The organism is Mycobacterium paraense (assembly GCF_002101815.1).
Lineage (GTDB): Bacteria > Actinomycetota > Actinomycetes > Mycobacteriales > Mycobacteriaceae > Mycobacterium > Mycobacterium paraense.
The window spans coordinates 1-88,754 of record NZ_LQPM01000044.1 but is presented as its reverse complement, the minus strand read 5'-3'; the positions used below and the strand labels follow the sequence as shown (position 1 = coordinate 88,754).

At 70.1% G+C, this 88,754-nt stretch carries 71 protein-coding genes, 2 tRNA genes and 2 pseudogenes; 21 read left to right on the top strand and 54 right to left on the bottom strand.

The features are described from left to right. On the top strand, positions 1 to 920 hold a 920-nt coding region (locus AWB89_RS28525), incomplete at its 5' end, for a Vgb family protein (RefSeq protein ID WP_479494848.1). Between the two features lie 437 nt (positions 921 to 1,357). On the opposite strand, the gene AWB89_RS27390 is transcribed toward AWB89_RS28525, so the two are convergent. From AWB89_RS27390 to AWB89_RS25265, 8 genes are all read right to left on the bottom strand, one after another. Continuing rightward, a complete protein-coding gene (locus AWB89_RS27390; protein WP_158089849.1) occupies positions 1,358 to 1,525 on the bottom strand; it encodes a hypothetical protein in 168 nt (55 codons plus the stop codon). Between the two features lie 441 nt (positions 1,526 to 1,966). Then, positions 1,967 to 4,402 carry a [protein-PII] uridylyltransferase gene (locus AWB89_RS25295; protein WP_085177393.1) on the bottom strand — a complete coding sequence of 812 codons (2,436 nt, stop codon included), beginning with the start codon at positions 4,400 to 4,402 and terminating at the stop codon, positions 1,967 to 1,969. Between the two features lie 45 nt (positions 4,403 to 4,447). After that, a complete protein-coding gene (gene glnB, locus AWB89_RS25290) occupies positions 4,448 to 4,786 on the bottom strand; it encodes a nitrogen regulatory protein P-II (protein ID WP_067880293.1) in 339 nt (112 codons plus the stop codon). After that, positions 4,783 to 6,171: an ammonium transporter gene (locus AWB89_RS25285; RefSeq protein WP_085103104.1), complete on the bottom strand. Its 1,389-nt coding sequence runs from the start codon at positions 6,169 to 6,171 to the stop codon at positions 4,783 to 4,785. The genes glnB and AWB89_RS25285 overlap by 4 nt, the downstream gene beginning before the upstream one ends. Before the next feature lie 188 nt (positions 6,172 to 6,359). Continuing rightward, complete coding sequence (ftsY, locus tag AWB89_RS25280; protein WP_085177390.1) at positions 6,360 to 7,670, bottom strand: signal recognition particle-docking protein FtsY; 1,311 nt, start codon at positions 7,668 to 7,670, stop codon at positions 6,360 to 6,362. 175 nt (positions 7,671 to 7,845) lie between these two features. Next, positions 7,846 to 11,445 carry a chromosome segregation protein SMC gene (gene smc / locus AWB89_RS25275; RefSeq protein WP_085177388.1) on the bottom strand — a complete coding sequence of 1,200 codons (3,600 nt, stop codon included), beginning with the start codon at positions 11,443 to 11,445 and terminating at the stop codon, positions 7,846 to 7,848. A 120-nt stretch (positions 11,446 to 11,565) separates the two neighbouring features. Then, on the bottom strand, positions 11,566 to 11,859 hold the full coding sequence (locus tag AWB89_RS25270; RefSeq protein ID WP_085102525.1) for an acylphosphatase: 294 nt from the start codon (positions 11,857 to 11,859) through the stop codon (positions 11,566 to 11,568). Beyond that, positions 11,846 to 12,259 carry an OsmC family protein gene (locus AWB89_RS25265; RefSeq protein WP_085177386.1) on the bottom strand — a complete coding sequence of 138 codons (414 nt, stop codon included), beginning with the start codon at positions 12,257 to 12,259 and terminating at the stop codon, positions 11,846 to 11,848. The genes AWB89_RS25270 and AWB89_RS25265 overlap by 14 nt, the downstream gene beginning before the upstream one ends. A 52-nt stretch (positions 12,260 to 12,311) precedes the next feature. Here AWB89_RS25265 and AWB89_RS25260 point away from each other — a divergent pair, with 52 nt between their 5' ends. Further along, positions 12,312 to 13,088, top strand: a complete 777-nt coding sequence (locus AWB89_RS25260; RefSeq protein WP_085102521.1) for a PIG-L deacetylase family protein — start codon at positions 12,312 to 12,314, stop codon at positions 13,086 to 13,088. Positions 13,089 to 13,171: 83 nt separating this feature from the next. Here AWB89_RS25260 and mutM read toward each other — a convergent pair whose 3' ends face one another. From mutM to sepIVA, 4 genes are read right to left on the bottom strand one after another with little or no spacing between them, the layout of a single operon-like run. Further along, positions 13,172 to 14,038 carry a DNA-formamidopyrimidine glycosylase gene (gene mutM, locus AWB89_RS25255; protein ID WP_085102519.1) on the bottom strand — a complete coding sequence of 289 codons (867 nt, stop codon included), beginning with the start codon at positions 14,036 to 14,038 and terminating at the stop codon, positions 13,172 to 13,174. Between the two features lie 3 nt (positions 14,039 to 14,041). Beyond that, positions 14,042 to 14,755: a ribonuclease III gene (gene rnc / locus AWB89_RS25250; protein ID WP_085102517.1), complete on the bottom strand. Its 714-nt coding sequence runs from the start codon at positions 14,753 to 14,755 to the stop codon at positions 14,042 to 14,044. Continuing rightward, positions 14,752 to 15,339 carry a YceD family protein gene (locus tag AWB89_RS25245; RefSeq protein WP_142280338.1) on the bottom strand — a complete coding sequence of 196 codons (588 nt, stop codon included), beginning with the start codon at positions 15,337 to 15,339 and terminating at the stop codon, positions 14,752 to 14,754. The genes rnc and AWB89_RS25245 overlap by 4 nt, the downstream gene beginning before the upstream one ends. A 49-nt stretch (positions 15,340 to 15,388) precedes the next feature. Beyond that, entirely contained in the window at positions 15,389 to 16,126 is a 738-nt protein-coding gene (gene sepIVA / locus AWB89_RS25240; RefSeq protein ID WP_085103100.1) for a cell division protein SepIVA, read from the bottom strand. Between the two features lie 351 nt (positions 16,127 to 16,477). Here sepIVA and AWB89_RS25235 point away from each other — a divergent pair, with 351 nt between their 5' ends. Further along, on the top strand, positions 16,478 to 17,659 hold the full coding sequence (locus AWB89_RS25235) for a permease (protein WP_085177384.1): 1,182 nt from the start codon (positions 16,478 to 16,480) through the stop codon (positions 17,657 to 17,659). On the opposite strand, the gene AWB89_RS25230 is transcribed toward AWB89_RS25235, so the two are convergent. The 8 genes from AWB89_RS25230 to AWB89_RS25195 form a co-directional block, all read right to left on the bottom strand. After that, positions 17,647 to 24,939 carry a beta-ketoacyl synthase N-terminal-like domain-containing protein gene (locus tag AWB89_RS25230; RefSeq protein ID WP_142282637.1) on the bottom strand — a complete coding sequence of 2,431 codons (7,293 nt, stop codon included), beginning with the start codon at positions 24,937 to 24,939 and terminating at the stop codon, positions 17,647 to 17,649. The two genes, AWB89_RS25235 and AWB89_RS25230, sit on opposite strands and share 13 nt — an antisense overlap. Then, entirely contained in the window at positions 24,929 to 31,090 is a 6,162-nt protein-coding gene (locus AWB89_RS25225) for a type I polyketide synthase (RefSeq protein WP_085177382.1), read from the bottom strand. The genes AWB89_RS25230 and AWB89_RS25225 overlap by 11 nt, the downstream gene beginning before the upstream one ends. 345 nt (positions 31,091 to 31,435) lie before the next feature. Continuing rightward, entirely contained in the window at positions 31,436 to 33,115 is a 1,680-nt protein-coding gene (locus AWB89_RS25220; protein WP_241520599.1) for a PfaD family polyunsaturated fatty acid/polyketide biosynthesis protein, read from the bottom strand. 204 nt (positions 33,116 to 33,319) lie between these two features. After that, entirely contained in the window at positions 33,320 to 33,802 is a 483-nt protein-coding gene (gene coaD, locus AWB89_RS25215; RefSeq protein WP_085102511.1) for a pantetheine-phosphate adenylyltransferase, read from the bottom strand. Between the two features lie 23 nt (positions 33,803 to 33,825). After that, the gene (gene rsmD / locus AWB89_RS25210; protein WP_085177380.1) at positions 33,826 to 34,380 is read right to left on the bottom strand and encodes a 16S rRNA (guanine(966)-N(2))-methyltransferase RsmD; all 555 of its coding nucleotides are present in this window, start codon (positions 34,378 to 34,380) and stop codon (positions 33,826 to 33,828) included. 4 nt (positions 34,381 to 34,384) lie between these two features. Further along, positions 34,385 to 35,023 carry a vitamin K epoxide reductase family protein gene (locus AWB89_RS25205; RefSeq protein ID WP_085177378.1) on the bottom strand — a complete coding sequence of 213 codons (639 nt, stop codon included), beginning with the start codon at positions 35,021 to 35,023 and terminating at the stop codon, positions 34,385 to 34,387. Further along, complete coding sequence (locus tag AWB89_RS25200; RefSeq protein ID WP_085177376.1) at positions 35,023 to 35,784, bottom strand: DsbA family protein; 762 nt, start codon at positions 35,782 to 35,784, stop codon at positions 35,023 to 35,025. Before AWB89_RS25200 ends, AWB89_RS25205 begins: the two co-directional genes overlap by 1 nt. An 81-nt stretch (positions 35,785 to 35,865) precedes the next feature. After that, on the bottom strand, positions 35,866 to 36,978 hold the full coding sequence (locus AWB89_RS25195) for an alpha/beta hydrolase (RefSeq protein ID WP_085177374.1): 1,113 nt from the start codon (positions 36,976 to 36,978) through the stop codon (positions 35,866 to 35,868). A gap of 309 nt (positions 36,979 to 37,287) precedes the next feature. On the opposite strand from AWB89_RS25195, the gene AWB89_RS25190 reads away from it, so the two are divergent. Next, the gene (locus AWB89_RS25190) at positions 37,288 to 38,133 is read left to right on the top strand and encodes an aldo/keto reductase (RefSeq protein WP_162293337.1); all 846 of its coding nucleotides are present in this window, start codon (positions 37,288 to 37,290) and stop codon (positions 38,131 to 38,133) included. 10 nt (positions 38,134 to 38,143) lie between these two features. Here AWB89_RS25190 and AWB89_RS25185 read toward each other — a convergent pair whose 3' ends face one another. The 3 genes from AWB89_RS25185 to AWB89_RS25175 are packed head-to-tail and all read right to left on the bottom strand — an operon-like array spanning position 38,144 to position 42,740. Further along, positions 38,144 to 38,854, bottom strand: coding sequence for an HNH endonuclease family protein (locus tag AWB89_RS25185; protein ID WP_085177370.1), 711 nt, complete (start codon positions 38,852 to 38,854; stop codon positions 38,144 to 38,146). Next, positions 38,851 to 41,067 carry an ATP-dependent DNA helicase RecG gene (gene recG / locus AWB89_RS25180; RefSeq protein ID WP_085177368.1) on the bottom strand — a complete coding sequence of 739 codons (2,217 nt, stop codon included), beginning with the start codon at positions 41,065 to 41,067 and terminating at the stop codon, positions 38,851 to 38,853. The genes AWB89_RS25185 and recG overlap by 4 nt, the downstream gene beginning before the upstream one ends. Before the next feature lie 2 nt (positions 41,068 to 41,069). After that, positions 41,070 to 42,740 carry a DAK2 domain-containing protein gene (locus AWB89_RS25175; protein WP_085177366.1) on the bottom strand — a complete coding sequence of 557 codons (1,671 nt, stop codon included), beginning with the start codon at positions 42,738 to 42,740 and terminating at the stop codon, positions 41,070 to 41,072. A gap of 282 nt (positions 42,741 to 43,022) precedes the next feature. On the opposite strand from AWB89_RS25175, the gene rpmB reads away from it, so the two are divergent. After that, positions 43,023 to 43,217 carry a 50S ribosomal protein L28 gene (rpmB, locus tag AWB89_RS25170; RefSeq protein ID WP_007171345.1) on the top strand — a complete coding sequence of 65 codons (195 nt, stop codon included), beginning with the start codon at positions 43,023 to 43,025 and terminating at the stop codon, positions 43,215 to 43,217. Between the two features lie 6 nt (positions 43,218 to 43,223). On the opposite strand, the gene AWB89_RS25165 is transcribed toward rpmB, so the two are convergent. Both AWB89_RS25165 and AWB89_RS25160 read right to left on the bottom strand, forming a co-directional pair. Then, on the bottom strand, positions 43,224 to 44,045 hold the full coding sequence (locus AWB89_RS25165; protein WP_085177364.1) for a mycofactocin-coupled SDR family oxidoreductase: 822 nt from the start codon (positions 44,043 to 44,045) through the stop codon (positions 43,224 to 43,226). Then, a complete protein-coding gene (locus tag AWB89_RS25160; RefSeq protein WP_085177362.1) occupies positions 44,038 to 44,940 on the bottom strand; it encodes an SDR family NAD(P)-dependent oxidoreductase in 903 nt (300 codons plus the stop codon). The genes AWB89_RS25165 and AWB89_RS25160 overlap by 8 nt, the downstream gene beginning before the upstream one ends. A gap of 61 nt (positions 44,941 to 45,001) precedes the next feature. On the opposite strand from AWB89_RS25160, the gene AWB89_RS25155 reads away from it, so the two are divergent. From AWB89_RS25155 to AWB89_RS25140, 4 genes are read left to right on the top strand one after another with little or no spacing between them, the layout of a single operon-like run. Next, positions 45,002 to 45,445, top strand: coding sequence for a nuclear transport factor 2 family protein (locus AWB89_RS25155; RefSeq protein ID WP_085103094.1), 444 nt, complete (start codon positions 45,002 to 45,004; stop codon positions 45,443 to 45,445). Positions 45,446 to 45,485: 40 nt separating this feature from the next. Then, the gene (locus AWB89_RS25150) at positions 45,486 to 46,649 is read left to right on the top strand and encodes a sulfotransferase family protein (RefSeq protein WP_085177411.1); all 1,164 of its coding nucleotides are present in this window, start codon (positions 45,486 to 45,488) and stop codon (positions 46,647 to 46,649) included. Beyond that, on the top strand, positions 46,642 to 47,886 hold the full coding sequence (locus AWB89_RS25145; protein ID WP_085177360.1) for a hypothetical protein: 1,245 nt from the start codon (positions 46,642 to 46,644) through the stop codon (positions 47,884 to 47,886). The genes AWB89_RS25150 and AWB89_RS25145 overlap by 8 nt, the downstream gene beginning before the upstream one ends. Before the next feature lies 1 nt (position 47,887). Next, entirely contained in the window at positions 47,888 to 48,715 is an 828-nt protein-coding gene (locus AWB89_RS25140) for an oxidoreductase (protein ID WP_085177358.1), read from the top strand. On the opposite strand, the gene AWB89_RS25135 is transcribed toward AWB89_RS25140, so the two are convergent. Genes AWB89_RS25135 through AWB89_RS25120 form a run of 4 tightly spaced genes read right to left on the bottom strand, consistent with a single transcriptional unit; the run spans position 48,712 to position 51,592 of the window. Then, a complete protein-coding gene (locus tag AWB89_RS25135; protein WP_085177409.1) occupies positions 48,712 to 49,644 on the bottom strand; it encodes an NADP-dependent oxidoreductase in 933 nt (310 codons plus the stop codon). The two genes, AWB89_RS25140 and AWB89_RS25135, sit on opposite strands and share 4 nt — an antisense overlap. A gap of 5 nt (positions 49,645 to 49,649) precedes the next feature. Next, positions 49,650 to 50,333 (bottom strand): uracil-DNA glycosylase, encoded by a 684-nt coding sequence (locus AWB89_RS25130; RefSeq protein WP_085102485.1) that lies wholly within the window; start codon positions 50,331 to 50,333, stop codon positions 49,650 to 49,652. Beyond that, complete coding sequence (locus tag AWB89_RS25125; RefSeq protein WP_085177356.1) at positions 50,330 to 50,620, bottom strand: DUF1330 domain-containing protein; 291 nt, start codon at positions 50,618 to 50,620, stop codon at positions 50,330 to 50,332. Before AWB89_RS25125 ends, AWB89_RS25130 begins: the two co-directional genes overlap by 4 nt. 9 nt (positions 50,621 to 50,629) lie before the next feature. Further along, positions 50,630 to 51,592, bottom strand: a complete 963-nt coding sequence (locus AWB89_RS25120; RefSeq protein WP_085177354.1) for a thiamine-phosphate kinase — start codon at positions 51,590 to 51,592, stop codon at positions 50,630 to 50,632. A 93-nt stretch (positions 51,593 to 51,685) separates the two neighbouring features. Here AWB89_RS25120 and AWB89_RS25115 point away from each other — a divergent pair, with 93 nt between their 5' ends. Next, positions 51,686 to 52,258 (top strand): DUF3515 domain-containing protein, encoded by a 573-nt coding sequence (locus AWB89_RS25115; protein WP_085177352.1) that lies wholly within the window; start codon positions 51,686 to 51,688, stop codon positions 52,256 to 52,258. A 94-nt stretch (positions 52,259 to 52,352) separates the two neighbouring features. Here AWB89_RS25115 and AWB89_RS25110 read toward each other — a convergent pair whose 3' ends face one another. Then, positions 52,353 to 53,462 carry a D-alanine--D-alanine ligase family protein gene (locus AWB89_RS25110; RefSeq protein ID WP_085102477.1) on the bottom strand — a complete coding sequence of 370 codons (1,110 nt, stop codon included), beginning with the start codon at positions 53,460 to 53,462 and terminating at the stop codon, positions 52,353 to 52,355. A 79-nt stretch (positions 53,463 to 53,541) separates the two neighbouring features. Continuing rightward, the gene (locus AWB89_RS25105; RefSeq protein ID WP_085102475.1) at positions 53,542 to 54,552 is read right to left on the bottom strand and encodes an NAD(P)H-dependent glycerol-3-phosphate dehydrogenase; all 1,011 of its coding nucleotides are present in this window, start codon (positions 54,550 to 54,552) and stop codon (positions 53,542 to 53,544) included. Between the two features lie 91 nt (positions 54,553 to 54,643). Between AWB89_RS25105 and cofC the strand changes: the two genes are divergently transcribed. The 3 genes from cofC to mutT1 all read left to right on the top strand — a co-directional run bounded on the left by cofC (position 54,644) and on the right by mutT1 (position 58,583). Next, positions 54,644 to 55,306 (top strand): 2-phospho-L-lactate guanylyltransferase, encoded by a 663-nt coding sequence (gene cofC / locus AWB89_RS25100; RefSeq protein WP_085177407.1) that lies wholly within the window; start codon positions 54,644 to 54,646, stop codon positions 55,304 to 55,306. A 70-nt stretch (positions 55,307 to 55,376) separates the two neighbouring features. Then, positions 55,377 to 57,569 (top strand): RNA degradosome polyphosphate kinase, encoded by a 2,193-nt coding sequence (locus AWB89_RS25095; RefSeq protein ID WP_139830824.1) that lies wholly within the window; start codon positions 55,377 to 55,379, stop codon positions 57,567 to 57,569. 72 nt (positions 57,570 to 57,641) lie between these two features. Further along, entirely contained in the window at positions 57,642 to 58,583 is a 942-nt protein-coding gene (mutT1, locus tag AWB89_RS25090) for an 8-oxo-(d)GTP phosphatase MutT1 (RefSeq protein WP_085177350.1), read from the top strand. Positions 58,584 to 58,646: 63 nt separating this feature from the next. On the opposite strand, the gene AWB89_RS25085 is transcribed toward mutT1, so the two are convergent. From AWB89_RS25085 to leuC, 3 genes are all read right to left on the bottom strand, one after another. Next, positions 58,647 to 59,291, bottom strand: a complete 645-nt coding sequence (locus tag AWB89_RS25085; RefSeq protein ID WP_085102466.1) for an HU family DNA-binding protein — start codon at positions 59,289 to 59,291, stop codon at positions 58,647 to 58,649. 214 nt (positions 59,292 to 59,505) lie between these two features. Then, positions 59,506 to 60,102 carry a 3-isopropylmalate dehydratase small subunit gene (leuD, locus tag AWB89_RS25080; protein ID WP_085102463.1) on the bottom strand — a complete coding sequence of 199 codons (597 nt, stop codon included), beginning with the start codon at positions 60,100 to 60,102 and terminating at the stop codon, positions 59,506 to 59,508. Between the two features lie 19 nt (positions 60,103 to 60,121). Next, entirely contained in the window at positions 60,122 to 61,555 is a 1,434-nt protein-coding gene (gene leuC / locus AWB89_RS25075) for a 3-isopropylmalate dehydratase large subunit (RefSeq protein WP_085177347.1), read from the bottom strand. Positions 61,556 to 61,618: 63 nt separating this feature from the next. Here leuC and AWB89_RS25070 point away from each other — a divergent pair, with 63 nt between their 5' ends. Next, positions 61,619 to 62,320 (top strand): IclR family transcriptional regulator, encoded by a 702-nt coding sequence (locus AWB89_RS25070; RefSeq protein ID WP_085177345.1) that lies wholly within the window; start codon positions 61,619 to 61,621, stop codon positions 62,318 to 62,320. A 195-nt stretch (positions 62,321 to 62,515) separates the two neighbouring features. Then, positions 62,516 to 63,028, top strand: a complete 513-nt coding sequence (locus tag AWB89_RS25065) for a pyridoxamine 5'-phosphate oxidase family protein (RefSeq protein WP_085102456.1) — start codon at positions 62,516 to 62,518, stop codon at positions 63,026 to 63,028. 6 nt (positions 63,029 to 63,034) lie between these two features. Here AWB89_RS25065 and AWB89_RS25060 read toward each other — a convergent pair. The 4 genes from AWB89_RS25060 to AWB89_RS25045 all read right to left on the bottom strand — a co-directional run bounded on the left by AWB89_RS25060 (position 63,035) and on the right by AWB89_RS25045 (position 65,609). Further along, a tRNA-Glu gene (locus AWB89_RS25060) sits at positions 63,035 to 63,107 on the bottom strand. Positions 63,108 to 63,179: 72 nt separating this feature from the next. After that, positions 63,180 to 63,251, bottom strand: a tRNA-Gln gene (locus AWB89_RS25055). Between the two features lie 106 nt (positions 63,252 to 63,357). After that, entirely contained in the window at positions 63,358 to 64,812 is a 1,455-nt protein-coding gene (gene gltX / locus AWB89_RS25050; RefSeq protein WP_085177343.1) for a glutamate--tRNA ligase, read from the bottom strand. After that, positions 64,809 to 65,609 (bottom strand): fumarylacetoacetate hydrolase family protein, encoded by an 801-nt coding sequence (locus AWB89_RS25045; RefSeq protein WP_085177340.1) that lies wholly within the window; start codon positions 65,607 to 65,609, stop codon positions 64,809 to 64,811. The genes gltX and AWB89_RS25045 overlap by 4 nt, the downstream gene beginning before the upstream one ends. Before the next feature lie 68 nt (positions 65,610 to 65,677). Here AWB89_RS25045 and AWB89_RS25040 point away from each other — a divergent pair. Continuing rightward, positions 65,678 to 66,739: pseudogene (locus AWB89_RS25040) on the top strand (MFS transporter); the annotation flags it as partial. 133 nt (positions 66,740 to 66,872) lie between these two features. Here AWB89_RS25040 and AWB89_RS25035 read toward each other — a convergent pair. Both AWB89_RS25035 and serA read right to left on the bottom strand, forming a co-directional pair. Further along, entirely contained in the window at positions 66,873 to 67,883 is a 1,011-nt protein-coding gene (locus tag AWB89_RS25035; RefSeq protein WP_085177338.1) for a 3-isopropylmalate dehydrogenase, read from the bottom strand. After that, complete coding sequence (gene serA / locus AWB89_RS25030; RefSeq protein ID WP_085102447.1) at positions 67,880 to 69,466, bottom strand: phosphoglycerate dehydrogenase; 1,587 nt, start codon at positions 69,464 to 69,466, stop codon at positions 67,880 to 67,882. Before serA ends, AWB89_RS25035 begins: the two co-directional genes overlap by 4 nt. A 29-nt stretch (positions 69,467 to 69,495) precedes the next feature. Between serA and AWB89_RS25025 the strand changes: the two genes are divergently transcribed. Beyond that, positions 69,496 to 70,926 (top strand): phytoene desaturase family protein, encoded by a 1,431-nt coding sequence (locus AWB89_RS25025; protein WP_085177336.1) that lies wholly within the window; start codon positions 69,496 to 69,498, stop codon positions 70,924 to 70,926. Further along, complete coding sequence (gene wrbA / locus AWB89_RS25020; RefSeq protein ID WP_085177334.1) at positions 70,923 to 71,525, top strand: NAD(P)H:quinone oxidoreductase; 603 nt, start codon at positions 70,923 to 70,925, stop codon at positions 71,523 to 71,525. Before AWB89_RS25025 ends, wrbA begins: the two co-directional genes overlap by 4 nt. Before the next feature lie 71 nt (positions 71,526 to 71,596). On the opposite strand, the gene ilvC is transcribed toward wrbA, so the two are convergent. Genes ilvC through AWB89_RS25005 form a run of 3 tightly spaced genes read right to left on the bottom strand, consistent with a single transcriptional unit; the run spans position 71,597 to position 75,017 of the window. Next, complete coding sequence (gene ilvC, locus AWB89_RS25015; protein WP_085177405.1) at positions 71,597 to 72,598, bottom strand: ketol-acid reductoisomerase; 1,002 nt, start codon at positions 72,596 to 72,598, stop codon at positions 71,597 to 71,599. 53 nt (positions 72,599 to 72,651) lie between these two features. Next, positions 72,652 to 73,158 (bottom strand): acetolactate synthase small subunit, encoded by a 507-nt coding sequence (gene ilvN, locus AWB89_RS25010; RefSeq protein WP_085177332.1) that lies wholly within the window; start codon positions 73,156 to 73,158, stop codon positions 72,652 to 72,654. After that, entirely contained in the window at positions 73,158 to 75,017 is a 1,860-nt protein-coding gene (locus AWB89_RS25005; RefSeq protein WP_085177330.1) for an acetolactate synthase large subunit, read from the bottom strand. Before AWB89_RS25005 ends, ilvN begins: the two co-directional genes overlap by 1 nt. A gap of 317 nt (positions 75,018 to 75,334) precedes the next feature. Here AWB89_RS25005 and AWB89_RS25000 point away from each other — a divergent pair, with 317 nt between their 5' ends. Further along, the gene (locus tag AWB89_RS25000; RefSeq protein ID WP_085177403.1) at positions 75,335 to 75,673 is read left to right on the top strand and encodes a PH domain-containing protein; all 339 of its coding nucleotides are present in this window, start codon (positions 75,335 to 75,337) and stop codon (positions 75,671 to 75,673) included. Positions 75,674 to 75,676: 3 nt separating this feature from the next. Here the strand turns inward: AWB89_RS25000 and AWB89_RS24995 are convergent, their stop codons facing one another. Next, entirely contained in the window at positions 75,677 to 76,534 is an 858-nt protein-coding gene (locus AWB89_RS24995) for a DoxX family protein (RefSeq protein WP_085177328.1), read from the bottom strand. Between the two features lie 206 nt (positions 76,535 to 76,740). Here AWB89_RS24995 and AWB89_RS24990 point away from each other — a divergent pair, with 206 nt between their 5' ends. After that, positions 76,741 to 77,862, top strand: a complete 1,122-nt coding sequence (locus AWB89_RS24990) for a PQQ-dependent sugar dehydrogenase (RefSeq protein ID WP_085102434.1) — start codon at positions 76,741 to 76,743, stop codon at positions 77,860 to 77,862. Here AWB89_RS24990 and AWB89_RS24985 read toward each other — a convergent pair. The 6 genes from AWB89_RS24985 to gatC form a co-directional block, all read right to left on the bottom strand. Further along, positions 77,859 to 78,398: a flavin reductase family protein gene (locus tag AWB89_RS24985; RefSeq protein ID WP_085177401.1), complete on the bottom strand. Its 540-nt coding sequence runs from the start codon at positions 78,396 to 78,398 to the stop codon at positions 77,859 to 77,861. The genes AWB89_RS24990 and AWB89_RS24985 overlap by 4 nt on opposite strands. A gap of 84 nt (positions 78,399 to 78,482) precedes the next feature. After that, on the bottom strand, positions 78,483 to 79,994 hold the full coding sequence (gene gatB, locus AWB89_RS24980; protein WP_085102432.1) for an Asp-tRNA(Asn)/Glu-tRNA(Gln) amidotransferase subunit GatB: 1,512 nt from the start codon (positions 79,992 to 79,994) through the stop codon (positions 78,483 to 78,485). An 89-nt stretch (positions 79,995 to 80,083) separates the two neighbouring features. Beyond that, positions 80,084 to 81,235, bottom strand: coding sequence for a MinD/ParA family ATP-binding protein (locus tag AWB89_RS24975; RefSeq protein ID WP_085177326.1), 1,152 nt, complete (start codon positions 81,233 to 81,235; stop codon positions 80,084 to 80,086). A 133-nt stretch (positions 81,236 to 81,368) separates the two neighbouring features. Continuing rightward, a complete protein-coding gene (locus AWB89_RS24970) occupies positions 81,369 to 82,400 on the bottom strand; it encodes an ATP-dependent 6-phosphofructokinase (protein WP_085102428.1) in 1,032 nt (343 codons plus the stop codon). A 48-nt stretch (positions 82,401 to 82,448) separates the two neighbouring features. After that, on the bottom strand, positions 82,449 to 83,936 hold the full coding sequence (gene gatA, locus AWB89_RS24965; protein WP_085177324.1) for an Asp-tRNA(Asn)/Glu-tRNA(Gln) amidotransferase subunit GatA: 1,488 nt from the start codon (positions 83,934 to 83,936) through the stop codon (positions 82,449 to 82,451). Next, positions 83,933 to 84,232 (bottom strand): Asp-tRNA(Asn)/Glu-tRNA(Gln) amidotransferase subunit GatC, encoded by a 300-nt coding sequence (gatC, locus tag AWB89_RS24960; RefSeq protein WP_068227364.1) that lies wholly within the window; start codon positions 84,230 to 84,232, stop codon positions 83,933 to 83,935. Before gatC ends, gatA begins: the two co-directional genes overlap by 4 nt. Before the next feature lie 145 nt (positions 84,233 to 84,377). Here gatC and AWB89_RS24955 point away from each other — a divergent pair, with 145 nt between their 5' ends. Then, complete coding sequence (locus AWB89_RS24955; RefSeq protein ID WP_142280337.1) at positions 84,378 to 85,034, top strand: ACT domain-containing protein; 657 nt, start codon at positions 84,378 to 84,380, stop codon at positions 85,032 to 85,034. A gap of 4 nt (positions 85,035 to 85,038) precedes the next feature. Here AWB89_RS24955 and ligA read toward each other — a convergent pair whose 3' ends face one another. The 4 genes and pseudogenes from ligA to AWB89_RS27385 all read right to left on the bottom strand — a co-directional run. Beyond that, positions 85,039 to 87,123, bottom strand: a complete 2,085-nt coding sequence (gene ligA, locus AWB89_RS24950; RefSeq protein ID WP_085177320.1) for an NAD-dependent DNA ligase LigA — start codon at positions 87,121 to 87,123, stop codon at positions 85,039 to 85,041. Positions 87,124 to 87,334: 211 nt separating this feature from the next. Further along, the gene (locus tag AWB89_RS24945; RefSeq protein ID WP_085177318.1) at positions 87,335 to 87,658 is read right to left on the bottom strand and encodes an ArsR/SmtB family transcription factor; all 324 of its coding nucleotides are present in this window, start codon (positions 87,656 to 87,658) and stop codon (positions 87,335 to 87,337) included. Continuing rightward, positions 87,655 to 88,140 carry an SRPBCC family protein gene (locus tag AWB89_RS24940; RefSeq protein WP_085177316.1) on the bottom strand — a complete coding sequence of 162 codons (486 nt, stop codon included), beginning with the start codon at positions 88,138 to 88,140 and terminating at the stop codon, positions 87,655 to 87,657. Before AWB89_RS24940 ends, AWB89_RS24945 begins: the two co-directional genes overlap by 4 nt. Positions 88,141 to 88,227: 87 nt before the next feature. Then, positions 88,228 to 88,754: pseudogene (locus AWB89_RS27385) on the bottom strand (PE family protein); the annotation flags it as partial.

Here is an 88,754-nt window from a genome sequence, read left to right as displayed (position 1 = left end):
GGGCCGGCGGTCCCGGCGGGGCCGGCGGGGCAGGCGGGTCTCCCGGCCACGTCACGACCATCACCGTCGGCAGCTATCCGTCCGGGGTGGCAGTCAACCCCGGCGGCGACGTCTACGTCACGAACAGTGGCAGCAACACGGTGTCGGTGATCGACCCCGCCACCAACACCGTCACCGGATCACCCATCACCGTCGGCAGCTTTCCGGTCGGGGTGGCGGTCAACCCCGGCGGCGACGTCTACGTCACCAACTATGGCGGCAACACGGTGTCGGTGATCGACCCCGCCACCAACATGGTCACCGGATCACCCATCACCGTCGACAGTCCGTACGGGGTGGCGGTCAACCCCGGCGGCGACGTCTACGTCACCAATACTGCCAGCGGCACGGTGTCGGTGATCGACCCCACCACCAACATGGTCACCGGATCACCCATCACCGTCGGCTACAGTCCGCACGGGGTGGCGGTCAACCCCGGCGGCGACGTCTACGTCACCAACGATTACGGCGACACGGTGTCGGTGATCAACCCCGCCACCAACACCGTCACCGGATCACCCATCACCGTCGGCAACAGTCCGGAAGGGGTGGCGGTCAGCCCCGGCGGCGACGTCTACGTCGCCAACTATGGCAGCGGCACGGTGTCGGTGATCAACCCCGCCACCAACATGGTCACCGGATCACCCATCACCGTCGGCAGCAATCCGGTCGGGGTGGCGGTCAACCCCACCACCGGCTACGTCTACGTCGCCAACGTTTACAACGACACGGTGTCGGTGATCAACCCCGCCACCAACATGGTCACCGGATCACCCATCACCGTCGGCAGCGAACCGACCGGGGTGGCGGTCAACCCCACCACCGGCTACGTCTACGTCACCAACTTCAGCAGCGGCACGGTGTCGGTGATCAGTGGGTAGTGGTGTGCCGCCCGAATCGGGGTTGCGCGGATAACGTGCAGGCTTGCGGGTGTGCGGCCGGCGTCGGGTGGCCGTGGTCTGCTCGCCGTCGACGGCGGGCAGCAACCCGGCCGCGTGGTGCCGGCGCCGACCATGATGACCTCGTGGGCCTGTGGCGTGGTCGCGAAGCGGTGCCCGACAACACCTTGGTGTGCGAGGGCGGAATCAGAACATCGGCTGGCCGTGGTTCGCGCGGAGGCCTCCGCCGCGGTCCCGGCTGCCGGGCAGCAGGTGCAGGCAGCCCAGGCCCAGGCCAGGCAGGCCGATATCGACCGTGAGCAGCAGGTGCGAGCCGGCGGGACGAGGTGCTGGCGGCGCGCGCTCAGGCTACTGCGGCAGAGGCGGCCCGTGAGTCCGCCGAAGTGGCCGCCCAGCGTGAACGGCAGGCCACGGCGGCCCTACGCGCCCAGATCGGGGACCAGCAAAGCCAACTCGATGCCGCACGCAGCGAAACTGCCGAAGCGCGTACCGCAGGCGGCGCCGCAGAGGCTGCGCGCGACGCCGCCCAGCAGGCTGCGGAGCGCCAGCACGAGGCCGCAGTCGAGACGCGCCGCGAGCTTGAGCAAGGCTCGCACTGATGGCCGCGCCGCCCGCCACGCGCTACAGGCCCAACACGCCGAGCAGTTACGCCAGCTCACTGAGGCCGCAGACGCGCGCGGCAGCGCTCAGTTCCGCTCTCGATGTCGCCCGCGACGCGGCGGAGACTTCCGGGCTCAGCTTGCCGCTACTGCCGCCCTATCGCCGCCGACGTCGTCGCCTGGCCGCCGCCCGCACAAACCGTGATCCCGACACCGGGGCGGGGGTTGCCGGCGTAGCCGAGCAGCTGCGCGCTGTTGCCGTGCGGTGGCCATGGGGGTAGCGCCGCCTTAGCGCGGTTTAGGGGTCGCCCTAGCAACCGAACGAATTGTTCTCGTAGGCCCGTACGGGGATCCCCTTACGGGACACCGCCTCGCCGGCATCTAGTTCTCATCGACGAAGAAGAAGCGCTGACCTGTCAGGACACACCACTAGCTCGCGATGACTTCTCCCGCGCCGCCCAACGCGACCATCAGGTGCTTCTCCACCGCCGCGCGCGCATCCTCGGCGGCCTCCACGCAGAACACATCGGCGGCCGTCGAACCGAACGTGTTGACCTTCGCCCACCCGATGTCGACTCCCGCCCGCTCCAGCGCGCGGGCCAGCAGCGCGAGCAGGCCCGGCCGGTCCATGGCGCGCACCTCGACCACCAGGTGGCCCTCAGCGGCGGTGTCGAGCCACACGATCCGGGGCGGGGCGGTCGACCGGGTGACGGGCACCCCGACCTGTACCTCGCCGGCCCGCGCGCTCGCGGCCCCGGCGACGTCGCTGTCGCGCTTCTCCAGTGCGGCGATGACGTCGACAGCGCCGTTGAGCGCGTTGGTGAACTGCTGGCGCAGCTGCCCCGCTTCGGGCGGCGCACCGAACAGCGGCGACACCACGAACACGGTAATCGCCGCGCCCTCGTGAGTGTTGACCGACGCCGAATGGATGCGCAGTGAGTTCAGGGCGAGCACCGCGGCGGCATTCGACACGAGCCCGCGCTGGTCCGGCGCGATCATCACCACGTTGAGGCGCTCGCCACCCGCGGCCTCGATCTCGACGTGCACCCCGTGGTCGGCGGCCAGCGAAAGGTATTGCGGCGCAGTCGGTTGCGCCTGCGGCAGCGGCTCACCGGCCATCACCAGCCGGCAGCGGCGCACCAGGTCCTCGATCAGGGACGCCTTCCAGTCGCTCCACACGCCCGGGCCGGTCGCCTTCGAGTCCGCCTCGGTCAGCGCGGACAGCACGTCGAGCAACAGCGGATCGCCGCCCAGGGCCTCCGACACCCCCTCGATGGTCTTGGGGTCGTTGAGGTCGCTGCGGGTGGCCACCACCGGCAGCAGCAGGTGGTGGCGGACCAGCTTGGACAGCAGCTCGGCGTCTTGGGGCGCCACCCCGAGCCTGGCCGCCATCTCGATGGCCATCTCGGCGCCGAGCACGCTGTGGTCGACTCCCCTGCCCTTGCCGATGTCGTGCAGCAGCGCGCCCAGCGCCAGCAGGTCGGGCCTGGCCACGCGGGTGGCCAGCGGGGCCGCGTTGACGGCGGTCTCGACGACGTGGCGGTCCACCGTCCACTTGTGCGCGACGTCGCGGGGCGGCAGGTCCCGGATCGCGGCCCACTCCGGAAGCAACCGCTCCCACAACCCGGTGCGGTCGAGCGCCTCGACGGTCGCCACCGCGGTGGGTCCGGCGGAGAGCACGACGAGCAGATCGTCCAGCGCCTCGCGCGGCCAGGGCGTGGGCATCTCGGGCGCGGCGGCGGCCAGACGGCTCAGCGTGGCGGCGCCGATGGGCACGCCGGTGTCGGCCGACGCGGCGGCCACCCGCAGCACCAGCCCGGCGTCGGTGTCGGGCGAGGCGTCGCGGGCGAGCACGATCTCCCCGGCGTACTCGACCACGCCCTCGTCCAGGGGTCGCCGCTTGGGCCGCCGGACGAGCGCCGACACGCCCCGCCGCGGCAAGGCGTTTTCGGCGGTCCGCAATCCCGTTTCGGCGTGGTAGGCGATGGTGCGGCCGGCCCCGGAAAGCTTGCGCGCCAAGTCGAATCGGTCCCCGATGTGCAACGCGGCGCTGATCTCGTCGGCGTACTGGGCCAGCAGCTGATCGCGGCCGCGCCCGGACACCCGGTGCAGCTCGGTGCGCACGTCGAGCAGCGTCAGGTAGGCATCGTCGAGCGAACCCCCCGGTGATTCCGGGCGGGCCATGCCGTGGCGGTCGATGAGCTGGGCCACCCCCAGCGCGTCGAGCAGTTGCACGTCGCGAAGGCCGCCGCGGCCCGACTTGAGGTCCGGCTCGGCGCGCTGGGCGATCCGGCCGCAGCGCGCCCAGCGGGCCTGCGTGATCTCGACGAGTTCGTCCATCCGGGAGCGAATTGCGCTGCGCCACTGCCTTCTTGCGCCGGCGATCAATTCCTCGGACAGTCGCGCGTCGCCGGCAATGTGGCGGGCGTCCAGCATGCCCAGCGCGGCGATCATGTCGGCGTTGGCGACGCCGAGCGCCCCGGAGACGGTGCGCACGCTGTGGTCGAGCCGAACGTTGGCGTCCCACAACGGATACCACAGCTTGTCGGCGACGCCCTGCAGCACCTCGGCCGGCTTGTCGTCGTGCAGCAGCATGAGGTCCAGATCGGAATACGGCAGCAGCTCATGGCGGCCCAGTCCGCCGATGCCGACGATCGCGAAGCCGCTGCCGTCGGCGATCCCGATCTCATCGGCCTTGGCGGTCAGCCACGACTCGTGCAGATCCAGCCACGCGTGTCGCAGCTCGGCCGCGTGCAGCGCGGAGCCGTCCGCCAGCAGCTGACGCCGCGCAGCGGCCAAATCGCTTGCCGCGCAGGCGTTTTCTGTTCCAGATGACCCGGACGGGTCGGGTGGGTCCTGTTTCATACCCTCCCGGCCCGTCCGGCCTGGATCAACAATCTGCGGCTGGGGTCAGAGGGCATCGGTTCCGCGTTCACCCGTGCGCACCCGCACAATGGTTTCCACGGGGCTCACCCAGACCTTGCCGTCACCGATCTTGCCGGTGCGGGCGGCCCGGACGATGCTGTCCACGACCTTGTCGACGATGGAGTCGTCGACGACGACCTCGATCCGCACCTTGGGCACGAAGTCGACCGAGTACTCGGCACCGCGGTAAACCTCGGTGTGGCCCTTCTGCCGGCCATAGCCCTGGATTTCGCTGACCGTCATCCCCAGGACACCGGCCTCCTCGAGGGCGGTCTTGACGTCATCGAGGGTGAATGGCTTCACGATCGCCGTGACTAGCTTCATGACTGCTCTGCCTCCACTTTGTCGGCCGTCCGGTCGTCGAGACCGTTACGGTCATCCACGGGAATCCGCGCCGCCGGAAGAACCGACCCCTGTCCGCCGATCACGCCAAAATCGTATCCGCTCTCGGCGTGTTCGGCCTCATCGATGCCCGAGGATTCGGCCTCGGGGTTCAGGCGCAACCCGATCGTGTACTTCAGGATCAAGGCCAAGATCAGCGTGACGATGCCGGAGTAGAACAGCACGGAGAACGCACCGACCGCCTGCCGCTCCAGCTGCGCCCAGCCGCCGCCGTAGAACAGCCCCTTCGACACCCCGGTCACGCCGTTGATCGCCGTGCTCTCCGGCGCGGCGAGCAGGCCGACCAGCAGGGTGCCCGCCAGACCGCCGACCAGGTGCACGCCGACCACGTCGAGCGAGTCGTCGAAGCCGAACCTGAACTTCAGGCCGACCGCCAGCGCGCACACCACGCCGGCCACCGCGCCGACCACGATCGCGCCGAGGATGTTGACCGACGAGCACGACGGCGTGATGGCGACCAGCCCGGCGACGATGCCCGACGCCGCTCCCAGCGTGGTGGGCTTGCCGTCGCGGATGCGCTCGGTCAGCAGCCACGCCAGCATGGCCGTGGCCGTGGCGACCGTGGTGGTCATGAACGTCGACCCGGCGGAGCCGTTGGAGCTCGTCGCCGATCCCGCGTTGAACCCGAACCAGCCGAACCACAGCAGGCCGGCGCCCAGCATCACGAACGGCAGGTTGTGCGGGCGGAACAGGGTCGTCGGCCAACCCTTGCGCTTGCCCAGCACGATCGCCAGCATCAGGCCGGCCACACCGGAGTTGATATGGACCGCCGTTCCACCCGCGAAGTCGATCGCGTGCAGCTTGTTGTTGATCCAGCCGCCGTGCTCGGACGCGAACCCGTCGGCCGCGAAGACCCAGTGCGCGACCGGGAAGTACACCAGGGTCGCCCACAGCCCCGCGAACACCAGCCAGGCGGTGAACTTCAGCCGGTCCGCCACGGCGCCCGAGATCAGCGCGACGGTGATGATCGCGAACATCAGCTGGAAGGCCACGAAGACGGTGGCCGGCATCGTGCCGGCCAACGGGATGTCCACCTGCGCGGTGCCCTTGGACGGATCGGCCTTGACGGCGTTCCCGCCGATGAGCTTCGCCAGGCCCCAGTAGTCGGTCGGGTTGCCGACGACGCCACCTTTGCTGTCACCGAATGACATTGAGTAGCCGTACAGCACCCACAGCACGGTGACGACGCCCATCGCACTGATGCTCATCATGATCATGTTGAGCACGCTTCTGGTCCGGACCATACCGCCGTAGAAGAAGGCAAGACCCGGCGTCATCAACAGCACGAGCGCGGAACTCGCCAACATCCAGGCGGTATCGCCGGTATCGGGTTGGCCCAATTGCGGGAAACTCACTCGCTTTCACCTCCGGTCGGCATGAGCAGGCCCGACAGGCAGCTGCCTGTGGCCTGCGAGAACCATGCTCAATGGTTGTTTCGGCAATGGGGCCGCCATGTTTCGGCGTTATTAACGTCGCGCGCGCCGTGTAAGGGCTTTCAGCCGAGCAGGGCGTCCACGAAAGCGGCGGGTTCGAAGGGCGCGAGATCGTCGGGGCCTTCGCCGAGCCCGACCAGCTTCACTGGCACCCCCAGCTCCTGCTGGACGCGGAAAACGATGCCGCCCTTGGCCGTTCCGTCCAGCTTGGTGAGCACCGCGCCGGTGATGTCGACGACGTCGGCGAACACCCGGGCCTGTGCCAGCCCGTTCTGCCCGATGGTGGCGTCGAGCACCAGCAACACCTCGTCGACGGCCGCGCGCCGGGTTATCACCCGCTTAACCTTGTCGAGCTCGTCCATCAGCCCGACCTTGGTGTGCAGGCGCCCGGCGGTGTCGACGACCACGACGTCGGCGCCGGCGGCGATGCCCTTGTCGACGGCGTCGAACGCCACCGACGCCGGGTCGGCGCCTTCGGCCCCGCGCACCACCTCCGCGCCCACCCGGGAGGCCCAGGTCTGCAGCTGATCGGCGGCCGCGGCCCGGAAGGTGTCGGCCGCGCCGAGCACGACGCGCCGACCGTCGGCCACCAGCACCCGCGCCAGCTTGCCGACGGTGGTGGTTTTCCCGGTGCCGTTCACGCCGACGATCAGCAGCACCGACGGGTGGTCGGCGTGCGGCAGCGCGCGGATCGAGCGGTCCATGTCGGGGTGCAGCTCGTTGATCAGGACGTCGCGCAGCACCGCCTTGGCGTCGGCCTCGGTGCGCACGTTGCCGCTGGCCAGCCTGCTGCGCAGCTGCGAGATCACCGATTCGGTGACCACCGGGCCCAGGTCGGCGACCAGCAGGGTGTCCTCGACGTCCTGCCAGGATTCCTCGTCGAGGTCGCCGCCGCCGATCAGGCCCAGCACGCTGCGCCCGAGAGCGTTCTGCGACCGGGCGAGCCGGCCGCGGAGCCGCTCCAGCCGGCCTTCGGGCGGGGCGATGGCCTCGATCTCGGCGGCCTCGGGCCCGGCCTCCGGCGGGGCCTCGGGCGCGGCCTCCGGCGGGGCCTCGGGCGGCGGCGGCGGCTCGGCCTCGCGCGTCTCGGGTTCCGGCAATGCGACGTCGGAGATGGTGCGCTTGGGGGCGTCGCGGGGAATGGTGGCGTCGTCGCCTACCGCGGGCAGCCCGCCGGTGTCGATCGTCGGTGTGGACTGGCTGAAGGTGATCCCCGACGACGCCGTGTACCCCCCGGAGCGGTCGAGCGCGCCGGGCTCGGGCCGGGCCAGGCTGATCCGCCGGCGGCGGTAGCGCACCAGGCCTGCGACCAGCGCGGCGATGACAAGCAGGGCTGCGACGACCGCGACGGCGATCCAAAGACCTTGTGACACGCTGACAATCCTTCCAGCCGCGGATCACCCAGCGCTCATGGGGCATTGGCCTGTGTCCTTGGCGTCGCGTGTGTCGCCAGGGCTTCGGGTGTGCATCCTCGGCGGAAAAATCGCCGAAATCGCGCCCTCAGTGCACGCTGAAAGCCGCCAGTTCACACTGGAGCGTTGTCGAGCCCTAGTTGGAGCTCGAGACCAGCTGCTCCACCTGCTGGCCGCGCATCCGCTGCGAGATCACCGCGGTGATGCCGTCGCCCTGCATGGTCACGCCGTACAGCGCGTCGGCGACCTCCATGGTCGGCTTCTGGTGGGTGATGATGATGATCTGCGAGCGTGCCCGCAGCAGTTCGAACAGGCTGATCAGGCGGCGCAGGTTCGTGTCGTCGAGGGCGGCCTCCACCTCGTCCATGATGTAGAAGGGCGACGGGCGGGCGCGGAAGATCGCCACCAGCATCGCCACCGCCGTCAGCGCCTTCTCGCCGCCGGACAGCAAAGACAGCCGGGTGATCTTCTTGCCGGGCGGGCGCGCCTCGACCTCGATGCCGGTGGTGAGCATGTCGTTGGGGTCGGTCAGCCGCAGCCGGCCCTCGCCACCCGGGAACAGCACGGTGAAGACTTCCCGGAATTCGCGTTCGACGTCGGTGAAGGCGTCGCTGAACACCTGCAGGATCCGCGCGTCGACGTCGGCGATGACGTCGAGCAGGTCCTTGCGGGCGGCCCTGACGTCCTCGAGCTGGGTGGACAGGAAGTTGTAGCGCTCCTCGAGGGCGGCAAACTCTTCGAGCGCCAGCGGGTTGACCCTGCCCAGCTCGGCCAGCTCGCGCTCGGCGCGCTTGGCCCGACGCTCCTGGGTGGGCCGGTCATAGGGAATCGGGGCGGGCGCGAACACCTGCTCGCCGCGCTCCCGGGCCTGCTCGAACTCGGCCATTTCGAGCTCGGTCGGCGGCAGCGCGACGTCCGGGCCGTACTCGGCGATCAGGTCGGCCGGGGCCATGCCGAACTGCTCGAGCACCATCTGCTCGAGCTGCTCGATGCGCATCGCCGCCTGGGCGTTGGCCACCTCGTCGCGGTGCAGCGAATCGGTCAGCTGCGCCACCCGCGCGCCCAGCGCGTGCACCTCGTCGCGGACCGCCGCCATCGCCGCGGACCGTTCCTGGCGTTCGGCGACCAGCGCGTCGCGGATTCCCGACGCCGCGGCCACCACCCGGTCCAACCGCTCGGCCAGCAGCCGCCCGGCATCGGCCACCGCGGCGGCCACGGCGGCCGCGCGCAGCCGGGCCTCGCGCGCCTGCTGGGCCCGCAGCCGCGCTTCACGCTCGGCGGCCGCCGCCCTGCGCAGCGAATCCGCCCGCCCGCGCACCGCGTTGGCGCGCTCCTCCGCCGTCCGCACCGCCAGCCGGGCCTCCACCTCGACGCCGCGGGCGTGCTCGGCGGCCGCGGCGATCTGGTGCCGGTCGACGGGTTCCGCCGCCTGCACGTGCTGGGTCTCCTGGGCGTTGCGCAGCCGGGTCTCCAGCCCGGTGACTTCTTCGACGGTCTGCGCGCGCCCCGCTTCCAGCTCCGCGCGCTGGCGCAGCAGCCCGCTCCACTCCTCCTCGGCGGCGCGGGCCTCCTGCCCGAGGCGGCCCAGCTGCTCGTACATCGCCGAGATCGCGGTGTCGGACTCGTTGAGGGCGGCCAGCGCCTGCTCGGCGGAATCCTGGCGGGCAATCTGCTCGGTCAGCGCGCCCGACAACGCCGCGGTCAGCTGTGCCACCTGCGCCTCGGCGGCGGCCAGCTCGGCCCCGGCCTTGTCGATTTCCGAGGTGAGCTCCAGCGTGGACAGCTTGCGGTCCGAGCCGCCGCTCACCCAGCCGGCGCCCACCAGGTCGCCGTCGAGCGTCACCGCGCGCAGCTGCGGGCGGGCCGCCACCAGGTCCAGCGCGTCGCCGAGCGCGTTCACCACGGCGACGCCCGACAACATGGCGGTCATCGCCCCGCGCAGCCGCGCGGGCGCCTCGACCAGGTCGAGGGCCCACACGGCCCCGTCGGGCAGGTCGGCCGTGGGCCCGGGTTGCTCGGCGGGCCAGTCGCCCAGCACCAGGGCCGCGCGGCCGGCGTCGGCCTGCTTGAGGGCGGCGACCGCCGAACGAGCCGCGCCGAAGCTTTCCGCGGCCAGCGCGTCGGCAGCCGAGCCGAGCACCGCGGCCAGGGCCGCCTCGTAGCCGGACCGGACCCGCACCAGCTTGGCGATCGGGCCGAAAAGCCCTGTGCCGGAGAGGTTTTCCGTGAGCCACGCCGCGCCGTCCTTGCGCTCCAGCCCCACCGAGAGCGCGTCGATGCGGGCGCGCAGCGAGGCCACCTCCCGTTCGGCGCCGCGCTCGGCGGCCTGCAGTTCGGCGACGCGTTCGTCGGCCAGCCGCAGCGCGGCGACGGTCCGCTCGTGGTGCTCGTCGAGGCCCACCTCGCCCTGGTCGAGCTCGCCGACGCGGGCCTGCACGGTCTCGAATTCGGCCCGGGTCTGCTGGGCGCGGTTGGCGGCCTGTTCGATGCGTTCGGACAGCCGCGCGACGCTGTCGTCGATCGATTCGACGCGCGCCCGCATGGTCTCCACCTGGCCGGCGAGCCGCGCCAGGCCCTCGCGCCGGTCGGCCTCGGCCCGCACCGCCGCCAGGTGGGCCCGGTCGGCCTCGGCGGCCTCGCGCTCGCGCTCGGCAAGTTCGGCGCGCGCGGTGTCCAGGCGGGTTCGCGCGCCGGCCAGCTCGGCCAGCAGCCGCTGCTCGGTCACCTCGACCTGCTGGGCCTCGGCTTCCAGCGCGTCGGGGTCGGTGTCGCCCGTCGCCACCGGCTCGATGTCCAGGTGCTGGGCGCGTTCGCTGGCGATGCGCACCGTGGCGCCGACCCGCTCGGCCAGCGCGGACAGCCCGAACCAGGTGTGCTGGACCGACTCGGCGCGGACCGACAGCTCGGCGAGCGCGGTCTCGTGCGCGGTGAGCTCCTCGGAGGCCACCGCGAGGCGGGCGGCGGCCTCGTCGTGGTCGCGGCGCATGAGGGCCTCGGCCTCGAAGATCGCGTCGCGCTCAGTCTTGCGGCTGACCAGGTCGTCGGCGGCCAGCCGCAACCGGGCGTCGCGCAGGTCGGCCTGGATGGTCTGCGCGCGACGGGCCACCTCGGCCTGGCGGCCCAGCGGCTTGAGCTGGCGGCGCAGCTCGGTGGTCAGGTCGGACAGCCGCGCCAGGTTCGCCTGCATCGCGTCGAGCTTGCGCAGCGCCTTCTCCTTGCGCTTGCGGTGCTTGAGCACGCCCGCGGCCTCTTCGATGAACGCGCGGCGATCCTCGGGCCGCGACTGCAGGATCTCGTCGAGCTTGCCCTGACCGACGATGACGTGCATCTCGCGGCCGATCCCGGAGTCGCTCAGCAGCTCCTGGACGTCCATCAAACGGCAACTGCTGCCGTTGATTTCGTATTCGCTGGCGCCGTCGCGGAACATCCGCCGCGTGATCGAGACCTCGGAGTACTCGATGGGCAGCGCGTTGTCGGAGTTGTCGATGGTGACCGTGACCTCGGCGCGGCCCAGCGGCGCCCGCGACGAGGTGCCGGCGAAGATGACGTCCTCCATCTTCCCGCCGCGCAGCGTCTTGGCGCCCTGCTCCCCCATCACCCAGGCCAGGGCGTCGACGACGTTCGACTTGCCCGAGCCGTTGGGGCCGACGACCGCGGTGATGCCCGGTTCGAAGCGCAGAGTCGTCGGCGAAGCGAAGGACTTGAAGCCCTTCAGCGTCAGACTCTTGAGGTACACGGCGAGCCAGACTACCGCTCAAATTGCCCGCGCCTTGCTCACCGCGGGGTGTCGCGGCCGCCCGAAATTTGCCTTCCGTTCACACTCCGCGCACTGGCCACATTGGCCACAGCAGTCACGTCAGCGCTCGACGAAACCGGCGAACCGCTCGTGCGGTTCCGACCAGTCGGCGACCACCTTGTCGACGCGTCCCGGCCTGGCCGGCCACGCCGCCTCGCCCTGCAGCAGCTGCAGGAGTTTCTCGCCGGCCGCGCGCGGCCCCTGGGCCACCACCAGCACCCGGCCGTCGGCCTGGTTGGCCGCGTACCCGGTGAGGCCGAGCTCCAGCGCCCGCGAGCGGGTCCACCACCGGAAACCGACCCCCTGGACGGCGCCGTGCACCCAGGCGGTCAGCCGGACGTCAGGATCCGACATCGGCGATCTCGAAGTTGACGGTCGTGCCGGACTCGAGCGTGCGCCCGACGGTGCAGACCAGGTCGACGGCCCGGTTGGCGACGACCAGCACGCGCTGCTTCTCCTCGTCGGAGAGCCCGGACAGGTCGAGCTCGAGCGTCTCCTCGAGCAGCGGATAGCGCTCCTGCTCGCGGTCGGCCGGCCCGGACACCCTGATCACCGCCTGGTAGTCGTCGCCCAGCCGGCGGGCCAGCGGCTCGTCGGTGGACATGCCGCTGCACGCGGCCAGCGCGATCTTGAGCAGCTCGCCCGGGGTGAACACGCCCTCGACGTCCTCGGAGCCCACGAGCACCTGCGCCCCGCGCGAGCTGTACCCGGTGTAGCGGCGCGATCCCGTGCGTTCGACCCACAGTTGCGTCATGGCTTCTTTTCTACCGGGCGTGCGATGCGGCCCAGCGGGCATACTGCGTTCCATGTCGACCGTCGTCGCGTTCCACGCCCATCCGGACGACGAGGTGATTCTCACCGGGGGAACGCTCGCGCGGGCGGCCGCGGCCGGGCATCGCGTCGTCCTCGTCACCGCCACCGACGGCCGCGTGAACGACGACGACGGCGATCTCCGCCTCAACGAATTGCGCACGAGCGCAAGCATTCTCGGCGTACATCGGCTCGAATGCCTCGGCTATGCCGACAGCGGCTACGGCCCCGTTTTCTACCCCGATCCGCCGGGCCGCGTCAGATTCGGCCGGGCCGACGTCGACCAGGCGGCCGGGCGGCTCGCGGAGATACTGCGCGAGGAAGCCGCGGACGTGCTGCTCAGCTACGAGCGCAACGGCGGCTACGGCCACCGCGATCACGTCCAGGTACACCACGTCGGCAAGCGGGCCGCCGAGCTGGCGGCGACGCCGCGGGTGCTCGAGGCGACGATGCCGCGCGAATTGCTGGTGCGCATCGGCTCGGTGGCCCGTCGGCTGCGACTGCCGGCGCCCTACGAGCCGGAACTCGCCCGCACCGCCTACGCGCCCACGGCGACCATCACCCACCGGATCAACGTCTTCGGTTTCGCGCGGCACAAGCGCGACGCGATGGCAGCCCACCGCTCGCAGATCGGCAATTCGGCCGCGGCCGCGCGCCTGTTCGGGTTACTGCTTCGGCTGCCACCCCAGGCGTCCGGCGCGCTGTTTCCCTTCGAGTGGTTCGTCGATCCGGCCGCATCGCCGGGCGCGGTGCGCCGCGACATCTTCGACTGACCCGTCGTTGAGTGTGATCCCTGGGCGACGCCGCGCGGCGTGTCGCCGCCCTGGGCTCACACGCAAAAGCCCTCCGCGCACACTCACCGAAGCGGCCGCGGTCGCGGCTGGCAGCGCGGGCAGTAGAACGACGAGCGGTTCATGAACTTCTCCCGGCGCATCACCGCGCCGCAGCGCCGGCAGGGTTGCCCTTCCCGGCCGTAGGCGTCCAGGGACCGGTCGAAGTACCCCGACTCGCCGTTGACGTTGACGTACAGCGAGTCGAACGAGGTCCCGCCCTGCGCCAGCGCGTCGCGCATCACGTCTGCGGCGGCGTCCAGGACGGCGGTCAGCTGGCGCCGGGTCAGCGTGTCGGCGATCCGCGCGCCATTCACCTTGGCCCGCCACAGCGCCTCGTCGGCGTAGATGTTTCCGATCCCGGAGACCACGGTCTGGTCGAGGAGCTGCCGCTTGATCTCCGAATGCTTGCGCCGCAACACGTTTACCACCGCGCCGGGATCGAACTTCGGGTCCAGCGGGTCGCGCGCCAGGTGGGCCACCGGCGCGGGCACCACGCTGCCGTCCACGGTCACCAGGTCGGCCAGCATCCAGCCGCCAAAGGTGCGCTGGTCGGCGAAGCTCAGCACGGTCCCGTCGTCGAGCAGCGCGGAGATGCGGACGTGGTCGGCGCGCGGCACCTCCCCGAGCAGCATCTGCCCGCTCATTCCGAGGTGCACCACCAGCGCCGTGTCCGGGTCGGCCGGACCGTCCAGCAGCAGCCAGAGGTACTTGCCGCGGCGGTCGGTTCCGGCGATCCGCGCGTCGAGCAGCCGGGCGGTGAGATCGGCGGGCCCGGCCTCGTGGCGGCGTACGGCGCGCGGGTGATGCACCCGGACGGCCGTCATGGTCTTGCCCACCACGCGGGCCTGCAGGCCGCGGCGCACCACCTCGACTTCGGGCAGCTCCGGCATCGGCTACGCGGACGTCTTGCCCGCGGTGTCCAGCGTCTCCAGCACTTTCCAGGTCGCCGCCGCGGCCTTCTGCTCGGCCTCCTTCTTGGAGCGGCCGACGCCCGACCCGTATTCGGTTTCCATCACGACGACCACCGCGGTGAATTCCTTGTCGTGGTCGGGTCCGGTGGAGGTCACCAGGTAGGACGGTGCGCCCATGCCGCGCGCCGCGGTCAGCTCCTGCAGGCTGGTCTTCCAGTCCAGCCCGGCCCCCAGCGTGGGTGCGGCGTCGAGCAGCGGGCCGAACAGCCGCAGGATCACCTCGCGCGCGGTGTCGATCCCGTGCTGCAGGTAGATGGCGCCCAGCAGCGACTCCATGCCGTCGGCCAGGATGCTCGACTTGTCCGCCCCGCCGGTGTTCGCCTCGCCGCGGCCCAGCATCATGTGCACGCCGAGGCCCCCGTCGGACAGCTTGCGCGCGACGTCGGCCAGTGCCTGGGTGTTGACGACGCTGGCCCGCAGCTTGGCCAGGTCCCCCTCGGAGCGGTCGGGGTGACGATGGTAGAGCTCGTCGGTAATGGTCAGGCCCAGGACCGCGTCACCGAGAAACTCCAGGCGTTCGTTGGTCGGCAGCCCGCCGTGTTCGTAGGCGTAACTGCGGTGCGTCAGCGCCAGCGTCAGCAGTTCGTCGGGCAGGTCGGCCCCGAGCGCGTCCAGCAGGGCTTGCCGCGACGTCACCGCTCGTCCCGCTTGGTGTCCGGCTGGGGCGGCAACATGTCGGCCAGCTTGGCCCAGCGCGGGTCGATGCGGTCGTGGTGATGGCCGGGCTCGGCCGCGAGGGCGACACCGCAGTCGGGGCACAGCCCCGGGCAGTCCTCGCTGCATACCGGCGAAAACGGCAACTCCAGCCCGACGGCGTCGATGATCGGCTGCTCGAGGTCGATGGTGTCGTCGACGATGTGACCGACCTCGTCCTCCTCGGTGGTCGCCTCGGTGGTGCTGTCCGGATACGCGTAAAGCTCGGTCAACCTGACCTCGACGCGCCCGTGGACCGGCGTCAGGCAACGGGCGCATTCGCCGACGGTCGGCGCGGCGACCGTTCCGGTCACCAGCACGCCCTCGGACACCGACTGGACTTGCAAGTCCATCTCCAACGGGGCGCCCTCGTCGATCGCGATCATCGGCAGCCCGATGCGCGACGGGCTGGGCACGGTGTTACGCAGGGTCACCATCGCACCCGGGCGCCGGCCGAGCCGGGTGATGTCCACCCTCATCGGCGAGGCGGAATGGCGCTGCGCCGTGCTGCTGTGCTGCCGCGTCATAGGAGAAATCCTACGGCGCGGCGCGCGTAAGGAAAGGGCGCGGACCCCGCTAGCGCGTCGCGTAGTCGTGGGTGCCGGCGGCCGTCCGCAGCTGGTGACGGCCGCGGCCGACGGACCGCAGCGTGCCGTTGAGGAATTCCTCGAACTCGGCCAGCTTGTTGTCGACGTAGATGTCGCACTCGCCGCGCAGCCGGTCGGCCTCGGCGTGCGCCGTGTCGATCAGGCGGGTCGCTTCGTTGTTGGCGGCCTGCACCACCTCGTTCTGCGAGACCAGCCGCTGCTGCTCCTTGATGCCCTCTTGCACGGCCTTTTCGTACGAGATGTTGCCGTTCTCGATCAGCCGGTCCGCTTCGGCCTGGGCGCGGCTGACGCTGGCCTCGTACTCGCGTTTCGCCGCCGTGGCGATGCGAATCGACTCCTCGCGGGCCTCCCCGACCATCCGCTCGCTGTGCTGGCGGGCCTCGCTCACCATCCGGTCGGCCTGCGCCTTCGCGTCGGACAACAGCCGGTCGGCCTCGGCGCGGGCGTGGTTGAGCATGGATTCGGACTCCGTGGTCGCCGAGGAGACCATCGACTCGGCGTGCGACTTGGCGTCCTGCAGCATCGAATCGCGCGCGTCGAGCACGTCCTGGGCGTCGTCCAGCTCGCCGGGGATCGCGTCCTTGATGTCGTCGATCAGTTCCAGCACGTCACCGCGGGGCACGACGCAGCCGGCCGTCATCGGCACACCGCGCGCCTCTTCCACGATGGCGCCCAATTCGTCCAGCGCCTCAAAAACTCGGTACACGGCCATGCCCTCCTGGCGTCTTGCAAGAAAAATCCGTTGTTACCAGTGTGCCTGCTGTTACCTCTGTGACAGCGGTGGCGACGCCGGTGTGTCGGAGATTTGCCCGGTAAACCCGCACATCGCGAGTGAAATCCATAGTTTTTGCCGTTCGCGCCATGCCGCGGGCCCAGCCGCCGCGCGGGGTTCGTCAGTCCATATTCTTTTGCCCGGTCCCCGCACCGATTGTGCAGCCATTCTAGGGAAAACGGCGCCTGCAGCCCCGGAAACGACCGTCCGCGCCCTTGACCTATACCCCATGGGGGTATATCTTGGCTGGCGGACGCGGCCCGAGCAATCGAAGCGGAGGACTCAATGAGGGCGCTGGCAGCGGTCGGTCATGCCTTAGGGCTGGCGGGGTCGATGACGTGGGAAATCCTGTGGGCGCTGGTCCTCGGCTTCGCCCTGTCGGCGGTGGTGCAGGCCGTGGTGCGGCGCTCGACGGTCGTCTCCCTGCTGGGCGACGACCGGCCGCGCACGCTGGCCGTGGCGGCCGGGCTGGGTGCGGCCTCGTCGTCGTGCTCCTACGCCGCGGTGGCCCTGGCGCGCTCCCTGTTCCGCAAAGGCGCCAACTTCACCGCCGCGATGGCGTTCGAGATCGGTTCCACCAACCTCGTGGTGGAGTTGGGCATCATCCTGGCGCTGCTGATGGGCTGGCAGTTCACGGCCGCGGAATTCGTCGGCGGACCGCTGATGATCGTGGTGCTCGCCGTCCTGTTCCGGCTGTTCGTGCGGTCCCGGCTCGTCGACGCCGCCCGCGAGCAGGCCGAGCGCGGCATCGCCGGCTCCATGGAAGGCCATGCCGCCATGGACATGTCGATCCAGAAAGAGGGCTCGTTTTGGCGGCGGCTGCTGTCCCCGCAGGGCTTCACCTCGGTCTCGCACGTGTTCGTCATGGAGTGGTTGGCGATCCTGCGGGACCTGGTGTTGGGCCTGCTGATCGCGGGCGCCATCGCGGCGTGGGTGCCCGAAAGCTTTTGGCGGATCTTCTTTTTGACCGATCATCCGGTCTGGTCGGCGGTGTGGGGTCCGCTGGTGGGACCGATCGTCGCGATCGTGTCGTTCGTCTGCTCGATCGGCAACGTGCCGCTGGCCGCGGTGCTCTGGAACGGTGGCATCAGCTTCGGCGGCGTCATCGCCTTCATCTACGCCGACCTGCTGATCCTGCCGATCCTGAACATCTACCGCAAGTACTACGGCACCCGGATGATGCTGACGCTGCTCGGCACCTTCTACGCCGCGATGGTCGCCGCCGGTTACCTCGTCGAATTGATCTTCGGCACAACGAGTCTCATACCAAAACAGCGCAACGCCACGGTGATGGAAGCGTCGATCTCCTGGAACTACACCACCTGGCTCAACATCGCCTTCCTCGTCATCGCGGCGGTCCTGATCGTGCGATTCGTCACCTCGGGCGGAGTCCCGATGCTACGGATGATGGGCGGCTCCCCGGCGCCGGCGGATGGCCCTCACGAGCACAGCCATCACGGCGACTGACTCACCGCGGATCGCGTCGCCACCCACTGGTCGCTGCCGATCGTGTTGCGCCAGTCCGCCGGCAGGGCATCCAGCGCGTCCTCGATGCAATCCCAGATCGACTCCAGGGGGGACGCGCCCGGTGCGGCAGCGGCAATCCGGTCCTCCACAGCGTAATTCGGCTCATGCGGCGCGTCGCTGAACGGGGCGAGCGCGTTGATGGCATCCATGACGCGGCGTCGCCGTTCGGCGTAGGGCCACGCCGCCAGCTCGTCGGGCATGATGGGCCGGCCGAAGATGTAGTCCTGCGCGGCGTGGCGGTACGGAACCTCGAGCTTCCCCTCCAGCGGTTCCTCCGGCAGACCGCCCGCGAAGTACAGCGGCACGATGGGCAATGCCGCGTCGATCGCCAGGTCCAGCAGCGTCGAGGTGAGCTTCTCGACCCGCTGGCTTGAGCACAGGTACCGCGTCCCGTCGGCGTGCACCATGGTCGACACGCCATGGGCGGCGACATCGCGCTTGATCTCGTCGACCAGGCTCAAGAACTGCTCGGGGTTTCGCTGGTCGAAGTATCGATTGCTGGAAGGCTTCCCGTTCGCCGCGGCGTCCGCCAGCCGCGTCAGGGCACCGACCCAACGGGTTTCGTGCTTGGCGTGGGCGATCGTGACCACCTTCGTGTCGGTCAGCCACGACGCGATCGACGTGCCGAGGATCGACTCGACCTGCACCTGGTGGTTGGCCAGCAGCAACACCGGCCTTCCCCGAACCGCCGCCATCGCAACGGGATCCGTGACGATGACGTGCCTGACGTAGCGCGACAGCAAGGCCCAGTGCACCAGATCGGCGAACCCGCCCGGCCGCAGCCCCTGCCGGTCCGTCGACCAGGCGCGCACCGGTTGCCAGTCGGTCCGCAGCGACGCGCTCGCCCGACACGCGCCCTGGGTGTGCTCGACCTCGACCGAGATGCGCTCCAGTGGCAGCGCCGGGCAACTCGCCTGCCCGTCGACGACGCGAACCTGCGCCGGGTGTATCGAGCCGTGGGCGGCATCCGCGACGGCTTCCTTGATCGCGATGTTGGCGATCAGCGCATCGCCACGGCCGTCGGTGCCATACAGCGCCCGCAGGGTGCCCTTGAACCAGTCCTGGGTCGCGGCCCGCGCGGAGTCGAGCCTGACGACCCCGCGGCCCAACCGATCGCTCAACGCCATGCCGGGGACCGCGCGACGCTCGGCCATGAACGCGCGCCGCTCCCGTCCGCTGACGTGGACGAGATGTCCCTTCTCCAAGAGGAATTCGACGACGCGCAGGTAGGCCCACGGCTTGCCCGCGGCGCTGAGCCACAGGTCGACGATCGGCAGGCGGGCCCCGGCGTCGGTGTCGTCGTCGAACCCGACGAACCGGGCTTCGACGTCCACCGTCCCTTCCGTGGGCGGGTCGCTGTAGAACCGCGCCCAGATCACCCGGCGCGGAAAGCCGACCAGCCGATCCGCCGCGTCCGCGTACGACGCGACAGCCGCGTGGTCGGTGGTCCATACGCTCATCGCGGTGTGGGGAACGACGTGAAACGCGCCGTCGAGCAGCCCCGGATGCTGCCGACCCACCGGAACCTTGCACCGTTCGACCGCGAGCGTCCCGGAGGAGCCGTTGCGGCCTATCCGGGCGCCGTCCATCAGGGTGGCGAACGCGGGTCCGTGGAACACCGTGCCGTCGTAGGGATCGGCGTACGGGATCGCGTCGCGCAAGGGCGCAGGGGTTGGCGGCTCGCCCGCGTAGCGGTCCGCGGTGGCGATCACGGCCTGCGCGTGCGTCTCCCAGCGCGACAGCTCGGCACGGGGCGCGTCGCGCCACACCTGAAGGCAGCCCGTAAAGCGGCCCGGCGCAACGGGTTCGACCACCACCCGCACCCGCGTCGGCGAATCGACGACGACCCAGCGAACCAGCTGCAGGTCGGTAATGGCAGCCGCCACCTTGGCCCCGCCGGCCGCCTGGCCGCCCGCCTGCGCGAACAGGTCCAGCACCGACATCATCGGCAGCGAGGGGATGACGTACGTCGGGCAGTGATCGGCGACCCAGGTGTCGCGGGCGGGATCGATGGTGGTCTCCACCGTGGTCGCCGCGGGCTGAATCGGCGTCGGCGCGGCGCGCGTGATGCGCATGCCGAGGTCGCTCGCGCTGTAGATCCGTATCCCGTCGCACCACAGCGAGGCATCGGCCACGGCCAGCGTGCCGCCGGCCTCGCGCGCGATGCGGGTGATCTCCACCTCCCCGGTGATGCGCTTGTTGGTGGGCACGATCTGGCCGCGATACCGCCAGGTGATCGCGTGCTCGAGCGCGACCGGCTCGAAGCGCGCCGATGGCCCGGCCTCTTCACCGAACCCGAGATCGAGCATCGCGAATTGCAGGAGCTGCAGCAGCATTTCGATGCCCAGCGATCCGGGCTGCACCGGATCGCGGTAGAAGTGCGCCTTGAAGTACCACTCGGCGGGGTTGATGTCCTTGACGGCGCGCCACCGGCCCAGGCCGGCGCTGCCGGCGGTGGGCCACCGGCCCGTGACCCGGTCGATCATCAGCAGCATCGGGTCGGCCAGCCGGGCGCCCGGACCAAAGAACTTGTCCGGCCGGGTGCCCAGGTCCACGATCGGAGCGTCGCAGCCGAGCTCCAACTGGGCGCGCTGCTCCGCGCTGACCGGGAGCCCCACTTGCTGCTGCAACGCTTCGAGCCGGAAATATCCGAACACCGTGTCGAACGTGTAGACGATCCCGTCGTCCGCGGCGATCTCGCCGTCGAAGCTGACGATGATGGTTCCGCCGGCCTGCGCGACGCTCTTCAGCACGGCCTTGATTCGCAACGTTCCGGTCGACGGGGTGATCTCCCGGTGCTGCGTCCCCGTTCCGTCGAGGTTGCGGAAGAACAGGTCGACGTCGAAGTCCAGTGGGCAACCGGCGTAGGCGCCCAGCCAGCCGCAGGGCTGCAGCGCGATCTCCATGAGGACCGCGTTGGGCATCGTCTGTTTCCGGTTGGAGCCCTTGTTCTCGGCGAAATACCAGGCGTCGCTGGGAACGTCGTACTCGGCGACCACGTGCGCGCCGGGCTTGGCCACGCCGAGCTCGCCCACCACCTCGGTCACCCGGGACATGAAGTGGTAGGGCGGGCCCGGCAGCCTGGCCACCCTGCGGTCCGTGTCGAACTTCTCGTAGAGGGGGCCGAGCGCCAGCGAGGGCTTGGCGATGGCGCAGGCGAGCATGGCCGTGTAGTCGAACTTGACCCCGTGCCCCTCGGCGACGGGCTTGGATTCGGCGTACCCGTCCAGCTCTTTGACACCCATGTCCATCGGGCAGCCGGGGGAAAGCCGCAGTCCCATCCGGCGGCAGTGGAAGGCCGGCAGCCCGTCGACCGTGCACAACAAGTCCGCGAACACGGTGGGTTCCGGTCCGGCGATGACCTCCCGCACGAACACCTCGTAGACCAGCTCGCGTGACTGCGGCGTCACCTGACCGCGGCACACCAGCTTGTAGGTCTCGAACGGCACGGGTTCAAAACGCCACCCATCGCAATCCAGGGTCATGCCGAGGCCGGTCATGTAGATGGCCATCGTCTGCATGGTCGCCTCGTACATGAGCGTGCCCGGCATGCAGGGGTCGTTCTTGAAATGACCGTGAAAGAACCACGTGTCGGGGTTCACGTGCGCAACCGCGCGCAGATAACCCCTGCCCCACGGGCCGCCGGCGAAATCGAGGTGGGTCACCTCGTCGACGAACAGCATGTCGCCGCCCGCGATGCTCGGCGTGCGGGTGTGGCTGGCGGCGCGCTCGAAGCCGTCGCCGAACGTGTGCCAGATGTCGCCGGCCGCCATCGCCTCGAGATCGGCGCGCCGCAGTGCGGTGCGCGACGTTCGCGCCCGCGTCGATTCCATTGGCCCGCTGACGGTCTCATCCTCGGGGCGCCAGAGGATCCCGCCGGACGCCGCCAGCTCCTCGTCGGAGAAGAACCCGGCCTGGCCGTTGCGCATCGACATCCGCTCGGCGCCGCCGATCGTGCAGTCGTAGTGGAAGAAGAACATGCGGATGTCGCCCTGGCTGGCGTGGCCGTCGACATGGATGTCGAAGCGCAGGGTGTCGCCGATCTCGGGCAGGCCGCCCAGGTAGGTCACCTCGCAGCCCAGCAGGCGATAGACCCGTTCGCCCTTGTTCGCGAAGTCGGCGCCCATCCAGGAGATGAGCATGAGGTCGGCCTGGCCCGCCTCGATCATGATTCCGGCCGGCATCCGGCCCTGATGCAGCCACCACGCGTCGGCGGTGACATCGGTTTCGGTCCACAGGGTTCCGGTGCCGCTGCGGCCCGGCTCGGCGTCGATGCCCAGCAGGCGATCCGCCAGCAACAGCGGAGGTTCGGGCATCCGCACCTGCCGCGCGTAGTCGTCTTGCACCGCGAACGCCGGGCCGTAGATGTCGGAGATCCTGCCCGAGGCGTGCACGCGCAGGCCGTCCTTATCCAGCGCGAGGCCGACCGGCGTGCGCTTGACCGTCGGGATGGGCAGCTGCTTGCCGGCCGGCCGGGCGGGCTGGGTCGCCCGGTAGGCGCCCCCGCCCAGGAGATAGTCAACGTCGTTGCGGCGCTGCGCTTTCAGACCGTTCGGCGGTTGCGCAGCGTGCGCGGCGGCGGAGCCGTTACCGTTGCGGACCTCGAGCGCGCGGCCGATCGTCAGCGGCTCCGGCGGCGCCTGGCCGAGCAGGTCTGCACCCAGCGGAACGCGCGCCAACGCGTCGGTGGTTTTCGGCAGGGCCGGCGGAACGGGCAGGTGGGTCGTCATGGGCTGCTCCAGTCGAGGGGTGTCGCCGTTGGTGGCCGCAGCCGGAGCGCGAATCGGCAGCCGAACGGCGGGCGGGTGAGCCGGAAAGTGCAAGCGTGCGGGTTTCCCCGTGCGAGGCCCGGGGCGCAGCGCGGCGTCGAGCGCACCGGTGTCGCGGCGGGCCGCCGCCGCGGGCGCCAGGACGATCTGCTGTTGCTGGCCACCGAGCGCGGCGAGCGAGACGACGACGGAACGCTTTTCGGCCGCCCACGGCGCGCCGTCGGGGGCGATGCCGAAGAAGCCGTACAGCGCGCCGACTGCGACGTGCAGCAGTCCGGATGCGGCGTGGGCGTGGCCGAGCAGCGGCGTGAGGTTCAACGCGCCGGGTGCGGTGCCGAGGTGCAGGCACTCCCCCCGCGGCTCCGCATCCGCCGGCAGGGTCGCCAGAATCGTGTCGCCGTCACGGCGCGCGTCGGCGGCGCGCTTGAGCACGACGACGACGGCGGCGTCGCCGGGTATCTGCTCGCCCGGTCCGAGCAACGCGCGCGCCGACGCCTCGTGTACCGGTTCGCAGCACAGATCCACCGCACCGACCACGGCGGCGTCGACCTCGCGTCGCCGCAATTGGCGGGCGGCCAGCTCCAGCGCGGTGGTGCCGGACAGCTCTTCCCTGGACACCGTGAAACTTGGCCCCCGCAGGTCGAATTGCCGGTTCAGCCGGTTGGCGACGATGTTCGGCATGGCGCCGACCACGCCGGCGGCCGTCCACGGCGGCGCGACCGCGTCGCGCGCCGCCGCCAGTCGGACGGGGTCATCGATGTCGTCGGCCAACCGCCACCGCAGACCCAGCCGGGTGATCTCGGTGTCGCAGCCCATTCCGACGATGACGCTCGTCCTGTCCGGCGGCAGGGCGCCGATCACCGTTTCGATGTTGACGGCCGCCCCCAGCAGGGCCAGCTGCTGGGGCAAGGTCTGTTTGAGATCGGTTGGCGGAAAGCGTGTTTGCGTGACGTCGAGGCAGATCTCGGTCATCCGCGCCCGGCGGGTGCCGTCGGCGTCGCGGCCCGGGATCGGTTCGCAGCTCGTCAGATGCTTTGCCACCGAGGCGGTGTCGTCGTCACCCACGAGCAGGCTGACCCCCACGATCGCGACGTCGCCCCCGGCGATGCGCCCGGTGGGCGGGAATTTGGGCGGCGTGTGCTGCTCGGCGGCGGGCTCGATCCACTCCTCGAGGATCAGGTGAGCGTTGTTGCCGCCGAACCCGAAGTTGTTGATCGCGGCGCGGCGCGGACCGGCGCACGCCCAGGGTTCGGCCTCGTGGAGCAGGCGGAACGGCGAGTCGGCGAGGAACGGCAACGGATCGTCGGCGTGCAGCGTCGGGGGGCGGATGCCGGCGCGCATCGCCGCGAGCACCTTGATGGCTCCCGCGGCGCCGGATGCCGTGATCGAGTGGCCCAGGTTGGATTTCAGCGACCCGATGGGTATGTCCGCCATCCCGTCGAAGATGCGCGCCATGCTCATCAGCTCGGTCAGGTCGCCGCGCGACGTTCCGGTGGCATGGCACTCGATGAGTGAGATGTCCTGCGGCTCCAGCTCGGCCATCTCGTAAGCGAGCCGCATCGCCCGCTCCTGCCCCTCCTGCGACGGCACCAGCAGGCCCTGCCCGCGGCCGTCGTTGCTGAGGCCGACCGCGCGGATCACGCCCAGGATCCCGTCGCCGTCGGCGACGGCGTCTTCGAGCCTCCTGAGCACCAAAATCGCCGCACCCTCGGCGGGCACCAATCCGTCCGCGCCGCGGTGGAAGGGTCGCGACTGTCCGCTGCGGCTCAAGGCCTGTAGCGCAGTGAAACCGACGTGCAGCAGGAGGTCGCTGGCGCCGTTCACTCCCCCGGCCACCATCACGTCCGCGCTGCCGTCGTGGAGCCGGTCGCACGCCAGCTTGATCGCGTACAGCGAGGAGGCGCACGCGGCGTCCAGTGCGGTGGCACCTGCGGTCAACCCCAGCGCGTCGGCCACGATATGCGCCGGCAGCCCGGACATGAAACGGTTGCGCCAATCGAATCCGTCTTGCGAACCGCGCCAGACGCTTTCGGCCACGTCGGTCATCGATGTCGTCGGGTAGCTCAGGTTGCCGAGCACCACCCCGGCCGCACCGGGGACTTCACCGGGGCGCCAGCCGGCGCTCTCGAGCGCCTGGCGGGCTGCCTCGAGGGCCCACAGGCACAGCGGATCGAGGCCCCGGAACTGATCGGCGCTCAGCAGAAAGCGGCCGGGGTCGAAGATCTCGCCGAAGCCCCGCACGTATCCGCCGCGGTCCGACCAGGCGTGGTCGGGCAACGCGTCGTTCGCCTCGTCGCGGATGACGTGCGCCGCCGACACGCCCCAGTAGCCGGGTTGCGGTGAGCCGAGCACGTCTCGGCCGTGGTGCACGGTCTGCCACAACTCGCCGGGGCTCAGGCCGCCGGGCAGGACGCAGCCCTGGCCCACGATCGCGATGGGCTCAAACGCCATAGGGGTACAACTCGAGTCGCTTGAAGCTGGCGACCACGCGGTTGTCGGCGTCCACCAGGTCCAGGTCGCAAACGGCCCGGTTGCTCGTGGCATCGCCGTTGGTGAGCACGCACCGCAATCCGTCGCCCAGGGCGCCGGATCGATGCCGCACGACCTCGCCCACCCCCAGCGGCAACACGGTGCGGCCGAGCCGTTCGAAGGCCCACACCAAAGCCGCCTGCAGGCAGCCGTCGAGCGCCGCCGGATCCGTCGCCCAGCCGTCGCCGCGCCAGCCCGCCGTCGTCAGGCCGTGCAGGGCCGCCGTCGCGGTCGTCGCCGCGCAGTCCACGCCCTCGAGGACCTGGAACGCCGGGCCGTGGAAGAGCGCGTCACCGTGGTAGCAGGCGTCGCGGTCCAGCCGGCGCCCGCCGGACGGCGCCGTCGGGGCGGCGGGCGCAACCGTTGCGGCCCAACCCATTTCGATGGTCGCGGAGTAGTAGATCGTCGATCCCGAGGGGTCGGACAACGTGCACGCCAGCCGATGCGGATGCCCGTCGGCCCCCGCGCAGCGCACCAGCAGCGCGTCGCCCTGTTGTTCGAAGTCCGGCAGCGTGACGCCGCGAAGCACCTTGAGGTCGACGACCCGATCCACGCGGTGTCCGGGCCGGCAGGATTCGGCCATCCGCACGAACCACTCCAGCACCTGCACGATGGGCAGCACGACCTTGCCCTGGACGCGGTGATCGAGCAGGTAATCCTGGCGGGTCGCGTGCGCCACGACGCGGGCGAGGCGGCCCTCGGCGTGCACCGGATGGGTTGGCAGCCCGGCCAATACGCCGTCGCCGAGGGTGACCTCGGGAGTCGGGGGTCCGGCGTCCAGCACGTCGGAGACGAACGCCTTCGCACCCCGCGCGAGCGGGATCAGCGAGATGCCCCGCGACTCGAACATCGCCTTCAGGCCCGGCGTGACCATCCCGGATTCCCACGGCCCCCAGCCCAGGGCCCGCACCAGGCAGGCCGGGCCGCGGCGGGCCTGCTCGGCCAGGGCCACCTTGTTGAGGACCTCGTTGGCCATGGCGTAGTCGCTTTGGCCGACGTTGCCGCTGCGCGCGGCCACCGACGAGAACAGGCAGATGACCTTGAGCGGATCGGCGGCCGTCGCGTCCAGCAGCGCGCCGAGACCGCCCACCTTGGTCGCGAAGACGCGGTCGAATCCATCCAGGGTCTTCTTGTGCAGGGGCGCATCGGCCAGCACGCCGGCGCCGTGCACCAGTCCGGTGATGGGCCCGAATTCGGTTCGCACGCTGTCGAGTAGGGCGTGCAGCGCGGCCGCGTCGCGGACGTCGGTGGCGGCGTAGCGGGCCCGCGAGCCGGCGGCGGCCAGGGCGGCGAGCGTCGCGCGCACCTCGCGATCGGCGAGGACCCGCTGCACCTGCTGCTCCAGCTGTTTGGGTGTGGGCTTCTGCCCTTGTGCCGCGGCGCCGGCGAGGAGGGCGCGCTTGAGCTCGGCGTCGGTGGTCAGGCCGCGGGCCTCGGGAGGTTCGTCGGACAGTTCGGTGCGCCCGAGCAGGACGAAGCTCGCCTGCGTCTCTTCCGCGAGGGCGATCACCGACGCGGCGGTGACGCCGCGGCCCCCGCCCGACACGACGATGACGTCGCCGCGGTCGACGCGGCGCGTGTGGGTGGTCACCTGCCTCGCGTCCGCGACGACCGTGATCCGGCCGTGCGCGCTACCCAGGCCGACTTCCAATTCGGCTCCGCCCGCCAATATCTCGTGAGCGAGGTGCTCGGCGACGGTGCGCGGCGACTGCCGGTCGACCTCGATGTCGATCGCTTTGACCTGCGCGCGGGGCCACTCCTGCGCGGCGGTCTTGGCGAGTGCGGCGACGCCGCCGGCCCAGGCGCGCGGCCCGGGGTCGGTGAGCAGGCCGAAAGTGCCGCCGGTGTCCTGAACGGTGACGAAGACACCGCCGTGTTCGGCGAATGTCGCGGCGACGCGCTGCGCGTGGGCGAAGGCGGTCCGGTTGGCGGCCAGCGCATCCTCGCGGCCGGCGGTACGGTGCAGGCCGCCGAGGTGGATCACCGCCTGGGCGGTTGCGCTCGGCTCGGACGTGATCGTGGCGTTGATGCCGTGCGCGCGCAGGATTGCCGCGAGGGCGTCGGCCGTGGCGCGCTGGTCGTCGTGCGTTGCGACGATCTCCACCGTGGTGGCGGTGTAGAGACCCGGCATCCCCATCCCACTAGCCGGAGCGGGGATCGCACGCACCGCATAGCGCGCGATCCCAGCTCCGGCCAGGTCAAAAGGGAGGCGATCACCTACCTCGGCCGGGGGGCCGGCGAGGCTATGCAGGTAATCGGTGATCTCCCGCAGCGTGCCCAGGGCCGCCATCGTCGAGGTCTCCACCTCGGGCAGGCTCGGGATCCGCTGCTGCACCGCGGAAAGAATCTCCACCCGCTTGATCGAATCGATCCCCAGGTCGGCCTCCAGCGCCATCGACAGGTCCAGCATCTCCACCGGGTAGCCGGTCTTCTCGGCGACCACCTCCAGCATCTGGGTCACCAACTCACCGCCGGCGGCCGAAACCGCCACCGGCGCAGGCGCCTTGACCGGAGCCGCCGTCACGACCGGCGCCGCGGTCCCGTTATGGGCCGGCGCGGTGCCGTTGTGCGCCGCGGTGCCGGTCAGGCTCTGCAGGTAATCGGTGATCTCCCGCAGCGTGCCCAGGGCCGCCATCGTCGAGGTCTCCACCTCGGGCAGGCTCGGGATCCGCTGCTGCACCGCGGAAAGAATCTCCACCCGCTTGATCGAATCGATCCCCAGGTCGGCCTCCAGCGCCATCGACAGGTCCAGCATCTCCACCGGGTAGCCGGTCTTGTCCGCGACCACCTCCAGCGTCTGGGTCACCAACTCGCTGCCGGCGGGCGAAACGGCCACCGGCGCAACCACGGCGTGCGCCGCGCCGTTATGACTGGGCGCGGCGCCGTTATGACCGGCCGGGGCCGCCGGTGGTGTGGGTAGAGCCGGTTTCCCGTTGGGGACGAACGGCGGTGCGGGGGGCGGTGCGGTCACCGCGGCCCTCGACACGAGACCCTCCAACAGCTCTTGCAAATGGTCGACGGTTTCGCGCAACGTTGCGACCGCCGCGGTCATCTCGGCTATCACGTCGGCACCCACCTCAGACGCGGCGGGGGTTGTCGCGGGGGGCACCGCGGTGACCGGCGTGCCGCCGTGCGCGCCGTTACCATTGAGCGCCGCGGGAGCGACCGGCAGCGGCGCCGGGGCGGGCACGTGGGCGGCGGGCGTGATTGGTTCTGCTGGCGCCAATGTGGGCTCCGATTCTGGCCGGTCGCTTGCGGTGGGCCGTCCGTAGTTGGATCCGTTGATCTTGAGGGTCAGCTTCGGTCGCTGGCGAGTGCGAGGATCGTCGCCGGGGCGGTAATCGGCCCACAGTCGCTCGAAGTTCATCGGGACGCCGGCGGCAGCGAGTTGGGCCAGCCCGTTCCACAGCGCTCGAATCCCGTTCGTGTGCTTGGCATCCAGGGCCACCGCGACGTGCTCCTGGTCCGCGAGGCACTTGCCGACCAGGTTTGTCAGCACGCTGCCGGGGCCCACCTCGACGAAGGTGCGCGCGCCGGCCTGCCACATCGCCTGAATCTGTTCGGCGAACCGCACCGGCTGAGCGATCTGGTTGGCCAGCGTCGTCCGCATCTCCGCAGCGTCGGAGGCGTACGGCCGCGCCGTCGCGTTGGCGTACACCGGCACCTCGGGCGCGCGGAACGGGACGTCAGAAAGGAACGACGCGAAGGGAGCCGCCGCCGGGCTGACGATGTCGGAATGGAAGGCGGTGGCGACGTCGAGGCGCCGCGCGTTGATGCCCGCCTCGTTAAACCGTTGCGCGGCAACGTCGATGGCGGCGCTGTCGCCCGAGAGCACGAACTGGTCGGGGGCGTTGTGGTTGGCGATGGACACCGCGAGCCCGGACTCCGCGATCAGCTTGCGGACCCACTCCAGCGGCGCGGCCACCGCGCACATCGCGCCGTCGCTGTGGGTCGCCGCCTCGGCCATCAGCGCGCCACGTGCCCGCGCGATCAGCAGGGCGACCTCTTCGCTGAAAACGCCAGCGGCACAGAGCGCGCTGACTTCGCCGAAGCTGTGTCCGCCGACGGCAACCGGCGCGATGCCGAGGGCACGGATCACCGACAGCAGGCTCAGGCTGTGGGCGCCGATGCCCGGCTGCGCCCACTCGGTTCTCGTCAATTCGGCCGCCTGCCGCGCGCGCTCGTCGTCGGTGAACGCCGAGCGCGGCCACACGACCTGGTGCAGGTCGCGATCGGCGTTCAGCAGCTGGGCGGAGGCGACTTCCCACGGCGCGAGCGCCGGCTCGTAGAGCTGCGGGAGGTCGGCGCCCATGCCGACGTACTGGCTGCCCTGTCCCGGAAACAACAGCGCGACCGGACCGGGCTGTTGCGCCGAATAGTGGTAACCCCGCGGCGAACTGAATGACACCGCCAAATCGGGCGCCTTCAGCGTCGCCGCGACGTCGTCGAGCTTGGTGCGCAGGTCCGCGACGCCGTCGGCGACGACGGCAAGGCGGTGCGGCTGCGCGGCGTCGTAGGCGGATTGCGTGCTGCGTGCGATGTAGCCGAGCATGTCGTCGGTGTCGACGAGTGACGCTGCGAGACGGGCGGCTTGTTCGGACAGCGCCGCGGCGGAGGGCGCGCCGAGCACGATCAGTTCGGAATCCCAGGACCGGTATCGCCACGCGCGCTTCCCGGTGCCCGTGTACTCCTCGACGGTGACGTGAAAGTTGGTGCCGCCGAAGCCGAACGAGCTGACCGACGCGCGCCTCGGCACGCCGTTGGCGGCCACCCATGGCTTGGCCCGCGTCGGCAGATAGAACGGTGACTGCTCAATGTCGAGGGCGGGGTTGGGCTGATCGACCTTGATGGTGGGCGGCAACGTCTTGTGGTGCAGCGCCAGCACGGTCTTGAACAGGCCGCAGGCACCCGCCGCGCCTTTGGTGTGACCGACCTGTGATTTGACGGAGCCGAGCGCGCACCACTGCCGGTCCGCCCGGCCCGAGGAGTCGAACACCTCTCGCAGCGCGGTGAACTCGGCGACGTCGCCGGCTTTGGTTCCGGTGCCATGCGCCTCCACGAGCCCCACGGTTTCGGGCCCGTAGCCGGCCGCGGCATAGGCGCGGCGCAGGGCTTTGGCCTGGCCGGCCGGACTCGGCGCATAGATGCTCTTGGCGCGGCCGTCCGACGAGGTACCGATGCCGCGGATGACGGCGTAGATGCGGTCACCATCGCGTTCGGCGTCGTCGAGCCGCTTGAGCGCGAGCATCGCCAGCCCTTCACCCAGCATGGTGCCGTCCGATTGGTCGGAGAACGGGCGGCAGTCGCCGGTGGGCGACAGCGCGGTGACTTTGGCGAAGCACATGAACATCAAGATGTCGTTGAAGGCATCGACGCCGCCCGCGATCACCATGTCCGCTTCACCGAGATACAGCTCGTGCAGCCCGACCTCGAGCGCGGCCAGGGAGCTGGCGCAGGCCGCGTCGATGACGCAGTTCGTACCCCCGAGGTCGAACCGGTTGGCGATGCGCCCGGCGATCACGTTGCCGAGAAGACCCGGGAAGGTGTTCTCCTGCCACGGCGTATAGCCGGACGCGACGCTCTCACTGAACGCGGCGACGTCGCGTTCGGACAGACCGGCCGCGCGAAGGCCCCGCTCCCACACCGGCCGGTGCAGGCTGCCGCCCATGTAGTTGGTCATCTCGGTGCCGCCGGATGCGCCCAGAACGACGCTGACGCGCTCACGGTCGATATGAGAGAAATCGCCGCCCGCCATGTCTTCCAAAACCTGTTGCGCGACTCTGAGGCCGAGCAATTGTGCGGTGTCGGTCGCGGGCAGAACATTCGGTGGAATTCCGAAATCCATCGGCGAAAAGTCGATATCGGGCAAGAATCCGCCGCGACGCGCATAAACCTTGTCTTGGGCGCCCGGAGTCGGATCGTAGTAGTCCTCAACGCTCCAATGGGACGCGGGAATGTCGGAGAACAGATCGACGCCTCCGACGATGTTGCGCCAGAAGCGCTCGGCTTCGGGAGACCCCGGAAACAGCGCGCTCACGCCGACCACGGCCACGGGAGGATGCTTGGATACCACCGGTCTCCTTCGCGTCGTCTACACGTACCGCACGGCGTGTCAACCCGGGTCGCGAAGACTGACCGTTAGGTTTTACCGGATTGATCAGCCAAGACGGGTCGAACGCTCGCCGGACGATACCAGAGCATAGGCGGTCGTATTGACGGATTGTCAATAACTGGCAGGTGGTCTTAGGGCGACCTTAAGCGCCCCAGCCGGCAGTCACCGGGCGGTGGGTGAATTGCACGCAAGCGCGACGGCGTGCGGGTGGCAAAAACTACCGACAGGTAATATTTGCCGCGCGGCCGCCATTCTGCATCCCGCAATTCAGGCGGGGCGCGACGCGCGCGGAGTCGGTCGGGACGGTCAGGTCGACCGCGCGCCGTCGGGCGCTATCGACAATGGGCGCGGAATGTAACGGAATGCGCTTACCGGAACGGGAACCCCGCAGGTGCGCGCCTGCTGCGCGCGGCTGATCTGCGCGGCGCCTTCCAGCAAGTTGAGCGCGACCTGGTCGACGTTGCGGTGCTCGCATCGCTCGAGGTAACTACCCGCCACCCAGCTGTTGAAGGCCCCCATCGAGGGGCCGCACCAGATCTGATAGTCCAGCACCCGGTCGGGATCCCCCTCGATCGCCCACCGGCTTGATTTGCCCAGATACCAGCGGAACACCAGCGCCATCTGATACTTCGCGTCCCGGGCCGCGAGGTCGAGCACCGACGGCTCCCGCTGCTCCCAGTACTGCCGGGTTTCGGCCCACACCTCCTCGACGCTCTTGCCGAGGATCTTTTCCAGCTCGCCGCGATGCTCGCCCAGGACGGTCGCCAGGTCCGGGTTGCCGGCGTACCACCCGTAGAGCTTCCTCGCCCGTGGGCCGAACATCGAGCCACGCTTGAGCACCTGAAGATTCACGCCCATCTCGAACATGTCGGAGGCCGGGGCCATCATCACGTCCGCCACCGACGCCTTGGCGAGCATCTCCCGCGCCCGCGCCGACAGCCCGGACTCGACGCACGATTGGTTGACCGAGCCGGTGACGACGTACGCCGCCCCCATCGCGAACGCACCGGCAACAGACTGCGGCGTGCTGATGCCGCCGCCCGCGCCCACCCGCACCCGGGTCTTGAGGCCGTGCCGGTGCGCCAGCTCGTCGCGCAGCAGCACGATCTCCGAGAACAGCGCGGGCAGCGGGCGGTTGTCGGTGTGCCCTCCGCTGTCGGCCTCGACCGTGATGTCCTCCGCCACGGGCACGTGTCGCGAAAGCTCGGCTTCCCGCGCGGTGAGCTTGCCGGCCGCTTCGAGCGCCGAGACCAGCGCCGCCGGCGCGGGCTCCATGAACATGCGTGCGACCTCGGGCCGTGAGACCTTCGCCATCACATGGTTCCTGCGAACGATGGCGCCGGACGGATCGGTCGACAGGCCGGACAACGCGTAGTGGACGACCGCCGGGGTCAGTTTCATGAACGCCGACGCCTCGACGATGCGGATGTCGTGCTCGATGAACAGCTCGGCCACCCGCGCCTCGAGCGCGGGCTCGTGGGGTGAGTGGATCAGGTTCGCGCCCCATGCGAGTCCGGTCCTGCCCGCGAGCCTGGCCCGGATGTCGGCCAGCCCCTGTTCCACGCCGGCGTACGAGAGGCCGCCGGCGCCGAAGAAGCCCAACATGCCGGCCTCGGCGATCGCCACCACCAGCGCCGGCGTCGCGATGCCGTTTGCCATGGCTCCGGTGACGTAAGGAAAGCGGGTCCCGTGCGCCTCGCAGAACTCGCGGTCGCCCAGCCACTCCGGGTAGATCGGCGGCAACGTCGCCACCAGCGATATCTCCGCGGCACCGGCGCCCACCAATTCGCCGCCCATGGCGAGCCCGAGCTGCCCCGTGGCCTCCTCGCGGACGACGTGAACCGGGTGGCGAACGTACTGCAGGACCCGAGCGATGTCCGGCGGTGCGAATGCCGGCGACGCGGTGGTCGGGCGCCATCCACCCAAGACCGGGGTCACATCGGCCTGGGTGCGATGCTCCAATACGACGGCAGGTCGCTCATTCACCGCCAATTCCCTTCCATCGTGTGGCCCCCGAATACGTCAACCGAGAAAAGCCAGCCTGCAGTTTCTCACGGTTGGCCGTGCTGAGCGTCAAAACTGCCTTGTTCGATTTCCGGTGGCATGCGCCATGGCAGAATCCCGGTGCTACGGAAAAGGAAGTCAGACTCACTTGCTCAGCGGCACAGTGGATTTGGCGGTGCGGGCGCCTCAGGAGCGGGCCGACAGCTTTTCCCGCAGCCGGCGGTTCACCGGTTCGGGCAGCAGCTCCGACACGTCGCCGCCCAGCAGCGCGACCTCCTTGGCCAGCGAGGACGACACGAACGAATAGCGCGGCGTGGTGGCGACGAAAAACGTGTCCACCCCGGCGATGTGCTTGTTCATCTGCGCCATCTGCAGCTCGTATTCGAAGTCGGTTCCGGTGCGCAGACCCTTCACGATGGCGGTCATCCCCCGGGCCCTGACGAAGTCGACCACCAGGCCCTGGCCGGACTCCACCCGCAGGTTGGCCAGATGCGTCGTCGACTCCTCGATCATCGCGATCCGCTCGTCGAGGTCGAACATGCCCTTCTTGGCGGGGTTGACCAGGATCGCCACCACCACCTCGTCGAACTGGGCCGAGGCGCGTTCGAAGACGTCGATGTGGCCCAACGTCACCGGGTCAAACGAGCCCGGACAAACCGCGCCGCTCATAAGCGATGACGCTACACGCCGGGCTACTCGTGCTCGGCCAGCTCCAAACGGGTGTCGCCGTACACGCGCTCGGGCCACACCGACCAGCCCGCCGGCCACGTCAGCGGCGCGCCGGCGGCCCGACGCTCCACGGCCGCAACGGTTCCCTCGCGCACCCAGCCGTGCGTGGTCAGGGCGGCCAGCACGCCGCCGAGCTCCGCGGCGTCGACGTCGTAGGGCGGGTCGGCCAGCACCAGGTCCACCGCGGACGGGGTTCCGGCCGCCAGCACCGCGGCCACCGCGCCCCGGCGCAGGGTCGCGCCGGGCAGGCCCAACGTCTCGATGTTGCGCGCGATGACGGCCGCGGCGCGCGGGTCGGACTCCACGAACAGCGCGGAGGCGGCCCCGCGCGACAGCGCCTCCAGCCCCAGCGCGCCCGAGCCGGCGTACAGGTCCAGCACCGCCAGGCCGGCCAGCTCCCGGCGCGCGGTGACGATGTTGAACAGCGATTCGCGCACCCGGTCGGTGGTGGGCCGGGTGCCCCGCGGCGGGACGGTGATGCGCCGGCCCCCGGCGACGCCGCCGATGATCCGGGTCATGCGTTCACAACAGCGTGGACCAGTAGTCCCAGAACCGCGCCATGATCAGCAGGAACACCGCCGTGAACCACAGCGCGGCGATCGACCACCGCCACTGGTACAACAGCTGGAGCGGACCGGTCTGCAGGGCGGGACGAAACGCGATCGACGCGACCACCACCAGCAGCGAGATGGTGACCACCCAGACCACCATGCAGTAGGGGCACAGCGCCCCGATGCGGTACAGGCTCTGGAAGATCAGCCAGTGCACGAACACCGATCCGGCCAACATGCCGGCCGTCAGGCCGACCCAATACCATTGCGGCAGAGAGACTTTCGCCACCGCCAGGACGCCGGTCACGACCACCACGGCGAAGCCCACCAGCCCGAGCAGCGGATTGGGGAAGCCCAGCACCGACGCCTGGGGTGTGATCATCACCGAGCCGCACGACAGGATCGGGTTGATGTTGCACGACGGCACGTACGACGGGTTGAGCAGGATGTCGATCTTCTCCACCGTCAGCGTCATGGAGGCAACCAGGCCGATCACGCCGGCGATCAGCACCCACCACGCGCTGGGCGCGCCCACGGGCGGTCGGTGCGGCGAATCCGGTGTCTCGCCGCCGGCGTCCTCGGCGGGTTGCGCTGACACCGGCGTCGTCATCAGGCCGCGGGCGAGACGGCGGTGTCGATGCCGGGCACGTCGCCCACGATCGACCTGATCTTGCTCACGAACGCGTCGGGCGTCGACGGTTCGTAATCCTGGCCGTTGATCTTGATGGTCGGCGTCGCGTTGATGTGCGCGGCCGCCGCCTCCCCGGCCACCCTGGACAGGTACTTGCCGCTGTTGATGCAGTCGGGAACCTTGCCGACGACGCCGGCCTCGCGGGCGAGTTCGATCAGCCGCGCGTTGTCGGGGAAGCTGGTGCCGCGTTCGTCGGGCTGGATGGAGGTGCTGAACAGCGCGCTGTGGAACCGGCGGAACGCGTCGATGGATTCGTCGGCGACGCACATCGCCGCCGCGCCGGCCCGCGACGAATAGTTCTGGTTCTTCTGGTTGTCGAGAATCGCCACCATGGAGTAATCGGCCGCGATGGCGCCGATGTCGATGAGCTTGGAAACCGTCGGCCCGAAAGTGCGCTCGAAGTTACCGCAGGCCGGGCAGAGGAAATCCTCGTAGAACGTCACGACGGCCTTGGGAGTGTTGGTGCCCGGCTGGTTGACCACCTTGCTCGACGTCACCCGCACCGTGTCGCCCTCCCCCGTGGCGCCGCCCTTCTTGTGGTGCGACGTCACGATGTAGAAGACGAGCGCGACCGCGAAGATCACGATGAAGGCGGTGCCGCCGATCTGGACGAGTCGGCCGGATTTGCCGGTGGCGGACTTGACATCGAATCGCGGGGGACGCTTGGGTTTGTCGGCCACAGGTTCGCTGATCCTTCGGTGCGGGCCCGACCGGCGGTCGGGCGGAGGCGCCTCTAGAGTACCGGCGTTCCGCCCGACGGCTCAGGCGCGGCTCAGGTGCGCGCGCAGGGCCGACACCAGCTCGCTGGTGCCCACCGCGCTGTCGCCGCCCAGCTGAAACAGGTTCGCGAAGCCGTGGGTCAGCGAGCCCATGTAACGCAGGTCCACCGGGGTGCCGGCGGCCTGCAGCGCCGCCGCGTAGGCCTCGCCCTCGTCACGCAACGGATCGAATCCGCCGACCGCGATCAACGCGGGCGCGAGCCCCGCCAGCGACTCGGCGAGCAGCGGCGACACCCGAGGATCGGTCGGGTCGAACGCCTTGAGGTACTGCGCGGTGAACCAGTCCATGTCCCGCCGGGTCAGCAGGAAACCGCGGGCGAACAGGCTCATGGACCGGGTCTGCGCGGTGAAGTCGGTCCGCGGGTAGATCAGCCACTGCAGCACGGGGGCGGGGCCGCCCTCGTCGCGCGCCAGCTGGGCGACCACGGCGGCCAGGTTGCCGCCGGCGCTGTCGCCGCCGACCGCGACCCGCCCGGGGGTCGCGCCGAGCTCGGCGGCGTGCTCGTGCGCCCACCTGAAGGCCGCGTAGGCGTCCTCGACGGCGGCCGGGGCGGGGTTCTCGGGAGCCAGCCGGTAGTCGATCGACAACACGTGGATGCCGGCATCGCGGCAGGTCAGCCGGCACAGCGAGTCGTGGGTGTCCAGGTCGCCGATCACCCAGCCACCGCCGTGGTAGAAGACCAGCAGGGGCGCCGCGGCACCGTCGGCGGGGCGGTAGTGCCGCGCGCGGATCGCGCCGGCCGGTCCGGGCAGCGAGAGGTCCTCCACCTCGACGTGGATCTGCGGCCCGGGCAGGCCGACGAGCGTCTCGCGCATCTGGGCGCGGGATGCGGCGGGCTCGTCGTCGACGACGAGGCCGTCGATGCCGACGGCGCGCAGCCCCGACAGCATCAGCTGCAGCGTGGGATCGAGCGTGTTGCCGTCGATGATGACCGAACGGCCGTGGAACAGCACCCGCTTGGCGGCGGTCGGGATCCACGGGATGACCTTGACGCCGGCGGTGGTGACGACGCCCTGGACCCGGCTGAGCCAGCGCATCGGTGCGCGTTTCGCGCCGAGATCGAGGTCCGGCACCCCCGGCAGGCTTCTGGTCATAGCTGCTCCTGCTCCCCCTGACTGAAAAACCCGGCGACGCCGAGCGACGGGAATTGGATACCCACTCCAGGCGTGCCGCGCGACCAACTTTACGTCGTGGCCCAATGGGCCCCGACCAGGCATTGATTAGGCGCATATCGGCCTGGGTAATATCGTGGTCCCCACGTTGGTGAACCCCACACGGATTGCGAGCAACTTCGACGTGTTCGATCTCGGATCAGCACCGAAATGCGTCGACCTCCCGCTCGACGAGGGAACCCGACCGGGTCGAAGATCTACGAACTTCAATTCACAGGTAGGTGAATGACATTGACTGGCGAGTCGGGCTCCGCCATACCGTCGATCGCTCTTAACGACGAGAACACCATGCCGGTGCTCGGCCTGGGCGTCGCCGACCTCTCGGAGGACGAGGCCGAGCGCGCCGTCGCGGCCGCGCTGGAGATCGGGTGCCGGCTCATCGACACCGCCGCCGCCTACGGCAACGAGGCCGGCGTCGGCCGCGCGATCGCGGCGTCCGGCATCCCGCGCGCGGAGCTGTTCGTCACCACCAAGCTGGCCACCCCGGAGCATGGTTTCAGCAAGGCCCAGCAGGCCTGCAGCGCGAGCCTGGAGCGACTCGGCCTCGACTATGTCGACCTCTACCTCATTCATTGGCCGGCACCGGCGCAGGGTAAATACGTCGACGCGTTCGGCGGCATGATCCAATCCCGCGGGGAAGGCCACGCCCGCTCGATCGGAGTGTCCAACTTCACCGAGGATTACCTCTCCACGGTCATCGACCTGACCTTCGTCACCCCGGCGGTCAACCAGGTCGAGCTGCACCCGCTGCTCAACCAGGCCGACCTGCGCAAAGCGAACGCGGAGCACAACGTCGTCACGCAGTCCTACACGCCGCTGGTGCTCGGCAAGCTGATGGACAACCCGACGCTGAACTCGGTCGCCGCCGAATACGGCAAGACGCCCGCGCAGGTTCTGCTCCGGTGGAACGTGCAATTGGGCAACTCGGTGATTTTCCGCTCGAGCCGGCCCGAGCACATCGCCACCAACGTCGACATCTTCGATTTCGAGTTGGCCGGCGAGCACATGGACGCGATCAACGGTCTCAACGACGGCACCCGGCTGCGCCCGGACCCGAACACGTACGAGGGCCCGTAATCCGTTCCGGTCACCCCGTCGGGCAGGTGGCCGCGGCCTGCCGCAGCACGCCCGCGGAGGCCTGGTCCACCGGTAACTGGTAGCCGCGCAGCACGGCGATGAACTGCATGGCGTACTGACACGCGAACGCGGTGTTCGGCGGCATCCACTGGGCCGGGGGCGAGTCGCCCTTGTCCTGGTTGGCCTGCCCTTCGACGGCCAGCAGGTTGGCCGGGTCGTTGGCGAATCGCAGCCGCTCCGGCGGCGGCCAGGCGTAGGCCCCCATGTCCCAGGCGTAGGCCAGCGGGACGATGTGGTCGATCTGCACCGCCTCGCCGACCTTGGCGCCGCGCGCGAAGGCGATCGTGGTGTTGGTGTACGGGTCGTGCAGGGTGCCGGTGGCCACCGCGTTCGGGCAGCGCTTGATCGACACGTACGTCTTGTCGACGAGGTCACGGTCGAGGATGTCGTCGCGGGTGTCACAACCGTTGTGCCCCAGCGGCGCGTCGTTGTTGTCGTCCCAGGCGTCGCCGAACGCCGGGCGCCGGTAGTCGTAGCGGTGGGCCCGCTCGGGAACCACCGCGACACCACCGAGCACGTCGGTGCCCGGCTGCACGGTGGGCACGTCGGCGCGGGCGGCCACCTCGGCGCGTTTGGCGGCCTCCGATCCCAGCGTCTGATAGGCCACCAGCACCGCCAGCACGGCGAGCGCCGACAACCACAGCAGCAGCTTGCGATTCATGATTTGTCGAGGTATTCGATTCGATCGGTGTCGGTGAAACGCGCGGCGAGCAAGGCCAATCCGGGGTTCGACGGGTCTCGCTCGTACGCCTGGACCGCGAAGTCGCGGGCGGCCTCGATGTAGGCTCCGTGGTCGGCCAGCGACAGCAGCCGCAGGGTGACCGCCCTGCCGGATTGGTTGCGGCCCAACACGTCTCCCTCGCGGCGCTCCTTGAGGTCAAGGTCGGCCAGGGCGAACCCGTCCATCGTCTCGGCGACGGCACGCAGCCGCCGGCCGGCATGCGAATCCGGGGGGACCCAGCTGGCCAGCAGGCACAGGCTGGGATGCTCGCCGCGGCCGATGCGCCCGCGCAGCTGATGCAGCTGGCTGATGCCGAACCGGTCGGCGTCCATCACCAGCATGACCGTGGCATTGGGCACGTCGACGCCGACCTCGATGACGGTGGTGCACACCAGCACATCGATGTCACCGGCGCGGAAGGCGGCCATCGCGGCGTCCTTGTCGTCGGCGGACAGCCGCCCGTGCATGAGCCCCAGCCGAAGGTCCGCCAGCTCCCCGGAGCGCAGCGTGTCGAAGAGTCCCACCGCGGTCGCCGAAGGCCGGCGGACCTCCTCGCTTTTTTCGGTGTCGTCGGACTCGTCGATCCGGGGCGCCACCACGTAGGCCTGGCGGCCGGCCGAGACCTCCTCGATGATGCGGTGCCAGGCACGATCGAGCCAGGCGGGCTTGTCGCCGATGAAGATGACGTTGCTGGCGATCGGCTGGCGCCCGCGCGGAAGTTCGCGCAGCGTCGAGGTCTCCAGGTCGCCGTATACCGTGAGCGCGACGGTGCGCGGTATCGGCGTCGCCGTCATCACCAGCAGGTGCGGTGTGATGCCGGCACGGGCCTTGGCGCGCAATTGGTCTCGCTGTTCGACGCCGAACCGATGCTGTTCGTCGACCACCACCATGCCCAGGTTGTGGAACTCCACCGCGTCCTGCAGCAAGGCGTGGGTGCCGACGACGATGCCGGCCTGGCCGCTCGCGACCTCGTCGCGCACGTGCTTCTTGTGCGCGGCCGTCATGGAGCCGGTGAGCAGCGCCACCCGCGTGGCGTTGTCGGCCCCGCCCAGCTGGCCCGCCATCGCCAACTCGCCGAGGACGTCGCGGATTGACCGGAGATGTTGCGCCGCAAGCACTTCCGTCGGGGCGAGCAACGCGCACTGGTAGCCGGCGTCGACCATCTGCAACATCGCCAGCACGGCGACGATCGTCTTGCCGGAGCCGACCTCACCCTGCAGCAGGCGGTTCATCGGGCGGGTCGCCGCCAGCCCGCCGGACAGCACGTCGAGCACGTCGCGCTGCCCCGCCGTCAGCTCGAAGGGCAGCCGCCGCAACAACTCCGCCTTCAGGCCGTCCGGCCGCGACGGCGCCGGCGGCCCCGATTCGGACAGCTCACCGTGGCGGCGGGCGACCAGCGCCCATTGCAGGCCGACGGCCTCGTCGAACGTCAATCGCTCACGGGCCCTTTGGCGTTCGCGCTCGTCCTCGGAAAGGTGGATCGCGCGCAGCGCCTGGTCCTCGGAGATCAGGCCGAGTTCGGCGCGCAAGTCCTCCGGCAGCGGATCGGGCACCGGATCCAGGACGTCGAGCACCTGGCGCACGCAGGCGAAGATGTCCCAGCTCTGCAATTTCGCGGCGGCGGGATAGATCGCGAAGAAGCGACGTTCGTAAGCATCGATGACCTCTTCGGCGGTGGTGGCTCGTGACGCGCCGGCTATCTTGGCGAGCGACTTGGTGCCGTGGGTCTTTCCGTCCGGCGATTCCAGGATGAGGAAGGCCGGGTGCGTGAACTGCATTGCGCCCTTGTAGTAACCGACTTCGCCGGAGAGCATCACCTTGGTGTTTTTGGTGAGATCCTTGCTGATCCAGCCCGCATTGAAGAATGTGGCCGTCACCTTGTTGCGCCCGCTCCCGACGGTGATGCGGCAGTACTTCTTCTTCGGGTCCCTCATCGGCTTGGTGAACGCATCGGTGATGACGTCGACGATGGTGATGTGCTCACCCTCCTCGGGCCGCTCGTCGCCGAAGCCCCAGAGGCTCGCGCCCTCGGAGTAGCCGCGCGGGTAGTGGCGCAGCAGGTCGTCGACGGTGCGGATGCCGAAGATCTCGTCCAAAAGCGGAACGGCTTTGCCGCCCACCACGAAGGTCAGCCGGTCGGACAGCGATGCCACGGCTACTCGACCCCGATCAGCAGGACGTCGCCGCGGTGGCCGGTGCGGTAGGTCATCAGCTCGGTGCCCGGGTGGTGGTCGTGCACGTGGTCCTGCAGGGTGTCACCCAGGGCGGTGGCGTCGGCCTCGCCCTCGATGCCCGCGCCGATCAGCACGGTCACCAGGTCGCCTCCCGAAGCCAGCAGCAGATCGAGCAGCCCGATCGCGGCCCCGGCCGCGTCGGCGGCGACGATGAGCACCTCGTCGCCGGCGATGCCCAGGCCGTCGCCCGGCCGGCAGGGCCCGGCCCACGTCAGCGCGCTTTCGGTCGCGATGCGCACCGATCCGTGCCGGGACGCGCCGGCCGCGCGGGCCATGGTGAAGCCGTCGTCGACCGCCTGCCGTTCCGCGTCGTGCACGGCCAGGGCGGCCAGGCCCTGCACCATCGACCCGGTCGGGATCGGCACCACGTCGATGCCCCACCCGATGGCCGCGGTGCACCCCGCCACCAGCTCCTCGGCGGCCACATACCCGTTGGGCAGGACCATCACCTGGGCGGCGCCGGTGTCGACGACCGCCCGCACCAGCTGGTGTGCGCTGATGTTCGCGTCCGGATCGGGCCGCAGCACGCAGGCGCCCTCGGCGGCGAACAACTCGGCGGCGCCCTCGCCGTCGACGACGGCCAGCACGGCCCGTTCGCGCGTCCAGCCCCCGGCGGGCAGCCCGGCGGCGCCGGAGCTCAGGGCCGAGATGACGATCCGGCTGAGCCGGCCCACCGCCAGGCCCGCTTCGACGGCGGCGCCGGCGTCGTCGGTGTGCACGTGCACGGAGTAGCTGTCGATCCGGGCGGATTCCTGCGCGGCCGCCTGCGCCAGCGCCACCGATTCCCCGAGCTCCTCGAGCCGATTGCGCAGCCGGTTGACGGCCGTGGCGTCGCAGCCGTCCAGCCGGTACATCACCTCGAACTGCGGCCCCGGGCGCTCGGCGGCGGCCTGCGGCTCCGGGGCGCGCGGCGCGGGCTCGTAGACCGTGCGCGCGGGCGCCTGCCCGCCGATGCTGCAGCGCAGCGCGTCCAGCAGCACCAGCAGGCCGCGGCCGCCGGCGTCCACCGCCCCGGCGTCGGCCAGGACGTCGAGCTGCTCGGGGGTCTTTTCCAGCGCGACCACCGCGGCGTCACCGGCGGCGGTGATCGCCGCGGGCAGCCCCTCGTCGGCGCATTTTTCGACGGCGTCGGCGGCGGCCCGCAACACCGACACGATGGTCCCGGGCACCTCGTCGCCGCCCATCGACGCGATGACCAGCTCGACGCCGCGCTGCAGCCCCGCCCCGAGGAGGGCCGCGTCCATGTGGCGCAGCTCGCCGCCGGCGCCTGCCGCCGCGGCCGCGGTCACATCGGCGATCCCGCGCAGGATCTGCGACAGGATCACCCCGGAATTGCCGCGGGCGCCGTTCAGTGCACCGGAGGACAGGGCCGCGGCCACCCGGGCCACGCAGCCCTCGGCCGCGGCGCCCGCGTTCGCCTCCGCCAACGCCGAACGCATGGTGAACAGCATGTTGGCGCCGGTGTCGGAATCGGCGACCGGAAAGACGTTGAGCCGGTTGATTTCGTCGATGTGGGTGATCAAATCGCTGACCGCGGTGTGGGCCCAGTCCCGCAGGGTCGCGGCGTCCAGCAGCGCCTCTGACGTGCCCAAGCGACCCACCTCCCTCGGAGCCTCCCAGCGCCGGCCCCCGGTGGGCGCCAGCGTAGCCCGGCGACGACGCGCGCGGCGGCCGGCCACGGCGGGCACCCGCTGCCTGAGTGCACCCGCGCATTGAGCCTAGCCAGAGCGGGCGACACTCCCGGGGCTACGCCGCGGACGGGTGTTGATCGTTTTGGTGGTTGCCCATGTCAGTCGGTATCCTGGGCTGGCCCGAGTCATCCCGGGCTGTCCCGGCCACCTGCCGGACCCCCGAACATTTGAGGAGCTAGAACCATGGCCGCTGTGTGCGATATCTGCGGGAAAGGCCCCGGCTTCGGCAAGTCGGTGTCGCACTCCCACCGCCGCACCAGCCGCCGGTGGGACCCCAACGTCCAGACCGTGCACGTCGTGACCCGTCCGGGTGGCAACAGGCAGCGGCTGAACGTCTGCACGTCCTGCATCAAGGCCGGCAAGGTCGTCCGCGGCTGATTCCCGTCACATGACGAGGTGACCGGCGTCGATCGGGATCGACACGCCCGTCACATACCGTGACCGCGGGCCGGCGAGCCACAGCACCGCCTCGGTGACGTCGCGCGTCTCGACCAACGGCACGCCGGGCAGCAGCGTCTGCGAGACGGCCGGGTTGGGATTCTCGATCATCCGGTTCGCCACGAAATCGTTGAGGATCATCGGCGTCGCGACACCGCTGGGGTTCACCGAGTTGACCCGAATGTTGTGCCGCGCATACGCGTTGGCCGCCGATCGCATGAGCCCCACCACGCCGTGCTTGGCGGCGGCGTAGGCGAACATCGCGGCGCTGCCGTCGCCGCCCCGGCCGGTCAGGCCCTGCGCCGAACTGACCAGCACCACCGAACCGCCCCGGCCCTTGCGCACGATTGATGGCACCGCCGCCAGCATCGTGTTCCAGACGCCCTTGAGGTTCGTGTCGACGATGGTGTTGAACACAGGTTCGGAGCGGGGCTCGGGGTCGCCCATGGCGACCACCCCGGCGTTGGCGATGACGACGTCGACCTCGCCCAGCTCGTCGATCCCGGCCTGCACCGCGGCCTCCAGCTGCGCGAGGTCGCGCACGTCGGCGACGACCGGCGCCACCCTGCGGCCCGCGTCGGCGACCAGGCGCGCGGTCTCGTCGAGGTCGGCCTTGGTGCCCAGCGCGTACGGAATCGCGTCGATGTCGGCGCAGATGTCCACGGCGATGATGTCGGCACCCCGTTCGGCGAGCGCGACGGCGTGGCTGCGACCCTGGCCGCGCGCCGCGCCGGTGATGACGGCGACGGTGTTGTCGAGTTCACCCACGGGTGGTCACCTCCAGCTTCGTGCCGGTCTCCTGCTCGGCGAACGCGACGAGGCGCGCGGCGGCGTCGTAGTCGCAGGCGAGCACCGAGCGGCCGATGAGCACGGGACCGCCGCGCAGGCCCATCCTGCCGCTGACGCCGACATAGCTGCCCGGCGGCACCGGCTCGCTGATGCAGTACAGCGTGGGCGCGGCGCCCTCGTCGATGTCATTTGCCAGGCGGTCGGCCACGACCTTGACCGCCTTGTGCGACAACGACATCAGCGGCGAGTCGGACAGGTGCGACAGATTCGAGGCCACCCACCCCGGATGGGTGAGCTGCGTGACGATCGGCGATCCGGCGGCGCGCAGCCGGCGGTCCAGCTCGAGCCCCCACAACATCACCGCGAGCTTCGACTGGCCGTAGGCGCCCAGCCTCGTCCACTTGTGCCGGCGCAGATGCAGGTCGTCGAGGCGCAACGTCGCATGGCGGTGGGCATCGGAGCCGACGTTGATGACCTGCGAACGCACCCGGGGCAACAGCAGGTTGGTCAGTGCGAACGGACCGAGCAGGTTGGTGCCCAACGTCATCTCGAAGCCGTCGACGGTGTCGGTGCGCCGATCGGTGAGGGTGCCGGCGTTGTTGATCAGGATGTCGACCGGCCCGTCGATCAGGGCGGCGAAGGCGCGCACCGAAGACAGGTCGGCGAGGTCGAGCTTGGCCACCGTGGTGGAGCCACCCATCTCGGCCGCCCGCCGCTCGCCGAGTTCCGTGTTGCGCACGGCCAGGATCACGTGGGCGCCCGCTCGGGCCAGCGCCCGTGCCGTGCCCAACCCGACGCCGTTGGTTGCGCCGGTCACGATGACTCGTTTGCCGCTCAGGTCGCCCAGCCGGCTCGGCGTCCACGATGACGTCACGGCGACCAAGAATAGTGGGGGGTTCTATGTAAATGAGCGCGGGTCTGCCAACATGGTCGGCGTGAGTGACAGCGCGACAGAAATCAGCAACCTGATTTACGCCTACGCTGAGCTCCTCGACCGCGGAGACCTGGACAGCGTGGCCCGGCTCTTCGAGCACGGCCGCATCTGCGGGGTGGAGAACGGTCCACCCGAGACGGTGTTCGCCGGATCCGCCAGAGTGCGCGAGATGTACGAGATGGCCACTCGCCTCTACGAGGACGGCACCCCCAAGACCAAACACAACACCACCAACGTGCAGTTGCACATCGACGATGCGCAGGGAACCGCAAGCAGCACCTCGTATTACTGCGTCACCCAGGCCACCCCCGATCTGCCGCTACAGGTGATCGTGACCGGGCATTACAAGGACACCTTCCACCGGATCGACGGCGTCTGGCGCTTCGACAGCCGCACCATGTTCGTCGACCAGGTCGGCGACGTCAGCCATCACCTGAAGTTCTGACCCGGTGGGACATTCCGACCCCTTCGACCCGCTGGCCGTCATGGCCGACGCGCAGCGCAAGGAAGCGCTGGACGACTGGGGCCCCGGGGAGTTCGAACGCCCGCTGCGCGTGTTGCTGGCCGACTACGCGCGCGCCGACCTCAACGCCATCGGAATCCACATCCTGCGGTCAGGGATCGTGCACAGCCTGCGGATGCGGCTGCGGGCGGCCGAGTGGATCCGCCGCCACCCGGAGATCCTCGAGGAGCACATCACCGCGCCGGTCGTCGTCGTCGGAATGATGCGCAGCGGCACCACGCTGCTGCAGCGACTGCTGGCCGCCGACCCGCGCTTCGCGTGCGCCTACGGCTGGGAGGTGGTCGAGGTCGCGCCGCGGCTGGACCACGAATTCGCCGGCGTCGATCCCCGCATCGCGATCAGCGAGGCGCGGGAGGCCAAGTCCCGCGAACTCGCGCCGGAGCTGTTCGCCATCCACCCCATGTACGCGCGCGAGGCCGAGGAGGAGATCGTCTTTCTGGCCGACGCGTTCTTGTCGCACGTGCCCGAGTCCGGGTCCCACCTTCCGCATTACCGGGCCTGGCTCGACGAACAGGACTTCTCGCCGGCCTACGATCACCTGCACCGCATGCTGCAATTCCTGCAGTGGCAGAAGCGGCAACGGTTTTTCGGCGGTGGTCCGCCGCCGCAACGCTGGGTGCTCAAATCCCCTGCGCACCTTGGCTATCTGGACTTGCTGCGGGCGCGGTTTCCCGACGCGCACATCGTCCACATGCATCGCGACCCGCGGGCCACGATCGCGTCGGGGGCCAGCCTGAACGCCACCCTGCACGCGATGCACGCCGACGCCGTCGACAGGCCCCGGGTGGGCGCGCAGTGGCTGGAGCGGATGGGCTGGACCAATGACCGGGCGACGGCGGTGCGCGACGACTGGGCCGACCAGGCTTCCCGGGTCACCGACATCGGGTTCGACGACGCGGTGGCCGACCCGATCGGGCAGGTGGCCCGCGCCTACGACGCCGTCGGCCTGCCGCTCACCGCCCCGGCCGAGGAGGCGATGCGGCGCTGGCTCAAAGAGCGTCCCCGCGAGTTGGCACGCCCGCCCTACGGTCTCGGCGATTTCGGCCTGCGCGAGGAACAGGTCGACGAGCGATTTGCCTTATATAACAAGCGTTTTGAATCGTATATAGGAGAGCCGCATGCCTGACGATGCCGTCGCGACCGCGTCCCAACACGAACAGGAGTTGGCCGCCCTCGACCTGATCGAGCACCCCACCGTCAGGGCGGCCTATAAAACCGTGGCCGAGACGTGGCTGGGCCGCGCCAAGGCGTCCGACGCGATGCGCGAGCGGTTCGACGACGCGTTCGCGGAAGTGATGTTCTCGGCGGCGGTGTGGTCGTCCAACCAGGACAAGCTGCGGCCGAAGGTCAGCTGCATCACCCGGCTGGCGCATCCGGTGGACGGCCGCCGCATTCCCGGATCCCGTTGGGGCATCGACAATCCGGACAGTGTGTACCGGGTGATCCCGATCTCCGGCGACGAACGCTATGAGATCCACGGCCGGGTCGGCGCGAATCGCATGACCGAGAACTACTTCACGCTGTGGGACGCGCACATGGGCACCGTCGACGTGCTCAACGGCCGCACCATGGCGGTCGACTCCGACGGCGCCTTCACCATCACCGTCGACTCCGAGCCCGCCAACGGGCGGCCCAACCACGTGCGGACCACTCCCGAGGCCCACGAGTTCTACATCCGCGACGTGCTGCTGGATTGGGCTCGCGACGACCCCAATTACCTTGAGGTGCAACGCCTCGGCGGCGCGCCGGTGACGCCGGCGCGCACGCGCGACGAGCAGGCCGAGGCGACGGCGGCGATGATGGCCTACTTCGCCGACTTCACCGGCAAGCTCAGCCATGGCGTGTACAAGATGCCGGCCAACCATTTCAACCTGGCCTGGTCGGCGGACAAGGCCGGCGCGATGCGCAACCAGGTCTATGTGATGGGCCGCTTCGACCTCGCCCCGGACGAGGCGTTCGTGGTCGACCTCAACGACGGTGGCGCCGAATACTTCACCGTTCCGCTGAGCAACGTCTGGGGCACCACGCTGGACATCGTCGACCGCACCGGCAGCCTCAACAAGGCGCAGTCGGTCGCCAACGAGGACGGCACGTACACCTACGTGATCTCGCCGGTGGATCCCGGCGTGGCGAACTGGATCGACTCCGACGGGCTGGCCGAGGGCATCCTGACGCTGCGCATGGCGGAATTCGGCGACACCGGTCCGCGCGAAGACCTCGGCGCCCGCGGGCGCGTGGTCAAGCTGGATCGGCTCGACGCCGAGGTGCCTCACCTGCCGCGGGTGGGAGCGCAGGAGCGGGCGGCGCAACTCGCCGACCGGCGAGCCGGGTACCTGCGGCGCCTGCCGGAAGGGACGGCCTGAGATGGCGCGCTGGCTGATCACCGGATGCTCCACCGGCTTCGGCCGCGAAATCGCGCGCGCCGCGCTGGAAGCCGGGCACAGCGTGGTGGTGACCGCGCGCCGGGCGGAAACGGTGCAGGATTTGGCCGACGAATTCGCCGACCGCGCCGTGGCCGTCGCGCTCGACGTGACGGACGCCGCCCAGATCGCGGCCGCGGTCTCGGCGGCCGACGACGCGTTCGGCGGCATCGACGTCCTGGTCAACAACGCCGGCCACGGCTACCTGGCGGCGGTGGAAGAGGGCGAGGACGCCGAGGTTCGAAAGCTGTTCGACGTCAACTATTTCGGCGCAGTCGACATGATCAAGGCCGTGCTGCCGGCCATGCGTGCCCGCGGGTCCGGTCACATCATCAACATGTCATCGATGACCGGTCTGGTGGCCAACCCGCCCAACGCCTACTACTCGTCGACCAAGTTCGCGCTGGAGGCGATCACCGAGGCGCTGGCCACCGAGGTGCGGCCGCTGGGCATCAAGGTGACCGCCATCGAGCCGGGCGCCTTCCGCACCGACTGGGCGACGAGGTCGATGAAGGAGTCGGGCACCCCGATCGCCGACTACTCCGACGTCGCCGCGCGCAAAGACCTGATCAAGCAATTCGCCGATCACCTGCCGGGTGACCCGCGCAAGGTCGCCGAGGCCGTGCTCATGGTCACCAAACTCGACGACCCGCCGCTGCGGCTGCTGCTGGGCCGCGACGTCCTCAAGGCGATGCGCGACAAGATCGCCGCGACGTCGGCGTCGATGGAGGAGTGGAAGGCCGTCACCAAGGACGTCAACTTCCCCGCTTAGTCCCGCACGACGATGACGGTCTTGCCCGGACGCCGGCCGGGCTGCCGGCCGCTTTCGAACGCCTCGCGCCCCCGGTCGAGCGGAAACGTCCGCGCGATTTCCACCTTCAATCGCCCCTGATCGACGCGCGCGGCGAGCTCGGCGAGCTGGTCGCGGTTCGGCGTGACGATGAAGAAGGTGGCCGTCACGCCGTATTCGTCGGCCTTGCCGGCCGGCGGTGGCGCGGACAGAGTGATCAGCCGGCCGCCCGGGCGCAGCACGGCGAACGATCGGTCCAGCGTCTCGCCGCCCACCGTGTCGACGACGACGTCGTAGGCGGGGCCGCCCGCGTCGAACGCCTCGGCGCGCACGTCGATCACGCGCTGCGCGCCGAAGCCGCCGACCAGCTCGTGCGCGTCGCTGCGCACGGTGGCGGTGACCCGCGCGCCGAGCGTCGCGGCCAGCTGGACCGTCAGGGCGCCGACCCCGCCCGCCCCGCCGAGCACCAGCACCTCCTCACCGGGCCGGACCGCGGCGTGGTCGACCAGCGCCTGCCACGCGGTGAGCCCGGCCAGCGGGAGCGCGGCGGCGACAACGTGGGAGGCGGTCGACGGCTTGGCGGCCAGGTCGCCCGCCGGCACCGTGACGAATTCGGCCGCGGCGCCGTCGCGGTCGAATTCGATCAGCCCGTAGACCTCGTCCCCTGGCGCCAAACCCGCTACGCCCAAGCCGATTTCGGAGATCACACCGGACACCTCGTGGGACGGGATCACCGGGGTCCGGCTGGCGCCGTCGCGCGTCCAGGTCTCGTCCCACGTCAGCTCGTCGAAGGTGATGGCGGCCGCGTGTACCTCGATCAGGACCTCGCCCGGCGCGGGGACCGGGACGGGCGCGCGCTCGACGACCAGCACCTCGGGGCCGCCGCGCTGGTGCGCGCGCAGCGCCGTCATCTCGGTCACGGCAGCTTCCAATCGATCGGGTCGGCACCCAGCCCGGCGAGCAGCTCGTTGGCGCGGCTGAACGGCCGCGAGCCGAAGAACCCGCGCGACGCCGACAGCGGCGACGGGTGCGGCGACTCGATGGCCACGCAATTCCCTTCGGCCAGAACCGGTTTGAGCGTTGAAGCGTCGCGGCCCCAGAGGATGGCCACCAGGGGCCGCGCCCGCGCCGCCAGCGCGCGAATCGCGCACTCCGTCACCGCTTCCCAGCCCTTGCCCCGGTGCGACGCCGGATTGTTGGGGCGCACCGTGAGCACCCTGTTCAGCAGCAGCACCCCGCGCTCGGCCCACGGCGTCAGGTCGCCGCACGAGGGCGGCGGATGACCGAGGTCGGCGCAGTACTCGTCGAAGATGTTGGCCAGGCTGCGCGGCAGCGGACGCACGTCGGGGGCCACCGAGAAGCTCAGGCCGACGGCGTGCCCGGGGGTCGGGTAGGGGTCCTGCCCCACGATCAGCACCTTGACGTTGTCGAAGGGGTAGCTGAAGGCGCGCAACACGTTTGGCCCCGCCGGCAGGTACCGGCGCCCGGCGGCGATCTCGGCCCGCAGGAACTGCCCCATCTGGGCGACCTGCTCGGTCACCGGCGCCAGCGCCGCCGCCCAGCCCGGCTCGACGAGCTCGGCCAGCGGGCGCGCGGTCACTGCAGCCCCTGCACGAGCAGCACCACCGTGTCGGCGCCCGCCCGCCGGTCCTTGGCGATGTCCTCGTATTCCGGCGATTGCACGAAGGCGTGGAACGCCGCCTCGTCGGGGAAGGACATCAGCACCACCTTCTCGCGGTCCCACTCCCCCTCGACGACCTTCGGCGATTCGTCGGCGGCCAGCAACGTGCCGGGATGGCCGCGGAAGACGTCCATGAATCTCGCCTGGTACCGGTCGTAGACGGCCCGATCGGTGAATCTCAGCTGGGCGATCGCGTAGACGGTCACCGCGTCACACTAATACGACTGCCACCCCGCGTAGCCGCTCCACTCCGCGCCGTCGACGAGCACGCGGGCCGGCCCGTCGAGCACGGTGCCGACGACACGCCACCCGGCCGGTGGCCGACCGGCGAAGCAGGCCGCCAGGGCGTGGTCCTCGCCGCCGCCCAGCACCCACGCCAGGGGGTCGGCGCCGACGGCGGTCGCGGCCGAGGTCAGGGCGTCGCGGTCGGCGGCCAGCGCCGCGGTGGACACGTCGATGGCCACCCCCGACGCCTCGGCGACGTGCCGCAGGTCGGCGACCAGGCCGTCGGAGACGTCGATCATCGCCTGCGCCCCCGCCGCCGCGGCCGCCGCCCCCTGCCCGTAGGGCGGCTGCGGCACCAGGTGACGGCGTCGCAGGTCGTCAAAGCCGCCAATGCCCTTGTCCCACAGCGCGTATCCCGCGGCGGAGCGGCCCAGCTCGCCGGTGACGGCGAGCACCGATCCGGCCCTGGCCCCCGACCGCAGCACGGGCGCGCGGCCGTCGAGGTCGCCGAGCACCGTCACCGACAGCACCCAGAGGGGGCCGCTGACCAGGTCGCCGCCGGCGATGCCGGCGCCGATCCGCGCCGCCTCGTCCCACATCCCGTCGACCAGCGCGTCCACCCGCGCGGCCGGCGTGTCACCGGGTGCCGCGAATCCGGCCACGAACGCGGTGGGCCGCCCGCCCATCGCCTCGATATCGGCGGCGTTCTGGGCGATCGCCTTGCGGCCGACGTCGTGCGGTGTCGACCAGTCCAGCCGAAAGTGCCGGTCCTGCACCAGCACATCGGTCGAGATCAGGGTGCGGCCGTCGCCCGCGGCCAGCAGCGCCGCGTCGTCGCCGGGCCCCAGTAGGACCGCGCCGGGTTGCCGGCGGCCCCGCACCAATCGATCGATGACCGCGAACTCGCCGAGGCCGGCCAGCGTGGGGGACTCCCCCGAATCGTCGTCGCGCACGCCACCTCCTCCGGCTCCTCGCGGCCGGTAAGTTGGATTCCTGCCCGCGCGAGCGGACCGCGCCAGTCTACGAGATCAGGAGGTGCGCGGGCGGTGGAGACCGATCCCGAGGCCGTCGCCGGCGCCGACGCGGGGCCGCCGCGCGCCGTGCTCATCGCCGCGGTGGCGCTGGCCGTCGTGGCGCTCGGCGTGATCCTGGCCGTCGCGGCGACCCGCCAGGCGCCGCCGCCACCGGTCGTCGTCCCCGCCGCCCCGGCGCCGCACGCGTCCGACGGCGCGTGCCGGTCACTGGCCGCCGCGCTGCCGCAGCGGCTCGGGGACTATCAGCGCGCCACGCTGGCGGAGCCGGCCCCGGAGGGCGCGGCGGCCTGGCGAACCGGGTCCGGCGGCGAGCCGGTGGTGTTGCGCTGCGGGCTGGACCGCCCGGCCGAGTTCGTGGTGGGATCCCCGATCCAGGTCGTCGACCGGGTGCAGTGGTTCGAGGTTTCGGCCGGCCAGCAATCCGCCGGTGACGCCGGCAGGTCCACCTGGTACGCGGTCGACCGGCCCGTGTACGTCGCGCTCACGCTGCCGTCGGGATCGGGGCCGACGCCCATCCAGCAGCTCTCCGAGGTGATCGACCACACCATGGCGGCCGTGCCGATCAACCCCGCGCCCGCTCGTTAGCCAAGACCCATGGCGGCCGCGCCGAGCGTGAAGCTGTTGCGAAAAATCCGCAGAAAACTCGCAGTAGCTTCACGTTCGGCGAAGCGGAGAAGCGTTAGCGAAGCCCGACGCCGCGAGCCAGCGCCGTCTGCACCATGGTCGCCAGCAGGGTGGGATAGTCGACGCCGCTGGCGGCCCACATCCTCGGGTACATCGAGATGGTGGTGAACCCCGGCATCGTGTTGATCTCGTTGATGATCGGGCCGTCCTCGGTCAGGAAGAAGTCCACCCGGGCCAGGCCCTGGCAATCGATGGCCTTGAACGCCCGAATCGCCAACTGGCGCACCGCATCCGCGACGTCGTCGTCGACCTTCGCGGGCACGTCCAGTTCGGCCGCGTCGTCGAGGTATTTCGTCGCGAAGTCGTAGAAGGAGTCCTCGCGCCCGCGCACCCCGACCACCCGGATCTCGCCCACCGTGCTGGCTTCGACTGTGCCGTCCGGCATTTCGAGGACGCCGCACTCCAGCTCGCGTCCGCTGATCGCCGCCTCGACGATCACCTTCGGATCGTGCCGGCGCGCATCGGCCACCGCCGCGGCCAGTTCGTCCCAGCTCGCGACCCGGCTGACGCCGATCGAGGAACCGCCCCGCGCGGGTTTGACGAACACCGGCAAACCGAGCCGCTCGCGCTCCTCGAGGTCCAGCGTCGCCCGCGGGGGCCGCAGCACCGCGTGCGGGCCGACCGGAAGTCCTTCGGCGACAAGGAGCTTCTTGGTGAACTCCTTGTCCATGCCCGCGGCGCTGGCCAGCACGCCGGCACCGACGTACGGCACACCGGCGAGTTCGAGCAGGCCCTGGATGGTGCCGTCCTCGCCGTAGGGGCCGTGCAGCACCGGGAACACCACGTCGACCGACGCCAGGACATCGCTCGCGCCGGGCTGCAGGGACACCAGTTGACCGCTGCGCCGCGGGTCGGCGGGCAGGGCCAGCTCGGTGCCCGATGCGGCGGTCACCTCGGGCAGCCGCCGGTTGCTGATCGCCAGCGCGTCGGGGTCCCCGTCGGTGAGCACCCACGAGCCCTCCGGGGTGATGCCGACCGCGACGACCTCGAAACGCTGCGGGTCGAGGTTGCGCAGGATGCTGCCCGCGGACACGCAGGAGATGGCGTGCTCGTTGCTGCGCCCGCCGAAGACGACGGCGACGCGAACGCGCTCGCTGGGACCCACAACCTTCAGAGGCTACCGGGTGCGGGGCCGCCGGGTCGGATGCCGGGCCGCTAGCTGGGGTTTCGGCGGCCCGGGCGGCTCATTCCGGCTTGGTGCTGCGACCGAGCAGCAGCGCCATCGCCTCGTCCACCGACAACCCCTTGTGGCACACCCGGTGCACGGCGTCGGTGAGCGGCATTTCGACGTCGTAGCTCGACGCCAGCGCGAGCACCGCCTGACACGACGTCACCCCCTCGACGACGTGCCCGTGGCCCGCCTGCGTGGCCGACTCCATGGTCCCGCCGCGGCCCAGCCGTTCGCCGAACGACCGGTTGCGCGAATGCGGCGAGGTGCAGGTGGCGACCAGGTCGCCCACGCCCGCCAGCCCGGCCAGCGTCGCGCCCTTGGCGCCGAGCGCGATCCCGAGCCGCATGATCTCCGCCAATCCGCGGGTGATGATCGCGGCCGCGGTGTTCTCGCCGAGCCCGACGCCGGCCGCCATCCCGCACGCGAGCGCGATCACGTTCTTGCATGCCCCGCCGATCTCGGTGCCGACCACATCGCTGTTGGTATAGGGGCGGAAGTACCCGCTGTTGAGCATGCGCTGCACCGCGACCGCCCGGCCGGAGTCGCTGCACGCGACGACCGTGGCGGTGGGCTGGCATTCGGCGATCTCGCTGGCCAGGTTCGGGCCCGAGATGACGGCGACCTGCGCCGGGTCCACCCCGGTCACCGAAATGATGACCTGGCTCATGCGCATGAGCGTGCCCAGCTCGATGCCCTTGGCGAGGCTGACCAGGGTCGCGCCGTCGGCCACTAGCGGGGCCCACCGCTCGAGGTTGGCGCGCATCGTCTGCGCCGGAACCCCGAGCAGCACCGTCGTCACGCCGGCCAGGGCGTCGGCGGCGTCCGCGGTGGCCCGGATGCCCGGCGGCAACGGGGTGCCGGGCAGGTAGTCGGGGTTGTACCGGGTGGCATTGATCTCGTCGGCGACCTCGGAGCGCCGGGCCCACAGCACGACCTCCTCCCCGGCGTCGGCCAGCACCTTGGCCAGCGCCGTGCCCCAGGCACCGGCGCCCATCACCGCAATGGCGCCCTCTGAACCGGCCATCTGCCATCCCGTCTGTCTGTTCGTCGTCCTGTCGGTGCCGTCACGCTACCGTGGCGCCCGGCCGCCGCGGTCGCGCTGGCAGGATGGCCCCATGAGCGGCACTCGGGCCGACGGTGCGGGCGACGGCGCCGGTGACGTGGCGTTGATCATCGCCGTCAAGCGGTTGGCCGCCGCCAAGACCCGGCTGGCACCGGTGTTCTCGGCGCGGACCCGCGAACGGGTGGTGCTGGCCATGCTGATCGACACGCTGACCGCCGCGTCCGGCGTCGCCGCGCTGGGCTCGATCACCGTCATCACCCCCGACGACGCCGCCGCGGCCGCCGCAGCCGAGCTGGGCGCCGGCGTGCTCGCCGATCCGACGCCGGAGGGCAACAGCGACCCGCTCAACAGCGCGATCGCCACCGCGGAACGGGCGGTGTCCGAATCATTCGCGAATATCGTTGTGCTGCAAGGTGATTTGCCCGCGTTGCAGACCCAGGAGCTGGCCGAGGCGATCGCCGCCGCGCGCCATCACCGGCGCAGCTTCGTCGCCGACCGGTTGGCGACGGGAACCGCCGCGCTGTGCGCGTTCGGCGCCCCGCTGGATCCGCAGTTCGGGCCGGATTCGTGCGCGCGGCACCGCCGTTCGGGCGCGATCGAGCTGACGGGAGCGTGGCCGGGCCTGCGCTGCGACGTCGATACGCCCGCCGACCTGACGGCCGCCCGCCGCCTCGGCGTCGGGTCGGCGACGGCCCGGGCCGTCGCGCAGCACTAACCTGTACGACCGGTGAACTGCGCGCCAACGGCCGATGGATGTCCGTCGGGCGCTAGCAGCACCAGCGGGAATGAGCAATGATCGCAGGGTGACCGAAATCGAAGCCGAGGCGCGCCTCGAAGAATCCGCGTGGCAAACCGACGACTCGACCGTGGGCGCACCTCCTGCCGCCACCCAGGCCGCGATCGATGACGCGCTGCCCGAGGACCGTTACCTCAATCGGGAGCTGAGCTGGCTGGACTTCAACGCGCGCGTGCTCGCGCTGGCGGACGACAACTCGCTGCCGCTGCTGGAGCGCGCGAAGTTCTTGGCGATCTTCGCTTCCAATCTCGACGAGTTCTACATGGTGCGGGTGGCCGGCCTCAAGCGCCGCGACGAGATGGGGCTGTCCGTGCGCTCGGCCGACGGCCTCACGCCGCGCGAGCAACTGGCCCTCATCGGCGAGCACACCCAGCGGATCGCGACCCGGCACGCCCGCGTGTTCCTCGATTCCGTGGAGCCGGCGCTGGCCGCCGAAGGCATCCACATCGTCACGTGGGCCGATCTGGAACCCGAGGAGCGCGAGGAACTGTCGACGTATTTCAACGAGCAGGTCTTCCCGGTCCTGACGCCGTTGGCCGTCGACCCCGCCCACCCCTTCCCGTTCGTCAGCGGGCTGAGTCTGAACCTGGCGGTCATGGTGCGCCAGCCCGAGGACGGCGGCCAGCACTTCGCCCGCGTCAAGGTGCCCAACAACGTCGATCGCTTCGTCGAACTCGAGACCCGCGGCGATGCCGAGGGCGGTGAGGGGCCCACCATAATCCGCTACCTGCCAATGGAAGAGCTGATCGCGGCCTTCCTGCCGGTGCTCTTCCCGGGCATGGAGATCGTGCAGCATCACGCGTTCCGCATCACCCGCAACGCCGACTACGAGGTGGAAGAGGACCGCGACGAAGACCTGCTGCAAGCGCTGGAGCGAGAGCTGGCGCGCCGCCGGTTCGGTTCGCCGGTCCGGCTCGAGGTCGCCGACGACATGACCGAGAGCATGCTGGAGTTGCTGCTGCGCGAGCTCGACGTCAATCCCGGTGATGTCATCGAGGTGCCCGGCCTGCTCGATCTGTCGTCGTTGTGGCAGATCTACGGACTGGACCGGCCGGCGCTGAAAGACCCGGCCTTCGTTCCGTCCACCAGCCCCGCCTTCGTCGACCGCGAAACACCGCGGAGCATCTTCGCGACGCTGCGCGAAGGCGATGTGCTGCTTCATCATCCGTACGAATCGTTCTCCACCAGCGTGCAGCGATTCATCGAGCAGGCCGCCGCCGATCCCAACGTGCTGGCCATCAAGCAGACGCTGTACCGCACCTCCGGTGACTCGCCGATCGTCCGGGCGCTCATCGCCGCCGCCGAGGCCGGAAAGCAAGTGGTGGCAATGGTGGAGATCAAGGCGCGCTTCGACGAGCAGGCCAACATTCGCTGGGCGCGCACATTGGAGCAGGCGGGCGTGCACGTGGTGTACGGGTACGTCGGACTCAAGACGCACTGCAAGACCTGCCTGGTGGTGCGCCGCGAGGGCCCAACGATCCGCCGGTACTGCCACATCGGGACCGGCAACTACAACGGCAAGACGGCCCGGCTGTACGAGGACGTCGGCCTGCTCACGGCCTCACCGGAAATCGGCGCCGACCTGACGGACCTGTTCAATTCGCTCACCGGCTATTCGCGGAAGGTGTCCTACCGCAATTTGTTGGTGGCACCGCACAGCATCCGCACCGGCATCATCGAACGCGTCGAGCGTGAGATCGCCGCGCACCGCGAAAGCGGCGGCGGGCGGATCCGGATGAAGATGAACGCTCTGGTCGACGAGCAGGTCATCGACGCGCTGTACCGCGCCTCCCGCGCCGGCGTGCGGGTGGAGATCGTGGTGCGCGGCATCTGCGCGCTGCGCCCCGGCGCGGAAGGCTTTTCGGAGAACATCTCGGTGCGTTCGATCCTCGGCCGATTCCTGGAGCACTCGCGGATCATGCATTTCAACCGCATCAACGAGTTCTGGATCGGCAGCGCCGACATGATGCACCGCAACCTCGACCGACGCGTCGAGGCGCTGGTTCAGGTCAAGGATCCCCGGCTCACCGCGTACCTGGACGACTTGTTCGAGTCCGCGCTGAACCCGTCCACCCGGTGCTGGGAGCTCGGCGCCGACGGCCAGTGGATCGCGTCGCCGCGGGACGGCCACTCGGTGCGCGACCATCAGGAATCGCTGATGGAGCTGCATCGGAGCGCCTGAGGCGATGTGGTAGCTTTCCTGGTCGCGCCCACGGCCGTGCGTACCTCGCCGAATTGACCTGCAGGAGTTGAGTTGCCAACCCAGAACTCGTCCGCCACTCGGCGCTCGGGGAGTCGGGTCGTGTACGCCGCGGGCGCCGTGCTGTGGCGACCCGCGGATGACGGCAACCCCGGCCTCGAGGTCGCCGTCATCCATCGCCCCCGATACGACGACTGGTCGCTGCCCAAGGGCAAGGTGGATCCCGGCGAGACGGCGCCCGTGGCGGCGGTGCGAGAAGTACTCGAGGAGACCGGTCACGGCGCCATCCTCGGCCGGCGGCTGGACGTGGTGAGCTACCCGATCGAGCAGGGCGTCAAAAAGGTTCACTACTGGACCGCGCGCAGCACCGGCGGCGAATTCACGCCGGGCAACGAGGTCGACGAACTGGTCTGGTTGCCGCTCGCCGAAGCCAAGGACAGACTCACCTACCCGCACGACCGAAAGATGTTGCGCCACTTCGCAAAACAGCCTGCCGACACGCAGACGGTGCTGGTGGTCCGGCACGGCACCGCGGGCAGGAAGTCACGGTTCAAGGGCGACGACACCAAACGACCGCTGGATAAGCGGGGGCGCGCGCAGGCCGAAGCCCTGGTGCCGCAACTGCTCGCCTTCGGCGCCTCCGCCGTGTACGCGGCCGACCGGCTCCGCTGTCACCAGACCGTCGAACCGCTCGCCGAGGAGCTCGGTGTCGCCGTGCACAACGAACCCGCCCTCACCGAGGAGTCCTACGCGAAGAACCCCAAGCGCGCCCGCCACCGGATGCTCGACATCGCCAAGGAGGGCGGCACCCCGGTGATTTGCACGCAGGGCAAGGTGATTCCGGACCTGATCGCCTGGTGGTGCGAACGCGACGGAGTGCGCGCCGATAAATCCCGCAACCACAAGGGCAGTACGTGGGTGCTGTCCCTATCCGGCGGCCGGCTGGTGTCGGCCGACCACATCGGCGGCGCGCTGGCCGCCAACGTGCGGGCCTGACACGCGAATACCCTCCGGGTGGCGTTGCGGCCACCCCGGAGGGTATTCACGTAGCGGAACTTCTTAGCGGCGGCCGCGCCGCGCGGTGGCCTTCTTGGCGGGAGCCTTGCGGGCCGGAGCCTTGCTCGCGGCCTTCTTGGCCGGCGCCCTCTTCACCGCGGCCTTCTTGGCGGGAGCCTTCTTGGCGGCGGTCTTCTTGGCGGGAGCCTTCTTCACCGCGGCCTTCTTGGCGGGAGCCTTCTTCACCGCAGCCTTCTTGGCCGGAGCCTTCTTGGCGGCGGCCTTCTTGGCGGGGGCCTTCTTGGCGGCGGCCTTCTTGGCCGGAGCCTTGCTCGCGGCCTTCTTGGCCGGAGCCTTCTTCGCGGCCTTCTTTACTGCGCCGCCTGCCACAACACCACGCTTCACTGCTGGTCCTTCCGACGGGAGGCGCTGCGCGCCAGACACAACCGCTTTGAATTGGGCACCGGGCCGGAACGCGGGAACCGATGTCGGCTTTACCTTTACCGTCTCGCCGGTACGCGGGTTACGGGCCACGCGCGCCGCGCGCCGCCGCTGCTCGAACACACCGAACCCGGTAATGGTGACGCTGTCGCCCTTGTGCACCGCACGCACAATCGTGTCGACGACATTCTCGACGGCAGCGGTCGCCTGCCGACGGTCCGAGCCCAATTTCTGTGTGAGCACATCTATGAGCTCTGCTTTGTTCATCCAAACCCTCCGAAGCTAGTGGTCCTCGTTTTGGGAACCGACTAGTGGACACGGTAAACCCTCACCCAGCAAATTTCCAAGAGCCACGCGCAATTTCGCCGACCGAACGGCGGAACTTTTCGCAATCTGGTTGCCGCCCTTGACCGGTGGCCCGACCGCGAAATCGGCGGGTTTAGTTAGCCGACCGAGAAGAAAATCCGTCCCGATCGACCGTTCAGGAGGCGGGCGAAGTGTGCGGTTTCCACTGCGGGCGCGCGGCCTCGAAGGCCTCGATGTTGTCGAGTTTCCGCAGCGTAAGGGCTATATCGTCGAGACCCTCGAGCAGTCGGTAGGCCGTGTGGTCGTCAATCTTGAACGGCAGCACCGTCGTTCCGGCGGTGATATTTCGATCTTGAAGATTGGCAGTGATTTCCAAGCCCGGACTGCCCTCGATCAGCTTCCAAAGGAGTTCCACGCCGTCCTGAGAAACTTCTGCGGCCAGCAGGCCCGCCTTGCCGGCGTTGCCCCGAAAAATGTCACCGAATCGAGACGAGATGACGACCCGGAACCCGTAGTCCATGAGCGCCCACACCGCATGCTCGCGCGACGAACCCGTGCCGAAATCGGGCCCGGCGACCAGAACCGAGCCGCGGTCAAAGGGGCTGAGATTGAGCACGAATGAGGGATCCGAACGCCACGTGGCGAACAATCCGTCCTCGAAACCGGTTCGGGTAACGCGCTTCAAAAACGCGGCGGGAATGATCTGATCGGTGTCGACATTCGACCGCCGCAGCGGCACGCCGATACCCGTGTGGGTGCGAAAGGCTTCCATTTTCGTCCTCGATTCGAAGTCAGTTGGAGTGCAAGTCGGCCGGCGCGGACAGCCTGCCCCGCACCGCGGTCGCGGCGGCCACGGCCGGCGACACCAGGTGCGTGCGCCCGCCTTTGCCCTGCCGCCCTTCGAAGTTGCGGTTGGACGTCGCGGCGCACCGCTCCCCCGGCGAAAGCTGATCGGGGTTCATGCCCAGGCACATCGAGCATCCCGCCTGACGCCATTCGGCGCCGGCGGCGGTGAAGATCTCGCCGAGCCCTTCGGCCTCGGCCTGCGCGCGCACCCGCATGGAGCCGGGCACGACCAGCATTCGCACCCCGTCGGCGACCTTGCGACCGCGCAGCACATCGGCCACCGCGCGCAGGTCTTCGATACGACCATTGGTACAAGAACCGACGAACACGGCGTCGACGCCGATATCGCGCATCGGCGTCCCGGGCCGAAGGTCCATGTACGCCAAGGCTTTCTCGGCGGCCTGCCGCTCGCCGTCGTCGCCGATCAGTTCGGGGTCGGGCACGGCCGCGTCCAGGGGCACCCCCTGGCCGGGATTCGTCCCCCACGTGACGAACGGGCTCAGCGCGGCCGCGTCGAGATAGACCTCGGTGTCGAAGACGGCGCCGGGATCGGTGCGCAGCTGCTGCCAGTACTCGACGGCGGCATCCCACTGCGCGCCGGTGGGCGCGTGCGGGCGCCCGCGCAGGAATTCGTACGTGGTCTCGTCCGGCGCCACCATGCCCGCCCGGGCGCCGGCCTCGATGCTCATGTTGCAGACCGTCATCCGGCCCTCCATGGACAGCGATTCGATGGCGCTGCCCCGGTATTCGATGACGTGACCCTGCCCACCGCCGGTGCCGATCTTCGCGATCAGAGCGAGGATGATGTCCTTGGCGGTGACGCCGGCGGGCAGCGTGCCGTCGACGTTGACCGCCATCGTCTTGAAGGGGCGCAACGGCAGGGTCTGGGTGGCCAGCACGTGCTCGACCTCCGAGGTGCCAATCCCCATGGCCAGCGCGCCAAATGCGCCGTGGGTGGACGTGTGACTATCGCCACAGACGATCGTCATGCCCGGCTGGGTGAGGCCCAATTGCGGGCCGACGACGTGCACGATGCCCTGATCGATGTCGCCCATGGGGTAGAGCCGGACGCCGAATTCGGCGCAGTTGCGCCGCAACGTCTCGACCTGCGTGCGCGAGATGGGGTCGGCGATCGGCTTGTCGATGTCGACCGTGGGCACGTTGTGGTCCTCGGTGGCCAGCGTCAGGTCGGGGCGTCGCACCGGCCGGCCGGCCAACCGGAGCCCATCGAAAGCCTGCGGGCTGGTGACCTCGTGCACCAGGTGCAGATCGATGTAGATCAGGTCTGGGGCGTCGGCCTGTTCGGCTTCGCCGCCTCTCACCACAACGTGGTCGTCCCAGACCTTTTCGGCCAGGGTGCGCGGTTTGTCGGGTCCCATCTCGAATTCGCCTCTGTTCGGTCTTTCATCGTTTCTCATAATATGAGACGCTAGTATCTCCCTATGAGACAGCATAGCGGCATCGGCGTCCTGGACAAAGCGGTGGTCGTGCTGCACACCATCGCGGAATCCCCCTGCGGGCTGGCCGAACTGTGCGAGCGCACCGGGCTGCCCAGGGCCACCGCCTACCGGCTGGCCGCCGCCCTCGAGGTCCATCGGCTGCTCGCGCGCGACGACGCGGGGCGCTGGGGGCTGGGTCCGGCGGTAAGCGAACTGGCGGCGCGGGTCAACGACCCGCTGCTGGCCGCCAGCGCGGCGGTGCTGCCCGCGCTGCGCGAGACCACCGGCGAGAGCATCCAGCTGTATCGGCGCGAGGGCACCTCGCGGGTCTGCGTGGCCGCCCTGGAACCGGCTGCGGGTCTTCGCGATACGGTTCCGGTCGGCGCGCGGTTGCCGATGACGGCGGGCTCCGGGGCCAAGGTGCTGCTCGCCTATGCCGACGCCGCCACGCAGAAAGCCGTACTGCCGGCGGCGAAATTCACCGACCGGACGCTGGCCGACGTGCGCCGGCGCGGCTGGGCGCAAAGCGTGGCCGAGCGCGAGCCCGGTGTGGCCAGCGTCTCGGCGCCGGTGCGCGACAACCGCGGTGAGGTCGTCGCGGCGATCTCGGTGTCGGGACCCGTCGACCGGATCGGCCGGCGCCCCGGGGCCCGCTGGGCCGCCGATCTGCTGTCCGCCGCGGAAGCGCTCACCCGCCGGCTTTAGTCGCGCGCCGCGCCGCGTGTGTGTCCAGGGCGCCAACATCGCACTTTCCCCGCCTTCAGCGCACACACAAAAGCCTCCAGTGCACACGCACCGGTTCACGCATCACCGCGGCGGCGAGTGTGTATCCAGGGCGCCGAGTGTGCGTTCAGGGCGCCCTGCACGCACACCGAAAAGCAACCTGACACACTGACCGCCATGGGAACCAATCAGCGCGCGAGCATCGTCATGTCCGAAGACGAGATCGCCGACTTCGTCGTGAAGAGCCGCACCGGCACGCTGGCCACCGTCGGCCCCGACGGGCAGCCGCACCTGACCGCGATGTGGTACGCCGTCGTCGACGGCGAGGTCTGGCTCGAGACCAAGGCCAAGTCGCAGAAGGCGGTCAACCTGACCCGGGATCCCCGGGTGAGCTTCCTGATCGAGGACGGCGACACCTACGACACGCTGCGTGGGGTGTCCTTCGAGGGCGTCGCCGAGATCGTCGACGATCCGGACGTCGCGCACCGGGTGGGGGTCAGCGTTTTCGAGCGTTACACCGGCCCCTACACCGACGACATGAAGCCCTTCGTCGAGCAGATGATGAACAAGCGGGTCTGCGTGCGCATCGTCGCGCGCCGCGCGCGCTCGTGGGATCACCGCAAGCTCGGGTTGCCGCAGATGCCGGTGGGCGGATCGACCGCGCCGGCCGCGCTGCGGACCGGCCAATAGATTTTGTAGCCCCGATGGGATTCGAACCCACGCTACCGCCGTGAGAGGGCGGCGTCCTAGGCCGCTAGACGACGGGGCCAGAACCGATCCGAGCTGCCAGCATAGCTCACCTCAGAAGGGCGACCTAATCGCTGACCGTGCTGCGATTTTGCTGGGGTACCAGGACTCGAACCTAGAATGGCTGAACCAGAATCAGCTGTGTTGCCAATTACACCATACCCCATTGGCGACCTAAAACCGCTGGTCACAACGGTTTTGCGGGGTTTCCCGCAACCGCTGTGGCCAACCGCAGGCGGCCTTTGCAAACCGCAGTGCAGACTACCAAAAACCTAGACCGCGCCGTCGCGCGCCGCCCGCAACCGCGCCATGGTGCGGTCGCGGCCCAGCAGCTCCAGTGATTCGAACAACGGCGGGCTGATCGTCGTTCCCGTCGCGGCGACCCGGATCGGACCGAACGCCTTGCGCGGTTTGAGCCCCAGGCGCTCGACGAGCGCGGCCTTGAGGGCGGCCTCGATCTCCGCCGTGGTCCAGGCCGGCACGCCGTCCAGCGCGGCCAGCGCCGCGTCCAACACCGCGATGCCGTCCGGGCCGAGCTCCTTGGCGGCGGCCTTGGGGTCGATCGCGTACTGCTCGTCGTTGAGGAACTTCAGCAGGTCCCAGGCGTCGCCCAGGACGACGATGCGCGTCTGCACCAGCTCGGCGGCCGTGGCGAATCCGGCATCGTCGAGGCCGGTGTGGTGGCCGTGCGTGTCGAAGTAGTCGCGCAGCCTGCCCGCGAAGTCGCCGGCGTCGAGCATCCGGATGTGCTCGGCGTTCAGCGCGTCGGCCTTCTTCTGGTCGAACCGGGCCGGGTTGGAATTGACGTCCACCACGTCGAACGCGGCCACCATTTCGTCGAGGCTGAACAGGTCGTGGTCGTCGGCGATCGCCCAGCCCAGCAGCGCAAGGTAATTCAGCAGCCCCTCGGGGATGAAGCCCCGGTCGCGGTGGGCGAACAGGTTGGACTGCGGGTCGCGCTTGGACAGCTTCTTGGTGCCCTCCCCCAATACCGTTGGCAGGTGCGCGAATTGCGGGGTGCGTTCGGCCACCCCGATCCGGATCATCGCCTGATACAGCGCGAGCTGGCGCGGGGTCGACGGCAGCAGGTCCTCGCCGCGCAGCACGTGAGTGATCTTCATCAGCGCGTCGTCGACCGGGTTCACCAACGTGTACAACGGATCTCCCGTCGCGCGGGTCAGCGCGAAGTCGGGCACGCTGCCCGCCGCGAACGTGGTCGGTCCGCGCACCAGGTCGTCCCAGCCGAGGTCCTCGTCGGGCATCCGCAGCCGCACCACCGGCTGGCGGCCCTCGGCCAGAAACGCCGCGCGCTGCGAGTCGGTGAGCTGCCGGTCGAAGTTGTCGTAGCCCAGTTTGGGATTGCGGCCGGCGGCGATGTGGCGGGCCTCGACCTCCTCCGGCGTCGAGAAGGCGTAGTAGGCCTCCCCCGCCTCGAGCAGCTTGGCCACCACGTCGCGGTAGATCTCGGTGCGCTGCGACTGCCGGTAGGGGCCGTAGGGACCGCCGACCTCGGGGCCCTCGTCCCAGTCGAGGCCGAGCCAGCGCAGCGCGTCGAGCAGCGCCAGGTAGCTCTCCTCGGTGTCGCGCTGGGCGTCGGTGTCCTCGATGCGAAACACGAAGGTGCCGCCGGTGTGTCGGGCGTAGGCCCAGTTGAACAGCGCGGTGCGGACCATCCCGACGTGCGGGGTGCCGGTCGGCGACGGGCAGAATCGGACTCGTACTGTCACGACTTTCCTTTGCGCACAACGGGATTGACGAGGCTGCCGATGCCCTCGATGCTGACCGAGACTGTGTCGCCGTCCTCGATCGGACCGACGCCCGCGGGTGTTCCGGTGAGGATGAGGTCGCCCGGCAGCAGGGTCATCACCGCCGAGATCCACTCCACGATGGCGCCGACGTCGTGGATCATCAGCGAGGTGCGGCTGTGCTGCTTCACCTCGCCGTTGACCTCGGTGCGCAGTTCGAGGTCCGCCGGATCGACGTCGGTGACGATCCACGGCCCGACCGGGCAGAAGGTGTCATGGCCCTTGGCGCGGGTCCATTGGCCGTCGGCCTGTTGTTGGTCGCGCGCCGACACGTCGTTGCCGACGGTGTAGCCGAGGATGTTGTCGGCGGCCTGGGCGGCGGGCACGTCCTTGCACGGCCGGCCGATCACCACCGCCAGCTCGCCCTCGAAGTGCACGGGTGAGGCGTTGGCGGGCAACCGGATCGGTACGTTCGGCCCGATGATCGCGGTGTTGGGCTTGAGGAAGATGATCGGGTCGGCGGCCGCCGGGCCCGTCGCGAAGCTGCTCATCTCCGCGATGTGATCGGCGTAATTCTTGCCGACGCAGACCACCTTGCCGGCCAGGATCGGCGCCAGCAGCCGCACGTCGGCCAGCGGCCACGACCGGCCGGTGAAGTTCGGTGTGCCGAACGGGTGCTCGGCGATCTCCCGCGCGATCATCCCGGCGGGATCGTCCAGTTCGCCCTCGATGCTGACGAAGGCGACACCGTCGGGGCTGGCGATTCGACCAAGGCGCATTCGTTGCAGCCTAGTGGCGGTCTTCAGAGATACCGCGGCCGGTGTCGGCGCTGTGCAAGCATGGATTGATGCCGAGGGGCGACGCCACGCTCAGCGCGGGAGGGCGCTGGCTGGTCATGGTCGTCTCGCTGTTCGTGACGGCCAGTTCCTTCCTTTTCATCAACGGCATCGCCTTCCTGATTCCGTCGCTCGAGGACCGGCGCGGGATCGCGCTGACCGAGGCCAGCCTGTTGTCGTCGATGCCCAGCTGGGGCATGGTCGTCACGCTGGTGCTCTGGGGCTACGTCCTGGACCGCGTGGGCGAGCGGATCGTGCTGACCGCGGGTTCCGCGCTGACGGCGGCGGCGGCCTACGCGGCGGCGTCGGCGCAGTCGATGGTCTGGGTCGGCGTCTACCTCTTTCTCGGTGGCATGGCCGCGGCGAGCTGCAACGCCGCCGGCGGGCGCCTGGTGGCGGGGTGGTTCCCGCCGCAGCAACGCGGCCTCGCGATGGGCATCCGCCAGACCGCGCAACCGCTGGGGATCGCCGTGGGCGCGTTGGTGATGCCCGAGCTGGCCGAGCGCGGACCGCACTCGGGCCTGATGTTTCCGGCGTTCGTGTGCACCGCCGCGGCGGTGGTGAGCGCGGTCGGCGTCGTCAACCCGCCGCGCAAATCCCGCCGCACGGCCACGGAAACCGAACTGGCCAGCCCCTACCGCGGATCCTCGGTGCTGTGGCGCATCCACGCGGTCGCGGGCCTGCTGATGATGCCGCAGACGGTGACGGTCACCTTCATGTTGGTGTGGCTGATCAACCACCACCACTGGTCGGTCGCCGCGGCCGGCGGGCTGGTCACGCTGTCGCAGCTGCTCGGCGCGGCGGGCCGCATCGCGGTCGGCCGCTGGTCGGATCGCATCGGCTCACGCATGCAACCGGTGGCCGTCATCGCCGCGGCCGCCGCGTTGACCCTGTTCCTGCTGGCCCTTTCGGACCTGGTGGATTCGCGGTTCGACATCGCGCTCATGGTCACGATCTCGGTGATCGCGGTGCTCGACAACGGGCTGGAGGCAACGGCCATCACCGAATTCGCCGGCCCGTTCTGGAGCGGCCGCGCGCTGGGCATCCAGAACACCACCCAGCGGGTGGTGGCGGCCGTGGGTCCCCCGCTGTTCGGCGTGCTGATCAGCGCGGCGAAGTACCCGCCGGCGTGGGCGCTGTGCGGGCTGTTCCCGCTGGCGGCCGTGCCGTTGGTGCCGTTCCGGCTGTTGCCGCCCGGCCTGGAAACTAGAGCGCGGCTGCGATCAGTTCGCCGACTTCGCTGGTGGCGCGCCGTTCGTTCCCACGAGACGCCAGATAGTTCTCGACGGCACGGTCCACCCGGGCCGCGGCATCGTCCTCGCCGAGGTGGTCGAGCAGCAGCGCCACCGACATGATGGCCGCGGTCGGATCCGCGATGCCCTGACCGGCGATGTCGGGCGCACTGCCGTGCACCGGCTCGAACATCGACGGGTTGGTCCGGGTGGCGTCGATGTTTCCACTGGCGGCCAGGCCGATTCCACCGCACACCGCCGCGGACAGGTCGGTGATGATGTCGCCGAACAGGTTGTCCGTGACGATCACGTCGAAGCGGCCGGGGTCGGTCACCATGAAGATGGTGGCCGCGTCGACGTGTTGGTACGCGACCTCGACGTCGGGATACTCCTCGCCGACCTCGGCGACGATCCGCGACCACAGCTTCCCCGCGAACGTCAGCACGTTGTTCTTGTGCACCAGCGTCAAGTGCTTGCGGCGCAACATCGCCCGTTCGAACGCGTACTGCACCACCCGGCGCACCCCGAACGCGGTGTTCAGGCTGACCTCGGTGGCCACCTCGTGCGGCGTTCCGGCGCGAATCGCGCCGCCGTTGCCGGTGTAGGGCCCCTCGGTGCCCTCGCGGACCACGACGAAGTCGATCTCCGGGTTTCCCGCCAGCGGGCTGCCCACGCCGGGATACAGCCGGCCCGGCCGCAGGTTCACGTGGTGATCCAGCTCAAAACGCAGGCGCAGCAACAGACCTCGCTCCAGCACGCCGCTGGGCACCGAGGGATCGCCGACCGCCCCGAGCAGGATCGCGTCGTGCTCGCGCAATTCGGCGAGCACCGAGTCCGGCAGCAACTCGCCGGTGGCGTGGAAACGCCGGGCGCCGAGATCGTAGGCGGTCTTTTCCACGCCCGGCACCACCGCGTCGAGGACTTTGACGGCCTCGGCCACCACCTCGGGCCCGATGCCGTCGCCGCCGATCACCGCGAGCTTCACGACAGGTCAACCACTTCGAGCTTCTTGGCGCTCACCGCGGCCGCGATCGCCGAGCGCACATCCTCCGGCACGTCCTGGTCGACCCGCAGCAGGATCGTCGCGAACGGGCCCTCGGCGTCCTCGGACAGCTGGGCCGCGTGGATGTTCACCCCGGCCCCGCCGAGCAGGGTGCCGATCTTGCCCAGCGCCCCCGGCTGGTCGACGTAGTGGACGATCAGGTTGGTGCCCTCGGCGCGCAGGTCGAAGTGGCGGCCGTTGATCTGCACGATCTTTTGCACCTGCTGCGGCCCGGCCAGCGTGCCGGCGACGTTGACGGCCGTACCGTCGTGGGCCACGCCGCGCACGTCGACCACGCTGCGGTAGTTGGGGCTTTCCGAGGCCGTCGAGATCTCGGCCGAGACGCCGCGTTCGGCGGCCAGCGCCGGGGCGTTGACGAACGTCACCGGGCCCTCGACGACGGCCGAGAACAGCCCGCGCAGCGCCGAAAGCTTCAGCACCTCAACGTCTTCGGCCGCGAGCTCCCCGCGCACCTGCACCGACAACGACACCGGCGGCCCGTCGGACAGCGTGGCGACCAGCACGCCGAGCTTGCGCGCCAGGTCCAGCCACGGCGCAACCTCCTCGTTGACCACGCCGCCGCCGACGTTGACCGCGTCGGGCACGAATTCACCGGCCAAAGCCAGCCGCACGCTTTCCGCGACGTCGGTGCCGGCCCGGTCCTGGGCCTCGGCGGTGGACGCCCCCAGGTGCGGGGTGACCACCACCTGCGGCAGCTCGAAAAGCGGGCTGTCGGTGCAGGGTTCGGTGGAGAACACGTCGAGGCCGGCGGCGCGCACGTGCCCGCTGCTGACGGCTTCGGCCAGCGCCGCCTCGTCCACCAGGCCGCCGCGCGCCGCGTTGACGATGATGACGCCCGGCTTGGTCTTCGCCAGCGCCTCCTTGTCGATCAGGCCCGCCGTCTCCGGCGTCTTCGGCAGGTGCACCGAGATGAAGTCGGCGCGCGCCAGCAGGTCGTCCAGGGACAGCAGCTCGATGCCCAGCTGCGCGGCCCGGGCCGGCGCCACGTACGGGTCGTAGGCGACCACGTGGGTGCCGAAGGCCGCGATCCGTTGCGCGAACAGCTGCCCGATCCGGCCCAGCCCGACGACACCGACCGTCTTGCCGAAAATCTCGGTGCCCGAGAACTTCGACCGCTTCCAGGTGTGCTCGCGCAGCGTGGCATCGGCCGCCGGGATCTCGCGCGCGGCGGACAGCAGCAGCGCCATCGCGTGTTCGGCGGCGCTGTGGATGTTCGACGTGGGGGCGTTGACCACCAGCACCCCGCGCGCCGTGGCGGCGTCCACGTCGACGTTGTCCAGGCCGACGCCGGCGCGGGCCACGATCTTCAGCTTGGGAGCGGCCGCCAGCACCTCGGCGTCGACCGTGGTGGCCGACCGCACCAGCAACGCGTCGGCCTCGGGCACCGCCTCCAGCAGCTTCGGCCGGTCGGGCCCGTCGACCCAGCGCACCTCGACCTGGTCCCCCAGGGCGGCGACGGTTGATTCGGCGAGTTTGTCGGCAATGAGTACAACTGGCAGATTCACGCGGCCAGCCTATCGGCTGTAATTGACCGGTGGACGTCACCGTCGTCGGCAGCGGGCCCAACGGCCTCACGGCTGCCGTCATCTGCGCCCGCGCGGGCCTGAAAGTGCAGGTCATCGAGGCGCAGCCGACGTTCGGCGGCGGCGCCCGCACCGCGGCCGACCCGGATTCTCCGGGAGTCCTGCACGACGTGTGCTCGGCGGTTCACCCGCTGGCGCTGGCGTCGCCGTTCTTCGCGGCGTTCGACCTGCCGGCCCGCGGCGTGCGACTGGCCGTCCCTGAAATTTCCTACGCCAACCCGCTGCCGGGCCGCCCGGCCGCGATCGCCTACCGCGATCTCGAGCGCACCTGCGCGGAGCTGGAGCGCGGCTCGTCGTGGCGGCGGCTGCTGGGCCCGCTGGTCGAGCATTCCGAAGACGTCGTGGGACTGCTGCTGGGCGACAAGCGGTCGGTGCCGCGCTCGTTGCCGTCGGCGCTGCGGCTCGGGTCGCGGATGCTGACGCAAGGGACGCCCGCGTGGGGAATGCTGGCCGGCGAGGATGCCCGCGCGCTGTTCACCGGCGTTGCGGCCCACGTGCTTTCGCGGATGCCGTCGTTGACGGCCGCCGGCGCGGGGCTGATGCTCGCCACGCTCGCGCATTCGGTCGGCTGGCCGATTCCGGTCGGGGGCAGCCAGGCGATCACCGAGGCGCTGATCGCCGACCTGCGCGCGCACGGCGGTGAACTCACGGCCGGCGTCGAGGTCACTGCCCCGCCCGCCGGTGTGGTCGCGTTCGACACCGTGCCGACCGCGCTGCTGAGGATCTACGGCGACGCGCTGCCCGCGGGCTACGCCAAGGCGTTGCGCCGCTACACGTTTGGGCCCGGGGTCGCCAAGGTGGACTTCGTGCTCAGCGAGGACATCCCGTGGTCGGACCCGCGGCTGGCAGCGGCGCCGACCCTGCATCTGGGCGGCACGCGCGAGCAGATGGCGCGGGCCGAGGCCGACATCGCCGCCGGGCGCCACGCGCAGTGGCCGATGGTGCTGGCCGCCTCGCCGCACATCGCGGACCCCGACCGCATCGACATCGTGGGCCGCCGGCCGTTCTGGACCTACGCCCACGTGCCGGCGGGCTCCACCGTCGACGCGACCGAGACCGTCACCGGCGTCGTCGAGCGGTTCGCGCCGGGCTTCCGCGACATCGTGGTCGCGGCCCGGGCCGTTCCCGCCGCCCGGATGGCCGACCACAACGCCAACTACGTCGGCGGCGACATCGGGATGGGCGGGAATTCCGCCTGGCGCGCGATCGCCGGGCCCACGCCGCGCCTGAACCCGTGGAGCACACCGGTTCCCCGGGCCTATCTGTGCTCGGCGGCCACCCCGCCGGGCGGCGGGGTGCACGGCATGTCCGGTTATTACGCCGCGCGGACGCTGCTGCGCCGCGAATTCGGCATCACCGACATGCCTACGCTGGCGCCATGACCAAACTCGCGATCATCTACTACTCGGCCACCGGCCACGGCACCGCGATGGCCCGGCGCGTCGCGGCGACGGCCGAGTCGGCGGGCGCCGAGGTGCGGCTGCGGCACGTCGCCGAAACCCAGGACCCGGCGTCGTTCGCGCACAACCCGGCCTGGACCGCGAACTACGACGCGACCAAGGACCTCCCCGCGGCCACCGGCGACGACATCGTGTGGGCCGACGCGGTGATCTTCGGCTCGCCGACCCGCTTCGGTTCTCCCGCCGCGCAATTGCGCGCCTTCCTCGACTCGCTGGGCGGGCTGTGGGCCCAGGGCAAGCTCGCCGACAAGGTCTATGCGGGCTTCACGTCGTCGAACACCCTGCACGGCGGGCAGGAGACCACCCTGGTGGCGCTGTACATCACGCTGATGCATTTCGGCGGCATCGTCGTGCCGCCGGGATACACCGACCCGGTCAAGTTCGTCGACGGCAACCCGTACGGGGTGAGCCTGGTGTCCACCCACGACAACATCCACGAATTCGACGAGCCCACGCAAAACGCCCTCGACCACCTGGCGCGCCGGGTGGTGGCCGTCGCCGACCGGCTGGGGACGCGTTAGACCGCCGAGTGTGAAACTGTTGCGAGAATTGGCCGAAAATTTCGCAACAGCTTCACGCTCGGCGAAAGGATTTACGCCGTCTCGGTGATCGGCCGGTCCACCCAGCTCATCAGGTCGCGCAGCTTCTTGCCGGTGACCTCGATGGGGTGCTCGGCGTTCTCCTTGCGCAGCTGCTCGAGTTGCTTGTTGCCGCCCTCGACGTTGGCGACCAGCTTCTTGACGAAGTCGCCGTTCTGGATGTCGCGCAGGATCTCCCGCATCCGGTCCTTGGTGCCCTCGTCGATGACGCGAGGCCCCGACAGGTAGCCGCCGAACTCGGCGGTGTCGGACACCGAGTAGTTCATCCGGGCGATGCCGCCCTCGTACATCAGGTCGACGATCAGCTTGAGCTCGTGCAGCACCTCGAAGTACGCCATCTCCGGCGGGTAGCCCGCCTCGACCATGATGTCGAAACCGGCCTTCACCAATTCCTCTGTGCCGCCGCACAACACGGCCTGCTCACCGAACAGGTCGGTTTCGGTCTCGTCCTTGAACGTGGTCTTGATGACGCCCGCGCGGGTGCCGCCGATCGCCTTGGCGTACGACAGCGCCAGCGCCTCGCCCTGCCCGGTCGGGTCCTGGTCGACGGCGATCAGGCAGGGCACGCCCTTGCCGTCGACGAACTGGCGGCGCACCAGGTGGCCGGGCCCCTTCGGGGCGACCATCGCGATGGTCACATCGGCGGGCGGCTTGATCAGGCCGAAGTGAATGTTGAGCCCGTGACCGAAAAACAGCGCGTCGCCGTCCTTCAGGTTCGGCTCGATCTCGTTCTTGAAGATGTCGGCCTGGGCGGTGTCGGGAGCCAGCAGCATGATGACGTCGGCCCACTTGGCGACCTCGGCGGGGGTGTCGACGTCCAGACCCTGCTCCTCCACCTTGGCCCGCGACTTCGAACCCTCCTTGAGGCCGACCCGCACCTGGACCCCGGAGTCACGCAGGCTCAGCGAGTGCGCGTGCCCCTGGCTGCCGTACCCGATGACGCCGACCTTGCGCCCCTGGATGATCGTCAGGTCCGCGTCGTCGTCGTAGAACATCTCCAATGCCTGTGCTGGCACTTCTTTCTCCTTCTCGTCAATCAGCCGAAAACTTATTTGGCGGTGCCCATTCCGCGCGGACCGCGCGAGAGCGACACCATTCCGGATTGGGCGATCTCGCGGATGCCGAACGGCTCCAGCACGCGCAGGAACGCCTCGATCTTGCCGCGGTCGCCGGTGGCCTCGATGGTCAGCGATTCCGGCGACACGTCGATCACCTTGGCGCGGAACAGGTTCACCGCCTCGATCACCTGGCTGCGGGTGCCGGCGTCGGCGCGCACCTTGATCATTGCCAGCTCGCGGGACACCGAGTTGTCCTCGTCCTGCTCGATGATCTTGATCACGTTGATCAGCTTGTTGAGCTGCTTGGTGATCTGCTCGAGCGGGGTCTCCTCGGCGGAGACCACGATCGTCATCCGGGACATGTCCTTCTGCTCGGTCGCGCCGACGGCGAGCGACTCGATGTTGAACCCGCGCCGGGAGAACAGCGCCGCGACCCGCGCGAGCACACCGGGTTTGTCCTCGACCAGCACCGACAGCGTGTGGGTTTGCGGGTTCATCAGGCGTGCCCCTCGGTCTCGTCGTCGAACAGCGGGCGAATGCCGCGGGCCGCCTGGATCTCGTCGTTGCTGGTGCCGGCGGCCACCATCGGCCAGACCTGCGCGTCGGCGCCGACGATGAAGTCGATCACCACCGGGCGGTCATTGATCGCGCGGGCCTGGTTGATCACGTCGACGACGTCTTCGGCACGCTCGCAACGCAATCCGACGCAACCCAGCGCCTCGGCCAGCTTGACGAAGTCGGGGATGCGGTGCGAGTGCGTGGCAAGGTCGGTCTGCGAGTAGCGCTCCTGGTAGAACAGCGTCTGCCACTGGCGCACCATGCCCAGGTTGCCGTTGTTGATCAGCGCCACCTTGATCGGCGCGCCCTCGATCGCGCAGGTGGCCAGCTCCTGGTTGGTCATCTGGAAGCAGCCGTCCCCGTCGATCGCCCACACCTCGGCGTCCGGGCGGGCGATCTTGGCGCCCATGGCCGCCGGAATGGCGAACCCCATGGTGCCCAGCCCGCCGGAATTCAGCCAGGTTCGCGGCTTTTCGTAGGAGATGAACTGCGCGGCCCACATCTGGTGTTGGCCGACGCCGGCGACGTACACGGCGTCGGGCCCGGCGATCTCGCCCAGCTTCTCGATGACGTACTCGGGGCTGAGGCTGCCGTCGCTCTGCGGGCCGTAGCTCAGCGGGTAGGTGGACTGGACGCCGTTCAGGTAGGCCCACCACTCGGTCATCTCGATGTTGCCGGGGACGTCGTGGTGGCGCAGCATCGCGATGAGATCGGTGATGACGGCCTTGACGTCGCCGACGATCGGCACGTCGGCGTGCCGGTTCTTGCCGATCTCGGCCGGGTCGATGTCGGCGTGGATGACCTTGGCCTCCGGGGCGAACGAGTCCAGCTTTCCGGTCACCCGGTCGTCGAACCGGGTGCCCAGCGCGATCAGCAGGTCGCTGCGCTGCAGCGCCGCCACCGCGGCCACCGTGCCGTGCATGCCGGGCATGCCCATGTGCTGGGGGTGGCTGTCCGGGAAGGCGCCGCGCGCCATCAGCGTGGTGACCACCGGGATGCCGGTCAGCTCGGCCAGCTCGCGCAGCTGCTCGGTGGCGTCGCCGCGGATGACCCCGCCGCCGACGTAGAGCACCGGCTTGTGCGCGGCCGCGATCAGCTTGGCGGCCTCGCGGACCTGCCGGTTGTGCGGCTTGGTGTTCGGCTTGTAGCCGGGCAGGTCCATCCGGGGCGGCCAGCTGAACGTGCACTGGCCCTGCAGCACGTCCTTGGGGATGTCGACGAGCACCGCGCCGGGACGGCCCGAGGCGGCGATGTGGAACGCCTCGGCCAGCACCCGGGGGATCTCGTCGCCGGAGCGGACCAGGAAGTTGTGCTTGGTGATCGGCATCGTGATGCCCGAGATGTCGGCCTCCTGGAAGGCATCGGTGCCGATCAGCCCCCGGCCGACCTGCCCGGTGATGGCGACGACGGGGATCGAGTCCATCTGGGCGTCGGCCAGCGGCGTCACCAGGTTGGTGGCGCCGGGACCGGAGGTCGCCATGCAGACCCCGACCTTGCCGGTGGCGTGCGCGTAGCCGCTGGCCGCGTGGCCGGCGCCCTGCTCGTGCCGAACCAGCACGTGGCGCAGCTTTTTCGAATCGAACAGCGGGTCGTAGACCGGCAGCACGGCGCCGCCGGGAATCCCGAAGATCACCTCGACCTCGAGCTCCTCCAGCGACCGGATCACCGATTGGGCGCCGGTAAGTTGTTCGGGCCCAACGCGTTTCGGCTGTGCCGCCGGCGTCTTGGCCGCGGGCTTCACGGCGTCGGTGGCGACGCTGGCCGCGTCAGGCGTCGCCGGCTTGGTGGGTGCGCTCACTGTCGTCCTCGCCCTCTTGTTCACGCTTCGTCGTTTATGTCTCGTTGCCGCGCAAGAAAAAACCCCCGTCAGCTCGGCCGCTGAACGAGGGTTGCGCGTTGGTGCTGGATAGCTTCAAATGCCGAAGAGCCGGTCAGCCACCAACGCGCTGACTAAGTACTACGAGCATTCCGGGCTTTCCGGCGGTATCCATAGCGTCCGACGGTAGCCTTCGCACAGCTCAGGAGTCAAATCCGGCCCCCGTGTGCCCGATGGGCCAGCGGTGAAAGGATGCTCCCGTGGCTACCGATTCCCCCGTGCTGATCAAGGTGTCGCCGATGGCCCACTTCGCCGTCGGCTTCTTCACCCTCGGTCTGCTGATACCGGTGCTGGCCTGGCCGGTGTGCGCGCCGCTGCTGATCATCCCGGTGGTGTTGTCCGCGTTGATCATCCGGCTGCGCACGGTCGCCGACGAGCAGGGCGTGACCGTCCGGACGCTGCTGGGCAGCCGGACGGTGCGCTGGGACGAAATCGAGGGGCTGCGCTTTTCCCGCGGTTCCTGGGCGCGCGCCCGCCTCAAAAGCGGCGCGGAGCTGCGCTTGCCCGCCGTCACCTTCGCGACGCTGCCGCAGCTGACCGAGGCCAGCGCGGGGCGGGTGCCCAACCCCTACCGGTGAGGATCAGGCGATCGGGTTGACCCCGTTGAGCAGGACCCACACCGCGACGCCGGCGGCGATGCCGGCCAGCAGGGCCACGAACGAGCCGATGAAGGGCCGGTGCGCCCAGCCCCGGTTGGCGTCGAGGCCGTAGCGGCCCGGCCCGCACAGGACGACGGCGGCGGCCAGGAAGATCAGGGTGATCTGGTACTCGTGCCCCTGCGGCAGGAAGTACGAGAAGGCGTGCGAACGGGAGCCACCCGACACCGTGGCCAGCAGTTCGTTGATCAGGAACGCCAGGGCGCCCGCCGCGGCGATCGGGGTGAACAGCCCCAGGATCAGCAGCACGGCGGCGACGATCTCTCCGCCCGCGCTGACGTACGCGAGGATGTCGGCGTGGTGGTAGCCCACGTCGGACAGGGAGTTCTTCAGCCCGGTCAGGCCCCCGCCGCCCCACCAGCCGAACAGCTTCTGCAGCCCGTGGGCGCCGAGCACCACGCCCAGGCCGACCCGCAACACCAGCAGGCCCAGGTGCTGGGTGCCGCGCCTGCCGACGTCGCGATGCCGCTCGTCGTCGGGCTCGGCGTCGATCTGGGCCGGCTCGGTGGCCGAGATCGGCGCCGCCTGGGCCACCGAGGCCGGCTGGACGTACGGCAGGGGTTCCTGCTGGTCGAGCAGGTGGTAGCCGCCCGCGCCCGGCCCGGCGTGCTGGTTAGGGTCCTGGTAGGGGATGACCGTGGTGGTTCCGAAATCGCCCGGGTACCCGACCGGCGTCAGGTCATCCTCGGGGTCGACCAGGCGCGCCGAGGCGGGGCGCCCGGGGATCGGCTCCGGGGTTTCGCCCGGCCGCTGCCAAGGTGCGTCATTCGATTGACTGGTCACGGGTGTCAGGGTAAGGGCAAAAGGGCCCGAATCGGGGATTTGAGCGGCGCTTTCGCGCACTTAGTCCGCCAAATCGGCCCGAATCGGTCGAAAATGGCCCTCCCGCGCGCCCGCGACGGCCGGAACCGGCCTGAAATCGGCCCTCACCGGCGGCGCACGGGCACGCGTGTGGCGGCGCCGCCCGCGCAGTCCGTAGCCTGTCGATCATGCGGATACGGCGTTCGGTTCGCGGCGCGCTCGCCGCGTTGTCCGCTGTGGTGCTGGTCGCGAGCGGCTGCGCGCGGTTCAACGACGCCCAGTCCCAGCCGTTCACCACCAACCCCGAACTCAAGCCCCAGCCGAGCTCGACGCCTCCCCCGCCGCCCCCGCTGCCGCCGACGCCCTTCCCCAAGGCCTGCCCGGCCCCCGGGGTCATGCAGGGCTGCCTGGAGAGCACCAGCGGCCTGATCATGGGCCCGGACAGCAAAACCGCGTTGGTCGCCGAGCGCACCACCGGCGCCGTCAAGGACATCTCCGTCAGCGCCGAGCCGAAGGTCAAGACGGTCATCCCGGTCGACCCGTCCGGTGACGGCGGCCTGATGGACATCGTGCTGTCGCCGACGTACCAGCAGGACCGGCTGATGTACGCCTACATCAGCACGCCCACCGACAACCGGGTGATCCGGGTGGCCGACGGGGACATCCCGAAGGACATCCTGACCGGGATCCCCAAGGGCGCCACCGGAAACACCGGGGCGCTGATCTTCACCAGCCCCACCACGCTGGTCGTGATGACCGGCGACGCGGGCAACCCGGCGATGGCCGCCGACCCCAAGTCCCTGGCCGGCAAGGTGCTGCGCATCGAGCAGCCGACCACCATCGGCCAGGCGCCGCCGACGACCGCGCTGTCCGGGGTCGGCTCCGGCGGCGGCATGTGCATCGACCCCGTCGACGGCTCGCTGTACGTCGCCGACCGCACCCCCACCGCGGATCGCCTGCAGCGCATCACCAAGACCTCGGAGGTCTCCACGGTGTGGACGTGGCCGGACAAGCCCGGCGTGGCCGGCTGCGCGGCGATGGACGGCACCGTGCTGGTGAACCTGATCAACACCAAGCTGACGGTCGCGGTGCGCCTGGCGCCGTCGACGGGCGCGGTCACCGGCGAACCCGACGTGGTCCGCAAGGACACCCACGCCCACGCGTGGGCGCTGCGGATGTCGCCGGACGGAAACGTCTGGGGCGCAACGGTCAACAAGACCGCCGGGGACGCCGAGAAACTCGACGACGTGGTGTTCCCGCTGTTCCCGCAGGGCGGCGGCTTCCCGCGGAACAACGACGACAAGACCTAAACGGGCCCGTCGAGGGTGAACCTGATGCCGTATTTGCGCGGCTCGGCGGCCGGCTTGTGCAGGACGAACCGCTCCGGCGCCTCCTGGCCGGGTTCGAGCTCGTCGAGGTCGGACAGGTAGAGCACGTCCTCGTCGGACTCCGGGACCCAGCCGGCGACGGGTTCCACGATGTAGCCCACGTGGTCGCCGATGTCGATCCAGTACGCGGTCTTTCCGACGAACCACGCGATGGCCTCGTCGAGGATCGGCATCCCGTTGGGGCCGACGCGCCACGAGCAGTGCGCGAATTTGCCGGCCTCGTCGTCCGTTTCGCCGTCGAACAGCTCGGCCAGGGCGACCTGGTGCTGCGCCAGCACGTGCACCGCCAGGTGTTCGGACCGGCGGGCCGCGTCGCAGGTGCCGCTGCTGCGCGGGATCACGACCATGAAGCTCGGCGGCCGCACGCTGGTTTGAGTGGCGAAACTGATCAGGCAACCCGACGGCTGGCCTTCGGTCGAGGTGGTCACGACGAACACCGGGCTGTCCAGCATGGCCATCAGGTCGTCGAACACATGACCATCATGGGTCCGCGCGACGTTTTAGAAAACTGTTTTTGCGGGATCGGCCGGCGCCGGAGCCGGTCAGCCCTGACCGCAGGCCGCCAGCACGAGTTCGCGCACCCGCGCCGCGTCGGCCTGTCCCCGGGTGGCCTTCATCACCGCGCCGACGATCGCGCCGGCCGCGGCCACCTTGCCGCCGCGGATCTTTTCGGCGACATCGGGATTGGCGGCCAGGGCCTCGTCGACGGCGGCCTGCGTCACCGAGTCGTCGCGCACCAGGGCCAGACCGCGCGCGGTCATCACCTGGTCGGGTTCGCCCTCCCCCGCGAGCACGCCCTCGACCACCTGGCGGGCCAGCTTGTTCGACAGCTTGCCCTCGTCGACCAGCGCGATGACCGCGGCGACCTGGGCCGGGGTGATGGCCAGCTCGTCCAACTCGACGTTGGCCTCATTGGCCTTCTGCACCAAGAAGTTTCCCCACCAGGCGCGGGCCTGCTCGCTCGACGCGCCGTGCTTGACGGTCTGGATGACCAGATCGACGGCGCCTGCGTTGACGAGGTCGCGCATCACCTCGTCGGAGACGCCCCACTCCTGCTGGATCCGCTTGCGGCTCAACCACGGCAGCTCGGGGATGGTCTGCCGCAACTGCTCGACGAGCTCGCGGCTGGGCGCGACGGGCTCCAGGTCGGGCTCGGGGAAATAGCGGTAGTCCTCGGCCGTCTCCTTGGTGCGGCCCGGGCTGGTGTAGCCGGACTCGTGAAAGTGCCTGGTTTCCTGGGTGATCCGGCCGCCGGAGGCCAGGACGGCGCCCTGGCGCTGCATTTCATAGCGCACCGCGACCTCGACGCTTTTGAGCGAGTTGACGTTCTTGGTCTCGGTCCGGGTGCCGAATTCCGTTGTCCCCGTCGGCATCAGTGACACGTTGGCGTCACAACGCATCGAGCCCTGATCCATCCGGACGTCCGACACGTCCAACGCGCGCAACAGGTCTCGCAGCGCGGTGACGTAGGCCCGGGCGATCTGCGGGGCCCGCGCGCCGGCGCCCACGATCGGCTTGGTGACGATCTCGATCAGCGGGACCCCGGCACGGTTGTAGTCGATCAGCGATGTCGTCGCGCCGTGGATGCGGCCGGTTTCGCTGCCCAGGTGGGTGAGCTTGCCGGTGTCCTCTTCCATGTGCGCCCGCTCGATCTCCACCCGCCAGGTGCTGCCGTCTTCCAGCGGCGCGTCCAGGTAGCCGTTGATGGCGATGGGCTCGTCGTACTGCGAGATCTGGTAGTTCTTCGGCATGTCGGGATAGAAGTAGTTCTTCCGCGCGAAGCGGCACCACGGCACGATCTCGCAATTCAGCGCCAGCCCGATTCGGATCGCCGACTGCACCGCCGCCTCGTTGAGCACCGGCAGCGAGCCCGGCAGCCCGAGGCATACCGGGCAGACCTGCGTGTTGGGTTCGGCGCCGAACGCGGTGGCGCAACCGCAGAACATCTTGGTCACGGTGGACAGCTCGACGTGCACCTCGAGGCCGAGGACCGGGTCAAAGCGCGCGATGACCTCGTCGTACTCCATCAGTTCGGCCGCGGCGGCAATACTCATGCCGTCGATCGTAGTGGTGATCGCGAGGGCGGCGAAGCCGGCCGCTGCGGGTCACCACGCGATGACAACGACGGTCGGCCGCCCGCCGCTCAGCGCCCGTGCGGCGTTCGGCGAGCGCCCAACCGGAGGTTTTGCGGCGCGCCGTGCTCTGCGAACATGTCGGCGATCGCGGCGGCCATCTCCAGGTAGCTGCGCCGGCTGTCCTTGCTCAGCCGATCCAGGCCGATCTCCTTGCCGTCGTGCACGTGCCGGTCGAACGGCAGCACGACGGTCACCCCGACGCGGGCCGACAGTTGCTCGAGCTCCTTGGCCGCCACCACGCCGACCTTGCCGGCCTCGACGTGGTTGATCGCGAGCACCGTCGAGGGCATCAATCGCTGATAGCCGTTGTTGCGCAACAGATCCAGCGTCGTCTTGGTCTTGCGTATCGCGTCGATCGACGTGCTGGTGACCACCACCAGTGCCCGGGCCTCCGGCAGCACGGCGTCCATCACGGCCGAGTTGACCGCCTTGACGCAGTCCACCAACAGCACCGAATAGTGTTTGCGCAGAATCGAAAATGCTTTGACGACGTCGTGGCGCTCCAGCCGCCAGTCGGTGCGTGAGTAGTCCGGCAGCCCCAGCACCTCGAGCCCGAAGCTGTTCTTGTACGTGTGCGCCCGCACGTCGGAATACTGCGTGGGGGCGCCCTCCCGGAGTAGGTCGGCCATGCTCAGCGGGTTGCGGCGGCCGTGGCGCTCGGCCAGGTCGCCGGCGTCGATGTCCACGGCGATCACCCGGTCGTCGCGCACGGCGGCGAAGGTCGAACCGAGCGCCTCGACCACCACGGTCTTGCCGACACCGCCCTTGAGGTTGAGGACGGCGATGGGAAACGCGCCCCCGACGGGTGTGCGGATGCGATTCCGCAGCTCTTGCTCGTACGCCAGGTCCTTGCCCGGGCCGATATTGATCCCGGTCAGCCGGCGGATCAGGTCGCGCCAGTTGAACCCGCCGGAGTCGTCGGGCTCCTGCTGGTCGAGGCCGTCGAGCGCGGTCCCGCCGACCGTCAGCTCGGGGCGGCGGTGTTGCACGCGGCGCGCCGGCGCGGGCGTGGTGGGCGGGGGCTGCGGGACCGTGGGGGAAACCGCGTCGGCGCCGACGCGCCACTCCGGCGGCGGCCGTTGACGGCCCGGCGGGCGCGGGGGCCCCGCCGAAGCAGGCGGTTGGTGAACGATTCCGCGAAGTGAACCGCGGTTGCTCATAGGTCCAGGTATAACCGCTTTGAGCTGGCAGAAAACCACCAAAATGGCGCCCACCTCGGGTGAGCTGCCCAATTCGGCGGCAAATTCAGGCGGGCGTCAGGTGGGGGCCACCGGTTGTTTGCACAGTCGTCGGCTAGCCGAAAAAGGCCGCGGCGTCGTCGTAGCGGCTGTCGGGCACCAGCTTGAGCTGGCGCGTAGCGTCCGCCAGCGGCACCCGCCCGATGTCCTGGCCGCGCAGCGACACCATCTGGCCGTACTCCCCGGCGTGGGCGGCGTCGGCCGCGTTGACGCCGAACCGGGTCGCGAGCACCCGGTCGTAGGCCGTCGGGGTGCCGCCCCGCTGGACGTGGCCCAGCACGGTCACCCGGACCTCCTTGTTGATCCGCGTCTCGACCTCGGCGCCCAGCTGCGCGGCGACCCCGGTGAAGCGCTCATGGCCGAACTCGTCAATCCCGCCTTCCCGCAAGCTGATTGAGCCGGCCACCGGCTTGGCGCCCTCGGCGACGACGCAGATGAAGTGCGAATCCCCGCGCTGGAAGCGACGTTTGACGAGCCGGCAGACCTCCTCGACGTCGAAGGGCTGCTCGGGGATCAACGTCATGTGCGCGCCGGACGCCAGCCCGGCGTTCAGCGCGATCCATCCCGCATGCCGGCCCATCACCTCCACCAGCATCACCCGCTGGTGGGATTCGGCCGTGCTGTGCAACCGATCGATGGCGTCGGTCGCCACGGTCAGCGCGGTGTCGTGGCCGAAAGTCACGTCGGTGCAATCGATGTCGTTGTCGATGGTCTTGGGCACGCCGACCACGGGAACGTTTTCTTCCGACAGCCAATGCGCGGCGGTCAGCGTGCCCTCGCCGCCGATCGGGATCAGCACGTCGATGCCGTTGTCGTCGAGGGTCTGCTTGATCTGGTTCAGCCCGGCGCGCAGCTTGTCGGGATGCACTCGGGCGGTGCCCAGCATCGTTCCGCCCTTGGCGAGCAAGCGGTCGTTGCGGTCGTCGTTCTGCAGCTGGATGCGCCGGTTCTCCAGCAAACCGCGCCAGCCGTCCTGGAACCCGACCACCGACGACCCGTACCGCGAGTCGCAGGTGCGCACCACCGCCCGGATGACGGCGTTGAGCCCCGGGCAGTCGCCGCCGCCGGTGAGAATTCCGATCCGCATCTTTTTATCTTGCCTGGGCGGCCCGGCGATGGCGCGACTAACGCGCGACTAAGCCGTCGGGGGCGCGGGCAGCGGGCCGCGGGCCGCCTCGTACGCGGCGCCCACCCGGTACAGCCGGTCGTCGGCCAGCGCGGGGGCCATGATCTGCAGGCCCACCGGCAGATCGTCGTCCGTGGACAGCCCCGACGGCACCGACATGCCGCAGTGGCCGGCCAGGTTCAGCGGCAGCGTGCACAGGTCGAACAGATACATCGCCAGCGGGTCGTCGACCTTTTCGCCGAGCGGGAACGCGGTGGTCGGCGTCGCGGGCGAGACCAGCACGTCGACGGATTCGTAGGCTCGGTCGAGATCGCGGGCGATCAGGGTGCGGACCTTCTGCGCCTGGTTGTAGTAGGCGTCGTAGTAGCCGGCCGACAGCGCGTAGGTGCCGATCATGATGCGCCGCTTGACCTCCGGCCCGAAGCCGGCGGCGCGGGTCAGCGCCATGACCTCCTCGGCGCTGTGCGTGCCGTCGTCACCGACCCGCAGCCCGTAGCGCATCGCGTCGAAGCGGGCCAGGTTGCTGGACACCTCCGACGGCAGGATCAGGTAGTAGGCGGCCAGCGCGTGGTCGAAGTGCGGGCAGTCGACCTCGCTGACCTCGGCGCCCAGCTCGGTGAGCGTCTTGACGGCCGCCTCGAACGACGTGAGCACCCCCGGCTGGTAGCCCTCGCCGCGCAGCTGGCGCACCACCCCGACGCGCACGCCCCGCAGGTCGCCCTCCGCGCCGGCCTTGGCGGCGGCCACGACGTCGGGGACCTCGGCGTCGACGGACGTCGAATCGCGGCCGTCGTGCCCGGCGATCACCTGGTGCAGCAGCGCGGTGTCCAGCACGGTGCGCGCGCACGGGCCGCCCTGATCCAGCGACGACGCGCACGCCACCAGCCCGTAGCGGGACACCGTCCCGTAGGTGGGCTTGACGCCGACGGTCGCGGTCAGCGCGGCCGGCTGGCGGATGGAGCCGCCGGTGTCGGTGCCGATGGCCAGCGGCGCCTGGAACGCGGCCAGCGCCGCCGCGCTGCCGCCGCCCGAGCCGCCGGGCACCCGGTCGAGGTCCCACGGGTTGCGGGTGGGGCCGTAGGCGGAGTTTTCCGTCGAGCTGCCCATCGCGAACTCGTCCATGTTCGTCTTGCCCAGGATCGGGATACCCGCGGCGCGCAACCGCGCGGTGACGGTCGCGTCGTAGGGGGAACGCCAGCCCTCCAGGATCTTGGAGCCGCAGGTGGTGGGCATGTCGACGGTGGTGAACACGTCCTTGAGCGCCAGCGGGACCCCGGCCAGCGCCGACGGCAGCCGCTCGCCGGCGGCCACCGCCGTGTCGACGGCCGCCGCGGCCGCCAGCGCCTCGTCGGCCGCCACGTGCAAAAACGCGTGGTACCGGTCGTCGGTCGCCACGATGCGGTCCAGGCAGGCCCGGGTGATTTCGGTGGAGGAGAGCTCCTTCGCGGCGACCCGGGCGGCCAGCGTCGCGGCGTCGGAGCGGACGATCTCGGTCACTCGGCGTCCCCCAGGATCTGCGGCACGGCGAAGCGGCCGTCGACGGCTTCGGGCGCCGCGGCCAGCGCCTCGGCCTGCGTCAGGCACGGCGTCGTCTCGTCGGGGCGGGTGACGTTGACGTCCTTGAGGGGGTTGTCGGTCGGTTCGACGCCCGTGACGTCGACGGCCTGGATCTGGCTCACGTGGGTCAGGATGGCGTCGAGTTGGCCGGCGAAGCTGTCCAGCTCGCCATCGGTCAGCGCCAGCCGGGCCAGCCGGGCGAGGTGCGCCACGTCGTCGCGGGAGATCTGAGACACGACAGGAAAGCCTATCCAGATGGTCGCGACCCGCTGCGCCCGGCTTCGCCGCGCTTGCGATCGCTCCTACCGGGCGGTTGCGACCGCCGGGCACGCAGGGCTCGCCGAAATGTCGCGGATACAAAGCTGTGCGACAGTGTTGGCCGTGCCGTCGTATCTCTTGCGCATCGAGCTGGCCGACCGGCCGGGCAGCCTGGGCTCGCTGGCGGTGGCGCTCGGCTCGGCGGGCGCCGACATCCTGTCGCTCGACGTGGTGGAGCGCAGCTCGGGGTATGCGATCGACGACCTGGTCATCGAGCTGCCGCCGGGGGCGATGCCCGACCGGCTGATCACCGCGGCCGAGTCGCTGCCCAACGTCCGCGTGGACAGCGTCCGGCCGCACACCGGGCTGCTGGAGGCCCACCGCGAGCTGGAGCTGCTCGACCACGTCGCGGCCGCCGGCGACAACGCCTCGCGGCTGCAGGTCCTCGCCGACGAGGCGCCCAAGGTGTTGCGGGTCAGCTGGTGCACCGTGCTGCGCAGTTCGGGCGGCGAGCTCGAGCGCCTCGCCGGCAGCCCGGGCGCCCCCGAAACGCGGGCCGATTCGGCCCCCTGGCTGCCGATCGAGCGGGCGTCGGCGCTCGACGGGAGCGCCGAGTGGGTGCCGGCGGCGTGGCGCGACATGAACATGACGATGGTCGCGGCGCCGCTGGGCGATCCGCACACGGCGGTGGTGCTGGGCCGGCCCGGCCCGGAATTCCGGCCCTCGGAGGTGGCCCGGCTGGGCTACCTCGCCGGCATCGTCGCGACGATGCTGCGCTGACGCCTCACTCGGCGGCCGGCTCCTCGGCGGGGCCGTCGGCCAACAGCTTTCGGAAGCCGTCCTCGTCGAGGATCGGCACCCCCAGCTCGACCGCCTTGTCGTATTTGGATCCGGGCGCGTCCCCGGCGACGACGTAATCGGTCTTCTTCGACACCGAGCCCGCGGCCTTACCGCCGCGCGACACGATCGCCTCCTTGGCGTCGTCGCGGGAGAAGCCCGCCAGCGAACCGGTGACCACGATGGTCAGCCCCTCCAGCGTGCGCGGCACGCTCTCGTCGCGTTCGTCGGCCATCCGCACCCCGGCCGCCCGCCACTTGTCGACGATCGCGCGGTGCCAGTCGACGGTGAACCATTCGGTGACCGCCGCGGCGATCGTGGGGCCGACGCCCTCCACCACGGCCAGCCGCTCGGTGGACGCGTCCTCGATCGCCTGCAGGTCGCCGAATTCGGTGGCCAGCGCGCGGGCGGCCGTCGGCCCGACGTGCCGGATCGACAGCGCCACCAGCACCCGCCACAGCGGCTTCGCCTTTGCCGCACCGAGATTGGCCAGCAGCCGCGCGCCGTTGGCCGACAGCCCGCCGGCCTTCGTCCTGAACAGCTCGGTGCGCAGCAGGTCGTCCTCGGTGAGGGTGAACAGGTCGCCCTCGTCGGCGATGACTCCGGCCTGGAGCAGCGCGATGGCGGCCTCGTAACCCAGCCCCTCGATGTCCAGCGCGCCGCGGCCGGCGACGTGGAACACCCGCTCCCGCAATTGCGCCGGGCACGACCGGGCGTTGGGGCAGCGGATGTCGGCGTCGCCCTCCTTCGCCGGGGCGAGCGGGGTGCCGCATTCGGGACACGTTGTGGGCATGACGAATTCGCGTTCGGAGCCGTCGCGCAGGTCGACGATCGGGCCCAGCACCTCGGGGATCACGTCGCCGGCCTTGCGGATCACCACGGTGTCGCCGATCAACACGCCCTTGCGCTTGACCTCGGCGGCGTTGTGCAGGGTGGCCAGGCCCACCGTCGACCCGGCGACCTTGACCGGCGTCATGAACGCGAACGGCGTGACGCGCCCGGTCCGGCCGACGTTGACGCGGATGTCGAGGAGTTCGGTCTGCACCTCCTGGGGCGGGTACTTGTACGCGATCGCCCAGCGCGGCGCCCGCGAGGTGGACCCGAGCCTGCGCTGCAGCGCCACGTCGTCGACTTTGACCACCACGCCGTCGATTTCGTGATCGACGTCGTGGCGGTGCTCGCCCCAGTAGGTGATGCGCTCCAGCGCCCCCGCCACGTTCTCCACCCGGGTGGTGTGCTCGGAGACGGGCAGGCCCCACGCGCCCAGCGCCAGGTAGGCGTCGTGCAGGGTGGCGGGCCGGAAGCCCTCGGTGTGCCCCACCCCGTGGCAGATCATCCGCAGCTTGCGGCGCGCGGTGACCGCGGGGTCCTTCTGCCGCAGCGAACCCGCGGCGCTGTTGCGCGGGTTCGCGAACGGCGTCTTGCCGTCCTCGACCAGCGCGGCGTTGAGCGCCTCGAAGTCGGCGAGGCGGAAGAAGACCTCCCCGCGCACCTCGAGAACCGTGGGCACGGGGTAACCCTTGGCGGGCGTGAGCCGCTCCGGGACGTCGTCGATGGTGCGGGCGTTCAGCGTCACGTCCTCGCCGGTGCGGCCGTCACCGCGGGTCGCCGCCCGCGCCAGCCGGCCGTCGCGATACACCAGCGACAGCGCGACGCCGTCGATCTTGAGCTCGCACAGGTAGGGCACGTCGTCCCCGACCTCGGCGCGCACGCGGGCCGCCCACAGCTCGAATTCCTCGGCGCTGAAGACGTTGTCGAGCGACAGCATCCGCTCCAGGTGCTCGGCCTCGGTGAAATCGGTGGCGAAGCCGGCGCCGCCGACGAGCTGGGTGGGCGAGTCGGGCGTCCGCAGTTCGGGGTGCTGTTCCTCGAGCGCTTCGAGCCGCCGCAGCAGCTGGTCGAACTCCGCGTCGGAGATGATCGGCGCGTCGCGCACGTAGTAGCGGAACTGGTGTTCGCGCACCTCGTCGGCGAGTTCCCGCCATTGGCGCCGGACCTCGGGTGCAACGGGGTCCGCTTCGGCTGAAGTCACCTTCGCAGGCTATCGAAGGGGGGCGACGCCGGCCCGCGACGCCTCCGCCACATCTGCCACACCCGCCTCTGCCGGAGCCGGCACCCTTTGTGCCCGCCTCATAGCGACAATCCGCGGGCGCGCCACCGGCCGAGTCGATTGTCGCTGTGAGGCGGGCACAACGGCACATCCTCCCCGGGCGGGACTGGTGTGGCGGATGAGGCCGGCCGGCTCACTCCTCGACGTACGCCCGCAGCCGGTCGACCGCGGCGTCCCAGCGGCGCGACAACTGCGTGAGGTAGTCGCTCGCCTGGGCCAGCGGCTCGGTCCGCACGGTCCAGACTCGCTCGCGGCCCCGACGGCTGCTGGCGACCAGTCCGGCGGATTCGAGCAGCTGCAGGTGCTTGCTGGCCGCCTGCCGCGTGACCGGAATGACCTCGGTGACTTGCGATGTCGAGCTGGGCCCGACCTCGCAGAGCCGCACGATGATGCGCAACCGGTTCGGGTCTCCAAGGGCGTCGAAGATCGGCGCGGCCTCAACCTTGAGGGCGCTCACACGCGGGTGCTCTCCAGATACCGGCGCACCAGATCGGTCTGGATGGCCCAGCCCTCGGAGTTGGACTCGAAGGCCGACGAGCGGCGCGCCTCGGGGAACGCGTCGAAACCGGATTCGGTGATGGTGAGCAGCACGCCGTCGGGCGTCTCCGACAGCGAAAACTCGACCAGCGTGGCCGGCCCCCCGTCGACGTCCGGGTCGCCCGCGCACGGCTGCCAGCGGTAGGCGAATCGCCGCTGCGGTTCGATCGCGACGATCTCCCACGTGGTCGTCACGCCGGCGTGCGGCTCCTGACGTTTGGCGACCTCCTCGTCGACGGTGGTCGGCGTGATGGTCGCGTTGACGGACTGGCCGGCGACGAACGGTCCGTCGAAGCGGACCCCGAACCATTCGCCGAAGTGCTCGGCATCGGCGATGGCCCGCCACACCCGGTCCAGCGGCGCGCGCAACACGACTTGTTTCTGAATGCGATCGGTACTCATATGCAACCTCCTGGTTGCGTATCAGTAAATCACGTCCCGGCGATAAAGCGCAACCATTTGGTTGCGCACGGTCTGGGACGAAATTGGCTACGTCAGTCCGTCCGAACCGTTCTGTCCGAAGACCCCGGACGGGCCACCGGTGCCGGCGGTGCCGGTGGCCGCCGTGCCGATTCCCGCGTTGCCGCCGTTGCCGCCGTCGCCGATCCCCACGGCGCCGCCGCCGTTACCGCCGGCACCGCCGGTGCCAACGACGCCGCTGCCGGTGAATCCGGCAGTGCCGCCGGCCCCGCCGGCGCCGCCGTCGCCGAGCAGCTGACCGCCTTGGCCGCCGAACCCGCCGTTGCCCGCGACGCCGGTCCTGGCGGGGCCGCCTAACCCACCGGCCCCGCCGAAGCCGATCAGGCCGGCGTCGCCGCCGTTGCCGCCGGCCCCGCCGGTGTTCCCAAACCCACCGTCACCGCCGACACCGGCGCTGGAGAACCACAGTCCGGCGTTACCGCCGGCGCCGCCATTGCCACCGGTGCCCGCGACCGAGGCGAGTCCGCCCGAGCCGCCGGCGCCGCCGCTGCCGAACAGCCATCCGGCATTACCGCCCTGCTGCCGCCGGCCCCGCC

Coding starts and splice junctions, on each gene's coding strand:
- AWB89_RS25295 (WP_085177393.1), bottom strand. CDS start 4,402: ATGAAACAGGACCCACCCGACCCGTCCGGGTCATCTGGAACAGAAAAC.
- glnB (WP_067880293.1), bottom strand. CDS start 4,786: ATGAAGCTAGTCACGGCGATCGTGAAGCCATTCACCCTCGATGACGTC.
- AWB89_RS25285 (WP_085103104.1), bottom strand. CDS start 6,171: ATGTTGGCGAGTTCCGCGCTCGTGCTGTTGATGACGCCGGGTCTTGCC.
- AWB89_RS25270 (WP_085102525.1), bottom strand. CDS start 11,859: ATGTCGGATCCTGACGTCCGGCTGACCGCCTGGGTGCACGGCGCCGTC.
- AWB89_RS25265 (WP_085177386.1), bottom strand. CDS start 12,259: ATGACGCAACTGTGGGTCGAACGCACGGGATCGCGCCGCTACACCGGG.
- AWB89_RS25260 (WP_085102521.1), top strand. CDS start 12,312: ATGTCGACCGTCGTCGCGTTCCACGCCCATCCGGACGACGAGGTGATT.
- mutM (WP_085102519.1), bottom strand. CDS start 14,038: ATGCCGGAGCTGCCCGAAGTCGAGGTGGTGCGCCGCGGCCTGCAGGCC.
- AWB89_RS25245 (WP_142280338.1), bottom strand. CDS start 15,339: ATGACGCGGCAGCACAGCAGCACGGCGCAGCGCCATTCCGCCTCGCCG.
- AWB89_RS25235 (WP_085177384.1), top strand. CDS start 16,478: ATGAGGGCGCTGGCAGCGGTCGGTCATGCCTTAGGGCTGGCGGGGTCG.
- AWB89_RS25230 (WP_142282637.1), bottom strand. CDS start 24,939: ATGGCGTTTGAGCCCATCGCGATCGTGGGCCAGGGCTGCGTCCTGCCC.
- coaD (WP_085102511.1), bottom strand. CDS start 33,802: ATGAGCGGCGCGGTTTGTCCGGGCTCGTTTGACCCGGTGACGTTGGGC.
- rsmD (WP_085177380.1), bottom strand. CDS start 34,380: ATGACCCGGATCATCGGCGGCGTCGCCGGGGGCCGGCGCATCACCGTC.
- AWB89_RS25205 (WP_085177378.1), bottom strand. CDS start 35,023: ATGACGACGCCGGTGTCAGCGCAACCCGCCGAGGACGCCGGCGGCGAG.
- AWB89_RS25195 (WP_085177374.1), bottom strand. CDS start 36,978: ATGACCAGAAGCCTGCCGGGGGTGCCGGACCTCGATCTCGGCGCGAAA.
- AWB89_RS25185 (WP_085177370.1), bottom strand. CDS start 38,854: ATGAATCGCAAGCTGCTGCTGTGGTTGTCGGCGCTCGCCGTGCTGGCG.
- rpmB (WP_007171345.1), top strand. CDS start 43,023: ATGGCCGCTGTGTGCGATATCTGCGGGAAAGGCCCCGGCTTCGGCAAG.
- AWB89_RS25150 (WP_085177411.1), top strand. CDS start 45,486: ATGGCCGACGCGCAGCGCAAGGAAGCGCTGGACGACTGGGGCCCCGGG.
- AWB89_RS25145 (WP_085177360.1), top strand. CDS start 46,642: ATGCCTGACGATGCCGTCGCGACCGCGTCCCAACACGAACAGGAGTTG.
- AWB89_RS25140 (WP_085177358.1), top strand. CDS start 47,888: ATGGCGCGCTGGCTGATCACCGGATGCTCCACCGGCTTCGGCCGCGAA.
- AWB89_RS25135 (WP_085177409.1), bottom strand. CDS start 49,644: ATGACGGCGCTGCGCGCGCACCAGCGCGGCGGCCCCGAGGTGCTGGTC.
- AWB89_RS25105 (WP_085102475.1), bottom strand. CDS start 54,552: ATGGCCGGTTCAGAGGGCGCCATTGCGGTGATGGGCGCCGGTGCCTGG.
- cofC (WP_085177407.1), top strand. CDS start 54,644: ATGAGCGGCACTCGGGCCGACGGTGCGGGCGACGGCGCCGGTGACGTG.
- AWB89_RS25095 (WP_139830824.1), top strand. CDS start 55,377: ATGAGCAATGATCGCAGGGTGACCGAAATCGAAGCCGAGGCGCGCCTC.
- AWB89_RS25085 (WP_085102466.1), bottom strand. CDS start 59,291: ATGAACAAAGCAGAGCTCATAGATGTGCTCACACAGAAATTGGGCTCG.
- leuD (WP_085102463.1), bottom strand. CDS start 60,102: ATGGAAGCCTTTCGCACCCACACGGGTATCGGCGTGCCGCTGCGGCGG.
- leuC (WP_085177347.1), bottom strand. CDS start 61,555: ATGGGACCCGACAAACCGCGCACCCTGGCCGAAAAGGTCTGGGACGAC.
- AWB89_RS25070 (WP_085177345.1), top strand. CDS start 61,619: ATGAGACAGCATAGCGGCATCGGCGTCCTGGACAAAGCGGTGGTCGTG.
- AWB89_RS25065 (WP_085102456.1), top strand. CDS start 62,516: ATGGGAACCAATCAGCGCGCGAGCATCGTCATGTCCGAAGACGAGATC.
- AWB89_RS25045 (WP_085177340.1), bottom strand. CDS start 65,609: ATGCGCCTTGGTCGAATCGCCAGCCCCGACGGTGTCGCCTTCGTCAGC.
- wrbA (WP_085177334.1), top strand. CDS start 70,923: ATGACCAAACTCGCGATCATCTACTACTCGGCCACCGGCCACGGCACC.
- ilvC (WP_085177405.1), bottom strand. CDS start 72,598: ATGTTCTACGACGACGACGCGGACCTGACGATCATCCAGGGGCGCAAG.
- ilvN (WP_085177332.1), bottom strand. CDS start 73,158: ATGAACCCGCAAACCCACACGCTGTCGGTGCTGGTCGAGGACAAACCC.
- AWB89_RS25000 (WP_085177403.1), top strand. CDS start 75,335: ATGGCCCACTTCGCCGTCGGCTTCTTCACCCTCGGTCTGCTGATACCG.
- AWB89_RS24990 (WP_085102434.1), top strand. CDS start 76,741: ATGCGGATACGGCGTTCGGTTCGCGGCGCGCTCGCCGCGTTGTCCGCT.
- AWB89_RS24985 (WP_085177401.1), bottom strand. CDS start 78,398: ATGGCCATGCTGGACAGCCCGGTGTTCGTCGTGACCACCTCGACCGAA.
- gatB (WP_085102432.1), bottom strand. CDS start 79,994: ATGAGTATTGCCGCCGCGGCCGAACTGATGGAGTACGACGAGGTCATC.
- AWB89_RS24975 (WP_085177326.1), bottom strand. CDS start 81,235: ATGAGCAACCGCGGTTCACTTCGCGGAATCGTTCACCAACCGCCTGCT.
- AWB89_RS24970 (WP_085102428.1), bottom strand. CDS start 82,400: ATGCGGATCGGAATTCTCACCGGCGGCGGCGACTGCCCGGGGCTCAAC.
- AWB89_RS24940 (WP_085177316.1), bottom strand. CDS start 88,140: ATGAGTACCGATCGCATTCAGAAACAAGTCGTGTTGCGCGCGCCGCTG.